Origin of the sequence: Terrabacter sp. 2TAF16 (assembly GCF_052115065.1) — a bacterium.
Classification (GTDB): domain Bacteria; phylum Actinomycetota; class Actinomycetes; order Actinomycetales; family Dermatophilaceae; genus Terrabacter.
Window position 1 is genome coordinate 1 of sequence record NZ_JBFRFZ010000002.1, and the last position, 113,743, is coordinate 113,743.

At 71.7% G+C, this 113,743-nt stretch carries 101 protein-coding genes, 3 tRNA genes and 1 pseudogene (1 of these 105 cut by a window edge); 60 read left to right on the forward strand and 45 right to left on the reverse strand.

Features of this window, described 5'->3' with window-relative positions; translation table 11 throughout:
• Positions 1-681 precede the first annotated feature (681 nt).
• Both AB4Z14_RS02225 and AB4Z14_RS02230 read left to right on the forward strand, forming a co-directional pair.
• The gene (locus AB4Z14_RS02225; protein ID WP_442273740.1) at positions 682-1,284 is read left to right on the forward strand and encodes a DUF1349 domain-containing protein; all 603 of its coding nucleotides are present in this window, start codon (positions 682-684) and stop codon (positions 1,282-1,284) included.
• Positions 1,285-1,382: 98 nt separating this feature from the next.
• Entirely contained in the window at positions 1,383-1,781 is a 399-nt protein-coding gene (locus AB4Z14_RS02230; RefSeq protein ID WP_442273741.1) for a hypothetical protein, read from the forward strand.
• 32 nt (positions 1,782-1,813) lie between these two features.
• On the opposite strand, the gene AB4Z14_RS02235 is transcribed toward AB4Z14_RS02230, so the two are convergent.
• The 4 genes and pseudogenes from AB4Z14_RS02235 to AB4Z14_RS02250 form a co-directional block, all read right to left on the reverse strand.
• Positions 1,814-2,071 carry a Txe/YoeB family addiction module toxin gene (locus tag AB4Z14_RS02235; protein WP_442273742.1) on the reverse strand — a complete coding sequence of 86 codons (258 nt, stop codon included), beginning with the start codon at positions 2,069-2,071 and terminating at the stop codon, positions 1,814-1,816.
• Positions 2,068-2,313, reverse strand: coding sequence for a type II toxin-antitoxin system Phd/YefM family antitoxin (locus tag AB4Z14_RS02240; RefSeq protein ID WP_056779810.1), 246 nt, complete (start codon positions 2,311-2,313; stop codon positions 2,068-2,070). The genes AB4Z14_RS02235 and AB4Z14_RS02240 overlap by 4 nt, the downstream gene beginning before the upstream one ends.
• A 90-nt stretch (positions 2,314-2,403) precedes the next feature.
• Positions 2,404-2,889, reverse strand: a pseudogene (locus tag AB4Z14_RS02245) (tyrosine-type recombinase/integrase); the annotation flags it as partial.
• Positions 2,890-3,425: 536 nt separating this feature from the next.
• Complete coding sequence (locus AB4Z14_RS02250; protein WP_442273743.1) at positions 3,426-3,707, reverse strand: hypothetical protein; 282 nt, start codon at positions 3,705-3,707, stop codon at positions 3,426-3,428.
• A gap of 591 nt (positions 3,708-4,298) precedes the next feature.
• Between AB4Z14_RS02250 and AB4Z14_RS02255 the strand changes: the two genes are divergently transcribed.
• Positions 4,299-4,793 carry a SigE family RNA polymerase sigma factor gene (locus AB4Z14_RS02255; protein ID WP_442273744.1) on the forward strand — a complete coding sequence of 165 codons (495 nt, stop codon included), beginning with the start codon at positions 4,299-4,301 and terminating at the stop codon, positions 4,791-4,793.
• Positions 4,783-5,562, forward strand: coding sequence for a hypothetical protein (locus tag AB4Z14_RS02260; protein WP_442273745.1), 780 nt, complete (start codon positions 4,783-4,785; stop codon positions 5,560-5,562). The genes AB4Z14_RS02255 and AB4Z14_RS02260 overlap by 11 nt, the downstream gene beginning before the upstream one ends.
• Positions 5,563-5,660: 98 nt before the next feature.
• On the opposite strand, the gene AB4Z14_RS02265 is transcribed toward AB4Z14_RS02260, so the two are convergent.
• Positions 5,661-5,834: a hypothetical protein gene (locus tag AB4Z14_RS02265; protein WP_442273746.1), complete on the reverse strand. Its 174-nt coding sequence runs from the start codon at positions 5,832-5,834 to the stop codon at positions 5,661-5,663.
• A gap of 936 nt (positions 5,835-6,770) precedes the next feature.
• Between AB4Z14_RS02265 and AB4Z14_RS02270 the strand changes: the two genes are divergently transcribed.
• Positions 6,771-7,973, forward strand: a complete 1,203-nt coding sequence (locus tag AB4Z14_RS02270; RefSeq protein ID WP_442273747.1) for an IS110 family transposase — start codon at positions 6,771-6,773, stop codon at positions 7,971-7,973.
• Positions 7,974-8,140: 167 nt separating this feature from the next.
• Here AB4Z14_RS02270 and AB4Z14_RS02275 read toward each other — a convergent pair whose 3' ends face one another.
• Positions 8,141-8,713, reverse strand: a complete 573-nt coding sequence (locus AB4Z14_RS02275) for an NUDIX domain-containing protein (protein ID WP_442273748.1) — start codon at positions 8,711-8,713, stop codon at positions 8,141-8,143.
• A 56-nt stretch (positions 8,714-8,769) separates the two neighbouring features.
• Positions 8,770-9,645 (reverse strand): helix-turn-helix transcriptional regulator, encoded by an 876-nt coding sequence (locus AB4Z14_RS02280; protein ID WP_442273749.1) that lies wholly within the window; start codon positions 9,643-9,645, stop codon positions 8,770-8,772.
• Positions 9,646-9,746: 101 nt separating this feature from the next.
• On the opposite strand from AB4Z14_RS02280, the gene AB4Z14_RS02285 reads away from it, so the two are divergent.
• Genes AB4Z14_RS02285 through AB4Z14_RS02295 form a run of 3 tightly spaced genes read left to right on the forward strand, consistent with a single transcriptional unit; the run spans position 9,747 to position 11,823 of the window.
• The gene (locus tag AB4Z14_RS02285; RefSeq protein WP_442273750.1) at positions 9,747-10,625 is read left to right on the forward strand and encodes an aldo/keto reductase; all 879 of its coding nucleotides are present in this window, start codon (positions 9,747-9,749) and stop codon (positions 10,623-10,625) included.
• 41 nt (positions 10,626-10,666) lie between these two features.
• The gene (locus tag AB4Z14_RS02290) at positions 10,667-10,789 is read left to right on the forward strand and encodes a hypothetical protein (RefSeq protein ID WP_442273751.1); all 123 of its coding nucleotides are present in this window, start codon (positions 10,667-10,669) and stop codon (positions 10,787-10,789) included.
• 44 nt (positions 10,790-10,833) lie between these two features.
• A complete protein-coding gene (locus AB4Z14_RS02295; protein WP_442273752.1) occupies positions 10,834-11,823 on the forward strand; it encodes an aldo/keto reductase in 990 nt (329 codons plus the stop codon).
• 21 nt (positions 11,824-11,844) lie between these two features.
• Here AB4Z14_RS02295 and AB4Z14_RS02300 read toward each other — a convergent pair whose 3' ends face one another.
• From AB4Z14_RS02300 to AB4Z14_RS02310, 3 genes are all read right to left on the reverse strand, one after another.
• Positions 11,845-12,585 carry a phosphotransferase family protein gene (locus tag AB4Z14_RS02300; protein ID WP_442273753.1) on the reverse strand — a complete coding sequence of 247 codons (741 nt, stop codon included), beginning with the start codon at positions 12,583-12,585 and terminating at the stop codon, positions 11,845-11,847.
• 69 nt (positions 12,586-12,654) lie between these two features.
• On the reverse strand, positions 12,655-14,019 hold the full coding sequence (locus AB4Z14_RS02305; RefSeq protein ID WP_442273754.1) for a DUF1501 domain-containing protein: 1,365 nt from the start codon (positions 14,017-14,019) through the stop codon (positions 12,655-12,657).
• An 8-nt stretch (positions 14,020-14,027) separates the two neighbouring features.
• Entirely contained in the window at positions 14,028-15,641 is a 1,614-nt protein-coding gene (locus tag AB4Z14_RS02310) for a DUF1800 domain-containing protein (RefSeq protein WP_442273755.1), read from the reverse strand.
• 121 nt (positions 15,642-15,762) lie between these two features.
• On the opposite strand from AB4Z14_RS02310, the gene AB4Z14_RS02315 reads away from it, so the two are divergent.
• From AB4Z14_RS02315 to AB4Z14_RS02325, 3 genes are all read left to right on the forward strand, one after another.
• Positions 15,763-16,587 carry a nucleotidyltransferase family protein gene (locus AB4Z14_RS02315; RefSeq protein WP_442273756.1) on the forward strand — a complete coding sequence of 275 codons (825 nt, stop codon included), beginning with the start codon at positions 15,763-15,765 and terminating at the stop codon, positions 16,585-16,587.
• Between the two features lie 96 nt (positions 16,588-16,683).
• Positions 16,684-20,817 carry an AAA domain-containing protein gene (locus tag AB4Z14_RS02320; RefSeq protein ID WP_442273757.1) on the forward strand — a complete coding sequence of 1,378 codons (4,134 nt, stop codon included), beginning with the start codon at positions 16,684-16,686 and terminating at the stop codon, positions 20,815-20,817.
• Between the two features lie 66 nt (positions 20,818-20,883).
• Positions 20,884-21,318, forward strand: coding sequence for a tetratricopeptide repeat protein (locus AB4Z14_RS02325; protein WP_442273758.1), 435 nt, complete (start codon positions 20,884-20,886; stop codon positions 21,316-21,318).
• A gap of 244 nt (positions 21,319-21,562) precedes the next feature.
• Here the strand turns inward: AB4Z14_RS02325 and mscL are convergent, their stop codons facing one another.
• The 5 genes from mscL to AB4Z14_RS02350 all read right to left on the reverse strand — a co-directional run bounded on the left by mscL (position 21,563) and on the right by AB4Z14_RS02350 (position 25,682).
• Positions 21,563-21,928, reverse strand: coding sequence for a large conductance mechanosensitive channel protein MscL (gene mscL, locus AB4Z14_RS02330; RefSeq protein ID WP_442273759.1), 366 nt, complete (start codon positions 21,926-21,928; stop codon positions 21,563-21,565).
• A 157-nt stretch (positions 21,929-22,085) separates the two neighbouring features.
• Complete coding sequence (locus tag AB4Z14_RS02335) at positions 22,086-22,787, reverse strand: SAF domain-containing protein (RefSeq protein WP_442273760.1); 702 nt, start codon at positions 22,785-22,787, stop codon at positions 22,086-22,088.
• The gene (locus AB4Z14_RS02340) at positions 22,787-23,674 is read right to left on the reverse strand and encodes an S-methyl-5'-thioadenosine phosphorylase (RefSeq protein WP_442273761.1); all 888 of its coding nucleotides are present in this window, start codon (positions 23,672-23,674) and stop codon (positions 22,787-22,789) included. The genes AB4Z14_RS02335 and AB4Z14_RS02340 overlap by 1 nt, the downstream gene beginning before the upstream one ends.
• 73 nt (positions 23,675-23,747) lie before the next feature.
• A complete protein-coding gene (locus AB4Z14_RS02345; RefSeq protein WP_442273762.1) occupies positions 23,748-24,116 on the reverse strand; it encodes an FmdB family zinc ribbon protein in 369 nt (122 codons plus the stop codon).
• A gap of 45 nt (positions 24,117-24,161) precedes the next feature.
• The gene (locus tag AB4Z14_RS02350; RefSeq protein WP_442273763.1) at positions 24,162-25,682 is read right to left on the reverse strand and encodes a potassium/proton antiporter; all 1,521 of its coding nucleotides are present in this window, start codon (positions 25,680-25,682) and stop codon (positions 24,162-24,164) included.
• Between the two features lie 228 nt (positions 25,683-25,910).
• On the opposite strand from AB4Z14_RS02350, the gene AB4Z14_RS02355 reads away from it, so the two are divergent.
• Entirely contained in the window at positions 25,911-28,442 is a 2,532-nt protein-coding gene (locus AB4Z14_RS02355; protein WP_442274012.1) for a penicillin acylase family protein, read from the forward strand.
• A 95-nt stretch (positions 28,443-28,537) separates the two neighbouring features.
• Here AB4Z14_RS02355 and AB4Z14_RS02360 read toward each other — a convergent pair whose 3' ends face one another.
• Positions 28,538-29,152: a 5-formyltetrahydrofolate cyclo-ligase gene (locus AB4Z14_RS02360; protein ID WP_442273764.1), complete on the reverse strand. Its 615-nt coding sequence runs from the start codon at positions 29,150-29,152 to the stop codon at positions 28,538-28,540.
• Between the two features lie 59 nt (positions 29,153-29,211).
• Here AB4Z14_RS02360 and AB4Z14_RS02365 point away from each other — a divergent pair, with 59 nt between their 5' ends.
• The 5 genes from AB4Z14_RS02365 to AB4Z14_RS02385 all read left to right on the forward strand — a co-directional run bounded on the left by AB4Z14_RS02365 (position 29,212) and on the right by AB4Z14_RS02385 (position 34,810).
• Positions 29,212-31,854, forward strand: a complete 2,643-nt coding sequence (locus AB4Z14_RS02365; protein WP_442273765.1) for a UTP--glucose-1-phosphate uridylyltransferase — start codon at positions 29,212-29,214, stop codon at positions 31,852-31,854.
• A 149-nt stretch (positions 31,855-32,003) separates the two neighbouring features.
• Positions 32,004-32,429 (forward strand): cyclic pyranopterin monophosphate synthase MoaC, encoded by a 426-nt coding sequence (gene moaC, locus AB4Z14_RS02370; protein WP_442274013.1) that lies wholly within the window; start codon positions 32,004-32,006, stop codon positions 32,427-32,429.
• Complete coding sequence (locus tag AB4Z14_RS02375) at positions 32,422-32,916, forward strand: MogA/MoaB family molybdenum cofactor biosynthesis protein (protein WP_442273766.1); 495 nt, start codon at positions 32,422-32,424, stop codon at positions 32,914-32,916. The genes moaC and AB4Z14_RS02375 overlap by 8 nt, the downstream gene beginning before the upstream one ends.
• A gap of 75 nt (positions 32,917-32,991) precedes the next feature.
• Positions 32,992-33,624 (forward strand): GNAT family N-acetyltransferase, encoded by a 633-nt coding sequence (locus AB4Z14_RS02380; RefSeq protein ID WP_056777884.1) that lies wholly within the window; start codon positions 32,992-32,994, stop codon positions 33,622-33,624.
• A 70-nt stretch (positions 33,625-33,694) separates the two neighbouring features.
• A complete protein-coding gene (locus AB4Z14_RS02385) occupies positions 33,695-34,810 on the forward strand; it encodes a hypothetical protein (RefSeq protein WP_442273767.1) in 1,116 nt (371 codons plus the stop codon).
• A 261-nt stretch (positions 34,811-35,071) separates the two neighbouring features.
• Here the strand turns inward: AB4Z14_RS02385 and AB4Z14_RS02390 are convergent, their stop codons facing one another.
• Complete coding sequence (locus AB4Z14_RS02390; RefSeq protein WP_442273768.1) at positions 35,072-36,307, reverse strand: AI-2E family transporter; 1,236 nt, start codon at positions 36,305-36,307, stop codon at positions 35,072-35,074.
• A 139-nt stretch (positions 36,308-36,446) separates the two neighbouring features.
• On the opposite strand from AB4Z14_RS02390, the gene AB4Z14_RS02395 reads away from it, so the two are divergent.
• Both AB4Z14_RS02395 and AB4Z14_RS02400 read left to right on the forward strand, forming a co-directional pair.
• Positions 36,447-36,998 (forward strand): hypothetical protein, encoded by a 552-nt coding sequence (locus AB4Z14_RS02395; protein WP_442273769.1) that lies wholly within the window; start codon positions 36,447-36,449, stop codon positions 36,996-36,998.
• Between the two features lie 33 nt (positions 36,999-37,031).
• Positions 37,032-37,904: an SDR family oxidoreductase gene (locus AB4Z14_RS02400; protein WP_442273770.1), complete on the forward strand. Its 873-nt coding sequence runs from the start codon at positions 37,032-37,034 to the stop codon at positions 37,902-37,904.
• A gap of 55 nt (positions 37,905-37,959) precedes the next feature.
• Here the strand turns inward: AB4Z14_RS02400 and AB4Z14_RS02405 are convergent, their stop codons facing one another.
• The 9 genes from AB4Z14_RS02405 to AB4Z14_RS02445 all read right to left on the reverse strand — a co-directional run bounded on the left by AB4Z14_RS02405 (position 37,960) and on the right by AB4Z14_RS02445 (position 47,875).
• Positions 37,960-39,117: an acetate/propionate family kinase gene (locus AB4Z14_RS02405; protein WP_442273771.1), complete on the reverse strand. Its 1,158-nt coding sequence runs from the start codon at positions 39,115-39,117 to the stop codon at positions 37,960-37,962.
• Positions 39,114-41,219, reverse strand: coding sequence for a phosphate acetyltransferase (gene pta, locus AB4Z14_RS02410; protein WP_442273772.1), 2,106 nt, complete (start codon positions 41,217-41,219; stop codon positions 39,114-39,116). The genes AB4Z14_RS02405 and pta overlap by 4 nt, the downstream gene beginning before the upstream one ends.
• A gap of 9 nt (positions 41,220-41,228) precedes the next feature.
• A complete protein-coding gene (locus AB4Z14_RS02415) occupies positions 41,229-41,744 on the reverse strand; it encodes an OsmC family protein (protein WP_442273773.1) in 516 nt (171 codons plus the stop codon).
• 115 nt (positions 41,745-41,859) lie between these two features.
• Entirely contained in the window at positions 41,860-42,690 is an 831-nt protein-coding gene (locus AB4Z14_RS02420; RefSeq protein ID WP_442273774.1) for a DUF72 domain-containing protein, read from the reverse strand.
• A gap of 40 nt (positions 42,691-42,730) precedes the next feature.
• Positions 42,731-43,810, reverse strand: coding sequence for a sulfite oxidase (locus AB4Z14_RS02425; protein WP_082619908.1), 1,080 nt, complete (start codon positions 43,808-43,810; stop codon positions 42,731-42,733).
• 63 nt (positions 43,811-43,873) lie between these two features.
• Positions 43,874-44,737 carry an enoyl-CoA hydratase/isomerase family protein gene (locus AB4Z14_RS02430; RefSeq protein WP_442273775.1) on the reverse strand — a complete coding sequence of 288 codons (864 nt, stop codon included), beginning with the start codon at positions 44,735-44,737 and terminating at the stop codon, positions 43,874-43,876.
• Between the two features lie 21 nt (positions 44,738-44,758).
• Positions 44,759-46,168 carry a Dyp-type peroxidase gene (locus AB4Z14_RS02435; RefSeq protein WP_442273776.1) on the reverse strand — a complete coding sequence of 470 codons (1,410 nt, stop codon included), beginning with the start codon at positions 46,166-46,168 and terminating at the stop codon, positions 44,759-44,761.
• Positions 46,169-46,176: 8 nt separating this feature from the next.
• A complete protein-coding gene (locus tag AB4Z14_RS02440) occupies positions 46,177-47,310 on the reverse strand; it encodes a DUF4331 family protein (protein WP_442273777.1) in 1,134 nt (377 codons plus the stop codon).
• 28 nt (positions 47,311-47,338) lie between these two features.
• Entirely contained in the window at positions 47,339-47,875 is a 537-nt protein-coding gene (locus tag AB4Z14_RS02445; protein ID WP_442273778.1) for a hypothetical protein, read from the reverse strand.
• Positions 47,876-48,242: 367 nt separating this feature from the next.
• Between AB4Z14_RS02445 and AB4Z14_RS02450 the strand changes: the two genes are divergently transcribed.
• The 4 genes from AB4Z14_RS02450 (at position 48,243) to AB4Z14_RS02465 (ending at position 51,168) form a co-directional block, all read left to right on the forward strand.
• Complete coding sequence (locus tag AB4Z14_RS02450) at positions 48,243-48,644, forward strand: PLDc N-terminal domain-containing protein (protein WP_442273779.1); 402 nt, start codon at positions 48,243-48,245, stop codon at positions 48,642-48,644.
• Positions 48,645-48,764: 120 nt separating this feature from the next.
• Positions 48,765-49,880 carry a peptidoglycan-binding domain-containing protein gene (locus AB4Z14_RS02455; RefSeq protein ID WP_442273780.1) on the forward strand — a complete coding sequence of 372 codons (1,116 nt, stop codon included), beginning with the start codon at positions 48,765-48,767 and terminating at the stop codon, positions 49,878-49,880.
• Positions 49,881-50,003: 123 nt separating this feature from the next.
• Positions 50,004-50,990 (forward strand): IS481 family transposase, encoded by a 987-nt coding sequence (locus AB4Z14_RS02460; RefSeq protein WP_442274014.1) that lies wholly within the window; start codon positions 50,004-50,006, stop codon positions 50,988-50,990.
• Positions 50,991-51,095: 105 nt separating this feature from the next.
• Positions 51,096-51,168: transfer RNA gene (locus tag AB4Z14_RS02465), tRNA-Ala, on the forward strand.
• 113 nt (positions 51,169-51,281) lie between these two features.
• Here the strand turns inward: AB4Z14_RS02465 and AB4Z14_RS02470 are convergent.
• The 3 genes from AB4Z14_RS02470 to AB4Z14_RS02480 all read right to left on the reverse strand — a co-directional run bounded on the left by AB4Z14_RS02470 (position 51,282) and on the right by AB4Z14_RS02480 (position 55,698).
• Complete coding sequence (locus tag AB4Z14_RS02470; RefSeq protein ID WP_442273781.1) at positions 51,282-52,880, reverse strand: phospholipase C; 1,599 nt, start codon at positions 52,878-52,880, stop codon at positions 51,282-51,284.
• Between the two features lie 279 nt (positions 52,881-53,159).
• Positions 53,160-54,755 (reverse strand): dolichyl-phosphate-mannose--protein mannosyltransferase, encoded by a 1,596-nt coding sequence (locus AB4Z14_RS02475; protein ID WP_442273782.1) that lies wholly within the window; start codon positions 54,753-54,755, stop codon positions 53,160-53,162.
• Between the two features lie 67 nt (positions 54,756-54,822).
• A complete protein-coding gene (locus AB4Z14_RS02480; RefSeq protein ID WP_442273783.1) occupies positions 54,823-55,698 on the reverse strand; it encodes a CPBP family intramembrane glutamic endopeptidase in 876 nt (291 codons plus the stop codon).
• Positions 55,699-55,762: 64 nt separating this feature from the next.
• On the opposite strand from AB4Z14_RS02480, the gene AB4Z14_RS02485 reads away from it, so the two are divergent.
• The gene (locus tag AB4Z14_RS02485; protein ID WP_442273784.1) at positions 55,763-56,500 is read left to right on the forward strand and encodes a dienelactone hydrolase family protein; all 738 of its coding nucleotides are present in this window, start codon (positions 55,763-55,765) and stop codon (positions 56,498-56,500) included.
• Positions 56,501-56,558: 58 nt separating this feature from the next.
• Positions 56,559-56,939, forward strand: a complete 381-nt coding sequence (locus tag AB4Z14_RS02490) for a hypothetical protein (RefSeq protein WP_442273785.1) — start codon at positions 56,559-56,561, stop codon at positions 56,937-56,939.
• Positions 56,940-57,324: 385 nt separating this feature from the next.
• Here AB4Z14_RS02490 and AB4Z14_RS02495 read toward each other — a convergent pair whose 3' ends face one another.
• Positions 57,325-57,933, reverse strand: coding sequence for a DinB family protein (locus tag AB4Z14_RS02495; RefSeq protein WP_442273786.1), 609 nt, complete (start codon positions 57,931-57,933; stop codon positions 57,325-57,327).
• A gap of 14 nt (positions 57,934-57,947) precedes the next feature.
• Positions 57,948-58,523: a DinB family protein gene (locus tag AB4Z14_RS02500; protein ID WP_442273787.1), complete on the reverse strand. Its 576-nt coding sequence runs from the start codon at positions 58,521-58,523 to the stop codon at positions 57,948-57,950.
• 61 nt (positions 58,524-58,584) lie between these two features.
• Between AB4Z14_RS02500 and AB4Z14_RS02505 the strand changes: the two genes are divergently transcribed.
• Positions 58,585-59,568, forward strand: a complete 984-nt coding sequence (locus tag AB4Z14_RS02505; protein ID WP_442273788.1) for a helix-turn-helix transcriptional regulator — start codon at positions 58,585-58,587, stop codon at positions 59,566-59,568.
• A gap of 167 nt (positions 59,569-59,735) precedes the next feature.
• On the opposite strand, the gene ppc is transcribed toward AB4Z14_RS02505, so the two are convergent.
• Positions 59,736-62,573, reverse strand: a complete 2,838-nt coding sequence (gene ppc, locus AB4Z14_RS02510; RefSeq protein WP_442273789.1) for a phosphoenolpyruvate carboxylase — start codon at positions 62,571-62,573, stop codon at positions 59,736-59,738.
• 197 nt (positions 62,574-62,770) lie between these two features.
• Here ppc and rsmI point away from each other — a divergent pair, with 197 nt between their 5' ends.
• Entirely contained in the window at positions 62,771-63,601 is an 831-nt protein-coding gene (gene rsmI, locus AB4Z14_RS02515; RefSeq protein ID WP_442273790.1) for a 16S rRNA (cytidine(1402)-2'-O)-methyltransferase, read from the forward strand.
• A gap of 130 nt (positions 63,602-63,731) precedes the next feature.
• Entirely contained in the window at positions 63,732-64,157 is a 426-nt protein-coding gene (locus AB4Z14_RS02520; RefSeq protein WP_442273791.1) for an OsmC family protein, read from the forward strand.
• A 101-nt stretch (positions 64,158-64,258) separates the two neighbouring features.
• On the opposite strand, the gene AB4Z14_RS02525 is transcribed toward AB4Z14_RS02520, so the two are convergent.
• On the reverse strand, positions 64,259-64,690 hold the full coding sequence (locus AB4Z14_RS02525) for an SRPBCC family protein (RefSeq protein WP_442273792.1): 432 nt from the start codon (positions 64,688-64,690) through the stop codon (positions 64,259-64,261).
• Positions 64,691-64,823: 133 nt separating this feature from the next.
• Here AB4Z14_RS02525 and metG point away from each other — a divergent pair, with 133 nt between their 5' ends.
• From metG to AB4Z14_RS02560, 7 genes are all read left to right on the forward strand, one after another.
• On the forward strand, positions 64,824-66,743 hold the full coding sequence (gene metG, locus AB4Z14_RS02530) for a methionine--tRNA ligase (protein ID WP_442273793.1): 1,920 nt from the start codon (positions 64,824-64,826) through the stop codon (positions 66,741-66,743).
• On the forward strand, positions 66,740-67,621 hold the full coding sequence (locus tag AB4Z14_RS02535; RefSeq protein ID WP_442273794.1) for a TatD family hydrolase: 882 nt from the start codon (positions 66,740-66,742) through the stop codon (positions 67,619-67,621). The genes metG and AB4Z14_RS02535 overlap by 4 nt, the downstream gene beginning before the upstream one ends.
• A 185-nt stretch (positions 67,622-67,806) precedes the next feature.
• A complete protein-coding gene (locus AB4Z14_RS02540; RefSeq protein ID WP_442273795.1) occupies positions 67,807-68,973 on the forward strand; it encodes a transglycosylase family protein in 1,167 nt (388 codons plus the stop codon).
• Between the two features lie 148 nt (positions 68,974-69,121).
• On the forward strand, positions 69,122-70,045 hold the full coding sequence (gene rsmA, locus AB4Z14_RS02545; RefSeq protein ID WP_056826715.1) for a 16S rRNA (adenine(1518)-N(6)/adenine(1519)-N(6))-dimethyltransferase RsmA: 924 nt from the start codon (positions 69,122-69,124) through the stop codon (positions 70,043-70,045).
• A gap of 30 nt (positions 70,046-70,075) precedes the next feature.
• A complete protein-coding gene (locus tag AB4Z14_RS02550) occupies positions 70,076-71,020 on the forward strand; it encodes a 4-(cytidine 5'-diphospho)-2-C-methyl-D-erythritol kinase (protein WP_442273796.1) in 945 nt (314 codons plus the stop codon).
• Positions 71,021-71,165: 145 nt separating this feature from the next.
• The gene (locus AB4Z14_RS02555) at positions 71,166-73,037 is read left to right on the forward strand and encodes an ABC-F family ATP-binding cassette domain-containing protein (protein WP_442273797.1); all 1,872 of its coding nucleotides are present in this window, start codon (positions 71,166-71,168) and stop codon (positions 73,035-73,037) included.
• Between the two features lie 41 nt (positions 73,038-73,078).
• Positions 73,079-73,462, forward strand: coding sequence for a glyoxalase (locus AB4Z14_RS02560; protein ID WP_442273798.1), 384 nt, complete (start codon positions 73,079-73,081; stop codon positions 73,460-73,462).
• Between the two features lie 13 nt (positions 73,463-73,475).
• Here the strand turns inward: AB4Z14_RS02560 and AB4Z14_RS02565 are convergent, their stop codons facing one another.
• Positions 73,476-74,018 (reverse strand): MarR family winged helix-turn-helix transcriptional regulator, encoded by a 543-nt coding sequence (locus AB4Z14_RS02565; protein ID WP_056826719.1) that lies wholly within the window; start codon positions 74,016-74,018, stop codon positions 73,476-73,478.
• Positions 74,019-74,073: 55 nt separating this feature from the next.
• Between AB4Z14_RS02565 and AB4Z14_RS02570 the strand changes: the two genes are divergently transcribed.
• Positions 74,074-74,964, forward strand: coding sequence for a methyltransferase domain-containing protein (locus AB4Z14_RS02570; RefSeq protein WP_442273799.1), 891 nt, complete (start codon positions 74,074-74,076; stop codon positions 74,962-74,964).
• Between the two features lie 12 nt (positions 74,965-74,976).
• Here AB4Z14_RS02570 and AB4Z14_RS02575 read toward each other — a convergent pair whose 3' ends face one another.
• On the reverse strand, positions 74,977-76,458 hold the full coding sequence (locus AB4Z14_RS02575; RefSeq protein WP_442273800.1) for a cryptochrome/photolyase family protein: 1,482 nt from the start codon (positions 76,456-76,458) through the stop codon (positions 74,977-74,979).
• 586 nt (positions 76,459-77,044) lie between these two features.
• On the opposite strand from AB4Z14_RS02575, the gene AB4Z14_RS02580 reads away from it, so the two are divergent.
• Positions 77,045-78,835 carry a sigma-70 family RNA polymerase sigma factor gene (locus AB4Z14_RS02580; RefSeq protein ID WP_442273801.1) on the forward strand — a complete coding sequence of 597 codons (1,791 nt, stop codon included), beginning with the start codon at positions 77,045-77,047 and terminating at the stop codon, positions 78,833-78,835.
• 131 nt (positions 78,836-78,966) lie between these two features.
• Here AB4Z14_RS02580 and AB4Z14_RS02585 read toward each other — a convergent pair whose 3' ends face one another.
• Positions 78,967-79,572 carry a TetR/AcrR family transcriptional regulator gene (locus AB4Z14_RS02585; protein WP_256793883.1) on the reverse strand — a complete coding sequence of 202 codons (606 nt, stop codon included), beginning with the start codon at positions 79,570-79,572 and terminating at the stop codon, positions 78,967-78,969.
• A gap of 396 nt (positions 79,573-79,968) precedes the next feature.
• Here AB4Z14_RS02585 and AB4Z14_RS02590 point away from each other — a divergent pair, with 396 nt between their 5' ends.
• The 4 genes from AB4Z14_RS02590 (at position 79,969) to AB4Z14_RS02605 (ending at position 85,238) form a co-directional block, all read left to right on the forward strand.
• The gene (locus AB4Z14_RS02590; RefSeq protein ID WP_442273802.1) at positions 79,969-82,203 is read left to right on the forward strand and encodes a sigma-70 family RNA polymerase sigma factor; all 2,235 of its coding nucleotides are present in this window, start codon (positions 79,969-79,971) and stop codon (positions 82,201-82,203) included.
• Positions 82,204-82,256: 53 nt separating this feature from the next.
• Positions 82,257-82,335: transfer RNA gene (locus AB4Z14_RS02595), tRNA-Gln, on the forward strand.
• Positions 82,336-82,728: 393 nt separating this feature from the next.
• Positions 82,729-84,261, forward strand: a complete 1,533-nt coding sequence (gene glmU / locus AB4Z14_RS02600; RefSeq protein ID WP_442273803.1) for a bifunctional UDP-N-acetylglucosamine diphosphorylase/glucosamine-1-phosphate N-acetyltransferase GlmU — start codon at positions 82,729-82,731, stop codon at positions 84,259-84,261.
• On the forward strand, positions 84,258-85,238 hold the full coding sequence (locus AB4Z14_RS02605) for a ribose-phosphate diphosphokinase (protein WP_056777991.1): 981 nt from the start codon (positions 84,258-84,260) through the stop codon (positions 85,236-85,238). The genes glmU and AB4Z14_RS02605 overlap by 4 nt, the downstream gene beginning before the upstream one ends.
• A gap of 75 nt (positions 85,239-85,313) precedes the next feature.
• Here the strand turns inward: AB4Z14_RS02605 and AB4Z14_RS02610 are convergent, their stop codons facing one another.
• Complete coding sequence (locus AB4Z14_RS02610; RefSeq protein ID WP_442273804.1) at positions 85,314-85,874, reverse strand: CGNR zinc finger domain-containing protein; 561 nt, start codon at positions 85,872-85,874, stop codon at positions 85,314-85,316.
• A gap of 109 nt (positions 85,875-85,983) precedes the next feature.
• Between AB4Z14_RS02610 and AB4Z14_RS02615 the strand changes: the two genes are divergently transcribed.
• The 6 genes from AB4Z14_RS02615 to AB4Z14_RS02640 all read left to right on the forward strand — a co-directional run bounded on the left by AB4Z14_RS02615 (position 85,984) and on the right by AB4Z14_RS02640 (position 94,592).
• On the forward strand, positions 85,984-87,033 hold the full coding sequence (locus AB4Z14_RS02615; protein WP_442273805.1) for an EamA family transporter: 1,050 nt from the start codon (positions 85,984-85,986) through the stop codon (positions 87,031-87,033).
• A 731-nt stretch (positions 87,034-87,764) separates the two neighbouring features.
• Positions 87,765-88,448 carry a 50S ribosomal protein L25/general stress protein Ctc gene (locus AB4Z14_RS02620; protein ID WP_442273806.1) on the forward strand — a complete coding sequence of 228 codons (684 nt, stop codon included), beginning with the start codon at positions 87,765-87,767 and terminating at the stop codon, positions 88,446-88,448.
• 155 nt (positions 88,449-88,603) lie between these two features.
• Positions 88,604-89,197 (forward strand): aminoacyl-tRNA hydrolase, encoded by a 594-nt coding sequence (gene pth / locus AB4Z14_RS02625; protein WP_056778006.1) that lies wholly within the window; start codon positions 88,604-88,606, stop codon positions 89,195-89,197.
• Between the two features lie 102 nt (positions 89,198-89,299).
• Entirely contained in the window at positions 89,300-92,980 is a 3,681-nt protein-coding gene (mfd, locus tag AB4Z14_RS02630; protein ID WP_442273807.1) for a transcription-repair coupling factor, read from the forward strand.
• Between the two features lie 33 nt (positions 92,981-93,013).
• Positions 93,014-93,589 (forward strand): hypothetical protein, encoded by a 576-nt coding sequence (locus AB4Z14_RS02635; RefSeq protein ID WP_442273808.1) that lies wholly within the window; start codon positions 93,014-93,016, stop codon positions 93,587-93,589.
• Positions 93,590-93,608: 19 nt separating this feature from the next.
• Positions 93,609-94,592 (forward strand): MazG family protein, encoded by a 984-nt coding sequence (locus tag AB4Z14_RS02640; RefSeq protein ID WP_442273809.1) that lies wholly within the window; start codon positions 93,609-93,611, stop codon positions 94,590-94,592.
• A 112-nt stretch (positions 94,593-94,704) separates the two neighbouring features.
• On the opposite strand, the gene AB4Z14_RS02645 is transcribed toward AB4Z14_RS02640, so the two are convergent.
• Positions 94,705-96,141: a sugar transferase gene (locus tag AB4Z14_RS02645; protein ID WP_442273810.1), complete on the reverse strand. Its 1,437-nt coding sequence runs from the start codon at positions 96,139-96,141 to the stop codon at positions 94,705-94,707.
• Positions 96,142-96,546: 405 nt separating this feature from the next.
• On the opposite strand from AB4Z14_RS02645, the gene eno reads away from it, so the two are divergent.
• The 4 genes from eno to AB4Z14_RS02665 all read left to right on the forward strand — a co-directional run bounded on the left by eno (position 96,547) and on the right by AB4Z14_RS02665 (position 100,230).
• Positions 96,547-97,848: a phosphopyruvate hydratase gene (eno, locus tag AB4Z14_RS02650; protein WP_020144939.1), complete on the forward strand. Its 1,302-nt coding sequence runs from the start codon at positions 96,547-96,549 to the stop codon at positions 97,846-97,848.
• Positions 97,849-98,227: 379 nt separating this feature from the next.
• Positions 98,228-98,626, forward strand: coding sequence for an FtsB family cell division protein (locus tag AB4Z14_RS02655; protein WP_442273811.1), 399 nt, complete (start codon positions 98,228-98,230; stop codon positions 98,624-98,626).
• Positions 98,627-98,687: 61 nt separating this feature from the next.
• Positions 98,688-99,263, forward strand: a complete 576-nt coding sequence (locus AB4Z14_RS02660; RefSeq protein ID WP_442273812.1) for a DUF501 domain-containing protein — start codon at positions 98,688-98,690, stop codon at positions 99,261-99,263.
• Positions 99,256-100,230, forward strand: a complete 975-nt coding sequence (locus AB4Z14_RS02665) for a Ppx/GppA phosphatase family protein (RefSeq protein ID WP_442273813.1) — start codon at positions 99,256-99,258, stop codon at positions 100,228-100,230. Before AB4Z14_RS02660 ends, AB4Z14_RS02665 begins: the two co-directional genes overlap by 8 nt.
• A gap of 18 nt (positions 100,231-100,248) precedes the next feature.
• Here AB4Z14_RS02665 and mptB read toward each other — a convergent pair whose 3' ends face one another.
• Positions 100,249-101,832: a polyprenol phosphomannose-dependent alpha 1,6 mannosyltransferase MptB gene (mptB, locus tag AB4Z14_RS02670; RefSeq protein ID WP_056778036.1), complete on the reverse strand. Its 1,584-nt coding sequence runs from the start codon at positions 101,830-101,832 to the stop codon at positions 100,249-100,251.
• Positions 101,833-102,023: 191 nt separating this feature from the next.
• Positions 102,024-102,098: transfer RNA gene (locus AB4Z14_RS02675), tRNA-Leu, on the reverse strand.
• 185 nt (positions 102,099-102,283) lie between these two features.
• Here AB4Z14_RS02675 and AB4Z14_RS02680 point away from each other — a divergent pair.
• Positions 102,284-103,165 carry a Bax inhibitor-1/YccA family protein gene (locus tag AB4Z14_RS02680; RefSeq protein ID WP_442273814.1) on the forward strand — a complete coding sequence of 294 codons (882 nt, stop codon included), beginning with the start codon at positions 102,284-102,286 and terminating at the stop codon, positions 103,163-103,165.
• Positions 103,166-103,187: 22 nt separating this feature from the next.
• The gene (locus AB4Z14_RS02685; protein ID WP_442273815.1) at positions 103,188-103,487 is read left to right on the forward strand and encodes a hypothetical protein; all 300 of its coding nucleotides are present in this window, start codon (positions 103,188-103,190) and stop codon (positions 103,485-103,487) included.
• Between the two features lie 87 nt (positions 103,488-103,574).
• On the opposite strand, the gene AB4Z14_RS02690 is transcribed toward AB4Z14_RS02685, so the two are convergent.
• A complete protein-coding gene (locus AB4Z14_RS02690; protein ID WP_442273816.1) occupies positions 103,575-104,798 on the reverse strand; it encodes an acetyl-CoA C-acetyltransferase in 1,224 nt (407 codons plus the stop codon).
• A 322-nt stretch (positions 104,799-105,120) separates the two neighbouring features.
• On the opposite strand from AB4Z14_RS02690, the gene AB4Z14_RS02695 reads away from it, so the two are divergent.
• A complete protein-coding gene (locus AB4Z14_RS02695; RefSeq protein WP_442273817.1) occupies positions 105,121-105,882 on the forward strand; it encodes a hypothetical protein in 762 nt (253 codons plus the stop codon).
• Between the two features lie 61 nt (positions 105,883-105,943).
• On the opposite strand, the gene AB4Z14_RS02700 is transcribed toward AB4Z14_RS02695, so the two are convergent.
• Positions 105,944-107,104 (reverse strand): SGNH/GDSL hydrolase family protein, encoded by a 1,161-nt coding sequence (locus tag AB4Z14_RS02700; protein ID WP_442273818.1) that lies wholly within the window; start codon positions 107,102-107,104, stop codon positions 105,944-105,946.
• A 156-nt stretch (positions 107,105-107,260) separates the two neighbouring features.
• On the opposite strand from AB4Z14_RS02700, the gene AB4Z14_RS02705 reads away from it, so the two are divergent.
• Entirely contained in the window at positions 107,261-108,631 is a 1,371-nt protein-coding gene (locus AB4Z14_RS02705) for a cystathionine beta-synthase (RefSeq protein ID WP_056778051.1), read from the forward strand.
• Between the two features lie 103 nt (positions 108,632-108,734).
• Here AB4Z14_RS02705 and AB4Z14_RS02710 read toward each other — a convergent pair whose 3' ends face one another.
• On the reverse strand, positions 108,735-109,307 hold the full coding sequence (locus tag AB4Z14_RS02710) for an HhH-GPD-type base excision DNA repair protein (RefSeq protein ID WP_442273819.1): 573 nt from the start codon (positions 109,305-109,307) through the stop codon (positions 108,735-108,737).
• 72 nt (positions 109,308-109,379) lie between these two features.
• Positions 109,380-110,033 (reverse strand): IMPACT family protein, encoded by a 654-nt coding sequence (locus AB4Z14_RS02715; protein WP_442273820.1) that lies wholly within the window; start codon positions 110,031-110,033, stop codon positions 109,380-109,382.
• A gap of 123 nt (positions 110,034-110,156) precedes the next feature.
• Between AB4Z14_RS02715 and AB4Z14_RS02720 the strand changes: the two genes are divergently transcribed.
• From AB4Z14_RS02720 to AB4Z14_RS02730, 3 genes are all read left to right on the forward strand, one after another.
• The gene (locus AB4Z14_RS02720) at positions 110,157-110,783 is read left to right on the forward strand and encodes a WXG100 family type VII secretion target (RefSeq protein WP_442273821.1); all 627 of its coding nucleotides are present in this window, start codon (positions 110,157-110,159) and stop codon (positions 110,781-110,783) included.
• A 101-nt stretch (positions 110,784-110,884) separates the two neighbouring features.
• Positions 110,885-111,250, forward strand: coding sequence for a fluoride efflux transporter FluC (locus AB4Z14_RS02725; protein ID WP_056778059.1), 366 nt, complete (start codon positions 110,885-110,887; stop codon positions 111,248-111,250).
• Positions 111,247-111,612, forward strand: a complete 366-nt coding sequence (locus AB4Z14_RS02730; RefSeq protein WP_442273822.1) for a fluoride efflux transporter FluC — start codon at positions 111,247-111,249, stop codon at positions 111,610-111,612. The genes AB4Z14_RS02725 and AB4Z14_RS02730 overlap by 4 nt, the downstream gene beginning before the upstream one ends.
• Here the strand turns inward: AB4Z14_RS02730 and AB4Z14_RS02735 are convergent.
• Entirely contained in the window at positions 111,605-112,306 is a 702-nt protein-coding gene (locus AB4Z14_RS02735; RefSeq protein ID WP_442273823.1) for a sirohydrochlorin chelatase, read from the reverse strand. The two genes, AB4Z14_RS02730 and AB4Z14_RS02735, sit on opposite strands and share 8 nt — an antisense overlap.
• A gap of 167 nt (positions 112,307-112,473) precedes the next feature.
• On the opposite strand from AB4Z14_RS02735, the gene cobA reads away from it, so the two are divergent.
• Together cobA and AB4Z14_RS02745 are read left to right on the forward strand one after the other, a co-directional pair.
• Entirely contained in the window at positions 112,474-113,544 is a 1,071-nt protein-coding gene (cobA, locus tag AB4Z14_RS02740; protein WP_442273824.1) for a uroporphyrinogen-III C-methyltransferase, read from the forward strand.
• A protein-coding gene (locus AB4Z14_RS02745; RefSeq protein WP_442273825.1) for a uroporphyrinogen-III synthase crosses the window boundary here: on the forward strand, positions 113,541-113,743 show its 5' portion. The gene runs 1,012 nt beyond the window's last position; 203 of the gene's 1,215 nt are visible here — the first part of the coding sequence; it begins with the start codon at positions 113,541-113,543; its stop codon lies off the right edge, out of view. The genes cobA and AB4Z14_RS02745 overlap by 4 nt, the downstream gene beginning before the upstream one ends.

The following is a 113,743-nucleotide window of genomic DNA, read 5'->3' on the forward strand; positions in this document are numbered from 1 at the left end:
TGGACCCCAAAGGACTCGGGCAGGCACGATGGGTCACCCGGTGGAAGCCGGCCCTGAACGCGTTCGCGGTCACCTTCGAGGCGCGCATGCCGGCGCCGGAGAACCTCTAACCATGAAAACGCCAGTTACACCGTTCGCCTGACAGACCCAGGACTTGCTCGTCTGCCAGCGCTGTGGCCATCAGGAACTGATGGCGACCCGGCAGATGCGACAAGGAGGCGCTCCGCTGGGCCCTCGCTCTTGGAAGGAATGACGGACAGAAGGGTCGAGTTCGCGAGTCGTCGGCCTTCACGTGCGTGGTCCGCGTAGCGATCTCTTGTGTTGTGAACAAACATGCGACAAGCGGCAAAGTCGGCCGTCCTGACCTCAGAGCGGCATGCTCGGATGTTCGGTCCCCTCGGCCTGGCCGCTGCGCCGCGATCGGCTATCGACGGGGATGCTGCGGGGCCATGGTCGTGCGCCCGACAGGAATCCGTCGGGGCGTGAGCGGACACGAATTCTCAACGCCCCAGGGGCGTGCGCAGGCGCCCCGAGGTTGTCCTGGTGGAGCAGCCACGACGATGGTTGCGACCAGGCTGAGGGCGACCGCCTAGGGCTGCCTGCCGTCAGAGTGCCAAACTCATCGCGCGGTTGGACGTCCATGGCAACCGCGCGAACCCGCAGTCGTGGAAGAGTGATTCCGTGACCGACCGAGGACCGGCTGACGGGTGGCGTACGGGTTGGCGTCACCTTGATTGGCTGAACCCACCCCCGCGGGTCTCCCGCGACCATGACGACCTGCTGGTCACAGCGGCGGAGGGCAGCGACCTGTGGCGAACCACCTCCTACGGGTTCATCCACGACACAGGCCACGCCCTGCTCACGGACTTCCCCGACGGGACGGCCGCTGAGGTCACGTTCATCGCTGACTTCTCGGCCCAGTTCGATCAGGCGGGCCTGCTGATCCGTGCCGACGCGGAGCAGTGGATCAAGGCCGGTGTCGAGTTGGCCGACGGCGTCCTGCAGCTAGGAGCCGTCGTCACGCGGGGTGTCTCGGACTGGTCGGTCGCCGCCGTGCCGGAGTGGTCGGGCCACGCCGTCGTCGTACGGGCAAGTCGCAACGGCGACGCACTCACCGTCCGGGCCCGAAGCGGCGACGAAACCTGGCGGCTCGTGCGCGTAGCACCCTTGCCGCCCGGGCCATTACGCGTGGGACTTCTGTGCTGCGCGCCCACGCGCTCGGGCCTTGTCGTGCGCTTCACCGACCTGCGGCTCGTCGAGGCGGACCAGTCTCTCCACCCCTGAGCAGACCGAAGCGTGGGGGACGAGCGCGCACATCGGCACGATCGCGGGGAGCGGCATTTCCGGATGTTCGACAGTCTGCCGTCGCCTAACCTCTGGGCATGAAGGATCTCGGCGTCGTGACGCTCGGCCTGGACGAACCTGTGGTGACCACCAAGCCAGTCGCGGAGGGTGACGAGCGGGTCGGCCTAGTCATCCACCAGCACTCTGGCGTATGGCAGTTCATCGGTCCGACCGGTGGCGCAGACGAGAACGCTGAGGTGCTGCATTTCTCCCACCTACTGCAGCTCGACGCCGCGCTGTCACAGGTGCGTCGTCTACCACCCGGCGGAGTGATGACGCGTATGCCCTTGGGTGGGCCACTCAGCACTTCAAAACCGACGACGAGATGGACGCGTACTTCGACGACTGAATCAGGTCGGCGCCTGGCAAGCATGGATGGTGACAGCGTGCGCCGTTGCCGGGACCGCACCATCAGCGGCGAAGTCGGACGAGCGTAGTCGTCCTCAGCGCGGCAGGAGCGGATGACTCCTCAGTCGTAGTGGAAGCGGGCCTGAAGGACGACCAGGTCGTCGCCGTCGATGAGGTAAACGAGCCGGTGCTCTTCAGTGATCCGACGTGACCAAGCGCCGGCCAGCATGTGCCGCAGCGGCTCGGGCTTACCGATGCCAGCCACCGGGTCGCGAAGTGCGTCATCGATGAGCCGGTTGATCCGTTTGAGCATCTGCCGGTCAGCAGCAAGCCAGTACGTGTAGTCCGCCCATCCGTTCGGTGTGAAGACCAGCCTCATCGCGCCAGGTCGTGCTCGTCCCGCTGCCCGGACCGTGCCTGCTGCAGGCTCTCAAGCAGGTGTCGGGCATTGGCTGGGACCCGCAACAGATGAGCTGTCTCCTCGAGCGCGTCGTAGTCTGCGCGGGACATCAGCACCGCGTCGCCGCGGCGGGAGGTTATCTCGATCGGTGTGCGGTCCTCGTTGACCTGCTCGATCAGCGGAAACAAGTTCTTCCGGGCCTCGCTTGCAGTGACAGCCATGACATCTCCTACTGGTACAGGTTCTTGTACCAGTGTGTCACGATCGGCGTCCGCCGACAAACGTCCGCCATTCTCGTGACGGCGCTGGGTTTAGGTGCCTGAGGCCATGTAGGCGGCGAGGATGTAGTTGGGGTGGCGGTCGAGGTTCTTCCGGGCCCGGTCGTAACGCATGGTCGTGCGCGGGTCGGTGTGCCGGGCGGCGATCTGGACGTCGCGCAGGTCAACGCCGGCGTCGAGCATGGTCGTGACGAACGTGTGGCGCAGCATGTGTGGGTGCATCCGGGCGACGTGCACGCCGCTGACTTCGGTGAGGTGGTGCAGGCGTCGAGTGGCACAGTGTCGGTCCATCCGGGTGCCGCGGCCGGTTCGCAGGATCGGTCCCGAGGTGCGGGCGTCGACGGCGCGGTCGATGGCGCGGGCTACTGCCGGTGGCAGGGGAGTCAGGACTACCTTGCCGCCTTTGCCGGTCACGCGTAGGACGCGGTGGCCGTGTTCTTCGCCAAGGTCGGAGATGTCGGCGCCGCAGGCTTCGAAGATCCGCAGCCCGAGCAGGCCGAGCATCGCGACGAGGGCGAAGTCGTTGACGTTGGTGGAGGGTGCGGGCGGTGGCGAGCATCGCTTCGAACTGCAGGTGGGTCAGTCCGAGGGTGGGTGACTCGGCGGGCACGTTCGGGCGCCGAACGTGCTCGGCCGGTGACTGCGCCAGGACGGCGTCGATGACGCAGGTCCGGTAGAACCCGGCGACGACCGCGACGCGGCGGCTCACGGTCGAAGGCTTGTAGCGGCGGGTCTCCTGCATCCACCGGATGTAGAGCTCGATGTGCGGTCGTTGCGCGGTCAGCGGGTCCAGGCCGTGTCCGCGGCACCAGGTCAGGAATGCGCGCAGGTCGGACTCGGTGTGAACCCGGGACTGTCCTTTGAACCGGGCCAGGTAGGCGGCGACCGCGCGTCTGAGCGTGTCCGATTCTGGAGGCAGAGGGATCGGGACCAAGACGTTCTCGTAGGTAGTCATCTTTTCAGGGTGAACGGAGTCGGCCGACCCACGAAAGCGCCGCCATAATCCCGCCGCAGCGCGCAACCTGCAGGACGGCACGATCGGGGGACTCGAACGGTCACCGTCGGCGGCCGGTTCCGCGCTCCCACCACTGACTCGGTGCCCGCTCCCGAATGTCTTGTGCCACCCACTCGACATCCACGCCATTGCAGAACTTCCACAGCTCCTTGGCGGCACGTGAGTACTGGAACAACGCTTGGTCCGCCTCGAACGCATCCAGCTCACCGGCGCGGAACCGGTCGATCTCGAGCCCGACCCGCTCCACGAGCTGGGCCAGCTGCGCCTCGTGGAAGGCACTCACGGTCGCCGCGGCCGCACGACGCTCAGCACTCGGGGACATGAGTCTCAGGCTAATCCGGGGACCGATGTCATGTGTCTGTCACTGCCGCCCCTAACCGCGACCGCGTAGACGGCTGGCCCGCATGCGGCCATGTCGGACGTCACTCGTAGCCAGTCGCTGCGGCGACAAGCTCAGCGAAAAGTCTCCAGCTGGCCAGCTCCTGGCTAGCCCCATCACGATCGACAACGCGGGCGTGGCTCGCCGCGGCGAGGCCGTCGAGGAATCCCTCGAGTGTGCCGCTCTCCCAGTCATCGCTGCCACCTGCGCAGATCTGCCGCGGCTGACTCGACAAAGCCGACGAAGTCGTTGCGGTCCTTCACGTTGGAGAAATCAGCCGTAGTAGATCGCCCGGTTTCATATGTCACCCCGGAAAGGTGGCACGGATCCGCCCAAGGCATCGAAGTCGAAGAGGCCGGACGCGAGCACTGCGGCAGATGAGTGAATCGCTGGGCGGTGTCTTGTCCTCGGAACCCGTGGCGTGCACCGTCCGCAAGTTGGAGCTACCTAACGTAGGGGACTCAACCTTCTGTTGCTCTGCGCCGTTGAGTATGTAGAGGGACGAGGTCATGATCGATCGTCGAAGGGGACACGGTGGGCAGGGCTGACGACGAGGAGTTCGCCGACTTCGTGCAGGTCTCGTCCGCGCGCCTGTTACGCACCGCCTGGTTGCTGTGCGGGAACCCCGTCCACGCCGAGGAGCTCGTTCAGGCGGCGTTAGAGCGGGTCTACCTCAAGTGGGGCCGGATCCGGGACGGGGAGCCGCTGGCCTACACACGCCGAGTCGTGGTGAACCTGCACGCTGACTCCCTCCGGCGCGCCCGCCGTGAGCAGCTGACCGACGCGGTGCCAGAACACGCCGCACCCGCTGTTACCGGCCCGGAGGAGGGCGACTACCTGCAGCATCTGCTGCGCCAGTTGCCGCCTCGTGAACGCCAAGTGGTGGTGCTGAGGCACTACGTCGGAGAGTCCGAGGCTCAGGCGGCTTTCACGCTCGGGGTGAGCGTTGGCACGGTGAAGTCGTCGGCCTCGCGAGGTTTGGCACGGCTGCGCGCCCTACACGCACAGGAGGGTTCCCATGTTCGATGACGTCCTCGACCTGCTCGAGCGCGCGCCCGAGCCGGTGATGCGCGTCGACCCGAGCCGCATCATCTCCGCGGGAAACCGCACCCGACGCCGCCGGCGCCGGCTCACTCTGATGGTGAGCGCGGCCGCCGCGATCGGCATCGCCGGCTCCTCCATCATCACCGGCTGGGGGCCGGCTAGACAGGACATGACCCCGGCGAGCCCTGCGAGGGGGACCGCACCGACCACCTTGACCTCTCCGACCACCTTGACATCCCCGACCACCCCGACCACGCCCTCGGACGTCGCGGAGACCGGGGCGGAGCAAACCTGGGGCCCGGTGCACGTAATGTCACAGCAGCGCAACCGTCAAGGACAGCGCCCCGCGCTGTACCTGACGCCCGACCGAATGTTCTGCATCGGCACAGTCGACGCCGAGGGCGCCGTGACGCCGTCGGTATGCCGCCAAATCAAGGCGCCACCCCCGGACGACTTCGGTACCGGGTACGCGTGGAGCATGGACGGCGACCTACCCACCGGCGCAGCCGCCAACGAGTTCGCCGCCGGCACCGTTGCCCGCGACATCACCAAGGTCGTGGTTCGGACCGAACGCGGCGACGTCACCGCCCACCTCACCCGCGCCCCGGACCCGGAACTGGGACAGTTCTACTGGGTCGAAACAGGCGTGCCGGTCCTCACCTCAGACAAGCACTTGAAGGACCGTTCCCGGGTCGCGTACCGCGGCACCAAGGTGGCCTTCTCCTGCGGCTACTACGAGTGCGTGGGTAAGTGACCGCCACGTCGGGGACCGGAACCATTCCGCAAAGATCCGCCGCCAATCCTCGAAGCAGAGCTCACCCGCAGCGGCAGAGAGGATGTTGTTGGCCGGCATCAGGCGTGGCAGATCGTGTCCGGGCTCGCCTCGAAGTTGACTCCGGTCTGAGTGACGGTGGCTGAGATCTCGGGCCGGCCCGAGAGAGCGACGATCCACGTCTGCACCGGGGCGTCCGGATAGCCGATGGGCGCCTTGGTCTGGGTAGCGTGCGACCAGTCGGTCCCCTCCATGTGGCGGAGCATCTCCCTGATGGCTACCTCTGCTGAGGCCCCACGCCCCGGCTTGGAGATCGCCCACCCCGGTGAGATTCCTGGCGGGCAGGCCAGATCCGACAGCGTGATTGGGCTCCAGTGGCGCCCATCGTCGGAGACGGTGACCGTCTGCGCCGGCCATTCATGGGCTGGCGTCGAACAGGAGACCTGGACCAGGCCTGGGGGTATCGGCCTTATCCATTCTGTGGCCAGTCGAGGGGCGGGGTTCCCCTCGCCTCCTCCGTCCCAGCTGAAGTTGACGTAGGTGCCAGCCGGGCCGGTACTGCTCACCGAGAATCTCACTCCGGCATCGGTTGTCGAGACGTTCTGGGACGAGAGCGTGAACCCGCTCGCCGTGCACGCCGCCACGACCAGTTCAGGATCGCGATGCGCGTTGATCGTCGTGGGTTCCGGGGTCGGAGCGAGACGAGCATTGGCGCAGCTTGCAAGTAACGGCAGTAGTGCGATGGCAAGCCACCACTGCCTGTGCCGCATCCCCCGGCCGGACCGTGTCGTCGTCATCGGGACCCCCTTGTCGGTGACATCACGCTAGACCGGGACGACGTGATGCCTGCCCTCGAGACTCACCACCTTGCAAAACCGTGACCTGACGGGGTCGTTACCCGCGGCGGATGCGACGCGGACCGCGCAGGAGAATCAGCACTCATCGGCACGACCGATTGGCGGCTACTTAGAGACTGGTTGCAGGATCGGTGTCCGGCCAGACTCGGTCCAGGTGCTCGGCGAGACGCTCTCATATGCGGCTGCCCACCGGCGTCATTGGTGTGGCTCTCTCATGGCATGCGTTCTCGTCGGGCACCGCGCGAGGAGAGGCTCTAAAGGGGTTTGTTCTGCTCAAAGTAGCGATGCCCTCCCCGCTTCCACATCACTGCGTGAACGAGGAGGTGCACGGCAATGAGCGTGATCATCGGGATGGACCCGCACAAGCGCTCGGCCACGATCGAGGTCATCGACCAAGGCGGGCGGGTGCTGCAGGTGGGCCGGTTCGACACGGACCAGGCCGGCTACGCGGCGATGCTGGCCGCGGGCCGAGGCCACGGCGTGATCGGGGAGCGGGTGTGGGCGGTCGAGGGCTGCAACGGCATCGGTCGGCACATCGCGCACCGGCTCGTCCACGACGGGGAACGAGTGCTCGACGTGCCGACGAAGCTGTCGGCGCAGGTGCGGGTCTTCGCCACCGGCAACGCCCGCAAGACCGACCCGGTCGATGCGCACTCGGTCGCCCTCGCCGCGCTGTACGCCCCGGCCGAGCCCGGGCTCAGGCCCGGTGTGGTCGAGGACGACCTGGTCGTGATGGGCATGATGGTCGACCGCCGCGACGAGCTGGGCCGAACCCGCACGCAGACGGTCAACCGGCTGCATCGGCTTCTGCTGGAACTGATTCCGGGCGGGGCGAAGACGTTCCTGTCCGCGCCGCAGGCCCGCGCACTGGTCGCCAAGGTCAAGCCGCGCGACCTCGTCGGCAAGACCCGGCGCCGTCTGGTGGTCGAGCTGATCGGTGAGCTCGAGGTGATCGACCGCAAGATCAAGACGGCCGAGAAAGAGCTGACCGCACTCGTGACCGAGCGCGGCTCCACGCTGCTGGAGCTGACCGGGATCGGCCCGACCGGCGCCGCGCGGCTGCTGAACGACGTCGGGGACATCCACCGGTTCCGCGACAAGGACCGGTTCGCCTCCTGGAACGGGACCGCGCCGTTGGATGCGTCTTCCGGGGCGCAGCAACGCCACCGGCTCTCTCGTGCAGGCAACCGCAGGATCAACCGGACGCTGCACATCATGGCGGTCGTGCAGCTGCGCAACCCGACTCCCGGGCGGGAGTTCTACGACGCCCGCAAGGCCGGCGGCACGCCCTCGTTGATGGCGATGCGGTCCCTCAAGCGACGCCTGTCCAACGTCGTGTACACGCGGATGGTCGCCGACCAGACTCGACGCGAGTACACCCTGCGCACAGGCCAGGTGACGGGCCCGGGAGGGCACCGGGGCAACGACTCTGACTCCAGCGTGACCGGCTCACAACCCCACACCGGCTCTTCGGACAAGCCTCTTCCCGGACCCGTCACCCCCGAGCGTAGAACCCCGGTCCTCGCCATGTCTTGACCTAAAGGGGTGCCATGACAGGAAGAGTGCTTCCGCGTTCCTTGAGCGCACTGGCTCGATCCAGCCCCACGGGAGCGGAGCCGCCGGGCTCACCGCGTCGGTGCAGGACCAGCGTCGGCAGCCCGAGGGTCATCGGCGACAGGAGCAGACGCCTCTGCGTTAGCGAATCACAGGCCGAGCACCACGGGCGTGGCCGGAATGTCGCCGGCGATCAGGGCCGCCAGCGGTGTCGCGACGTCGCGAGGTGAGAACAAGTCGGTTCCGTCGTATTCGGCGATCTCTGCGTGCCGCCACCATCGCATCGCGCTGATGTGCTCGGCGGCGAGTTCGTCGTCGGACAGGGCGCCCCGGGGATCGAAGAGCGGGGTTCGGACCAGGAAGTAGTCGTTGACCACCCCGTCGTAGCCGTCGGCGTGGCCGGGCGCGACGACCTCCTGGTGCCAGACGTGAGGCGGGTCTGCGTCGATGACGAGCCCGGTCTCCTCGTGCAGCTCACGGCGCAGCGCCGCGAGCGGAAGCTCACCGGACTCGATGCCGCCGCCGGGGGCCGCCCACACGACCGTTGCGCCCGTCGGGACCGCTGGGTGCGGACGGCTGAAGCGGCACAGCAGGAGCCGGTCGTCCTCGGCAAGGATGACCGCCCGTACGGCACGTCTCAGCTTCGTCGCAGCAGGCGTCTGGTTCATCACCAGATGATCAGGGCGCCAGCGGCCGGGCCGCAACTCGGCACGGGCATTCACTGGACCCGAGCGATGGGCTCGCGCCGTGCTGGCTGAGCCGTCAGCCGGCCACTCGGTCAGCTCGTCGTCTCGCGGGTACTGCTCGGAGCCGGCTCGCTCGTGGCCCAGTTGGAGAGGAACTGCAGTGCTTCGGCAGAGGGCGTGCCGGGCTCGACCGTGTAGGTGATGATCGTGAGCCCGGCGTCTCCGGACAGCTCCAGCGCCTCACCGGTCAGCTCGATATCCCCGACGACCGGGTGGTGCATCTGCTTCGTCGAGGTGCGGTGGAGCCGAACGGTGTGGCCGGCCCACCAGGTGCGGAACTCCTCACTGCGAGTGGAGAGCTCGCCGACGAGGTCCGTCAGACCGCGGTCGTACGGCGTGTGGCCCGCCTGCAGGCGCAGGGACGCGACGACGTCCTTGGCGACCCTGGTCCAGTCGACGTAGAAGTCCCTCGAGCGGTCGTCGAGGAACAGGTAGCGCGCCAGGTTGGGGCGTGTCGTGCCGCCGTCGTAGAGGTCGGTCAGCAGGGCTCGCCCGAGTGCGTTGACACCGAGCAGGTCGAGGCGGTTGTCGCGGACGTAGGCCGGCGCTGACAGGGAGTCGAGAATGCGTTGTATGCCGGGTCGCAGCTGCTCCTTGACCGGTGTCCGTCGCCGTCGGTTGCCGGTGTTGGCTGCCCGGGCGAGGTCGAAGAGATGGACCCGCTCGGACTCGTCGCGCTGGAGCGCCGTCGCCAGTGATTCCAGGACCGACTCGGACACCCCGGAGAGGTTGCCGCGTTCGAGGCGCGTGTAGTAGTCGGTGCTGACGTCGGCCAGGACCGCGACCTCCTCGCGTCGCAGGCCCTTGACCCGACGGTTGCTCCCGTAGAGCGTCAGACCGGCCTGCTCCGGGGTGAGCCGCGAGCGGCGGGAGGTCAGGAAGTCGCGCACCTCGGCCCTGTTGTCCATGCACCGACCGTATGCCGTGGGCTCGGGTCCAGGGAGGGGCTGGCGTTACCGGTCAAGGCCGTCACTGCCACCGGCACGGGCTCGCGCCTACGGTCGAAGACATGACGACACTGCAGCTGAACAGCGAGGTCGAGATGCCGGCCATCGGACTCGGGGTGTTCCAGACCCCTCCGGAGGAGACGCGCGCCGCCGTCGAGGCCGCGCTCGCGACCGGGTACCGGCACATCGACACGGCCGCCGCCTACGGCAACGAGCGCGAGGTCGGCGAGGCCGTCCGCAGCTCCGGCGTGCCCCGTGACGAGGTCTTCCTCGAGACGAAGATCTGGATCAGCGACTACGGCTACGACGAGACCCTGCACGGCTTCGACAAGAGCGCCGGTAAGCTCGGCGTCGAGCAGATCGACCTACTGATCCTGCACCAGGCCCTCCCGTCCGCCTTCGACACGACGCTCGAGGCGTACCGGGCGCTGGAGACGCTCCTCGCGGACGGCAAGGTGCGCGCCATCGGCGTCAGCAACTTCATGGTCGACCACCTCACCGCCCTGCTCGATGCGGCGACGGTCGTGCCCGCGGTCAACCAGATCGAGCTGCACCCCTACTTCCAGCAGAAGGCAGTCCAGGAGCTCGGAGCCCAGCACGGGATCCTGACGCAGGCGTGGTCCCCGATCGGTGGCATCACCTTGTACCGCGACGGCAGTCACGGCAGCACGCTCCAGGACCCGGTCATCGGTGGCATCGCCGCCACGCACGGCAAGACACCCGCCCAGGTGATGCTGCGCTGGCACCTGCAGCAAGGACGCTCCGCCATCCCCAAGTCGACCAAGGCGCACCGCATCGCGGAGAACTTCGACGTCTTCGACTTCGTCCTGACCCAGGACGAGCTGACCGCGATCGACGCCCTCGACACCGGCACGCGCGGTGGCCCCGAGCCGGCCGACATCACGCTCGAGACCTTCGGACGCCCCATCCCCGAGGCCTGAACCGGCCTCGCACCCCGGCCGACCACGACCGAGATGAGCGCATGACCACCACCACCCAGACCAGCCAGCCGGGCCCAGTCGCCGACGTCATCGCCTTCACCCTCAGCCGGCCTCGCCACCTCGCGATCAACGAGACCCTTCGGCGACCCGCCGGGCAGCTCTGAGCACCAACGATTTCCACCACGAACGCGACCAAAGGAGAACCCACATGAAGAACCGCACACTCGGCACCCGAGGCCTCGAGGTCTCCGCCCTCGGCCTCGGCTGCATGGGCATGAGCCAGTCCTTCGGCCCGCGACCACCACGGGACGCGATGGTGACGTTCCTGCGTGCCGCGGTCGACCGGGGCGTCACCCTCTTCGACACCGCCGAGGTCTACGGCCCCTTCCACAACGAGGAGCTCGTCGGCGAGGCCCTGCAGCCGGTACGCGACGACGTCGTCATCGCCACCAAGTTCGGTTTCGCCTTCGACGAGAACGGCACCCAGACGGGCGTCACGAGCCGACCCGACGCCATCCGCGCCGCCGTCGACGGCTCCCTGCGACGACTGCGCACGGACGCCATCGACCTGCTCTACCAGCACCGCGTCGACCCCGACGTCCCTATCGAAGACGTCGCCGGCACCGTCAAGGAGCTCATCGAGGCGGGCAAGGTGCACCACTTCGGCCTGTCCGAGGCCGGGGTCGACACGATCCGCCGTGCCCACGCCGTGCAGCCAGTCACCGCGTTGCAGAGCGAGTACTCCCTCTTCTGGCGCGAGCCCGAGGAGGCGATCCTGCCCGCCCTCGAGGAGCTCGGGATCGGCTTCGTCCCCTTCAGTCCGCTCGGACGGGGCTTCCTCACGGGGAAGGTCACCGCCGCCACGGAGTTCGGCGAGGGCGACATCCGCGCCTCCCTGCCGCGCTTCGAGCGGGAGGCGCTGCAGGCCAACCTCGCCCTCGTCGACCTCATCACCGCGGTCGCCGATCGCAAGGGCGCCACGGTGGGTCAGGTGGCTCTCGCCTGGCTGCTCGCGCAGCAGCCGTGGGTCGTGCCGATCCCGGGGACCCGGCGCCTCGAGCGCCTCGACGAGAACCTCGGTGCCACAGACCTCACCCTCACGGACGAAGACCTCGCCGAGCTCGACACCGCCTCGTCCAGCGTGCAGGTCCACGGTGACCGCTACCCGGAGGCCATGCAGCGGATGATCGACCGCTGAGTGCGTCGCCGAGCCGCAGCCTCAGAGCTGGGCCTTGAGCACGTCGATCTCGCACCCGGGCGCGGCGGGGTCGAAGCCGTGCTCGACGAGCCAGCGGATCGCCGTCAGGCTCCGCAGGGACCACCACGCTCGGACCACGTCGAGGTCGACGGCATCCGCGCCGTAGCCGGCGACGACGTCTGCGACGTGCTCGGGGTGCCCGAGGGTCAGGCTCGAGAGGTCGTACATCGCTGAGCCCCGACCCGCCTCGGACCAGTCGAGGATGCCGGTGACCTCGTCTCCCTGGACGAAGACGTGGGCCACCTGCAGGTCGCCGTGCATGAACACCGGCGTGCACGGTCGCAGCGCGACCTCGGCGAGCTCACGGTTGCGCGTCACGAGGTCGGCCGGCAGCACGTCGTTCGTCAGGAGCCACGTGCACTCGGCGTCGAGGCTCGCCGCCTTCTCGTCGAGGCTGGCCCCGGACCACGCGGGCAACGGCGCGTCGTGCAGAACCCGCAGGACCGCACCCGAGGCGGCCCACGCCGCGGCCGAGGCGGTCGACGGCTTGCCGAGGCGACCGAGCGCCACCCCGGGCAGGGCAGCGAGCGCGAGCACGGGCGGCCTGCACCACAGGACCGCCGGGGTCGGGACCGGCGCCAGCGTCATCGCCTCGACCTCGACCTCGGTGCGGGCCGGATCGGCGTCGACCTTGAGGAACACGTCACCCACCCGCAGCGTCGCGCGTTCCTGATGGGCGACCACGACCTCGACCTCGTCCACGTCGGCCAGTCTCGCGCAGGGCGTCGGCGCCCCCCACCCATTTGTCGGACGGCTGTGCGTCGGCCTGGGTCAGGCCTTGGCGGCGAACATCCCGAGACGGTCGGCGGCGAGCAGGGGGAAGACGGTCGAGGAGGACAGCTGCGCCCGCTTCTCCAGCGCCTCGGCGAGGATCGTCCGGTAGTCCGTCGTCCCGGCGAGGTCGCCGTTGTCGAGGTTGGCCGCCGCGAGGCCGGGCCAGCGCCCGTAGACCTGCCCGCCGCGGACCCCGCCGCCCATGACGAGCGAGACGTTGCCGTGCCCGTGGTCGAGTCCACCGGAGCCGTTCTGCGCGACGCGGCGGCCGAACTCGCTGAGCGTCACGAGCGTGACGTCGCTCATCTGCGCGCCGAGGTCCTGGTTGAACGCGGCGAGCGCCTGGCCGAGCTCGGTGAGCTGGCGGAACATCCAGCCGGAGTCGCTGGACCCGAGGCCGGAGTGCATGTCCCAGTTGCCGACGTCGACCGTCGCCGCCCGCAGGCCGATCCGTGCCTTGATGAGGCGGGCGAGGTCGCGCAGGGCGTCGCCGACGGCTCCCTTGGGGTATGCCGCCCCGTTGGCCGGGGTGTAGCCGGCGGCCTTGAGCGGTGACATCGTCGAGAGCGCCCCGAGCGTCGCCTTCGCGGGTGCCGCGAGCGCGGCGGGCGCCCCGGCATACAAGGCGTTGAGGGCGGTCGTCCAGCGGGTCTGCTCATCCGGGGTGCTGGCGCCGCTGAGACTGAAGCTGTCGACGGTGCGGATGGCGACCTCGGGGTTCGGTCCGATCATCGACTGCGGTGTCGTCGCCGATCCGACCGACGCCGACGCGAACGTCGAGACCGGGCCGCTCAGCCCGATCATGCGGTCGAGCCAGCCGGTGCGCAGCGTCGAGCCGGGCGCGGCGTTCTCCATCGTGGCCATGGCCTCGAAGTGCGACCGCGTCGGGTTGACCTGGCCGACCGCGTGGACGGCCGCGAGTCCGCCGGCGTCCCAGATCGGCTTGAGCGGCGCGAGCGCGGGGTGCAGCCCGAACATGCTGTCGAGCGTGATCGCCCGCGACGCGGGGATGGCGATCGCGGGCCGCGCCGCAAAGTACGCAGGGTCCCCGACGGGGGCCACCGCGGACAGGCCGTCGAAGCCGCCGCGGAGGCTGAGGATGACGATCGTGTCGCCGGTGTAGGCCGTCCCGGCGAAGGCGAGCTGCGTGGCGGCACTGGGGCCGGCGGTGCCGATGACGGCGCCGAGCGCTCCCAGGGCTGACGCGCCCGCGAGCAAGGTGCGGCGGGAGACCTGCGAGGTCAGGACCTGCCCCTGCGGGCAGCCGCAGCCTTCCGGGGGGACGCCGGACTCGGCCGGGTAGTGGGCCACGGACCGGGTCAGGGACGGGGCTGTGGACGCGGTCGCGGGATGGGTCGTCATGGTCGTCCTCAGCGGGTGGCGAAGTTGGGGGAGTCGAGCAGGAGCGCGACGATCGACGGGAGCCGCCACGTCAGGGCCGCAGCACCCGCCTTGAGGGCGTCGCCGGGGGCGTGGTCGACGAACCGGCAGATCGCGTCGCGCTGCGCGGTCGTCAGCGTGATGAGCAGCTTCGCGGCGAGCGCTTCGACGAGGGCGGCATACGTCGACGGCAGCGGGGTCGGCACGAGCGTCGTGACGTCGGGGCGCTTCATCGCCTTGAGGGTCCAGTTGCCGGCGAGCCCGAGGTGGAAGTTCCAGCGGTTGAGCGTGCTCGACGCGCCGTTCCACGCGGCGGCGACGTCGGGATAGCCATTCGGAGCCGGCCACCCCATGGGTGCCTGCCCAAAGGTGGTCATCTGCCAGCAAAGGCTCCGCAGCTCGCTCGTCACCCCGGCCGCCGGGACCGGCTCGGGGGTCAGGCCGAGGATGCGGCACGACGCGAGGGCGTCCTCGTAGGGGGTGCGGATCTTCTGGCCCGCCGACGCGGCGAACTCGGGGGAGAGGAACAGGGCTCGCAGCACCGGAGCGATGGCCGTGCCGTTCGCGAGGTAGACCTGCGCGAGCTTGGTGACGAGGGTGGCCGGTGGCGTGTCGGAGACGTAGCGGGTCACGAGCTTCGTCGCGATGCGGGTCGCCGTCGCCGGGTGGTTCGCCAGATAGTTGAGGTAGAGCGTCGCGACGGCGCTGCCGTTCTCGGGCGTCGCGTTCGGGTCGCTCCAGCCGAGCACCTTGACGGTCCCGACGTGACGACGGTTGGGCCGGTAGCAGTAGAGACCCGACTCCCGATCGACGCTGAGACCGGTCAGCGCCAGTGCTGACATCTTGACGTCGGCCTCGGTGAACTTCCCGACGCCGACGGTGTGCAGCTCGAGCAGCTCACGGCCGTAGTTCTCGTTCGGCGCCTTCTTCGTGCTGTCGGCGTTGTCGAGGACCTTGAGCATCGACGGGTGCCGCGCTGCCGCGTTGAGCATGTCGGAGTACTTGCCGAGCGCGTGCTTGCGGATGACGTCACGCTGGAAGAGGTGGGCGCTGTCCCAGACCTCGCTGCTCGGGACCGGGACGACGAGGTGGTTGGTCCAGAAGTCGACGACCGTCTCCAGGAGCTGACGGCGCGAGAAGAGCGCCCGGGCGACGTGCGACTCGAGCAGGTCGTACATGACCGCGTACGTATTATCAGCCGGGAGGCGCTCGCGCACCTCCCACGTCTTCCAGCCCAGTCGCGGCCAGCGCTTGAGGATGCCGTCCATGGCGGTGTCGGGGACCTTGGTGAGCGGCGCGAGCTGGGCGTCGAGCCATGCCGTCGTGCCCGCCGTGCGGACCTCGGCGACCAGGGCCGGGGTCGGGCCGAACGTGGCGCGGCGCAGCAGGTGCAGCACGGGGTCGGCCGTGACGGCTGCGGTCATGACCGCGGGGGTGGCCGTCGCGGGCGCCGCTGCGGCGGAGGCGGGTGCCGCGGACGCGGTCGTCGCGGTGGCCACGGCGAGGGCTGCGCCGCTACCGAGCCCGGAGAGCACACGTCGGCGCGCCGGCGCTGCGGCCGACGGCCGGGCGGACGACGGCGACTCGGGGGAGTGAACGGTCATGCGAGGGACGGTACATACCAGACCGGGCGTTGACTCCGTTATCGGACATTTCGGTCAGGCTCGCCGATCCGGCCTCGGGACGAGGCTCCGGTAGCGTCCGGCCCATGCCGAGGACCGCCCGATGATCACCGACGAGACGTTGCGCCGGATGGTCGACGAGCTGACCGGCGTGCACGGGGTGCTGGGCGTCGTGCTCGGCGGCAGTCGCGCCCGCGGCGACGCGCTGCCCACCTCCGACGTCGACCTCGGCGTCTACTACCAGGGTGTGCCAGACACCGCCGAGCTGACACGTCTCGCGAGCCGGTGGTCAGGGCGCGACGTCGCGGTGGGGGAGCCCGGTACCTGGGGCCCGTGGGTCGACGCCGGTGGCTGGCTCGAGGTCGAGGGCGCCGCCGTCGACTGGATCCTGCGCGACGTCGATCGGGTTGCAGCACAAGCGGATCGAGCGAATCGCGGTGAGTTCGCCTTCCACCTCCAGGCAGGTCACCCGCTCGGCTTCCTCGACGTGGCGTATGCCGCCGAGCTGGCCACCGGGGTCGTTCTGGCCGACCCGGCCGGTCGGCTCGCGTCCCTGCGAACGGCCGTGACGGCATACCCCCTCGCCCTGCGCGACGCGATGGTCGGCGCCCTCTGGGAGGCCGACTTCCTCGTCGGCGCGGCCGAGAAGGGAGCCCGGCGCGCGGACACGACGTACGTGTCGCTCGCGCTCGCCCGAGCGGTCCTGCTGTGTGCCCACGCGCTGCACGCGGACGCCGGACGCTGGGTGACGAACGAGAAGGGGCTCGTGCCCGCGGTCGCGATGCTGCCCGCGGCGCCGGAGCGGTTCTCGCGGGACGCCGCCCTCGCCCTGGGCGCGCTGGGCACCACCGAGGCGTCCCTCACGGCTGCGGTCGCGGCCGTGGGCCGTCTCGTCGGCGAGACCCGCGCCGCGCTCGGCGACCGCTGACGAGAGCGCACGTCGCCGGCTGCCGCAGCACGGATTCCTCTGCGCGATGGTCTGTCGGTGGCGGGTACGCGAAGGTTCGTTCGTTAGCCTGCTGGAATGACCGACGCCCTCAGGACCGACCCTGCCCCCAAGGCCGAGTCGCCCTCGGGCGATCCACGCGCCGACCGCGTCAGGGCCGCCGTCAGGACGTGGCAGCGCACGCTCGTCGACCTCGGCGGGCGCAACACGCTCCTCTGGTACCGCGACCTGCCCTCCGGCACCCTCGACCTGACGACCGCGCACCCCGGCGGCGTCTCGATGCTGCTCGCCGGTCGTCGCACGCGACTGTCCGACCTCGTGCGCGAGCCCGCTGCCTTCGAGGAGGCCCGCCGCCGTGCGCGCGCCATCCGGTCCAAGGCCCTCGAGCTGCACGAGGAGCGCGGCATCGCGGCCGGCTTCATCGCCATCGGCATGGCGACGTGGTCCGTGCCTCGCGCCGCCCGCCCCCCGGCGTCGCCGGTGCTGCTGCGCTCGTGCGTGCTGCGCCCGACGGGCGCCGCCCAGGAGGACTTCGAGATCGACCTCGGCCCCGAGGCCGAACTCAACCCCGTCCTGCGCGAGTACCTCCGCTCCGAGCAGGGCATCGAGATCGACGGGGACGCGCTCGCCGACCTCGCCACGGCGGGCAACGGCTTCGACCCCTACCCGGTGTATGCCGCTCTCGGCCACGCGTGCGAGCGCGTGCCCGAGTTCGAGATCACCCCGCGGCTCGTCCTCGGCACCTTCTCCTACGCCAAGCTGCCGATGGTCGCCGACCTCGCCCTCCAGGGCGACACCCTGGCCAACCACGACGTCGTCGCGGCGCTCGCGGGCGACGAGTCGGCGCTCGCAGCGGTGCGGCTGCGCCTGCCGGAGAGTGACCCGGACCCCGACCCGGAGCACGAGTACCTCGTCCTCGACGCGGACTCCTCCCAGCACGCGGCCATCGACGCCGTACGCGCGGGCGCCCACCTCGTCGTCAAGGGGCCTCCCGGCACGGGCAAGTCGCAGACCATCGTCAACCTCATCGCCTCGCTCGCGGCCGAGGGCAAGTCGACCCTCTTCGTCGCCGAGAAGCGCGCCGCCATCGACGCCGTCCTCAGCCGCCTCGACCGTCTCGGGCTCGGCGACCTCGTGCTCGACGCCTACGACGGGCCGACGAACAAGCGCGCGACCGCCCAGCAGTTCGCCAAGAGCCTGGACGCCGCGGTCGCGAACGACACTTCCGAGACCGACCGCACGACCGCGACGCTGCGCGACCGCCGAGCTCGCCTGCAGAAGCACGTCGAGGCGCTCCACGCCGTGCGCGACCCGTGGGGTGTGTCCGCGCACGAAGCCCAGCAGGCACTCGTCGAGCTCGGCACGCGCACGCCTCCCCCGACGTGTCACGTCCGACTCGGCAGCCGCGACCTCGCCGGACTGAGCCGCCCGAGGGCCGTCGAGCTCGGCCGCCGGCTGCGCGACGCCGCGGGGCTCGGGGCGTGGACGCGGGACGGTGACGACCCGTGGTTCGGCGCCCGCATCCTCACGGCCGACGACGCGGCCCGCGCCCTCGACGTCACGACCCGCCACAGCACGAGCGGGCTCGACGAAGCGGCCCGCGAGCTCAACCGCATACTGTCGGAATCCCATGTGCCAGAGGCGAACTCGCTGGAGGACTGGAAGTCGGCCTTCGCCACGATGTCGAGCGTCCGCGAGACCCTCGAGGTGTTCCGGCCCGAGGTCTTCGACATCCCGCTCAAGGAGCACATCGCCGCCACGGCGACGCGCGACTGGCGGGAGGCCCGCGACGTCGACATGGGCTGGCTCGACCGCTGGAAGATCCGGCAGCAGACCAAGCGGCTCCTGCGCCCCGGTCGACCGCCGGCCAACCTCCACGAGGAGCTCGTGTCGGCCAGCGAGCAGCGTGAGCACTGGTTCGAGCTCGTCGGCGGCGGCGGTCGTCCGGAGATCTCGCCGCGCCTCGACGAGGGGCTGTCGTTGCTCGCCGGCCTCACGGCGGACCTCGAGTGGCTCGACGACCGCCTCCAGGTCGGGCCCGACGGGCGCACGCTGACGTCCCTGCCGCTGCGCGACCTGCGGGACCGGCTCGCCGGGCTCGCGAGCCGACCCGACCGGATCGCCGTGCTGCCCCAGGTCACGTCGGCCCTCGACGAGCTGCGCTCGACCGGGCTCGGCCCGGTCGTCGACGACCTCGCGGCCCGCGGGATCCCCACCGACCAGGTCACGGCCGAGGTCGAGCACGTGTGGTGGGCCTCCCTCGCCCAGGAGATCACCGTCCGCGACCCGGCGTACGGCGCCCACGACGGCGCGGGACTGCGCCGCGACGTCGCGGAGTTCGCCGAGGCCGAGCGAGCCCACCAGTCGGCGACCGTCGACCGGGTGCGCGCCGCGGTCGCCCGCAACATCCGCGAGGTCCTCGCCGACCACCCGGCCCACGAGGCGCTCGTGCGCGCCGAGGCCGGCAAGGCCCGCCGCCACAAGCCGCTGCGCGACCTCATGCCGCAGGCGTCGTCCACGCTGACGGCGATCAAGCCGTGCTGGGCGATGAGCCCGCTCGTCGTCGCGTCGACGCTGCCGCCGGGGCGCTGGTTCGACGTCGTCATCTTCGACGAGGCCTCGCAGGTGCAGCCCGCCCAGGCGATCTCGGCCATCTCCCGCGCCCGCCAGGTCGTCGTCGCCGGCGACGAGCGACAGCTCCCGCCGACGAACTTCTTCACCGTCGTCTCCGACGACGAGTCCGATGCCGCCGCCCCCGCCGACGAGACCCTGACCGAGGGCTTCGAGTCGGTGCTCGACGTGCTCGCCGCGGCCCTGCCGACCCGCAACCTGACGTGGCACTACCGCAGCCGCGACGAACGCCTCATCGCCTTCGCCAACGACACGATGTACGACGGTCGACTCACGACCTTTCCCGGCACGTCGCTCGACTCGGCCGTCACGTTCGAGCCGGTCGACGGCCAGGCTGTCGTGCAGCCGGGCGTCGACACCATCGAGACGACCGACGGCGAGGTGGCCCGCGTCGTCGAGCTCGTCCTCGATCATGCCCGCACCCGTCCCACGGAGTCGCTCGGCGTCATCGCCCTCGGCATCAGGCACGCCGACCGCCTCGAGGAGGCGATCACCGAAGCGCTGCGCACCGCGCCCGACGTCGCCGCCTTCTTCGACGACTCCCGCGACGAGCGCTTCTTTGTCAAGAACCTCGAGCGCGTCCAGGGCGACGAGCGCGACGCCATCATCCTGTCGATCGGCTACGGCAAGACGCCGCACGGCCGGGTCCTGCACCGCTTCGGCCCGCTCAACATCGAGGGCGGTGAGCGACGGCTCAACGTGGCCATCACCCGAGCCCGCGCACGGATGACCGTCGTGTCGGCGCTGCGCGCGATCGACCTCGACCCCGAGCGGCTCAAGGCCCGCGGCGCGCTCATGCTCCGCGACTTCCTCGCGTACGCCGAGCGGCGCGGTGGCGTCGGCGACGACGACACCCTCTTCGCCTCCGCTCCCACGACCGTCGACCCGCTGCGGCACGACCTCGCCGAGCGCCTGCGCCGCCAGGGCCTCACCGTCCACGAGGACTACGGCACGGCCACCCACCGCATCGACATCGCGGTCGAGGACCCCTACCACCGGGGCCGCGCGCTCATCGCCGTCGAGACCGACGGGAGCAGGTATGCCGCCCTGCGCAGCACGCGTGACCGTGACCGCCTGCGCCCCGAGCAGCTCGGCCGCCTCGGCTGGGTGCACGAGCGGGTCTGGAGCACCGACGTGTTCCGCGACCCCGCGAGGGAGCTCGCTCGCATCGTGACGCTCGCCCGCACGTCGTCGCCGCCCCGCGAGGTCGAGCCGACCGACGGGGCCGTGTCGACGCCCGACGACGGCGCCGGTTCGACGAGCGCGGCGGACGGCGACCGGACCACCGGGGGCGCCGATGCGGCCTCCGGAGGCTCCCGCCCGGCGACGGACCCGGCCTCCTTCGACGGAGCCGGCACCTCGACGACAGAGTCTGCTGCTCGCCCGAAGCGCAAGCGGCGCAGGGTGTTCCGCAAGGGCACCGGGGACGCGGACGGCGCCCCCGACGCCGATGCGAGCGAGCCCGGTGCGGCGCTCGGCCGCAGCAGCGACGAGCTCGACCTCGGCTGGGGCGAGCGCCCCGCGGGCTCAGGTCTGGGTGACCGCTGGCTCGAGGAGCAGCGACCCCCGCACTACGAGTGAGCTGACGCGGGCGACGGCGGCGCGACGTGCCGGAATGCCGTGACCTCGTGGGGCGTTGTGGGCCTCATGAACACGACGACACCGTTCTCGCTGCGCCTCTCCTGGGCCCAGGGTCTTTTCGAGCGAGGTGACCACGTGGCTGCCGCGACCGCCCTGGCCGAGCTCGTCGACGAGGTCGAGTCGTCGCGCACGGCCGGGACGGCGGACGACGCGGTGTTGCACTCCGTCACGGACCTGCGGCTCATGCTCGCCCGCGCCTACTTCCAGTCGGCGCAGCTCGGCCGGGCCGAGGCGACCCTCAACGAGGTCATCGAGCACTCGCCGACGGACTCCTACGCGCACCTGCTGCTCGGTCGCACCCTGCAGCGCGCCGGCCGGCACGCCGAAGCCGCCCGCCCGCTCGCCCTCGCCGAGATCCTCGGCGACTACGAGCGCCCCGAGGCCTACGGCTCCGTGCCCATCGCGGAGGCAGGCCCGTCCGACACCACTGAGCCCGCCTGACCCGACGTCCCGTCGAGTCGCCCCGTCGTCACACGTGACGGGAGTGGCCCCGTCGTCACACATGACGGATGCCCCCCCGTCGCGTGGCCCGTCGTCACACGTGACGGGTGCCCCCCACTCGAGTGGCCCCGTCGTGACACGTGACGGGTGGGGCCGGGCGGCCACTCGAGGTGACGGCTGGGACTGACGAAGGGGCGGGAGCGGTCGGCTCCCGCCCCTGCGACGTGCGTTCGTGTGGTCCGACTCAGCGGGCGCGGAGGCTGTCGCGGATCTCCGTGAGCAGGATGACCTCTTCCGAGGGAGCCTCGGGCTCGGGCTCGACACCGGCCTTGCGCCGCTCGGCGAGGTGGTTCATCGGCACGACGACGATGAAGTAGACCGCGGCAGCCACGATGACGAAGCCGACGAGCTGGGTCAGGAAGGCGCCGAAGTGCACGCCGCCCGGGTTGAACTGCGAGAAGTTCGGCTTGCCACCGAGCTTGCCGATCAGGTCCATGATGACGGTGACGAACGAGTCGACCACCTTGGCGAACGCGGTGCCGATGACGACCGCGACCGCGAGGTCGACGACGTTGCCTCGCATCAGGAAATCCTTGAAACCCTTGATCATGCGCGTCCCTTTCTGTGCCCCTGGACTGGGTGATCTCGATGCCACGGGGGTTGTTGCGACCCGTCCCTGTGGGTCCTGCTGTCTGCTGGGCCTGTGACCCGTGTGCGACGCTGCGACGAGAGTGACGTGTGAGGCGGACACTCCGGGCATGCCGAGCCTACTGCGCAGCCCCGGACCCGTGCCGGACGGCGACGACCAGACTCTGGCCGGCCTGGAGCGCGCTGAGACCGCGCGCCACCTCCGCGGCCTGCGTCGGGTCGAGCGCGAGGGTCACGCGGGCCGGCGGCCCCGTCCCGAGACCAGTCGAGTCCTCGGCCGCGCGGACGGCGAGGACGACGACATCAGTCGCGGCCCGGGTGCCGGAACCGGTGGCGTAGAGGTCGACGTGGTCACCGGGCCGCACGCCGACCGAGGCGGCATCGAGGACAGGGACGCTGAGGGCCACCTGATCGTCGGGCTGGCCGGCCAGCAGGTCGCCGCCGACGAGGCGCTCGGGCGTCACGACCTCGTGGACGGCCAGGGGAGCGGCTGCGGTGCGGCCGACCACCGCCTCCACCGTCGACAGCGCCGTCCCCGGCCGCTGACCGCCGGGGCGGACCGAGACGGTGACGTCGTCGACGCCGATCGTCTGCCCGGAGGCGACGTCCCGGGCCACGACGACCGTCGGCAGCCCCGTGCCTCCTGCGGGTGCCGGGCGCAGGGCCGAGACCGTGACGAGCACGGCCAGGGCGGCGAGCGCAGCCGCGGCCCACCGCCGCCAGCGCGCGCGTCTGGCCCGGCGTCGGCGCGGACCGTCGGGCCACGCCGCCCGCCGGCCCTCGCGACGCCAGCGGGAGCCCGAGCGCACGCCGGCCGTCATCAGGGGAGCGGGAAGGGCAGCTCGAGACCGTCGAGGCTGCGTCGGCACGGGCAGCTGGCCGTCTCGTCGGGCTCGTGCGCGGGCATCTGGCCGATGGCGTCGCGCAGGATCGAGGTGAGGTGCTCGACGTTGGTCGCGAAGACGCGCAGGACCTCGTCGTGCGTGACGGCGTCGCCGCCCTCGACGCCGGCGTCGTGGTCGGTGACCATGGCGATCGTCGTGAAGCACATGGCGAGCTCGCGGGCCAGGGCCGCCTCGGGCATCGTCGTCATGCCGACGATGCCGAAGCCGGCCTTCTGGTGCATGAGCGATTCGGCGCGGGAGGAGAACCGCGGCCCGTTGACGACCACGAGGGTCCCGTCCGTCACGACCTCGAGCTCCGAGAGCCGGGCCGCGGCCACCGCGACCTGACGGCCGTTGGGGCAGTAGGGATCGGCGAACCCGACGTGGACGACCGGACCCTCGGTCTCGTAGATGGTGTGGGCCCGCCCCCACGTGCGGTCGACGACCTGGTCGGGCACGACGATGGTGCCCGGCCCGTGCTCGGGCTTGAGCGAGCCGACGGCGCAGGGGGAGAGGATCTGGCGGACGCCGACCGCGCGCAGGGCCCAGAGGTTCGCGCGGTAGTTGACGCGATGCGGGGCGAAGCGGTGGCCCTTGCCGTGCCGCGCGACGAAGGCGACGCTGCGGCCCTCGACCTCACCGATGACGAGCGGGTCGCTCGGGCGCCCGAACGGGGTCTCGACGTCGACGGTCTCGTAGTCGTCGAGGAACTCGTAGAGGCCCGACCCGCCGATGACGCCGATCTCGGCGCGCACACCCTCTGTGGGCACGCCGGGCACCCCCGGGACGGCGGTGTCGGACAGGGTCGTCTGCTCAGTCGTCATGCGAGGAGCCTAGGGCGGGCACCCGGCCGGCCGGACGGCATACGCCCTCGGGTGGGGACAACGTCCTCCGGGCTCAGGTGGCTGTGGACGACGACCCGGACGACGACCCCGAGGACGTGGACGCGGTCTTCGCCGGCGTCGACGTGCTCGAGCCGCTCGACGACTCGGACGCCGAGGTGGACGACGATCCGCCGTCCTTCTTCTTCGTGTCACCCGAGCCCGCGCCGTCGGAGGCCGCCGGCGTCGAGGCGCCCTTGGACGCGGCGCGCGAGTCGGTCTTGTAGAAGCCCGAGCCCTTGAACGCGATGCCGACCGGGTGGATCACCTTGCGCAGGCGGGGCTCGCCGCACTCCGGGCACACCGTCAGGGAGTCGTCGGTGAACGACTGGCGGATGTCGAAGGCGTGGCCGCACTCTTGGCACGCATAGGAGTAGGTGGGCACAGGTGAACCTCGGACGTCGGGAGCGGAAGATGACCGAGGGTCAGTCTACGGCCAGCCGGCGAGGCGCCCGCCCCGGCTGATCTCGCGGATGCGGCGCTCGGTGCGCTGCTTGACCTTCGAGGTCGTGACGACGAGCAGCCGGTCCCCGTGCCGGATCGTCGTGTGATGCTCGGGCACGAACCCCTCGCCGGCGCGCACGACGAGGGTGACGTTGGCGCCCTTGGGCAGTCTCAGCTCGAAGACGGCCACCCCGTGCAGCCTCGACTCGGCACCCACCGTCACCTGGATGACGTCCGCGCCGATCTCCATCAGGGTGGTCGACTCGAGGTCGACGTCGACCGAGTGGACGTGCTCGGTGAGACCGAGCCGCCGCGCCACCCACGGCAGCGGCGGCGCCTGCACGATCGTGAAGATGACGACGAGCATGAAGACGAGATCGAAGATCCACTCCGTGTCCGGCGTGCCCACGACGAGCGGCACGGTGGCGAGCACGACCGGTACGGCGCCGCGCAGTCCCGCCCACGACAGGAAGACCTGGTCGCGCCAGGGCACCCTGAACCACGACACCGACGCGAAGACCGAGAGCGGCCGGGCGACGAGCAGCAGCACGAGGCCGATGACGACGGCCGGGACGATCTGCTCGTCGAGACGCCTCGGGTCGGCGAGCAGGCCGAGCAGCACGAAGAGGCCGATCTGGGCGATCCAGCCGAGCGCGTTGGCGAAGCTCTGGAACGCCACCCGGTTGGGCAGTCCCATGTTGCCGAGCACGAGGGCCGCGAGGTAGGTGGCGAGGAAGCCGGAGACGTGGATCGCGGCGCCGATCGCATACGCCAGGACGGTGAGCGCGACGACGCCGATCGAGAAGAGGGCGGACGACGCGCCGGCGACGCGGTGCAGCAGCTGCCCACCGACCCAGCCCACGGCACCCCCGACGAGGGCGCCCCCGGCGAGCTCGACCGCGGCGTGCAGCACGAGCACCCACCAGGGGTCGGCCGTGCCGCCAGGCACCCCCTGGGCGGCGAAGGCGACGACGAGGATGACGACCGGCGCGTCGTTGAAGCCCGACTCCGCCTCGAGCATCCCGGACAGACGCTTGGGGATCGGTACGTTGCGCAGCACCGCGAACACGGCGGCCGCGTCGGTCGAGGAGACGATCGCGCCCATGAGGAGCGAGATCGTCCACGACAGCGGGAGGAAGGCGTGCGCGGCCACCGCGACGACGAGCACCGACACGACGACCCCGACCGTCGAGAGCACCGCGGCGGGGGCCACCGAGTCCTTGATGTTGGACCACGACGTCGTCAGGCCACCCTCGGCCAGGATGAGCACGAGGGCGGCGTACCCCAGCACGCGGGTGATGGACGCGTCGTCGAACTGGATGCCGGCGCCGGCGTTGCCGAGGGCCAGGCCGATCCCGAGGTAGATGAGGAGCGACGGCAGGCCCGAGCGGACCGACAGGCGCACGGCCGCGACGGCCACGAGGAGCACGAGCGACCCGATGAGGAGCACGCGCGTCAGGTCGTCGAGGTCCATGGTCGACGACGTGATGCTCGCGAGTGCGGTCAACGGCAGCTCCTCCGGTGTGGGGCAATCCAACCATCCCGGTGCCCGCGCCCGTGGAGCGGTCCGCGGGCGTCGCGCCCGGGTCGGGAGCGTTGGTCGTCGGTTCGGCAACGATGTCGCGCGGCGCCCCACGGGCTGCGAGCTGCACCGTCCGCGGTGGCCTAGGCTCGTCGCGTGTCACGGTTGAAGCGCACCCGTCGGATCGTCCTGCTCGTCGCCGTCCTCGTCGTCATGGCGGTGGTCGGCGTCGGGATCCTGGCGATCGGGGTGGTGCGGCAGTCGTTCCCGGAGACCTCGGGACAGCTCGAGATCGAGGGCCTGACGAGCTCGGTGTCGGTGCACCGCGACGCCCAGGGCGTCCCCACGATCTACGCCGACAACGCGAGCGACCTCTTCCGGGCGCAGGGCTTCGTCAGCGCCCAGGACCGCTTCTTCGAGATGGACCTGCGCCGCCACGTCACGGCCGGTCGGCTCTCCGAGCTCGTCGGCAGCGCCGGCCTCGACAAGGACAAGGTCATCCGCACGATGGGCTGGCGCCGCATCGCGGAGCAGGAGCTGCCGAAGCTCGCGCCCGAGACGCGGCAGTACCTCCAGGCGTACGCCGACGGCGTCAACGCGTACATCAAGAAGGCCGAGACGCCCGAGAAGATGTCGCTCGAGTACACCGTGCTCGCTCGGCGCAACCCCGGCTACCGCGTCGAGCCGTGGACACCCGTCGACTCGCTCTCGTGGCTCAAGGCGATGGCGTGGGACCTGCGCGGCAACTACAACGACGAGCTCGCCCGCGCCCGCCTGTCGCGCACGACGCGCTCCCTCAAGCAGATCAACCTGCTCTACCCGCCCTACCCCGTCGACCGCAACCAGCCGATCCTCTCGGAGCAGGACTGGCAGCCCGCGTCCGCGAGCGACCAGGCGGCGAGCCCGGCGCCCGCGGCCCTCAAGGCGATGCGCTCCGAGGACGGCAACGCCGCCATCGACTCGGCGCTCGCGTCGGTCAACGCGGTCCCGTCGAGCCTCGGCCGCGGCGACGGCATCGGCTCGAACTCGTGGGTGGTCTCGGGCTCGCGCACGACGACGGGCAAGCCGCTGCTCGCCAACGACCCGCACCTCGCCCTGTCGATCCCCGGCATCTGGGGCCAGGTCAACCTCCAGTGCCGCACCCTGAGCGCGGCGTGCCCCTTCCAGGTCTCGGGTTTCACCTTCTCGGGCCTGCCCGGCGTCGTCGTCGGCCACAACGACAAGGTCGCCTGGGGCCTGACGAACCTCGGCCCCGACGTCACCGACTTCTACCTCGAGCAGGTCTCGGGCGACGGCTACCTCCGTGACGGGCTGACGAAGCCGCTCGAGACGCGCCAGGAGGTCATCAAGGTGGCCGGCGGCGCCGACGTGCCGCTGACCGTGCGCTCCACGGTGCACGGCCCGATCATGTCCGACATCGTCCCGGCCATCGACGCCGCGGGCGACCGCAGCGTCGTGCGTGGTGCTCCCCAGTCCAACCGGTATGCCGTGTCGCTCGCGTGGACGGCGCTGACCCCGGGCACGACGGCCGACGCGATCTTCGCCCTCAACCGGGCCACGAACTGGTCGGACTTCCGCAAGGCCGCGGCCCTCTTCTCGGTGCCGTCGCAGAACCTCGTCTACGCCGACACGGCCGGCCACATCGGCTACCAGGCTCCCGGCAAGATCCCGGTGCGACGTTCGGCGACGCCGGGCGCGCCCCCCGGCTTCTGGCCGTCGCCCGGCTGGGACTCGCAGTGGGACTGGAAGGGCTACGTGCCCTTCGACGACATGCCCAACACCTTCGACCCTGCCGAGGGCTTCATCGTCACGGCCAACCAGGCCGTCAGCGCGAGCCCGACGCCGTTCCTCACCTCGGAGTGGGACTACGGCTTCAGGGCGCAGCGCATCCGCACCCTGCTCGCCGCGACCCCCAAGGTCTCGCCCGAGACGATGTCGCAGATCCAGGGCGACACCCGCAACACGTACGCGCCGGGCCTCGTCGAGCGACTCCTCGCCGTGCAGGTCGACGACTTCACGGCGCAGGCCCAGCGACTGCTGCGCGACTGGGACGGCAACCAGCCCAACGACAAGACGCGCGACGCGGCCTCGGCGGCGTACTACAACGCCGTGTGGAAGCACCTGCTCGAGTACACCTTCGACGAGCTCCCGCCCGACATCGCCCCCGACGGCGGTAGCCGCTGGATGGTCGTCATGGAGCAGCTGCTCAAGGACCCCAAGAACGACTGGTGGGACGACAAGACGACGCCCGGCGTCACCGAGGGCTCCGGCGAGATCCTCAAGCGCGCGCTCGTCGAGGCCCGTCTCGACCTCGCCCGCGAGCTCGGCAAGGTGCCCGCGACGTGGCGCTGGGGACGCCTGCACTCGCTCGACCTGACGCACCAGGTCATGGGCGCCGACGGCGTGCCCGAGTTCGTCCAGAACCTCTTCAACCGCGACGACATCGAGCTCGGCGGCGGCAACTCCATCGTCAACGCCAACGCGTGGAACGCCTCGAAGCCCGGCTACGACGTCACGAGCGGCCCGTCGATGCGCATGGTCGTCGACCTCGGCAACCTCGACGCGTCGCGCTGGGTCAACTCGACCGGCCAGTCGGGGCACGCCTACGACGACCACTACTCCGACCAGATCGACGCGTGGGCGGCCAACGAGACGTTCGGGTGGCCGTTCAGCCCGACCGCGGTGCGCGAGGCGACCGACGACGAGCTGACGCTCGTGCCGCCGTCGCCGACGTCGAACCCGTAGCCCGTCGCGTCACCCGCGCGGCTGCGCTCGGCCCCCGAGGGCGTATGCCGTGGGCTCGGGTCCCACGACCGGCTCGGCTCGATGACGCGCGCGCGTCAGCGCAGCCGCACGACGCGTCCGGTCGTCGTGACGTAGCCGTCGACCGGGAGGTCGTGCGCGTCGGCCGGCAGGTCGGCGTCGCTCTGCTCGCCTTCGTGGAGCAGGGTCACGACGGGTGTGGCCGGGTCGCGGTGGAGCAGGGCCCGGTCGTAGCAGCCGCCGCCCTGACCGAGGCGCGTGCCGTGCCCGTCGACGGAGAGCCCGGGCGTGACGACGAGGTCGCACGTGGCGAGGGCGTCGGTGCCGAGCCAGCCCCGTCGCTCGTCGGCGTCCGGGGCGCGGCCGCCGTGGCCGGGGCGGCGCACGGTCGCGTCGTCGCCCGAGGTGCCCGGGACGGCATACCTCCACTCGAGCGAGAAGTCGCCCTGCACGACGGGCACGATGACCTCGTGGCCGGCCGCGAGGAGCGCCTCGACGAGGCGGTCGGTCGGCGGCTCGTCCGGGAGGGACTCGTAGACCGCCACCCGGGCCGGGTCGGGCACGAAACGGAGCACCGCCCCGGCGATCGCCGCCGCGGCGGCGTCACGCTCGGCCGGGGTCAGGCGCGACGCGATCTCGCGCCGCCGGGCCCGCGCGGCGTGACGCAGGTCACGCTTGTCCAGGCCGCTCACGGGGAGCACATTCCGCGCACTCGGGTGACGCACATGCGGCCCATCGTAAGGTGATGCCCATGAGTGACCAGGGGCTCCACGCGTCCGTCGCACTGATGCGCGAGCGGGGCCTCGGTCCTGAGGCGATCAGGGTGTTCGAGCACTACTACGAGCAGCTCCAGGCCGGGGCGCTCGGCACGATCCCCGAGGAGTCGATCGAGCCCCTCGGCGAGGTGCAGACCCTCCGTGAGGTCCAGGTGTCCGACGAGGAGGCGCGCGAGGCGCTGTCGCGCACCGCCGTCATCAAGCTCAACGGCGGCCTCGGCACCGGGATGGGCATGACGGGCGCCAAGTCCGCGCTCGAGGTCAAGGACGGCCTGACCTTCCTCGACATCATCGCCCTGCAGGTGCTGGCCCTGCGTGAGCGCTGGGGGGTCGAGCTCCCGCTGGTGCTCATGAACTCGTTCCGCACCTCGGAGGAGTCGCTCAAGATCCTCGCGAAGTACCCCGACCTGCCGGTCGACGGGCTGCCGCTCGACTTCATCCAGAACGCCGAGCCCAAGCTGCGCCCCGACGACCTCATGCCGGTGCAGTGGCCCGACGACCCCGAGCTCGAGTGGTGCCCGCCGGGCCACGGCGACATCTATGTCTCGCTCGTCACGTCCGGCGTGCTCGACTCCCTGTTGGAGAAGGGGATCCGCTACGCCTTCCTCTCCAACTCCGACAACCTCGGCGCGACGTGCGACCCCGACGTCGCGGCGTGGATGGTCGAGCACGGCCTTCCCTACGTCGCCGAGGTGTGCAAGCGCACGAAGAGCGACCGCAAGGGCGGTCACCTAGCGGTGCGCAAGTCCGACGGCCGCATCGTGCTGCGCGACACGGCGATGGTGGCCGAGGGGGAGGAGCGCTACTTCCGCGACATCAAGCGGCACAACACCTTCAACGCCAACAACGTGTGGATCAACCTCGAGGTCCTGCGCGAGCGGATGACGGCCAAGCAGGGCGTCCTGGGCCTGCCGATCATCGTCAACCACAAGAACGTCGACCCCGCCGACCCGGGCTCGCCCGAGGTCATCCAGATGGAGTCGGCGATGGGCACGGCGATCGAGGTGTTCGAGGGCTCCGAGGCGATCCTCGTGCCGCGCACGCGCTTCCGTCCGGTCAAGACGACGAACGACCTGCTCGTCATACGGTCCGACTTCTTCGCCCTTGACGAGGGCTACCACGTCGTCGCGACCGTCGACGCGCCCGAGCCCTACGTCGACCTCGACTCGGCCTACCGCTTCGTGTCGGGCTTCGAGCAGCGCTTCCCCAAGGGGGTGCCCTCGATGCGCGACTGCACGAGCCTGCGCGTCATCGGTGACCCCGTCTTCGGCCGCAACGTCCGTTGCGTCGGCGAGGTGCTCATCGACGGCTACCGCCGGGTCCTCGACGACGCCGTGCTCGGTGAGCTGCCGACGCCGCAGCCGGCGCCCGTCACGACACCCGGCGACGTGCGCACCGTCGACGAGCACCTCAAGGCCATCCTCTCGACCCTCGAGCCGTCCCCGACCGAGTGGACGCCGCTCACCGAGGCCCTCGGCCTCGTCGTGGCCCGCGACGTCCGGGCCAAGGTCAACCTGCCGCACTTCGACAACTCGTCGATGGACGGGTATGCCGTCCGCGCCGAGTCGCTCGCGTCCGCCGGTGAGTCCCCGGTGCGGTTGCGCATCGTCGGCGAGGTCGCCGCGGGTGCCGACCCGACCTTCTCGGTGGGTGTGGGGGAGGCGGCCAGGATCATGACGGGCGCCACGATCCCCGAGGGTGCCGACGCCGTCATCGCCGTCGAGGACACCGACGGGGCCGCAACGGGCGACGTCCAGTGCCGCGTGGCGGTCCCGCCGGGTCGCTTCATCCGTCCGCAGGGCGAGGACGTGTCGTCGGGCGAGGTCATCGTCTCGGCGGGCGAGGTCGTCGGCGCCCGCACCATCGCGCTGCTCGCGGCCTGCGGTCATGCCGAGGTCGAGGTCCACCGCCGGCCGCACGTCGTCGTGCTGTCGACCGGTGCCGAGCTCGTCGAGCCCGGAAGACCCTTGCAGCCCGGTCAGATCCACGACTCCAACTCGTCCATGCTGTGGGCTGCCGCCGTCGGCGCCGGGGCGTCGGCCGAGATCCGGGCGGCGGTCGGCGACTCCGACGAGGAGCTGCTCGCCGTGCTCGACGAGGTGGTCGCCGAGGCCGACGTCGTCATCACGAGCGGCGGAGTCTCGATGGGCGCCTACGACGTCGTCAAGAGCGCCCTGCGCGGCGAGGGCATCGACTTCGTCAAGGTCGCGATGCAGCCGGGCAAGCCGCAGGGCTACGGGCTGTTGACCGGGCCGGGTGGCAAGCAGGTGCCGCTCTTCGCCCTGCCAGGCAACCCGGTGTCGTCGTTCGTGTCGTTCGAGGTCTTCGTGCGCCCGGCGCTGCGCCGGCTCATGCGCCTGAGCCCCGAGAAGCGCCGGTTGCGGCCGGCCACGCTCATCTCCGGCGTCGAGTCCTTCGGCGGGCGGCGCCAGTTCGGTCGTGCCGTCGTGTCGCGGTCGGCGGAAGGCACGCTCGTCGCCGTCCCCGTGACGGGGCAGGGCTCGCACTTCGTCGCCGACCTCTCCCGGGCCAACGCCCTGTTCGTCGTGCCCGAGGACGTCACCGAGCTCGTCGCCGGTGAGGTCGTCGACGTCCTCGTCCTCGACAAGGAGGCGTGATGAGCGACCGACGCGGGGCACAGCCAGATCCGAGCGACCCGTGGGTGGCGACCCCGGAGTGGGGCGGGGCCGAGGCCTCCCCGTCAGAGGCCGCGGCGGCTGCCGAGGCGCCGGGCCTGACCCACGTGCGCGCTGACGGCAGTGCCCACATGGTCGACGTGTCGGCCAAGGCCGTGACCGCCCGCGAGGCGAGCGCGGCGGGACGCGTCCTGCTCAGCGCCGAGGCCGTCGCGGCGTTGCGCGCGGGGAACGTCCCCAAGGGCGACGCCCTGGCGGTCGCCCGCATCGCCGGCATCCAGGCCGTCAAGCGCACACCCGAGCTCATCCCGCTCGCGCACCCGATCGCCGTGCACGGCGTCGAGGTCGACGTGACGGTTGCCGACGACGGTGCCGACATCACGGCGACGGTGCGCACCGCCGACCGGACGGGCATCGAGATGGAGGCGTTGACCGCGGTGTCGGTCGCCGCGCTCGCCCTCATCGACATGGTCAAGGCCGTCGACAAGCACGGCCGGATCACCGACGTCCGCGTCACGGCGAAGTCCGGTGGCCGGTCGGGAGACTGGCATGAGTGAGGGTCCGGGCGTGGGCCGCCGGGCCGTCGTCGTCACGTCCTCGACCCGTGCCGCAGCCGGCGTCTACGCCGACAGGTCCGGCCCGGTCATCGTCGAGCGGCTCCGCGCCTGGGGCTTCGAGGTGGGCGAGCCGGTCGTCGTGGCCGACGGCGACGAGTTCGGCCTGGCGCTCCGCGAGGTCCTCGCGAGCGAACCGGAGCTCGTCATCACGACCGGAGGGACCGGCCTCACCCCGACCGACGTCACACCCGAGCAGACCGCACCCATGCTCGACCGGCTCGTGCCCGGCGTCGCCGAGGCGATCCGTGCCGCCGGCGTCGCCAAGGGGGTCCCGACGGCGATGCTCTCGCGCGGTCTCGTCGGCCTGGCCGGGCGCACCTTCGTCGCCAACCTTCCCGGATCGCGCGGTGGCGTGGCCGACGCGCTCGACGTGCTCGAGCCGGTCCTGGGCCACGCCCTCGACCAGATCCCCGGCAGTGACCACTGACGTGAGGACGCGGATCCGCTTGCGGCACTTCGTGATCCGACGTCGGCCGATCCCGGGGGGATCGTTCGGATGAGGATGCCGTGGCGCCCACACCGGGACGGTCAGGCCCGCTGGCCCGTGGTCCTGCGCGATGCCTCGTCCGAGCCCGCGATCGTGCTGCGGCCCCTGCGTCTGGACGACGAGCGTGACTGGCAGCGCGTGCGGCGCGACAACGCGGCGTACGTCCAGCCGTGGGAGCCGACCCTCCCGCCGGGCTCGCCGGCGCGGACCCCGGTCTCGTTCCGGCAGTTCGTCCGCGACCTCGACACCGAGGCGCGCGCCGACCGCGCCATGCCGTGGTGCATCGAGGTCGGCGGTCGCATCGTGGGTCAGGTCCACCTCTTCGGGATCGTCCGCGCCGCGCAGCAGTCGGGTGCGGCCGGCTACTGGCTCGACGAGTCCGTCACCGGACAGGGCATCGCGACCCGCGCCCTCGCGCTGGCGGTCGACCACGCGCTCGGCGCGGGTGGGCTGCACCGCGTCGAGGTCAACATCCGGCTCGACAACGTGCCCTCGCTGCGCGTCGTCGAGCGGCTCGGCCTGCGTGACGAGGGAGTGCGCGAGCGCTTCCTCCACATCGACGGCGCGTGGCGCGACCACCGCTCCTTCGCCGTCACGACCGAGGACCTGTGCGGATCGACTCTCACGGCTCGCCTGTCACAGGTGTAACACCAGCCTCTTGCGCGACACGCCTCGAATGTGCGGGGCCGTTACCGAACCGCGTCCTACCGTGGGTCACGTGCCAGTCAGCAGCCTCATCTTCGTCGTCATCGTGGCGATCTGGGCTGCCTATCTCGTGCAGCACTGGGCCCGCCGCCGCGAGGACGCCGCCGCGACCCGGTCGGTCGAGGGCTTCTCCGAGGCGATGCGCGTCCTCGAGAAGCGACCGGCCCTGCCGACTCCGGCACTGAGCACCCCGCGCCCGCACTCGTATGCCGTCAAGCCCGCGAGCACCGGCCGTCCCACCGTCGACGTGAAGCGGGCCGTCCCCGCCGGCACGTCACGCCGCCACTCTCCGCTCGTCGCACGTCGATCCGACGAGCGGGTGCTCGCGAGCTCGACCGTCGCATCGGGCTCCTCGTCTGACCTGAGCCAGACCGACCACGACATCGCCCCCTACTCCGCCGAGGTGGACCGCATGCCCGAGTCAGCGCGACCGACGAGCCACGCGGACCGGAGGCCGGCTCGACCCACGGCCCCTGCGCGGGTTCCGCTGGCACAGCGCCGCCTTCGCGCGGCGCTGCTCCTCGTCGCGGTCGCATGGCTGCCGGTGTCCGTCGTGCTGACGGTGACCGACGTGCTCATGTGGATCTCCATCCCGTTCGCCGTGCTCACCGTCGCCGCCGTCCTCGTGTGGCTGCGGGCCGAGGCCCAGGCCGACCGCCTGCGCAGCAGCTCGGATGCGGGGGACCAGCGCGCTCGAGGTGGCCGGCGGGGTCGACGCCACAGCAGGTCCTACGACGCGCACGACGCGGCGCACCACGTGCCGCTCCTCTCGAGTGACGACACGCAGGTCATCCGCAGCACCGCCACGGCGGCGCCGTCGGAGGTCGTGGCGGTCTCGCAGGAGTCGCAGACCGTCGTCGCCCAGCACGTCGAGCCCGGCGTCTTCGACGTCCAGGCGCCGATCACCGGTGAGGTGCCCGTCGCCGTGGCCGCCGTCGAGCAGCCCGCCGAGGGCAGCTGGAGCCCCGTCCCGGTGCCGCGCCCGACCTACTCGCTCAAGGCCAAGGCCGAGCCGCGCTACACCGAGTCCGGCATCCCGGCCGACGTCTTCGACACGCCTGAGTTCGCGGAGGAGGCCGAGGAGCTCGACGACCGAGCCCTCTTCGCCCGCCGCGCCGTCTCCCAGTAGGACCGTCGATCCGGAGCCACACCTGGCTCGAACGCATCCCCCGCCCCACCCAACCGCGCCACGGCGCACTCATGGGTGGCAACCTGGCCCCGGACCACGACCGAACCGCGCCACGGCGCGCTTCCGATGGCCGCCGCCGCGACGGGGGAGGGTGCAGCGACCGGGGCGCGTGGTGCGCATGTGGAAGCGGGGCCACTCGAGAGTTCGAGTGGCCCCACCGGTCACGGACGTCCGTCGTTCCGGGACGGCATACGGCGCCCGTCAGGCGTTGGCTGGGGCTCCGCCTTCGTCGGCCGAGGCAGCCATCTCCCGGTCGAGCTCGCCCTCCGACTCGTCGCTGAAGAGGTGCTTGCCCACGGCGTTGAGCACCGCGGCGAAGGGGACGGCGACGAGCGCCCCGACGATGCCGGCGATGATCGAGCCGGTCGCGATGGCGAGGATGACGGCGAGCGGGTGGACGCTGACGGCCTTGCCGAGCAGGAACGGCTGGAGCACGTGCGACTCGAGCTGCTGCACGCCGATGACGACGGCGAGCATGATGAGGGCGACGCCCGGGCCGTGCGCGACGAGCGCGAGCAGCACGGCGACGGCCCCCGAGAGCAGCGCTCCGACGATCGGGATGAACGCCAGGATGAAGACGAGGATGCCGATCGCGAACGCGAAGGGGACCTTGAGGATCGCGGCGCCGACCGAGATGCCGACCGCGTCGACGAAGGCCACGATCATCGTCGCGCGCACGAACGCGGACAGCTGGTGCCAGGCGATGATGCCCGAGGAGTTGACGCGGGGGCGGGTGGCGCGCGGGAAGAGCCGCACGATCCAGCTCCAGATGCGCGGGCCCTCGTAGAGGAAGAAGAAGAGCGAGAAGAGGGCGATGAACAGGCCGGCGATGAAGTGCGTCGCCGTGAGCCCGACCGAGGTCGCGGTGTCGCCGAGGTTGCCCGACTCGCTCACCTTGTCGCGGATGGTGTTGAAGTACTCGTCGAACTGCGCGTCGGTGATGTGGAACGACGTGCGCACCCAGTCGCGGATGCGCTCGAGACCGGTGGCGACCTGGCTCGTCAGGTCGGAGAAGCCGCTGCTGAACTGGGTCCCGACGAGGGTGAAGAGGGCCCCGATGAGCAGGATGGTGCCGAGCAGCGTGATGCCGGCGGCCGCCCCCGGCTTCATCCGGTGGTGCAGCCAGTTCGCGACGGGCCGCAGCAGGGCGGTCAGGAGGATGGCGATCGCAACCGGCACGACGATCTCGGAGACCGAGCGCACCGCGAGCGACAGCAGGTAGATGGCCGCGCCGATGAGCAGCAGGCGCCACGCCCACTCGCTCGCGACCCGGATGCCGGGTGGCACGGCCGCCGCGACGATCCCGGGCAGGTCCGCGGTCTCGGAACGGGCGTCGGTCCGCAGCGCGTCGCCGTCGTCGTGGGTGCGCACGGGCACGGTCGCGTCGGAGGGCGTGCCAGAGGGCGTGCCAGAGGGCTCGGCATGGTTGTCGGTCACGACCACACCGTATGCCGCGTGGCCGCCCCCGCGGTGCATCACCCGCCGCTGACCGGCAGCCCGGGCCCGGTCGTCACGATCGGGCATCAGTGCGCATCGCCGACCGTCGTCGTCGCCTGACGGCGGCGACACTCCGGTCATGACGACGTACTGGGAGCGGATGTCCCCGCTGCGGGAGACGGGGCGCCGTCGCCCGTCGAGGGGAGTGGGCATCGCCGTCACCGTCGTGACGCTGGTCGTGCTCGGCCTCCTCGTCCTCGCCGGGTTCGGGGTCTGGGCGTACGCCGACCACGACCGGATCGAGCTCATCGACCGACCCGACGTGGTCGCCGCCGTCGACGTCGGCTGCACCCGGCTCCGGGCCGGCCTGGCGGCCAGTCCGGTCGACGTGGGGTCACCGGCCCCGGTGAGGGTGGCGGCGATCGCGGCCCAGGACGAGGCGATCCGCGCGTTCGTCGCCGAGGTCCGCAGGCTCGACCCGGCCGCCAGAGCCGACGACCTCCCGGTCGACGACTGGCTGGCCGACTGGGAGTCGCTCGCCGTCGCTCGCGACGACGTGGCCGACGCGTTGCGGCGGGGAGGCCGTGCCTCGTTGGTCGTGCCGCGTGACGGGGGCGAGCCGATCACGCGGCGCATGGACGCGGTCGGCGTCTCCTGTGTCGACCTGTCGCGCCTCGTGCGCCGAACCTGACGTCGGCACCCGTCCCGTGCGTACGCTCGGGGGATGAGCGCAGACGCCACCAGTCCCCGTCCGACCCTCGCCGTCACCGGCTCGACCGGGTGGCTTGGTGGCCTCGTCGCCAAGGATCTCGCCGGCCGTGGAGTCGCCCAGCGGCTCCTCGTCCGTGACGTCAGTCGGGCGCCGGAGCTGCCGGGTTCCGTTGCGGCTCGGTGCAGCTACCGCGACGCCGACGCCGCCCGAGCGGCTCTCGAGGGTGTCGAGACCCTCTTCATGGTCTCGGCGGCCGAGAACGAGGACCGGCTCGCCGAGCACCGAGCCTTCGTCGACGCCGCCGCGGCTGCCGGGGTCGGACACGTCGTCTACGTCTCGTTCTTCGGAGCCGCGCCGGATGCGACGTTCACCCTGGCTCGTGACCACGCGGCCACGGAGCAGCACCTGCGCGACTCGGGCATGGCGTGGACGTTCCTCCGCGACAACCTCTACCTCGAGTTCATGGACCACATGGTCGGCGAGGACGGCGTCGTCCGAGGCCCCGCCGGCGATGGCCGGGCCGCCGTCGTCGCGCACGAGGACATCGCACGCGTCGCGGTCACCGTCCTGCTCGACCCCACGTCGCACGCAGGCGCGACCTACGCACTGACCGGGCCCGAGGCGCTGACGTTCGCCGAGATGGCGCAGGTCATCACCGAGGTGACGGGCCGCGAGGTGCGCTTCCACGACGAGACGGTCGAGGAGGCGTACGCGTCCCGCGCGGTCTACGGGGCCCCGGACTGGCAGGTGGACGCCTGGGTGTCGACGTACACCGCCGTCGCCGCGGGTGAGCTCGACGGCGTCAGCGGCGACGTCGAGCGGCTGACGGGTCGCCGGCCCACGTCCCTGCGCGAGTACCTCGAGGCCCAGCGCCCGTCGAGGTGAGCGCGGCACCCACGGGGGTGCCGACATCACCTCGAACCGGCGTGGAGGTGGGCGGTCAGCCGACGAGGTCGGCCGTCTGGCGGGCGATGGCGAGCTCCTCGTTGGTCGGCACGACCGCGACGACGACGCGCGACCCGTCAGGAGAGATGACGCGTGCCGCGCTCGAGCCCGACGCGTTGAGGTCCGCGTCGACCGTGATGCCCAGCTCAGTGAGCCCGTCGGCGACCGCAGCCCGGACAGGGGCGCTGTGCTGTCCGATGCCCGCCGTGAAGACGAGCACGTCGGCCCCGCCGAGGATCGCGAGGTAGGCGCCGACGTAGTGCTTGAGCCGGTGGACGAAGACGTCGAACGCGAGACGCGCATCCGCGTCCCCGGCATCGACCCGCTGCACGAGCTCGCGGAAGTCGTTGACACCGCTCAGCCCGAGGACGCCGGACTTCTTGTTGAGCAGGGTGTCGATCTCGTCGAGCGTCATCCCTGCCTCTCGGGCGAGGTAGGCGTGGAGCCCGGGATCGACGTCGCCAGAGCGGGTGCCCATGACGAGACCCTGCAGGGGGGTCAGGCCCATCGACGTCTCGACGGCCTGGCCACCGCGCACCGCGGACGCCGAGCACCCGTTGCCGAGGTGGAGGATCACCTGGCGCAGATCAGCGAGGGGGCGACCCAGCAGGTCGGCCGTCGCCTGCGCGACGAAGTGGTGCGAGGTGCCGTGGAAGCCGTAGCGGCGGATGGAGTGCTTCGCGGCGAGGTCGCGTGGCACCGCATACGTCGACGCCGCGGCCGGAAGGGACGAGAAGAAGGCGGTGTCGAAGACGGCCACGTGGGGCACGCCGTAGTGCTGCCGAGCGGCCTCGATGCCGATGACGGCAGCCGGGTTGTGCAGTGGCGCAAGGGCGCTCAGCGCCCTGATGCGGTCGAGCACGGCGTCGTCGATGACGACCGGCTCCGAGAAGTCGGGGCCGCCGTGGACGACGCGGTGACCCACGGCGCGGAGCGGCACCTCGTAGAGGTCGACTCCGTCGGCGTGCAGCTGGGTCGTCATCACCTCGAGTGCGGCCGAGTGGTCGGTGACGTCGCTGCCGGCCTCGCCGATGCGCTCGACGATCCCACCGGCGCGGACCTCGCCCGACTCCGGCACGACGAGCTGGTACTTGAGCGATGACGAGCCGGCGTTGAGGACGAGGACGGGCCTGTCGTGGGTGGACTCCGTCACTGGCCGGCTCCCTGCTGCTCGGTCGAGACGCCCTGCGCCTGGACGGCGGTGATGGCGACGGTGTTGACGATGTCGTCGACGAGGGCGCCGCGGGAGAGGTCGTTGACCGGCTTGCGCAGACCCTGGAGCACCGGGCCCACCGCGACGGCGTGCGCGCTGCGCTGCACGGCCTTGTACGTGTTGTTGCCGGTGTTGAGGTCGGGGAAGACGAAGACCGTGGCGTGGCCGGCGACGTCGGAGTCAGGCATCTTGGCCCGACCCACGACGGGGTCGATGGCGGCGTCGTACTGGATCGGGCCGGCCAGCGCGAGATCCGGTGCCCGCTGGGCGATGAGCTCCGTTGCGGCACGGACCTTCTCGACCTCGGCGCCGGCGCCGCTCGTGCCGGTCGAGTAGGAGAGCATCGCGACCCGCGGCTCGATCCCGAACTGCTGCGCGGTCTGCGCCGAGGAGATCGCGATGTCGGCGAGCTGCTCTGCCGTCGGGTCGGGGATCACCGCGCAGTCGCCGTAGACGAGCACCCGGTCGGCGAGACACATGAGGAAGACGCTCGAGACCGTCTTGACCCCGTCGGCGGTCTTGACGAACTCGAGCGCCGGACGGATCGTGTGCGCCGTCGTGTTGACGGCGCCGGACACCATGCCGTCGGCGAGGCCGAGGTGCACCATCATCGTGCCGAAGAACGAGATGTCGGTGACGACCTCCCGGGCGCGCTCGACGGTCATGCCCTTGTGGGCCCGCGCGGCGGCATACTCCTGCGCGAAGCGCTCGACGAGGTCGGCGTCGGTGGGGGAGACGACGGTCGCGGCGTCGAGGTCGAGCCCGAGCGCCGACCCGCGGGCCCGCACCTTCGTCTCGTCGCCGAGCAGCGTCAGGTCGGCGACGCCTCGTCGAAGCAGCACGTCAGCGGCCTCGAGGATGCGGTCGTCCTGGCTCTCGGGGAGCACGATGTGCTTGCGGTCGGAGCGAGCCCGCTCCATGAGCTGGAACTCGAACATCAGCGGCGTGCGCACCTCGGAGGCCGAGACGTCGATGGCGGTGAGCAGGGCGGCCTGGTCGACGCTCTCGGAGAAGAGCCGGCGTGCCGTCTCGATCTTGTTGCGCGATCCCTTCGTCATCGGTCCGCGCACCTGCATGAGCCGCTCGGCCGTGCGGAAGGTGCCGTCGTCGGTGAGGGCGATCGGCAGGTCCTGCTGAACGCCGGCCGACAGGCGCGAGATCGTCTCGGGGATCGGGTAGCCGCCGGTGAGGATGATCCCCGCCAGCGTCGGGAAGGTGCCGGACTGGTGGGCGAGCAGGAGGCCCGGGATGAGGTCGGTGCGGTCGCTCGGCGCGATGACGGTGACGTCCGGGCCGAGCCGGGCGAGCACGTTGGGCAGGCTCATTGCCGCGACGACGAGCCCGAGACTGTCACGGTCCATCCACGACTCGCTGCCGAGGACGAGCCGCGCCCCGATCGCGTCGGCGAGGGCCCGGAAGCTCGGCGCGGAGAGGAGCGAGTTCTCGGGGATCGCGGCGGTGACCGGGAAGGGCAGGGTGCCGAGCACGGCCCGCACCTCGTCGAGGTCGGCCGGGTCGACGCGGTTGGCGACGACGGCGACGGTCTGGGCGTGGTTGGCGCGCAGCTCGGTGATGGCACTGTCGGCGGCGACGCGGATCTGGTCGGGCGTGCGGTCGCGGCCGTGCACGACGAGCACGACGGCCGAGCCGAGGTTGGCGGCCACCCGCGCGTTGAAGGACAGCTCCGTGCCGGTCGAGACGTCGGTGTAGTCGGAGCCGAGCACGATGACGACCTCGAAGCGCGCGCTCAGCGCGCCGAACCGCTCGACGATGACGTGGAGCGCCTCGTCGGGGTCGTCGTGCGCCTGGGCGTAGGTGACTCCGAGTGCCTCCTCGTAGGTCTGCTCGACGCCGGGCTGGCTGACGAGCATCTCGACGATGTGGTCGACCTCGTCGTCGGGACCGGTGCCCCCGAGGGTCGTCAGCGGGCGGTAGACACCGACCGACCCGACCTCACGCAACAGGGCGTCGAGCAGGCCGAGGGCCACGGCGGACTTGCCTGTCAGCCCCTCGGGCGAGGCGACGTAGACGCTTCGGCTCACGCGACGAACCTATCGGTCCCGCGGGGCCCGGCGCCGCACCTCGATCGTCGGTGGCTCCCGGAGCGACTGGCCGACGACGCAGTAGCGCTCCGTGGCGGTGGCGAGCCGTTGCAGGGTGGCGTCGTCGGCGTCCGTGGTGACCTCGGCGACGAGCCTCGGGCCGAGGACCCCGACCGGTGCCGTCCGGTCGACACCGAGCGTGCCGCGCGCGTCGAACGTCGCCGCCGCCCGAACCTCCACCTCGCCCAGGTCGACGCCGAACGCGACCGACACGGCGTGGAGCGTCACCCCGGCGCACGCGACGAGCGCCTCCATGAGCATGTCGCCCGAGCACGCATCCGATCCGTCGCCGCCCGTGGCCGGGTGCAGCCCGGCGCGGACCGCCCCCGCGGCGGTGCGCACCTCGACCGTGACCGGCTCGCCGAAGACGGCGCTCGCCGACACCGGGTGCAGGGCCGCGCCCGGGTCCTCGCGGTAGCGGGCCTTGAGAGGCTCCTGCGCGGCCCGGAGCTCGTCGCGGTTCACGCCGCCTCACCCGCGTGCTGCTCGGTCATGACTGTCTCCCGTCGTCCGAGGACTCTCGTGACGACACCGTATGCCGCGTGGTCTCCGCGCGGACGCGTCGACCCGCGTCTACGGTTCAGGCGACCGTGGACAGCCCGAGCCGCCGGACGAGACCCACCGCGTCGTGCGGCGCGTGCCCCCTGGCGTCGTTGTCGAAGTAGACGTGGACGTCGTGCCCCTGCTCCATCCAGTGGTGGCAGGTTCGCGCCCACCGCTCGAGGGACTCGTCCGTGTAGCCGCTGGCGTAGAGCTCGGTCTCGCCGTGCAGCCGCACATAGCGGAAGTCGCTCGTCGCGTCGTCCATGACGGGCCACGTGCCTGCGCTGTCGGCGATCACCATGGCGACGCCGTACTCAGCGCAGAGCGCCCGGGCCTCCTCGGTGTCGAAGCTGTCGTGACGCGGCTCGAGGGCGTGCCGCATCGGGACGTCGACCTCGCACGTCGTCAGGATGCGGTCCTCCTTGAGCTTGTCGTCGTGCTTCTCGGCCAGCCGCGCGGCCTCGCCCGTCGAGCGTGGCAGCAGCTGGAGGAAGCTCCGGACGCGGTGCGGGTCGAACTCGATGCGGGCCGGCAGCTGCCACAGCACCGGGCCGAGCTGGGGGCCGAGCGCGAGGACCCCGCTCGCGAAGAAGTTGGCCAGCGGGGTCTCGACGTCGCGCAGCGCCTTCATGTGGGTGATGAAGCGCCCACCCTTGACCGCGAAGTTGACGTCGTCGGGCACGGCAGCCCGCCACGCGGCATACGAGCTCGGACGCTGGAGGGAGTAGAAGGAGCCGTTCACCTCGACCGACGTCATCCGCTCGGCGGCGTACGTCAGCTCGAGCCGCTGGGGAAGACCCTTCGGGTAGAAGTCGCCGCGCCACGAGGGGTAGCGCCAGCCGGAGACGCCGATCCTTGCGTGGGGCATGTCCGTCCCTTACCCACGAGGCGGCCGCGGGTGCTCGCGGTCAGCGCACGTCGACGTAGGACACCTCGACGGCGTTGTTCCCGTATCCGAGCCGGTTCCACGGTGGGACGTCCGGCTGCTCGTTGCCTGCGGCGTCGGTCGCCTTGGCGCGGATGCTGTACCGCCCCGGGAGGGCGACGTCCCACTCGTAGGCCCAGCTCTGCCACTGGTGCGGACCCTGGGGGGCCTCGACCACGGCAGGGCTCCAGTCACCTTCGCCGGTGAAGCTGAGGTCGACGTTCGTGACCGGCCCGGTGCCCGACCAGGCCTTCCCGCGGATCACGTGGGTGCCCGGCGTGAGGACCGCCCCCGGCGCCGGGTCGGTGACGCGTGCCCGCACGCGCATCGTCGTCACGCGCTCGTGGGGACGATCCGGCCACTCGTACACGTAGTGCCCGGTCTGGAACTCGCCCTCGAACGGCTCCGTGACGACGTCGATCCTCTTGAGCCACTTGACCGAGGCGACGGCGAACCAGCCCGGCACGACGATCCGGAACGGCGCCCCGTGGTCGCGACCGAGCGGGCGTCCGTTCATCTCGTAGGCGATGAGGATCTCCGCCGCCGGGTCGAGAGCGTGCTCGAGGGTCAGCGAACGGACGAACGTCAGGTCGGACTTCACGGTCTGGGCGAGCACCGGGTTGAGGAGGTAGGAGCCGCTGTCGGCGCCCTCGAAACGGACCTCCACGCCGGCGGGGTCGGGCTGCGTCCGCTCGAGCACGTCGCGCAGCCAGGTGCCCGTCCACACGGCGGTGGAGACGGCATACGCCCCCCATGGCTCTCCCGCGGGCAGCGGCCGCGTCTCGAGCCGGCCGTTCCCCGCGCACTCGAGCGTGACGGCTCGCTCGACGGACGGCAGGGCGCGCAGGTCGTCCAGCGTCAGCGTCGTGGGAGAGCCCACGGCGCCACCGATCTCGAGCGTGCCGTCGTGCTCCGGCAGTGCGAAGTTGCTGCGCACGTAGTGCTGCTCCGTCGGGGTGGTGTCGCCCGTCAGCCCTTCGGGCGGGGCCTCGGCGTTGAACGGCTGTTGATGGATCATCGTCAGCGCGGACCGGGCTCGTCGGAGACTGTCGTCAACCAGCATCGTGGGCTCCTCGTCGATCAGGGGGTCGAGCAGGGTGTAGCAGGGGTGTCGATCACGGGTCGGTCAGTAGTCCGAGTCCTGGAAGTGGGGGTCTCGGTTCTCGTTGAAGGCGCCGATCCCTTCGACCCGATCGGGGTGCACGGCGGAGCGCCAGTGGGCGTCCATCATGATCGCGACGGCTTGCTCGATCGGCTGTCCCTCACCCAGGTGAACCGCACGTTTGACGGCCTGGACGGCGGTCGGCGAGTTGCTCGCGATCTTCTCCGCGATGGCCAGCGCGCGAGACATGAGGTCCGCCTGCGGGTGCAGCTCGTTGACCATCCCGATCCGGTGGGCCTCGTGCGCCGTGACGGGGTCTCCGGTCAGGAGCATCTGCAGGGCCCGTCCCCGTGGTAGGAGGCGCGGGAGCAGCGCCGGTGAGCCGCCTCCGGCCGAGAGCCCGATCATGGCCTCGGGTTGGCCGAAGGTGGCGTTCTCCGACGCGATGATGAAGTCCGTGCTCTGGGCGATCTCGGAACCGCCGCCGTACGCGATCCCGTTGACGACGGCGAAGATCGGCTTGCGGAGCTGGCGGAGCGTGTAGAGGGTGCGGTCGAAGTCCTGCCGCTGCCGCAGCCACTGCTCCTTCGTCATGCTCTGGCGCTGGCGCAGGTCGCTGCCGACCGAGAAGGCCCGCGCACCGGCGCCGGTGATCATGGCGACGCGGATGGCGGGCCGGACGGCGATCGTCTCGAGCACCTCGGTCAGGCGTGCGCCCATCTCGGTCGTGATGGCGTTGTCGGCGAGAGGCCTGTTCAGGGTGATCACGGCGACGCTGTCCCCGGCCACGTACTCGACGAGCACGGAGGGCTCGGCCGCGTCCTCGTCGGGGGGAGGCGGCGCGAAGTCAAGGGCCTTCCAGCGGTCGGTGCCGGTCGTGTCGGACATGCGCTCTCCTCGTTCGGTTGGTCAGCCTTCAGGGAGCTCGGAGAGCCACCGCAGCGCTCGCAGCCCCGGGGCGAAGCAGTACTCGCCGCCCCGGGTGACCACGAAGGGCGGCACGTCCGGCAACCTGCGACGGATGGGGTGCTGCGGGATGGTGAAGGCGCCGGACCCGTCGGTCGCCCCGACGAGGGGGTCCTTCTCGGCGGGCGCGCCGATGAAGATCCCGTCGTTGAGCCACTGCGTCTTGACGAACTCGAACTGGCGCTTGAGGTGGGCCCCGGCGAAGACGAAGATGATGCCCCGGTCCTCGCCGTCGTCCTCGAGGACACCGTCGGGCAGCATCGGACCGTAGCTCGTACCCCGGCGGATCATGCGGTGCAGTCGCACGTCGACGCTCATCTCGTGCTCGAGTGAGTCCCTCGGGTTGGCGCGTCGGGCATGGGCTCCGGCGGGGCACTTGAAGCCGTGCAGGTCCGAGGTGTAGCCGAAGTCGTTGTTGCGGCCGGCGTCCCTGCCGAGCTCGGGGTCGTCCTCGTCGGGGGAGAGGACGAGCGGCGCGCCGCTCTGCCATCGCCCGACCATCTTGGCGCCGAGCAGAGCCTCCTCCTCACGCGTCCTCGCCTTGTCGCGGAGGTACTGGCGGTAGGCGGCGACGCGGGTGTGCAGCTTCCTGAAGACGATGTACGTGCCGTTGCGGCCGAGGACCTCCGGGGTCGGCACCGGGGCGAGGCCGCCGGTCTCGTCGGGGTAGCCGAGGATGAACTCGCCTGCCTTGATGGGTGGCTCCCCGCGGTTCGTGGTCGGCGTCCCGACTCCTTCCACGGCGGGCTGCCCGATTCCGTCCTTGAAGCCGAACGACGTGCGTCCGGTGGGCAGCTGGTAGCAGTCCTGACGCCAGATCACCTCGACACCCGGGATCTCCTCCTGCGCGTGGCGGGCCCGGGCGACCACCGTCTCGAGGGTGGCGGCATCAGGGGCGAGCGCGGCCAGCGCGACGTGCACGTCACGGGTGCCCAGAGGCTTCTCCCAGTGCTCAGGGCTGCTCGCGCCGACGTCACCGAGCTCGGCCGCGCGGGCCGCCATCCCCTCCCGGAACTCCGGGGCGAAGCTGTCCAGGGACTCCTGCGGGACACCGAGCACCCTGAGGCCCTCGTAGGTGAACGCCACGGTCAACCAGGCGCCGGACCGCGGTGCTGCGGAGGCCGGCCCCGGCTCCAGGAGAGGGAGCAGCCGTCGGATGAGCTCCCGTCCGTCGGCGGCCTCGTGGATCTGGAGGAGCAGGTAGGTGCCGACGTACGGCGACGGCCGCTCGTAGAGGGCGCCGCCCTGGATGTCGTCGATCTCGAGCGGGAGCCCCGCGGGCGCACCGGTCGTCTCGGCGGTCCCGGCCCCCGGGGAGGCGCTCGTGATGGAGGCAGGCGTCGGCGGGTTCACGGCCCGACCTAGATGTGGGCCGGCGGCACGGGTGGCTCCGGGTTCGGGTCGGCGAGGTACGGAAAGGAGGTCGAGGCAGGCATGCTCGCCCCATCGACGCCGTCGCTGACGGCGGGCCCGAGGCCGGCGGTGACGAGCAGGGTGAAGATCGTGTCCATCACGTCGTCGTTGAGGGCGCGCCCACCGCAGGTGCGGTGCGCCTCCCCGTTCATCAGCGCTCGCTCGATCTCGAAGAACGTGCCACGCTCCGCGTACGGCTTGCTGACGTCGACGACGAGGAAGTCGTCGAGCATGACCCCGCGCAGGGCATGCGCTCCGCTCTCGTCGACCGACCAGTCCGTCTTGCCGTCGAGGCCGTCCCAGAAGGCGAGGTTGGCGTCCAGTCGAGCCCGGTAGGCGCCCTTGTACCCCTCGGCGAGGTGGAAACCGTCCTCCATGTTGTAGAGGTCGCGGATCTCGAGGTCGCGGTTCACCTGGTCGAACTGCTTCGGCGCGAGCATGAGGTTCTTGACCTCGGGCCGGCCGACGCGCTCGATGCGGACGTTCAACCTGCCGCGGGTCAGGGTCTCCGCGATGACGCCCACGAGAGCGGCATCCGCGCCCAGGAGGGTGGCCACGTCGAGCTCGAGGACGATGCTGAGGACGTTCTTGCCGTCGAGGAAGATGGTCCCGGGCTGCGCGAAGCTGAGCTCCCCGGTGGCGATGGTCTTCAACGCGGCAGGAGCGTCCATGAAGAACGGGTCCCAGCGGACGCCGGCGAAGACGCGCAACGGGTCGGTGGAGCCGCCGCTCCGCTCCCCGGCACGGAACGACTGGCTGACGCCGCCCGAGGTGCGGACCACGCCGTCCTGCGCGTGCGGATCCTCCGCGTCCGGCTCGTCGAAGACGACGTCGACCGTGACCTCGCGCTCGGCGATGTCGAACAGTCTGGGGCCGCCGCCGCCGGCGCGGGCCGCGAGCTGGCGCAGGCGGAACCGGTAGATGAGCCCGTCCGAGAAGTGATCGCCGGGCTGGGCGAACGGCAGCGTGTTCATGACGAGCACCAGACGTCCGGGCCGCTGCGGGCTCGGGAAGGCGTACACGTCGGTGATGTCGGCGATCGGCTCGGCCAGCGCGCGCGGGCCGGAGATGTGGTCGGACATGCATACGCTCCCGAGGTAGGGCTGTCGACTAGTCCGCGGCCACGTCGAGCAGCGGTCGCAGCGCTGGGTGCTGCAAGGCGTCGGCTGCCCCGGGGTCGTCGAGGACCTCCTGGAACGCGTCGTTGACCTTGATGGCCTTCCGGATCTGCTTCACCGTGCCGCCGTAGTTGCGGGCGTAGCCTCCGGCGGTCTGCTGGGCACTGAGGATGAAGTCCTTGACCGCCTGCAACGACGGGAGTCCCTCGTAGCCCACGACGTGCTGGAAGATCGAGTCGAACAGCTTGAGCGGCTTCGACGCGAAGTCCTCCATGTACGCGTCCCAGGGGCCGTCGAAGCTCGTGGCGAAGAGAAGCCGCGTGTCGTCGTCGAAGGGGACGAAGCGTGCCTCGTGGATGGAGGCGATCGGCATCTCGTAGTCGCCGGGTCGGTAGCCGGGCGCGTCCTGCAGGTCCCGAAGGGCCTGGTGGAGAGCCTCACCGTGTCCCGGCTTGACGTGGAAGAACAAGCTGAACTCGCTGGTGGGGCCGACGCTGACTCCCGGCCTGGAACTTGTGTTGGAACCCATCACCGATGCCCTGTCTCTCGTGTGGCTTCTGTCCGGTGTCGTGCTGCCCCGAGCGAACGATGTCATTCGGTCCACTCGCCGCCCGGGGCCCCACGAGAGCCCTCCCACCGATCCCACCGTCACGGTTGAGCGCGAGGTGAACATCACCCCCAAAGTATGAAAGAGCACGTGAGATGGCAGCCCCGGACAGCACGTCGGGGGGAACGTGAGGCCGGGCACGCTTGGGAAGGCCGGCAGCTCCAGGCGGTTTTCGTCGGAACGGTTCACCCTCAGCGGTTGAGGCACCTCGCCGGTTCCGTGGGCAGGCTGAGGTCAACGGCGCACGTCAGCGCCCTGATCATCGCCACACCGCACCGAGGGGACTGACATGGACAACATCACGAACAACTTCTGGGACGTTCTGCTGTGGAGCTTCTGGTTCTTCATCTGGATCGCCGCGATCACCGTGTGGTTCCGCTGCATCTTCGACCTGTTCCGTGACCGCGAGCTCAGCGGATGGGGCAAGGCGGGCTGGGCCGTTCTGCTCATCCTCGTGCCCTGGTTGGGCGCCCTGATCTACCTCATCGCCCGTGGGCGCAGCATGACCGAGCGTCAGATGACGGAGATGGCCCAGATGAAGGCCCAGCAGGACGAGTACATCCGTCAGGCGGCCGGCTCGCAGGCGGCGGAGAGCCCGGCGGCCCAGATCGCCAGCGCGAAGGGGCTGCTCGACTCCGGGACCATCACCCAGGACGAGTTCGACGCTCTCAAGGCCAAGGCGCTGGTCTGACGTGGGTGAGCTGCCGTGCTGCCCCTGACCGGCCCGTCCGACACCTCTGACCGCACTGAGGTCGGAGGGCGTCCATCCGGCGCGCGTCGCCGGAGTCGGGTCCGCGTCGGGGGCTGCGCGGTGGCGATCGTGCTGGCCCTTGCGGCCTGCAGCACCGGGACGGCACTGCCCGATGCGCGGGTGTCCGTCAAGGAGCAGGCGCTGGCCAAGGCACGGACGGACGCCGCGGCGGCAGCGGCGCACTTCTGCACCACGGCGGCCGACTACGTCACGGCGGTCGACCGCTACGGGGACGTGCTGACGGCGACGGCCCCGACGGTGGGGGACGTGCAGACGGCGGGTGCCGACCTCGAGCAGCCGCGTGCGGACGCCACCGCAGCCGCCACGGCCGCGGTCGACGCCCGGGCGGCGGTGGTGACGGCAGAGCAGGAGCTGGCGGCCGCCCAGGCAGCCGCGGCCGCGGGGAACACCACGGCTGGGTCATCGTCGAGCGCCACGACCCCGGCGGCGAGCCAGAGCCCGACACCGACCGTGCCGCCGGCGACGGTGAACCGGGTCACGCAGGCCGAGACGGAGTTCACGGCAGCTCAGGAGGGCATCGGTGCTCAGACGCCCCTGCGCCAGGCCTCCCAGCAGTTCAACGCCGCGGCAGTGGCGCTCGAGATGTCGTGGCTGGCCCTGTTCGCCGACGCAGGCTGTCTGACCGACGAGGCGCAGAAGTCCGCCCAGACGGCGGTGCACGACTACACGGCCACGCTGCAGAAGTCCCTCAGCGAGGCCGGGTACTTCACCGGCAAGGTCGACGGCGTGTACGGGCCGTCGACGGTCGACGCCGTGCAGGCGCTGCAGAAGGCCCACGGACTGCCGGTCACCGGCACGGTCGACAAGGCGACGCAGGAGGCCCTCCAGTCCGACCTGCAGACGAAGGGAGGCGCTGCCGCGCAGGAGGAGCTCGCGTCGACGGCCGCCGTGCAACAGACCCTCAAGCTCGCCGGCTTCTGGGACGGTCCCGTCGACGGACGGTGGACACCTGCCCTGACGGAGGCGCTCCAGAAGTTCCAGGCCGAGCTCGACGTCCCTGCCACCGGGACGGTCGATGCCGCGACGGTCGCCGCGCTCGAGAAGGCCATCGCCGAGGCCGGCAAGCCGACGCCTTCGCCCAGCCCTTCTGGGACTGAGACGTCCACGGCGCCGACGCCGTCGGCGGCGACGCCGAAGGCGTCCTCGACGTCCTAGTTGTACTGACCCGACACGTTGGTTAAGGAAGTGCGATCCGTCGCGCTGAGGTGCTGACATGGGAGGGCCTCCCGCGGTGGAGTGGAACTGCTCAAGGTTCACTTCGCCAAACAGGAGGCCCTCGTGTCCCACGCTAACGCTGCCCTGACGCCCCGCGCTCGGCTACGAGTGGCCCGGCTGGTGGTCGACCACCAAGTGCCGATCGCKGARGTYGCSGCCCGGTTCCAGTGCTCSTGGCCSACSGTCAAACGCTGGGCCGAKCGGTACGCCGCCGGKGAGRCGATGACSGACCGGTCCAGCCGRCCYCGGTCGATGCCGGCCAAGACCMWCYCGKCSACGACCAARCGGATCGTGKCRTTGCGGCTGCGTAARCGCYTGGGCCCGGTCCAGCTCGCMGCMCTGACCGGCGTGGCCCCCTCGACCGCGCACCGCGTCCTGATCCGCTGCCGGCTGAACCGGCTGTCGCATGTCGACCGCGCCACCGGTGAGCCCGTGCGCCGGTACGAGCACGAACACCCGGGCGCGATGCTGCACGTGGACGTCAAGAAGCTGGGCAACATCCCCGACGGCGGCGGGTGGCGCTACGTCGGACGCGTCCAAGGACGGCACAACCGGGCATCGACACCGGACAAGCCCAAGAACGTGCGCTACCAGCCGAAGATGGGCCACGCGTTCGTGCACACCGTCATCGATGACCACTCCCGCGTCGCGTACGCCGAGGTCCACGACGACGAGACCGCCGCCACCGCGACCGCGGTCCTGCGCCGCGCCGTGGCCTGGTTCGCCACCCGTGGAATCCCCATCGAAAGAGTCCTGTCCGACAACGGCCCGGCGTACCGATCCCACCTCTGGCGCGACACCTGCCTCGAGCTGTCAATCAGGCACACCCGGACCCGGCCCTACCGGCCCCAGACCAACGGCAAGATCGAGCGCTTCCACCGCACCCTGGCCGACGGCTGGGGCTACGCCCGCTGCTACGCCTCCGAAGACGAACGACGAGCCGCTCTGCCAGCATGGCTCCACGAGTACAACCACCACCGACCCCACACCGCCTGCGGGAACAAGCCACCCATCACCCGCTTAACCAACCTGTCGGGTCAGTACACCTAGTCGCGGTGCTTTGCCGGCGCTGGGTGCCGACGATCCACCACGATCTGCGGGCGCGGGTCGATTGGGTATGCCGGTCGGCGTGGTGTTATCGTTCCTTCGCACCAAGGGGCTGTGGCGCAGTTGGTAGCGCGTCTCGTTCGCAATGAGAAGGTCAGGGGTTCGAATCCCCTCAGCTCCACAGATGGCAGAGGGCCGGACATGCTTTTCGTCCGGCCCTCTGCCATTTCCGGATGGGATTCGGGAGGAGACGGAGCGACGGCTCCCTTCGGCTTCACCAACGGAACGGGCTCGTCACAGGGCCTTGGGCTGACCGGTCTCCGGGTCGAGTGTGAGGCGCGGGGCGCGGGCGCCGTGGCCGTCGTCTCCGGGGGTACGGAAGGTGAAGAGGTTGGTCAGGGATCCGGCCTTCTCGTCGAAGGAGTAGTTGCCCACCCGCCCGGTGTTCCAGTTGTCCTCGATGAACCTGAGGATCGAGGTCTGGTCGGTGACCGAGTGGTCGACGAAGTTGCGTTTGGCGAACGGCGAGATGACGAGCAGCGGCTGCCGTGGACCGTAGCCACACCGGTCCAGGTAGCCGCCGGCGATCCGGGCGGGGTTGGTGCCACAGGCGCCCGGCCCGGTCAGCGCATCATTGGCCTCCCGGGACTGGTTGACGATCGGCGACATCTGGTGGTCGTACCAGCCGTCGCTGTCGTCGTAGGCGATGACCACGGCGGTGTGCTCCCACTGGGGCGACTTCTGGAGCTGGTTGAGCGTCTCGACGAGGAAGCGCTGCTCGTCGAGCGGCGTGGAGTATCCGGCGTGCCCATCCTGGTAGGCGGCCGCCTTGAGGAAGCTGACCGACGGCAGGCTGTGCGCTCGCACGGCGGACCAGAAGTCGGTCAGGTCGTACTGGTGGTTGGCGGGTCCGGCGTGTCCGATCTCGGCCATCGACGTCGGACGCGTGTGGTCGGGGTTCGCCGTGCTGGCGTAGTACTGGAACGGTTCGTGGTGCGGGATGTAGTCCTTGCTCACGACCCCGCCGGCGTCGGTGTGCGAGGCCGCGCAGTCGGCGAAGCCTCCCTGGAACCAGCCCCAGCTGACTCCTTGGGCGTTGAGCAGGTCGCCGATGTTTCGATTGCGGGGGTCCACCGACGAGCTGGTGTCGCGGGTGTCGCAGATGTCGCCCGTCGGCTGGGGGTCGCCGATCATGGTGCCACTGGCGGCCGGCACCGCCCCGCCGTCCGGGCTGAACCCGTGCGTCTGCCCCGAGACGAGGTTGATGGCTCCAGGCGTGGAGGGCCCGAAGGTGCTGCTGAAGGCGTTGTCGCTCATCGCGAAGTGCTGCGCGTAGTTCCAGAGCGCCGTGACGGTGTTGCCGTCGTAGTAGCCCATGACCAGACCCTTGCCGTGGCCGTAGTCGGCGCAGACGCCGGCACCTCGGCCGACGGTCTCGACGAATTTGTCCATCAGCCCGTGGTCGAAGGCCAGCTGCTCGTCCTTGTAGTTGTGGTCCTGGTCGCAGGTCTGTGCCTGGGATCGGGCCAGACGGAACGGCTGGACGGAGTTGGGGTTGTTGGGCGACTGCAGGGAGACGCCCAGCCCGTTGACGCTCGGCGTGCCGGGTGCCGGTCGGAACGAGGGTTCACCGGCGGTGTTCGCGGCCTGCGGGTAGGTGGCGAAGTAGTGGTCGAAGGAGACGTTCTCCTGGTAGATGACCACGAGGTGCTCGACCGGCGTGGCCGTGGCCGTGTGTGATCGGGCTGCGACCGGGTGCACCTCGGAGACCGCACCCGCGTCCGCGACGTCGGGATGTGAGGCCGTGGTCGGCCCCGACGCAGCGAGGAGGGCGAGGGCGCCGACCGCCGCCGCGACTGGCGCGTGAGCTCGGCCTAGGGGAAAGAACGTCATCAGGACTCCTTTGAGAAGGGACAGCGCGCTTCTGGGGAGCGGTCTTCCGCGCTCTCGTCCGCAGATGAGGGGTCTCCTCACCTGCTCCCGAACGGGCGTGGGCGCCGGCCGTACCTCTAGCAGACGGTGGGTCCGAGGGATGGGTCAGATGAACGGTGGTGCACCGTTCAGGGTAGACCGTTCTGCCCCGATCGTCCGGGTCGTGCACTGACCGGTTGCGGCCGAGGACCGGCGTCTCCGGCAGACGTCCCACCTTGGCGACGGCCGGCCCGCCCGGGTTCAGACCCAGCTGGGGAACCACATCCGAGCCTGCCACTCCGACAGCGGGATGACGTCGGCGACGTAGATCGGGTGGAAGAACGCGAAGAGGCCGATGGTGACGAGCACGAACGCACCCATGAGCCCGTAGCCGATGCGGCGGCGCGTCAGGGAGGCGTCGCGGCCGCCGACGACGAGCCCGAGGACGTAGACGCAAGCGAGCACGGCGTAGGGGACGAACGCGACCTCGTAGAAGGAGTAGATCGTCCGGTCCCCGAGGAAGAACCACGGCAGGTAGCCGGCGAACAGGGCGCAGAGGATCGCGCCGGCGCGCCAGTCGCGGTGCAGCGCCCACATGAAGAGCAGCACGAAGATCGCGAGCGTCGCGCCCCACCAGATGGAGACGGTGCCGATCGAGGTGATCGCCTTGCTGCACTGGTCGACGAGGCACCCGTCGGCGCCCTTCTTCGGGCCCTCGTAGAAGAACGACGTCGGCCGTCCCTGGATGAGCCAGGACCACGGGTTGGTCTGGTACGGGTGCGAGGAGGTGATCGCCTGCGTCGACGCGTACATCTGCTGGTGGTACGCCCACAGCGAGCGCCACCAGTCGGGCAGCCAGCCGTAGTCGGTGTCGGGGTTGTTCTGCGCCCACGTGCGGAAGGAGCCGCCCTTGGTGAGGATCCAGCCGGTCCAGCTCGCCACGTAGGTGACGACGGCGGTGACGACGAGCTGCACGAACGCATACGGCCCGTCCTTGGCGACGCCGCCGGCGCCCCAGCCACGGACTCCGGCGGCGCGACGCGCGCCGACGTCCCAGAGGACCGTGAGCACCCCGAAGAAGACGAGGAAGTAGAGCCCGGACCACTTCACGCCGGCCGAGAGGCCCAGCATGATGCCGGCAACCCAGCGCCAGGGCCGCCAGCCGAGCCACGGCCCCAGCCACGACGTCGCGGTGCGGGCGCGGTCACCGACCTTTCGGGCGAGCACCTCGCGGGCCCGGTCGCGGTCGATGAGCAGCGCGCCGAAGGCTGCGAGCCCGAAGAACATGACGAAGATGTCGAGCAGGCCGGTGCGCGAGTGGACGAAGTGGTGGCCCTCGAAGGCGAGGAGCGCGGCCGCGACGGTGCCGAGCAGGTCGGAGCGGAAGAGCCGACGGGCGATGCGACCGAGCATGAAGATCGAGATCGTGCCGGCGAGCGCGACCGCGAAGCGCCAGCCGAAGGAGTTGAGGATGCCGAACGGCGCCTCGCCCCAGCCGATGAGCCACTTGCCGACGGGTGGGTGGACGACGAAGTCGCCCTCGGTGCCGTAGACCATCGGGTCGTTGGCGGTGAAGTGCTGGTCGACCTGTTTGGCCTGCTGCAGCACGTCGTCGTTCTTCATCTCGAACCAGTACAGGACCATCGACCAGCCCTGCTTGACGTAGTACGTCTCGTCGAAGATCAGCTGGTGCGGGGCTCCGATGTGCCAGAAGCGCATGAAGCCACCGACGAGCATGAAGAAGAGCGGCCCGGCCCAGCCGAGCCACGCGATGCGTCCGGCGGTGCGGCGGGTCAGCCGGTAGTCGTCGGCCGGGTCCCCGAGCAGGCGAGCGCGCACCTGTCTGGCCGAGTTCATGGGCGACATCGTATGCAGTGAGGCTGGGTGGGCCGCGCAGCGCTCCGACGGCGCCCGGCGGGGGCGGTCAGATCGAGACCCCGCGCGACCGCAGCACGGAGTAGCCGACGAAGGCCACGGTGTCGAGCACGGCATGGCACACGACGAGCGGCATGACGCGCCGGGTGCGCACGAAGACGAGGCCGAGGACGAGCCCCATGACGATGTTGCCGGCGAAGCCGCCGAAGCCCTGGTAGAGGTGGTAGCTGCCACGGATCAGCGCTGAGAGCCCGATGACGAGCGGCCACGACCATCCGGTCTGGCGCCACCGCGTGAAGAGGTAGCCGACCATGATGACCTCCTCGAGGAGGGCGTTCTCGACGGCCGCGAGGACGAGCACGGGAGCCGACCACCACACCGCCTCGAGGTTGGCGGCCGAGACCTGGGTGTTGATGCCGATCGCCTTGGCGAGGAAGTAGAAGCCGAGTCCCGGGATGCCGATGACGGCGGCGAGCCCGAGCCCGCGGAGGAGGTCACGGCCGGGCTCGCGGCGGTCGAGGCCGACGAAGTGGCCGGCGCGCACGTCGACAGCCGGCCTCCGGACGTGGTTGAGCAGGTAGAGCGCCAGGGCGACGGCGACGAGGGGCAGGACGATGCCGGCGAGCTGGTAGGCGAGGTCGAGCCACGGACGTCCCGGCGTGGCCGACTGGTTCATCGCCGTCGTCTGCTGCGACAGCGGGACCGGACGGGTCAGCTTCTCGATGATGCTGAGGACGGCGTAGACGGCCGACGACCCGAGGCTGACCCCGAGCACGAGGACCGTCTCCCAGCGGAGACCGCGCCGCTCGGCCGGGTCGGTGACGGGGGCCGGGTCCCGTGGCGACGGCCGGGACAGGAACCGCGGGAGGGCGCTGCCGCCGTGGGCGGGGACCTCGGTCGGTGCCGCACCGGCGTCGCTCGACATGGCGTCACTGTAGTCGCGCGGTGGACTCTGCCCACGGGAGCGCCGACCGCCGTAGGGTCCTTGCATGTCGTTGCTGGCGGGCTGGGCAGGCGGGGAGTTCACCGCGGACGGCTTCGCCTACCCCGTCTACGAACGTGGTGAGGGGCCCGGGATCGTCGTCGTGCACGAGAGCCCGGGCCTGACCCCGGAGGTCATCGAGCTGGGTGACGAGCTCGTCGAGGACGGCTTCACCGTGACGATGCCGCACCTGTTCGGCTCGTCGCACGCGCCACCGCACACGTGGGAGGCCCTGCGAGTCGTGCCGCGGCTCTGCGTCACCCGCGAGTTCACGATGTTCGCGACGGGTCGCACGGCACCGCTTGCCGGGTGGCTGCGTGCCCTCGCGCGGGACCTGCACCTCCGCGTGGGCGGCCCGGGAGTGGGGGCGATCGGCATGTGCGTGACCGGTGGTTTCGCGCTCGCGATGATGGTCGACCCCGTCGTGGTGGCCCCCGTCGTCGCCCAGCCGGCGACACCGCTGCCGCTCGGACGGCGGCGGGCCGCAGACATCAACCTGGCGGCTGCGGACCTCGAGGTGGTGCGACGCCGCGTCGCGCAGGGGTGTCCGGTGCTCGGTGTCCGCTACCGCGGTGACTGGGCCACGGGGACGCGGTTCGAGACGCTTCGTCGTGAGCTCGGCGACGGCTTCATCGCGGTCGAGCTCGACGGCCACGACCACGCGACGCTCACCGACCACAAGCACCCGGAGGCGGTGGCGGCCGTCCGCGACTTCTTCCGAGAGCGGCTTCGTCCGCCGGGCTGAGCTCAGTCGGGGCGAAACTCCTTGGCGCACAAGGTAGGCAGCGGCATACCGTCTCGGCATGTCATCGGCACTCCGCACCGTCCTGCGCTCCCGTCTGACGACGGCCATGCGCGAGCGCGACCGGGCAGCCGCCAGCGTGCTGCGCACCGCCGTGGCCGCGATCGAGAACGCCGAGGCCGTGCCCGTCGACGACGGCCGCACCGTCGCGACGTCGGCCGACGTGGCCGGGGCGGCCGTCGGGCTCGGGGTGACGGAGGCCGAGCGTCGTCGGCTCGACGACGCCACCGAGCGCTCGCTCGTGGCCGCCGAGGTGCGCTCGCTCGTCGAGGCGGAGGCCGCGTATGCCGCCGCCGGGGACCGCGAGCGGGCCCGGGATGCGGCGGCCGGGGTGGCCCTCCTGCGGGCCGTTCTCGACGAGTCGGGCGGGGCCGGCGACTGAGCCCCCGCCGTCCACAGGGGTGGTGCACAAGCTGTGCACCGACGCGTACGACCGGTGGAGAAACGGACCCTTCCTGTGGACGACACGCCGCCCGCCTGTGGACCGCTGAAATGTTTCACGAAAGCCCTTGCGGACCCCGTCGGTGCGGGATAGAAATCTCTCACGCCCTCCCCTCGGGGAGAGCGGGGCAACTCGGAGACGAGGGTCCACATGGTGGGGCAACCCACTGCGGCAGCCGGGTGACGAGGCGGCCGGGACCGGAGACGACGAGGAGTCGATCGGGAGCGTCATCATCGACCGATCAACCAGAAGGGCCCTTGAGACTCATACTCCCAAGGGCCCTTCGCCTTTGTGCTGCAAGCGTTGTGCTGCAACGGAACTCGCGTCAGGTGCTGCTCCGCGCGGCCGGTCGCCACGGTGTGAGCCACGGCGTCTCGGGCCAGCCCTCCCGGGCGGCCACGAGCGCGTACATCGTCGCGCCGTCGATCGACTCGCGGACGATGTCGGCGTGCCCGGCGTGCCGGGCGAGCTCCTCGACGAGGTGCATCGCGACCCAGCGCACCGACCACGCGTCGACGTCCTGGGGGAACCACGGGGCGTCGCGCGGCACCGGCACGGCGGCTCCGAGGTCGGCACGGCGGAGCACCTCGCGGGTCGTGTCGCCCTGGGCGGCGAGCGCGGCCAGGAGCGACTCGAGTGAGTCACCGTCGGTGACGCGGAAGTCGTCGCCCCAGGCGGCGGCCTGCTCCTCGGGGGACCGGTCCTGCGGGGCCGGCGCCTCGGGCGCCGCAGCCATCCGCTCGGTCCAGCCGCGCTCGCACGTGGTGACGTGCTTGACGAGGCCGCCGATGCTGAGGGTTCCGGCGGTGGGTGCGAGTCGGATCTGCTCCTCGGTGAGGCCGAAGGCGACGGTGGCGAAGGCGTCGCGCTGCTGGTCGAGGTAGGCGATGAGACTCTCGCGCTCGTCGGCGACGGGTGGGACGTGGGCTGCCATGTCTGGTCCTTCTCTCAGTCGTCGCGGTGGGCGTAGAGGTCACGGAGCAGCGCGATCTCTGCGCCGTGGTGGATGAGCTCACGGTTGATGTGGAGGACGAGCTCGACGCGCGGGTGCTCGGCCCAGGGGCCCTCGCTCGGTCCGCAGGGCTCGGCGAGCGCGGCCTCGTCCCAGCCCCGGGCGCCTGCGGTCCAGGCGGCGAAGGCTGCGTCGACCTGGGCCAGGGCCTCGTCGGCGGTGCCGGCGTAGTCGAAGGTGAGGTAGTCGACCTCGGGGCCGCCGAAGTGGCTGTGCACCCGGGCGCCGAGGACGCCGACGATGATGTGCGCGAGCCGCCAGGCGATCGTCGTGACGGGTGCGGGGACGGGCTCGGGGTGGGCGAAGTCGATGGTGAGCGCACCGCTGCCGCCCTGGATCTCGGTCGTGCCCTGTCCGCGCGGGTGGACGTTCCACGCGCCGGGAGTCGGCTCCCAGAGGTACTCCTCGTCGGTCAGTCCCTCGAGACGGGGGCGCAGCTGGTTGGTCCAGTGCCGGGCGGCTTGGTCGACGAGGGCCGAGGTCCAGTCGATGGAGGTCTGTGACGTGGTCATGGCTCGACCCTCCCAGCCCTATAGGACAGTTTCTGTCCGCAGAGGCTGGCATGCTCGAGCCATGTCCACGACGTCCGACAGCGGCTCCGGCACGACGGCCCGCGTGCTGCGCCTGCTCGACCTGCTCCAGAGCCGGCCTGTCTGGAGCGGCACCGAGCTCGCCGACCGGCTGGGCGTCACGACGCGGAGCGTGCGCCGAGACGTCGAGCGGCTGCGCGACCTCGGCTACCCCGTCAACGCCGCCCACGGAGCCGGTGGCGGCTACCAGCTCGGCGCCGGGCGACGCCTGCCACCGCTCCTGCTCGACGACACCGAGGCCGTCGCCGTCGCCGTCTGCCTCCGGCTCGCGGCCGGTGGCACGGTCGAAGGGCTGGGGGAGGCGGCGGTGCGCACGCTCGCCAAGCTCGACCAGGTGCTGCCGGGACGGCTCCGAGCGCAGGTCGAGGCCATCCACGAGGCCACCGTGACGCTCGACGGTGGAGCCGCGCCGGTCGATGCGGCGACCCTCCTGCTGCTCGCGCGGGCCTGCCGCGAGACGGAGCGGGTCACCTTCGCGTATGCCGGCCCGCGCGGTTCGGGGGAACGCCGCGTCGAGCCCTACCGCCTCGTCGCCACCGGACGCCGCTGGTACCTGCTCGCCTACGACCTCGACCGCGAGGACTGGCGCACCTTCCGGCTCGACCGGATGGCCGATGTCGAGGCCCGCGGCTGGCGCTTCCGCCCACGCGACGACGCGCCCGACGCCGCCGAGCACGTGCAGCGGGCGATCAGCCGCGACGCGTACGACCACGTCGCCCGGGTGCGCATCGAGGCGCCGAAGTCGTCGGTGGACCAGCAGGTCCCGCCATCGGTCGGCACCGTCACGGCAGACGGCCCCGACCGCTGCATCTTCGAGGCCGGCGGCAACCACCTCGGCGCGATGGCGATGCACCTGGGGGCCCTGCCGTGGGAGATGACCGTGCTCGACCCGCCGGAGCTGCGCGAGGTCATGCGCGAGCAGGCGTCCCGGATGCTCCGCGCCGCGGGAGACCCGGCCACCGGCTGACCGGGCCGGTGCGCTCGTCGGGGCCGGCGGCATACGCGACCACACGCAGTCGAGTGAGCGCCCCGTCCCACACGAGTGAGCGCCCCGTCCCACACGAACGCGGAGTTTGGGGTGAGGCGCTCACTCGAGTGTGGTCGGGCGCTCACTCGACTGCGTGTGGTTGGGGTTCAGCCGGTGTTGCGCAGGCCTGCGGCGATGCCGTTGATCGTCAGGAGCAGTGCGCGCTGCACGTCCGCATCCGGCTCGACGTCGTCGGGCACCGCGCGCGACCGTGCGAGGAGCGAGGTCTGCAGCGCGTGGAGCGGGGCGAGGTAGCTGTCGCGCAGGTCGAGCGTGCGCCGCAGGACGGGGGCCGCCTCGAGCAGCTCCTTCTGTCCGGTGACCCGCAGCACCTCCTCGACCGTCCGCGCGTGCTCCTCGCGGATCGTGTCGAAGACCCCGGCGACGTCGTCGGGCACGAGGGCCCGCACGTAGCCGGCGGCGATGTCGAGGTCCGACTTCGCGAGCGTCATCTGGACGTTGGACAGGAACGTGCGGAAGAAGGCCCACGAGCCGTACATCTCGCGCAGCGTCTTCTCGCGCCCGTCCTCGCGAGCCGCGGCGAGACCGGAGCCGACGCCGAACCAGCCCGGCAGGATGATCCGCGACTGGGTCCAGCCGAAGACCCACGGGATGGCGCGGAGGTCCTCGAGTCCGCCCTCGCCGCCGGGTCGCTTGGAGGGCCGCGAGCCGATGTTCATCTTGCCCAGCTCGTCGACCGGCGTCGCCGACACGAAGAAGGGCACGAGCCCGGGGTCGCGCACGAGGGAGCGGTAGGCGTCCTGGCCACGACCCGCGACGAGGTCCATCGTGCCGTTCCAGCCGTCGAGGACGTCCTGCGGCAGCAGCGACCGCCGGTGCAGGACCGAGGCCTCGAGCACGGCGGCGAGAGCGACCTCGAGGTTGAAGCGCGCGAGTCCGGGCAGGGTGTACTTGTCGCTGATGACCTCGCCCTGCTCGGTGATCTTGATCGGGCCGTCGAGGCTGCCGTAGGGCTGGGAGAGGATCGCCTCGCCGGTCGGGCCGCCGCCACGTCCGACCGAACCGCCTCGGCCGTGGAAGAGCCTCAGGACGACGCCGTGCTGGCGGGCGACGTCGCGCAGGGCGCGCTGGGCCCGGTGGATCTGCCACTGCGAGGCGGCGATCCCGGCGTCCTTCGACGAGTCGGAGTAGCCGAGCATGATCTCCTGCACGTCGCCGCGGGCCGCGACGACACGGCGGTACGACGGGTCGGACAGCAGCGCGTCGAGGAGCGGTCCGGCGGCCTCGAGCTCGGCGACGGTCTCGAAGAGCGGCGCGAAGCCGATGCGCGCGCTGGCCGGAGTCGAGTCGGTGCCCGTGTCGACGAGGCCCGCCTCACGGGCCAGCACGACGACGGCGAAGAGGTCGTCGACGTCGTGGGTCATCGACACGATGTAGGTCTCGATCGCCTCGGGGCCGTAGGTGTCGAGCGCCCTCCCGATCGCGGCCATGAGTGACAGGGACGCCTGCGCGGCGTCGCCGACGTCGTGGACGCCGACACCGGTGAGCGGACGGCGCGAGGCCATCTCGCGGGACAGCACCGTGATGCGTGCGGCGTGGTCGAGCTCGCCGTAGGGGGTGTCGAGGCCGCCGATGCGGTCGTAGAGGTCGGCGAGGGCGGCGTGGTGCTTCGCGCTGTGCTCGCGCACGTCGAGCGTCGCGAGGCCGGTGCCGGTGGCGACGGCCGCGCGGATGAGGCGCAGGATCGCACCGTCCGCCGTCAGCGTGTCACCGGCCGCGAGCATCGAGTCGCGCATGAGGACGAGGTCGTCGAGCAGCTCGTCGAAGCCTGCGTAGTCGCGACCGGGCTCGTGCGCGCTCCCGTGGGTGAGGCGGTCGCGCGTGCGCAGCAGCCGGACGCGCACGAAGCTGAGCTTGAGGCGATAGGGCTCCTCCGCGTTGAGCCGGCGCACGGCGGCATACGTCACCGGCAGGGCCTCCGCGTCGCGCTCGAGGCTCTCGCGCAGTGCGTCGCTGACCTCGACGAAGCGGGTCGACGACGACAGCTCGTGGAGCATGTGGTCGAGCTTCTCGACGAGCTCGGCGAGGCCGGCGTCGTGCTGCATGCCGATGACCGCGAGGGTCACCTCGGGCGTGACGTTGGGGTTGCCGTCGCGGTCGCCGCCGGCCCAGGCGCCGAAGCGCAGCGGCCGGGCCGACGGTGGCAGCTCGACGCCGATGCCGGCGAGCGTCCGGTCGAGCTCGGCGAGCAGGTCGGGCACCACCTGGTCGGCGAGGAAGCGGAGCGTGTGCATGGCCGTGCGGGCCTCGTCCGTCGGCTCGGGTCGGACGATGCGCAGCTCGTCGGTCTGCCACATCATGTCGACGAGCTCGGCCAGCCGACGCTCGGCACGCGGTCCGTCGGAGACGGGACGGCGCGGGTCCTCGAGCTCGTCGACGGTCACGGCGATCCGCCGGAGCAGGTTGAGGACGGTGCGTCGCGTCGCCTCGGTGGGGTGCGCGGTGAACACGGGGCGGTACTCCAGGCGGGCGAGGATCGACTCGAGCTCGGCGCGCTCGAGGGTCCCGGCCTCGAGCGCGGCCCCGATGCGCCCGACCGTCGCTGTCAGCGGGGTCTGCTCGACCGCGCTCAGCTCCTGCCAGCGGTGCAGCTGCTCGGTGACGTTGACGAGCTGGAAGTAGGCCGTGAAGGCCCGGGCCAGCACGACGGCAGTCGAGGCGTCGACGCCCTCGAGGAGCGCCCGCAGCTCGTCGTCCTCGGGCTCGCGGGCCAGCCCGCGCACCTTCTCGACGAGGGCGAGCAGGTCGGCGCCCTCGTGGCGTTCGAGCGCCTCGCCGAGCAGCGCGCCCAGCTGGCGCACGGACGCGCGGAGGGCGGCGTGCTGCTGCGCCGACGAGACGCCTGAGGCGAACGTCGCGGCGTTCGGCTCGCGTCGGTCGGCCTCGAGGAGCTGCTCGGTCGTGGCGGGGCCCTGGCTCGTCATGGGTCTGTCGTACCGCGTCGAGGTTCCGTCGGCGTTTCGAGTCCACGATGGGGACCATCTCGTGGACACCGAAGTCCACCACGTGGACGGGCGTCGGGGTCGTCGGCGGCTCGTGACCTCGACGAGCCGCCACCTGGCCGGTTGTCGTGACGCGCGGTCGCGACAACGGCACGTCGGTGCCCTGCGAGGATGACGGCATGACCACCGGCACCCTCGTCCTCGCGGCCACTCCGATCGGCGACCCACGGGACGCGGCCCCCCGACTGGGGCAGGAGCTCGCCACCGCCGACGTCGTCGCGGCCGAGGACACCCGTCGTCTGCGCCGCCTGCTCACCGACCTCGCCGTGACCCCGACCGGGTCGGTCGTCAGCTACCACGAGCACAACGAGGCCGCCCGGACGCCCGACCTCGTCGCCCGGCTCGTCGCGGGGGAGCGCGTCGTCGTGGTCACCGACGCCGGTATGCCGTCCGTCTCCGACCCCGGCTACCGCCTCGTCGCCGCTGCGGTCGACGCTGGCGTACGCGTCACGTGCGTCCCCGGACCGAGCGCGGTCCTCATGGCGCTGGCGGTCTCGGGCCTCCCGGTCGACCGCTTCTGCTTCGACGGCTTCCTCCCGCGCAAGCCGGGCGAGAAGGCCAAGGTCCTCGCCGAGGTGGCCGACGAGCGGCGCACCATCGTCTTCTTCGAGGCGCCGCACCGGCTCCCGGAGACGCTCGCCGCGATGCGCGACGCCTTCGGCCCGGACCGCCGGGCCGCCGTGTGTCGCGAGCTGACGAAGACCTACGAGGAGGTCCGACGCGGCACGCTCGACGAGCTCGTCGCGTGGGCCGAGGGCGGCGTCAAGGGCGAGATCACCGTCGTCGTGGCCGGTGCCGAGCGGGTGGTGCCGTCCCTCGAGGAGGCCGTGGCCGGCATCCGCACGCGGGTGGACGCGGGGGAGCGGCTCAAGGACGTCGCCGCCGACGTCGCGGCGCGCACGGGGCTGTCCAAGAAGGCGCTCTACGACGCGTCGCTCGCCGCTCGCTGACCGCCCGGCGGGCCGTCTCGACAGGCGAACCCCTTGCCTCCCGGGGAACAGCGGGCAAGGCTGCTCTCGTTCCCTCTTCGGAGGCCGGCGACCGTCCGGCCGAGTCGACTGCACAGCGAAGGAGCAAGGCATGGGCACCACTCGCACCGCCAGCACGCACTGGGAGGGCTCGCTCTTCGAGGGCTCCGGACAGGTCAGCCTCGAGAGCTCGGGCATCGGCACCTACGACGTCAACTGGCCCTCGCGGGCGGAGTCGTCGAACGGCAGGACGAGCCCCGAGGAGCTCATCGCCGCCGCGCACTCCTCGTGCTACTCGATGGCGCTGTCGAACGGTCTCGCGCAGGCCGGCACGCCCCCGACGACGCTCGACACGACCGCCAACGTCACGTTCGTCCCCGGCACGGGCATCACCGAGATCGTGATCAGCGTCGTCGGTGACGTGCCCGGCATCTCGGCCGAGGACTTCCAGACCGCCGCCGAGGACGCCAAGGCCAACTGCCCGGTGAGTCAGGCGCTCAAGGCCGTGCCGATCTCGCTCGAGGCCCGCCTCGGCTGAGCCCGCGACGCTGCGGCCCCGCACGCCATCGGCGCCGACCCCCTCCGGGTCGGCGCCGATTCCGTTGTGGGTCAGGGCCGCTCGTGAAAGACGCGGAGCCCTCAGCCCGACTCGGCGGTCGACTTCAGCGACTCGAGCATGCCCTGCCAGCTCTGCGAGAACTGGTCGGCCTGCTCCTGCGAGTCGTTGCCGTCCTGCTCGAGCGCCAGCGTGGTGCGGCCGTCCCTCGTCGGGGTCAGCGTGTAGGTGACGGTGTGGTAGTTCTCGGGCCGGTCCTCCTGGCCCATGAGCGGGCTGTAGTGCGTCATCGAGAGACGGTGGCCCTCCTCGACCTCGAGCACCTCGCCCTTGTCCTCGTAGGGCTTGCCCTCCATCTCGCCCTGCCAGGTGATCGGACTGCCGACCTGCCAGTCGGTGGTGAGGGTGGTGCCGGCCATCCACGACCTCACCCGGTCCGGCTCCGTCAGGGCGCCCCAGACGGCACGCGGCGGTGCGTCGACGATGACCTCTGCCTGTGCGATGTGTCCAGTCATGCCTCTGTCGTACCCGCACGAGGGCGTCTCGCGCTAGAAGGAAGCCGACAGCGCGACCGCGCCCGAGTGGGCGACGGGGCCCACGGCATACTCCCGCGCGGCGCCGCCACGGGCCCGCCTAGGATTGCTCGCCATGAGCCATGTCCTGTCTGCCGTCGCCTGGCCGTACACCAACGGCCCGCGCCACATCGGCCACGTGGCCGGTTTCGGCGTGCCCTCCGACGTCTTCAGCAGGTACATGCGGATGGCCGGGCACGACGTCCTCATGGTCTCCGGCACCGACGAGCACGGCACGCCGATCCTCGTCCTCGCCGAGGAGGAGGGGCTGACGCCGCAGGAGCTCGTCGACAAGTACAACGCCGTCATCGCCCAGGACCTCGCTGACCTCGGCCTGTCCTACGACCTCTTCACCCGCACGACGACGCGCAACCACTACGCCGTCGTGCAGGAGATGTTCCGTCAGGTCCACGCCAACGGCTACATGATCGAGCAGACGACGCGCGGCGCCATCAGCCCGTCGACGGGCCGCACGCTGCCCGACCGCTACATCGAGGGCACGTGCCCGATCTGCTCCTTCCCCGAGGCCCGCGGCGACCAGTGCGACAACTGCGGCAACCAGCTCGACGCCGACGAGCTGATCAACCCGCGCAGCAAGATCAACGGTGAGACGCCCGAGTTCATCGAGACGCAGCACTTCTTCCTCGACCTGCCGGCCCTCGCCGGTGCGCTCGGCGAGTGGCTCGCGGGCCGTGAGGCGTCCGGCACGTGGCGGCCCAACGTCATCAAGTTCTCCGAGAACCTCCTCAAGGACGTCCGCCCCCGCGCGATGACCCGCGACATCGACTGGGGCATCCCCGTTCCGCTCGAGGGCTGGGAGGACAACCCGAGCAAGCGCCTCTACGTCTGGTTCGACGCCGTCATCGGCTACCTCTCGGCGTCGATCGAGTGGGCCCGCCGCGTCGGCGCCCCGGAGCGGTGGCGCGAGTGGTGGAACGACCCGTCGGCCGTGTCCTACTACTTCCAGGGCAAGGACAACATCACCTTCCACAGCCAGATCTGGCCGGCCGAAATGCTCGGCTACGCCGGCAGGGGTGACAAGGGCGGCGAGCCGGGGGAGTACGGCGTGCTCAACCTGCCCACCGAGGTCGTGGCCTCCGAGTTCCTCACCCTCGAGGGCAAGCAGTTCTCGACGAGCCGCAAGCACGTCATCTACGTCCAGGACATCGTCGCGCGCTACGGCCCTGACCCGATCCGCTACTTCATCTGCGCCGCCGGCCCCGAGAACCAGGACGCCGACTTCTCCTGGGCCGAGTTCGTCCAGCGCAACAACAGCGAGCTCGTCGCCGGCTGGGGCAACCTCGTCAACCGCACGGCCGCGATGATCGCCAAGAGCTTCGGCGAGATCCCGAGGGCGTATGCCGTCGAGCCCGTCGACGAGGAGCTGCTGGCCACCGTGCGGGGTGCGTTCGCGACCGTCGGCGCCTCCCTCGAGCGGCACCGGCAGAAGGCCGCCCTCGCCGAGGTCATGCGGGTCGTCGGGGAGGCCAACGCGTACGTCTCGAAGACCGAGCCGTTCAAGCTCAAGGGCGACGACGAGCGCGAGCGCCTCTCCACGGTGCTGCACACGCTGGCCCAGGCCGTCTCAGATATCAATACGCTGATCTCACCCTTCCTGCCCCACGCGGCGAACCGCGTCCATGCCGTCCTCGGCGGCGAGGGCCAGTTCATGCCGATGCCTCGTCTGGAGGTCGTCGCCGACCTCGACGACGACGCCCGGAGCTACCCGGTCATCACCGGCGAGTACTCCGCGACGCCCCGGTGGGAGTCGCGTCCGGTCGTCGTCGGGACGCCCGTCGCCAAGCCGTCCGGCGTCTTCGTCAAGCTCGACGCCGAGCAGGTCGTCGAGGACGAGCGCGCCCGCCTCGGCGACAGCGCGCCAGGCGGCACGCGGCACCACACCGACCCGCTCGCCGCGCCGAAGATGAGTGCGCCGAAGGGCGCCGGCCGGGGCGCCGGGAGCGCCACCGGCGCCGACGAGGCACCGACCGCATGACCTCGCACGCGTCGGGGCAGCGGGGCCTGCCGGAGACGGCGCCGGACCCGCTGCCCATCGACGTCGTCGACAACCACGTCCACCTCGACATCACGCGCGAGGGTGACGAGCCGTTCGACGTCGCCGACGCGATCAAGGCCGCCCGCGCCGTCGGTGTGACCCGTCTCGTCCAGGTCGGGTGCGACCTCGACGGGATCCGCTTCACCATGGACGCCATCGACGCCCATGACGAGCTGGTCGGCGGAATCGCCTTGCACCCCAACGAGGTTCCACGCCTCGCGGCGGGCGGTCGGCTCGAGGAGGCGTATGCCGAGGTGGAGCGCTGCGCGGCCCACGACCGCGTCCGCGTCATCGGTGAGACCGGTCTCGACTACTTCCGCACCGGCCCCGAGGGCGTGCCGGTGCAGCAGGACGGCTTCCGCTGGCACATCGACCTCGCCAAGCGGCTCGGCAAGGCCCTGCAGATCCACGACCGCGACGCCCATCCAGACGTGCTCCGGATCCTCGGGGAGGAGGGGGCGCCCGAGCACACGGTGCTGCACTGCTTCTCCGGCGACCTGACGATGGCGCGCGAGTGCGTCGACCGGGGCTACTACCTCAGCTTCGCGGGCACCGTGACCTTCAAGAACGCGCGCGGCCTGCGTGACGCGCTGACCGCGATCCCGCTCGACCGGATCCTCGTCGAGACCGACGCGCCCTACCTCGCTCCGGCCCCGCACCGGGGTGCCACGAACGCCTCGTTCCTCGTGCCCGTGACGGTCCGGGCGATGGCCGCGGTGCTCAACATCGACGTCCCCGCGCTGTGTCGTGCGGTCTCGGAGAACAGCGAGCGGGTCTACGGTCCGTGGGGTGCGGAGCGAACCGGGCAAACCGCCTAGCGCACTGCAGAACGTCGCGTCCACCGACACCGGTCTCCGTTACCGAAATTTGACCTTTCCGTGGTGTGTCGGTCACTGTGGACGACTGTTGGCCGGTTGCCACCCCGCATCGACCTCCTTCCGACGACGTGAGGAGGACGGATCGAGAGCGCGTTGCACCCGGGTCGTTCGACGTTCGGAGTGTTTTGATTTCTCGCAACGCCAAGATCCTGGCCGCCGCTGGCGCGGCCGTCGTCCTCACCGGTGGCGCCGTCGGCGCCACCCAGCTCGACAAGGCCGTCAACCTCTCCGTGGACGGCACGGCCAGCTCGGCCCACGTCTTCGGCAGCACGGTCGGCGACGTCCTCGACAGCCAGGGGATCGCGGTCAAGCCGGGCGACGTCGTCGTCCCTGCCGCGGACGCCCCCATCAGCGACGGCGACACGATCACCGTCAAGTACGCCCGCCTGCTGACCCTCACGGTCGACGGCAAGACGCGCCAGCTGCGCACGACCGAGACCACGGTCGACGGAGCGCTCCTCGCGCTCGGCCTCCGCGGTGAGGGTGCCCGCCTGTCGGTCTCCCGTTCGCAGACCATCGGTCGCCAGGGCCTGACCGTCAGCATCGTCACCCCCAAGGCCGTCACGGTCGTGGTCGACGGCAAGACGACGAAGAAGACCATCGCCGCGGCAACCGTCGGCGAGGCGCTGACGCAGCTCGGCGTCCGTGTCGGCAAGGCCGACAAGGTCAACCCGCCGGTCACGACCCGCCTCACCTCGGGTGCCAAGATCGCCGTCCAGCGCGTGCAGACCAAGGACAAGAAGGTCAACGAGTCCATCGCCTTCGGCACGACGAAGAAGAAGACGAGCGACCTCTACGCCGACCAGACCAAGGTCTCGCGTGCCGGTGTCGCCGGCGTGCGCACCGTCACGGTCCGCACCACCGTCGTCGACGGCAAGGTCGTCTCCACCAAGGAGATCTCCTCGAAGGTGACCAAGGCGCCCGTCGACCGCATCCTGCTCGTCGGCTCCAAGGCCCGCCCGGCCGCTGCCCCGCGCACGACGAGCACCGGCAGCACCGGCAGCACCGGCAGCACCCGCAGCACCGGTGGCTCCACCTCGGGTGCGGGCATCAACCTGGCCCGCGCGGCCATGTGGGACAGCATCGCCCAGTGCGAGTCGACCGGTAACTGGCACATCAACACCGGCAACGGCTACTACGGAGGCCTGCAGTTCCTCACCTCCACGTGGCTCGCCTACGGCGGTGGCGACTTCGCCTCCCGCGCCGACCTCGCCTCGCGCGAGCAGCAGATCACCGTGGCCAACCGCGTCTACGCCGACAACGGCACGTCGCAGTGGCAGTGCAAGGCCTGACCTGACGCCAGGCGTTGCCATGCACGAGAGGCCCCCGACCGTCACGGTCGGGGGCCTCGTCCGTTCGTGTGCGGGTGCGCGAGCGAGCGTGACTGCGACACCCGCCCGACGGCATACGCCATCGAGCACGGCCCCATAGGGTGAGCGCATGAGCAAGAAGGACGCGCCGGCCGTCGACGATGCCGCGCTCCTCGGGCCGGCACAGGTGCGTGAGCTCGCCGAGCGTCTCGAGGTGCGGCCGACGAAGCAGTGGGGCCAGAACTTCGTCGTCGACGCCAACACGGTGCGCAAGATCGTCCGGGTGGCCGGCGTGGGACCGCACGACGTCGTCGTCGAGGTCGGGCCCGGACTCGGCTCGCTCACCCTCGCGCTCCTCCCGGTCGTCAAGCACGTCACGGCCGTCGAGGTCGACCCGCGGCTCGCGGGGGCGCTCGAGGAGACCGTCCGCTCGCTCCAGCCGGAGAACGCCGACAAGCTGCGCCTCGTCGCGGCCGACGCCCTGACGATCACGAAGCTCCCCGGCCCCGACCCCACCGCGCTCGTCGCCAACCTGCCCTACAACATCTCGGTCCCCGTCGTGCTCTCCTTCCTCCAGCACTTCCCGACGATCGAGCGCGTCCTCGTCATGGTGCAGCTCGAGGTCGCCGAGCGGCTCGCGGCCAAGCCGGGCAGCAAGATCTACGGCGTCCCGAGCCTCAAGGCCGCGTGGTACGCCGATGTCGAGCTGGCCGGGCGGGTCGGGCGCAACGTCTTCTGGCCGGCGCCCAACGTCGACTCGGGCCTCGTCGCGCTGCGCCGGCGCAAGCCGCCGAAGACGACCGCGAGCCGCGAGGACGTCTTCCGCTGCATCGACGCGGCGTTCCTCCAGCGACGCAAGTCCCTGCGCGGGGCGCTCGCGTCCTGGGCGGGGTCCGCGGACGCCGCCGAGCAGGCGCTCGTCACCGCCGGGGTCGACCCGCGCACCCGCGGCGAACAGCTCGACATCCTGACCTTCGCGCGCATCGCGGAGGCCCGACCGGAGGGCGTGCGTCCCGCCGAGCCGCGCGCACGCCGTCGGGGCCATACGTCCTGACGCCGACGGGTCGGCCCATAGGGTGGGCGCATGACTGTCGCTCCGACCCTGCCCGGCGCGGTGACCGTGCGGGTCCCGGCCAAGGTCAACCTCGAGCTGCGCGTCGGTCCCCGGCGCCCTGACGGCTTCCACGCGCTCGCGACCGTCTACCAGGCGGTCTCGCTGCACGACGAGGTCTCCGTCGCACGCTGGAACGACTGGCAGGTCGTCGCCGCGGGAGCGTATGCCGACCGCATCCCCACCGACGGAGCCAACCTCGCCGTCCGCGCCGCCCGTCTCGTCGCCGACCGCTGGGACGTCGACGAGCGCCTCTCGATCCGCATCGACAAGGACATCCCGGTCGCGGGCGGCATGGCCGGCGGGTCCGCCGACGCGGCCGCCACCCTCGTGGCGTGCGACCAGCTGTGGGGCCTCGGCCTCGACCGCGAAGAGCTCGCCGAGCTCGCGGCCACCCTCGGCAGCGACGTGCCGTTCATCCTCTCCGGCGGCAACGCCATGGGCTCGGGCCGCGGCGAGCAGCTCGCGCCGGTGCTGGCCCGCGGCACCTTCCACTGGGTCTTCGCCATCAGCGACACCGGACTGTCGACCCCGGAGGTGTATGCCGAGTGCGACCGCCTCCGCGCACGTGACGGCGTCGACGTGCCCGAGCCGCAGGTCAGCTCCGAGCTCATGGCCGCCTTGCGTTCGGGTGACCCGGCCCTGCTCGGCGCGGCCCTGCACAACGACCTCGAGCCGGCCGCCTTCTCGCTCCGGCCCCAGCTGCGCGAGCTGCGTGACGCGGGCGTCGAGTTCGGTGCGCTCGGCGGCGTCGTGTCGGGCTCGGGCCCGACCGTCGCCTTCCTCACCGAGAGCCACGAGGCCTCGCTCGACCTGTCGGTGTCGCTCGCGGCCTCCGACCTCTGCCGCGACCTGCGACGCGCCAAGGGCCCGGTCCACGGCGCCCACGTCGTGGCGACACCTCGCCACGCCGACTGAGCCGCGGGGACTCGACGGTGGGCTCCCGGCTCACTGACGCCGGAGCGCTGCGGCACCCCTGAGCCGGACCGGCGACGCCGCGCGTGTCCGGCGTCGATGAGCGGGATTCGGCGGCCGCCCGCGCAGGCCGTAGGGTCAGTCAGCGATGGCAAACCTGATCTCCCTCGAGCGCGTGTCGCTCGTCTTCGGCACGTCCCACGTCCTCGACGACGTCAGCCTCGGTGTCCTCACGGGCGACCGCATCGGCGTCGTCGGCGTCAACGGCGGTGGCAAGTCGACGTTGTTGCGCGTCATGGCCGGCCTGCAGGAGGCCGACTCGGGCCGCATCACCAAGCAGGGCGGCGCCGACGGCATCCGCATCGGCATGCTCGCCCAGGAGGACGCGCTCGACCCCGAGTGGACGATCCACGAGGCCGTGCTCGGCGACCTGCCCGAGCACGTCTGGGCGGGCGACCCCCGCATCCGCGACGTCCTGACCGGGCTGCTCGGCGGCATCGAGGCCGAGAACGTCGGCGGCCTCGACAGCCGCGTCGGCCCCAAGTCCGGTGGAGAGCGGCGCCGGCTCGCGCTGGCCCGCCTGCTCGTCTCGGACCCCGAGCTGCTCCTGCTCGACGAGCCGACCAACCACCTCGACGTCGAGGGGGTCGCCTGGCTCGCCGACCACCTCGCGACGAAGCGACCCCGACCCGGCAACGCAACCGTCGCGATCACCCACGACCGCTGGTTCCTCGACGCCTATGCGACGAACACGTGGGAGGTCGAGGGGGGCAAGGTCAGCGCCTTCGAGGGAGGGTATGCCGCGTACGTCCTCGCCAAGGCCGAGCGCGACCGCCTCGCCGGGGTCGTCGCCGACCGCCGCTCCAACCTCATGCGCAAGGAGCTCGCGTGGCTGCGCCGCGGGGCGCCCGCGCGCACGAGCAAGCCGAAGTTCCGCATCGACGCGGCCAACGCGCTCATCGCCGACGAGCCCGCCCCGCGCAACAGCGTCGAGCTCGCGTCGTTCGCGAGCCGCCGCCTCGGCAAGGACGTGCTCGACCTCGAGGACGCCACGGTGTCCGTCGGCGAGCCACCGCACGAGCGTCGGCTGCTCGACCACGTGACGTGGCGGCTCGCGCCGGGGGAGCGCATCGGCATCGTCGGGGTCAACGGCGCGGGCAAGTCGACCCTCCTGCGCGCGCTGACGGGCGAGATCCCGCTCGACGCCGGCCGCCGCAAGATCGGCAAGACCGTCGCCATCGCCCACCTCACGCAGGAGGTGCGCGAGCTCGAGCGCTTCGAGCAGTGGCGGGTCATCGAGGCCATCGAGGACGTGAAGCAGTGGACGACTCTCGGAGACAAGGAGATCAGTGCGAGCCAGCTCGCGACGCGTCTCGGCTTCCCCGGCGGTCGCCAGCAGGCGCGGGTCGGTGACCTGAGCGGTGGCGAGCGTCGCCGGCTCCAGCTGACCCGGCTGCTGCTCACGGAGCCCAACGTCCTCATCCTCGACGAGCCGACCAACGACCTCGACATCGAGACGCTCACCTCCCTCGAGGACGTCCTCGACGGCTGGGCCGGCACCCTCGTCGTCGTCTCGCACGACCGCTACCTGCTCGAGCGGGTGGCCGACAAGCAGCTGGCGCTGCTCGGCGACGGCAAGGTGCGCGAGCTGCCCGGCGGCGTCGAGGAGTACCTCCGGTTGCGCACGGCGGACATCGCGGCCCAGGTTGCGCGCGCGGCCGCGTCCTCGGCCCCGAGCAGTGGCGCGGCTGCCCCATCGAGCTCGCCGGACGGCACACCTGCCCAGGCTGCGGCGACCGCGAGCCCGGCCGAGGTGCGCGAGGCGCGCAAGTCGATGGCGCGCATCGAGAAGCAGCTCTCGCGGTTGCAGGACCGTGAGGAGCGCCTGCACGGCGACATGGCCGAGAAGGCCACGGACCCCGCGGCCCTCGCCGACCTCAACGCGAAGCTGCAGGCCGTCGCCACCGAGCGCGAGGACCTCGAGCTCGAGTGGCTCGAGGCCGCGGAGGTCGTCGGCTGACCGTCTGGAGCCCGGGTCGCCGGGCTCTTGAAAGTATCTTGATGTCAAGATACTTTGAGGGCATGGAGATGTTCCTGCACCACGTCCAGGTGTCCGGTCCGGCCGGGTGCGAAGACGCCATGCGCGACTTCTACGTCGGCGTCCTCGGGATGACCGAGGTCGACAAGCCCGAGCGGCTCCGGGCCCGCGGCGGCGCGTGGTTCCGGGCCGGCTCCGCCGAGGTGCACGTCGGCATCGAGGAGGGCTTCGTCCCGGCGCGCAAGGCCCATCCCGGCATCGCGGTCGGTGCCGTCGCCGCCCTCGCGCTCGCCGTCGGGCAGGCGGGGGCGCCGGTGACGTGGGACGAGAGCATCCCTGGCCTGCGCCGCTTCCACACCACCGATCCCGTCGGCAACCGGCTGGAGTTCCAGCAGGCGCAGCGGTGACCGAGTGAGGACCTCAGCCGTGCGAGTCGCGACGCGTCTCGCGGGTCTCCCGGGTCTCGAGCGGGGCCAGCATCCGCCGCAGCAGCCCGGCCAGCTGGGTCCGGTCAGTCGCCGACAGCTCCGAGAGCAACGACTTCTCCTGCTCGATGAGGTCGGCCATCGCCGAGTCGACGACGTCGCGACCCGCCGGGGTCAGGCGCACGAGCACGCCGCGCCGGTCACCGGGGTCGGGACGCCGCTCGACGAAGCCGCTGCGCTCGAGTCGGTCGACGCGGTTGGTCATCGTCCCCGACGTGACGAGGGTCTGCTGCACGAGCTGGCCGGGCGACAGCTCGTAGGGCTCGCCGGCCCGGCGCAGCGCCGACAGCACGTCGAACGCCCACCCGTCGAGCAGGTGCTCGGAGAACGCCGAGCCGCGGGCGAGGTCGAGGCGGCGCGCGAGCCGCGACACCCGCGAGAGCACCTCGAGCGGCGACACGTCGAGGTCGGGGCGCTCCCGGCGCCAGGCCGCGACGATCTCGTCGACATCGTCGGCGGGCCTGCGGTCGGCGCTCATGCCCCCAACTGTAGTCGCCGTCAAGACTCTTGACATCGAAAGAAAGCGAGACGACATGACCGAGCCCACGACCCCGCCTGCGGCTGATCCAGCCGAGCCTGCCCCCGACCGTCCCGTCGCCCCGGGCGCTGCCGCTCGCTCGGCCGACTCCGCCTGGGACCCGCGGCAGTATGCCGTCTTCGCCGGCCACCGCGGCCGCCCCTTCGCCGACCTGCTGGCGCGCGTCGACGCCGACGATCCCGCGCTCGTCGTCGACCTCGGCTGCGGGCCCGGCGCGCTGACGCTCGGGCTCGCCCACCGCTGGCCCGGCGCACGGATCATCGGCGTCGACAGCTCTCCCGAGATGCTCGAGCGCGCCCGGGCCCTCGACGCCGACGGCCGCGTCGAGTGGGTCGAGGCGAGCGCCGAGGACTGGGACCCCGCCGGGTCCGGCGGGTCGGTCGACGTCCTCGTCACGAACGCCACGCTCCAGTGGGTCCCGAGCCACCTGCGCCTCATCCCCTCGTGGCTCGAGAGCCTCGCGCCCGGGGGCACGTTCGCCATGCAGGTCCCCGCGAACTTCGAGGCGCCGTCGCACCGCCTCATGCGCGAGGTCGCCGCGCGCCACCCCCGCGCCGACGACCTGCGCCCGGGCCTCGACCGGGCCCAGGCCGTGGCACGCCCGGAGACCTACGCCGCCCTCCTGCTCGACCGCGTCGCCGACGTCGACGTGTGGCAGACGACGTACCAGCACGTGCTCACCGCCGAGCACGACAGCCCGCACCCGGTGCTCGAGTGGGTGCGGGGCACCGGCCTGCGCCCGGTGCTCGGCGTCCTCGACGGCGACGAGCGAGACGCCTTCGTCACGGACTACGAGCGCGAGCTCGAGACGGCATACCCGCGTCGTGCGTTCGGCGTGCTCTTCCCCTTCACGCGGACCTTCGCCGTGGCCCGCGCCCCGCGCTGACGCGGCTTCGCCTCAGGGGGCTGCGTCACCGCGGTGCCGCTCCTGCGCGACGACCTCGGTGAGGTCGGCCAGGCGCTGGCGCTGCTGCAAGGGTCGGGCCATCCGGTGGTTGCCCTCGAGACGTTCGGCGTTGCGGTCGAGGTAGGCCCAGTAGCCGGCAGTGAAGGGGCAGGCGTCGTCGCCGACCCGCTTCCTGGGGTCGTAGCGACAGCTGCCGCAGTAGTCGCTCATCCGGTTGATGTAGGCGCCGCCAGCGACGTAGGGCTTCGTCGCCATCGCTCCGCCGTCGGCGTGCTGGCTCATCCCGACGACATTGGCCGGCATGACCCAGTCGTAGCCGTCGACGAACCGCGTCTGGAACCACTCGGTCAGCGCGTCGGGGTCGTAGCCGCGCTGCGCCGCCCAGTTGCCGAGCACCATGAGGCGCGGGATGTGGTGCACCCAGCCGCGGTCGCGCACGCCCGCCACCGCGTCCTGCAGGCAGGCGGCCTCGACGGCGTCGGCGTCGAGCCGCTCGAACCAGTCCGGCAGTGGCGACCGGGCCTGCAGGGCGTTGCGGCGGCGGTAGGTCGGGCCGAAGTGCCAGTAGAGGTGCCAGACGTACTCACGCCAGCCGATGACCTGGCGCACGAAGCCCTCGACCGACGCGAGAGGTGCGTCGCCGTCGCGGTAGGCCTGCACGGCGCGGTCGGCGACCTCGACCGGGTCGAGCAGTCCGAGGTTGAGTGGCACGGACAGGAGGCTGTGCGCCATGGCCCAGTCGCCGCGGAGCATCGCGTCCTCGTGCGGACCGAAGGCCCCGAGTCGGTGCGTGACGAACCGTTCGAGGGCCGCCAGGGCCTCGCGACGGGTCACGGCGAAGAGGCGTGGCCCGTCGACGCCGGTGGGTCGGACGTGGCCCTCGCGCGTCCAGCGGTCGAGGTCGTCGCGCACCTCGGCGTCGATGTCGTCCTCGCGCGGCTGGTAGGGCGCCGGCACGTCGAGCCGCTCGGCTCCCTTGGGCGCGGGCTCGCGGTTGTCCTCGTCGAACGACCACCGTCCGCCGACGGGCCGGTCGCCCTCGACGAGCAGGTCGAGCCGCTGCCGCTGGAAGCGGTAGAAGTCCTCCATCCGCAGCCGTCGCCGACCGTCGGCCCACCGGGCGAAGTCCTCGCGCGACAGGCTGTAGCCACGCGTCGGGTCGACGGACTCGACCATCCCCGAGGCGAGCAGGCGGCGCACGAGGCGCTCGGCGGCATACGACGTCGGCTCGTGGACCCGCACGGGCTCGCCCACCTCGCGCAGCGCCTCGGTGTACGTGTCGGTGCGCAGGAGCACGGCGGAGTCACCCAGCTCGGCGGCCCGGTGGCGCAGCGCCGAGAGCACGAGGTGCAGCTTCTGGCGGTGGAACGGTCGCCGCCCCAGCGCCCGACGGCTCTCGACGAGCAGGACGCCCCCGCGGCCCACGTCGAAGTGGGGGCCGAGCTGGTCGGCGAAGAGCCAGCGCCTCGTCATCGGGTCGGCGGCGTCGTCAGGGGCACGGCCCTCATCATGGCCGAGGCCGGCGACAGTGGGGGATTCGCATTCGCAGGGTTGGGCGCCGGGTCGCCGGGTAAACCGCCGGTCTCGCCGCGTTAAGGCCCCGGTCTCGTCGAGGCCGGCCGTCTCGCTCGAGGAGAAAATCTGAGTCAATTTCCGGCATTTCGGCCCATTTCGGGAAACCGTGTCATGAAATGGGTCCCGGCACGTCATACCGATGACGGCACCATAGGGGTCTCCCGCTTGGTCAGGGGAGGGAGTGACCCCTACGGGTTTGTCTTCGGTGGTGCCGCCAGGTTTCGTCCTTCCGCGTGGTTTCGTGGAGGGGATCATTCGGAAGGACGAAACCTGCCCACCGCGCGTCGAGGCAGACCCCGAAGAGGGTGCCACCGCAGGGCCCGATCCGGACTGTTTCGTCCTGATCTCGCACACGCCCGCGTTCCGACTCGACGCCCGCCCCGCCGCTTGGCAGACTGACCCGCACCGGGGCAGTAGAAGGGCGAAAGGGTTGTCGGCAGACGCGACCTTGTGGTCGAGCGAGGCATGGGCCTCGGCCCCTGACGTGTCCCTCCTCGTCCGGACCCGAGAAGGCTCGGCCGAGGCGTTCGGTGAGCTGTGGCGTCGCCACCTGCCGGCTGCGTATGCCGTCGCGGGACGTCACCGTGGCCGCTCGGCCCCGGAGGACATCGTCGCCGAGGCCGCCGCGCGCGTCCTCGCGCTGATTCGCGCCGGGAAGGGACCCGACGAGCACTTCCGGGCCTACTTCCTCTCCGCCGTGCGGTCCGTCGCCATCGACCAGGGCCGCCGCGACCTGCGGGTCGTCCCGACCGAGGCCGACGACCTCGAGGTCCTCGCCGATCCGGCCGACGACCCCTTCGAGGGCCTCGCGACCGACGACGAGGGGCTCGCCCTCGTCCGGGAGGCCTTCGCCGGGCTCTCCGAGCGCGACCAGCGCGTGCTGTGGCACACCACGGTCGAGGGCGCCGCGCCGCGCGCCGTCGCGCCGGCCCTCGGCATGACCGCCAACGCCGTCAGCGTTCGCGCCATGCGCGCCCGCGAGTCGCTCCGAGCGCTCTACCTCGACGCCCGCGCCGAGCGCGGCCTCGCCGCCGCTGACACCGACGAGTGCCGCTGGACCGTGACCCACCTCGGGGCGCTCGTCCGCGGGCGCCTGCCCAAGCGGCAGACCGAGCGCGCCGAGGCGCACGTCGCCGAGTGCCCGCACGCAGCGACCATCGCGGCCGACCTGAGGGTCATCCACGACGGCTTCCCGGCGCTCATCGTCCCGCTCGCGCTGCTGGCCGGTCTCGGCACGCCTGGATTCCTCAGTCTCCCCGCCGTCGTGGGCCTCTCCGGTGGCGCCGGAGCTGCCGGCTTCGCCGGGTTCGCCGGCGGCGCGGGTGGGCCCGCCCCGGGCGCGGGAGCCCCGGCTCCGCCTGCGCCGTCCCCCTCCTCCTCTTCATCCGCCGGGTCGGGGGTCGATGCCGTCGCCCAGGTGGCGAGCCGGGTCACCGGTCTCGTCGCCGGGCTCGCCGTCTCGGCCGGGGTCGCTGGGGCGCTGGCACTGCCCGGTGCCTCGCTCGCGGCGCCCTCGGCGACGGCCTCCCCGGTTCCGAGTGCGACGGCCTCGAGCGCCGCACCCGGGGCCCGCGCGGGAACCGGCGCCGGCGCCGTCCCGGGTGCTTCCCCACGAGCCGTCGTCACCTCACTGCCGATCTCCCCGACCGGCGTGCCCACCCGGACCATCAGCGCCTCGCCCATCCCGTCGGCGGCGACTCGGACGTCGCCGTCGTCGGGCGACGTGGCGCGTGACCCCGGCAGCACGCCCTCGACGGTCGGCGGCACCCCGGTCCCCCGAGGCGGGACGTCGGCCGAGAGCGGTGGCGCGACCCCAGCGACTCCGGCGCCCCCGACGGGCACGGCCACCGGACGGCCGACGATGCCGCCGGCCACCACGCCGCCGGCCCCGCCGACGACGAGACCCCCGTCCCCCAGCCCGACACCCCCGGCGCCGACCACGACGCCCCCGGCGCCCCAGCCGGGTGGCGTCGCGCCCACCATCACGGTCCGCCTCGTGTCCGGACGCGACCCGGCGCGGATCTCCGTACGCGTGCGCTCTCAGGTCGGGGGCTCGATGACGGTACGCATCAGCAACGCGTCGGGCGCCGGGACGCTCTCCGTGCGCAACTCCAGCTGGACGTGCGCCCAGACGAGCACGTCCGCGGTGCGGTGCGCGGGGGAGCGGGGCCAGGCGCTGCTCGAGCAGTCCGGCACCGGAGCGACCCAGGCTGTCGTCGTGCGCGTCACCGACGCCGCCGGCGACACCTGGACCGAGACCCTCCGCCCCACCTGACCCCCCCTCCTCGAGTGAGCGCCCAACCACCGTCGAGTGAGCCCGTCGTCCCATCCGTCACAGGAGGGGTGGGACGAGTGGGACGGGGCGCTCACTCGTGTGGGACGGGGCGCTCACTCGAGGTGGGTTGGTCAGCGGTGGGGGACCGTGACGAGCCGCGGCGTGCGGTCGAGGCCCGAGAGCCCGTTCCAGGCGAGGTTGACCAGGTGCGCGGCGACCTGGTCCTTCTTGAACTTGCGCCGGTCGAGCCACCACTGCCCGGTGAGGGCCACCATCCCGACGAGCATCTGCGCGTGGATCGGTGCCGACCTGGGGTCGAGGCCGCGCTGCTTGAACTCGGCGGCGAGCAGGTGCTCGACCTGCACCGCGACATCACCGAGCACGCTCGCGAACGACCCGGTCGACTGGCCCGGCGGCGAGTCCCGCACGAGGATGCGGAAGCCCGACGGGTCGCTCTCGATGTAGTCGAGCAGGGCGAGCGTGGCCCGCTCGAGCAGCACCCGCGCCCCTTCGGGCTCCTCGAGCGCCGTGCTGATGCCGCCCATCAGTGCCTGGATCTCACGGTCCACGACGACGGCGTAGAGGCCTTCCTTGCCGCCGAAGTGCTCGTAGACGACCGGCTTGGAGACGCTCGCCTTGGCAGCGACCTCCTCGACCGTCGTCGCCTCGAAACCCTTGTCGGCGAAGAGCTTGCGCCCCACGGCGATGAGCTGCTCGCGGCGTTCCGGGCCGGTCATCCGGGCGCGAGGGCGGGAGCGGTCGGCGCGGTCTGAGCGGTCGGCGGTCACGCCGCCATTGTGCCTGTCCCGGTCTCGTGGGCCGCGACGGACGAGGCCGGACCCGACTTTCTTGCCGAATCCCGTCATGAAACGGCCCCTCGACACGTCTATGTCATTGGTAGGGAGGAGGCGGTTCGCGCGTGGCGCCGTGTGGGGACACGGTCCGGGCGAGACCGCCGGTGAGGTCGATCTCGACGCGAAAGGGGCGGGCGCGGATCGACCTCACCGTCATGCCCGACGACACTTCGGCAAAGACCCCCACGGGGCGGCCGTCGTGGCGCACACTGGTGAGGCACATCTGGCGAAAGGTGCCGCAGAGTGTCAGCACACACGATGGGACCACGGTCCGACACCATGACCGGTGCGCTCGCGACGGCCGGGGTCGAGGAGTCCGATTGCGTGCTGCTCGCGCGGGCGCGCTCGGGCGACGAGGAGGCCTTCGCGGCCCTCTGGCGCAGGCACCTGCCCGCCGCCCACGCCGCCGCTACGCCGTACCGCGGCCGCGTGTCCGCCGAGGACCTGGTGGCCGAGGCCTCCGCCCGCCTCTTCCGTCTCCTGAGCGAGGGGCGGGGACCGTCGTCGAACTTCCGGGCGTACTTCGTGTCGACGGTACGCACCGTCGGCGTCGACGCGATCCGCCGGGAGATGAGCCTCGTCCCGACGTCGACGACGGACCTCGACCTGCTGCCGGGCCCCGACGAAGGACTGTCGGCCCTCAGCGCGCAGGGCGTCGACACCGACCTGGTCCGAGAGGCGTTTCTCCGGTTGAGCGAGGGTGACCGACGGCTGCTCTGGCAGACGATGGTCGAGGGCCATCCGCCGCGGGTGGTCGCTCCCGAGCTCGGTGTCTCGGCCAACGTGGCCAGTGCGCGCGCGAAGCGCGCTCGTGACGAGCTCCGGGACCGCTATCTCGACTCCTGGCTGCGGCGCCGGGTGCCGGTCTGCGACGCGAGCGACTGCCGCTGGACCCTCGACCATCTCAGCGGTCACGTCCGGGGCCGACTGACGGAGAGGCAGCGGGCGCGCGTCGAAGCGCACCTGGCCAGCTGTCCTCGCGAGTCGGGACTGGCGCGGGAGCTGCAGCGCGTCTACGACGGGTTCGGTGCCCTGACCGGTCCGCTCCTCTTCGCGGCCGGAGCGACGATGCTCGGCGGACTGCCTGCGGGGGCGTTCGCTGCTCTGGTCGGGTCCAGCACGACGGGTGCGACCACGGGAGCCACGGCCGGCGCGACCACCGGCGCGACCACGGGCGTGACCACGGGTGCCACGGCGGGTGCCGGTGCTGCGGGTGGAACGGCCGGCGCGGGTGCAGCGGGCACGAGCGCCGTCGCCTCGGTCGGCGCCGGGTCCACCGTCGGAGGCGCCGCCGCAGGCAGCGCCGGTCTCGGCGGCACGCTCACCGCGAGCGGTGCCGGCGCGACGGCATCCGGCGCGGCTGCAGGAGCGGCCCTGACCACGGGGGCGACCTCCGTGTCTGCCGCCACCGCCGCCGGCACGGCCGCCGCCGGTACCGCCACGTGCGCGGGGGCGGGCGGCGCCGTCCTCGCGGTGCCGGCCGCGGCGGGCGTGGCCGGGACCACCGCCCTCGTCTCGAGCGCGGCCATCGTCACTCCCGTCGCGGCGTTGACGGGCGGGTCGATCCTGGCCGGGACGGCGATCGGCCCACCCCTCGCCACCGCGATGGCCGGCCTCGTCGTGGGGCTCGGCCTCTCGGTCGCCCCGGCGGCGGCGCACGACCTCGGTACGACGACGACGTCGGTCGTCACCTCGGTCGACGGCGCCACGGCGGTGCTCGCCCCCGGCTCGGGGGCCGCGGCGGGCGTCGGCATGACCCCGGTCGACGTGCTCCACCTCGCCCTCCTCCCTGCGCCCGCCGACCCCGCGCCCGCCGATCCCGCGCCGACCGATCCCGCGCCGACCGATCCCGCGCCGACCGATCCCGCGCCGGTCGACCCGGCGCCCGCGGTCTCGGCGCCGTCCGATGCGACGCCCGTCGACCCAGCCCCTGCACCCCCGCCACCTGCGGACCCGGCACCTGCTGCTCCGGCACCTGTCGCTCCGGCACCCGCGGACCCCGCGCCGTCCGACCCGACACCCGTCGACCCAGCGCCTGCGCCCTCGGCACCTGCCGCTCCGGCACCCGACGCACCGGCACCGTCCGACGCGACGCCTGCCGACCCGACGCCCGTGGATCCGGCGCCCACGGCTCCGTCCGACGCGACGCCTGTCGACCCGACGCCGGTTGACCCGGCCCCTTCGGACCCGGCCCCTTCGGACCCGGCTCCATCCGACCCGATGCTCACGGATCCTGCTCCGGCTCAAGGCGATTCGGGATCCTCGACATCAGACCCTGTCTCCGCTCCGGCTGGCGGAGACTCGGCGGACCCCACGGCGACGAACGCGGCGTCCAGCCCCGCGGCCGAGAACGGCCAGCTGCTTTCGATCGGTCCAGGAGCCGACCAACCGGTCGATCCGCCGGCCGATCCGACATCCGTCGTCGCCGCCACGGCCCACGGCTCCGACGGTCCGCCGACCGGCGACCCGACGCCGGAGACGCCGACCGGCGAGGCTCACCCGGCAGGTGCATGAGTCCGCGACGGAGCGACCCGGGGTCTGCACTACCCTGTCCACGTCCACGACGATCCCCGGTTGGTCTGCCGGCAGGGCCCGCCTGACTTTGAATCAGGACAAGCGACGCAGGTTCGACTCCTGCCCGGGGAGCAGGGGCCGGTGACGGTCCTCGGACGAGCGGCGTCGCCCGACATGCGTGGGGGTTCGCGGTCGAGCGACGCCTTGGCCGCTCGGCAGGGAGTTGGTGCCAGAGCCAGCCCCGGGTCCGCCAACTTAGGGGGGGACTGACGGGCCCGTCCTCCCATGGTCGCACGGTTGGCAGAGATCGGCGCCGCCTTGCGCCCGGCACCCCACCGGCGACCTGTGCCACCCGGCATACGCCGTCGCGCGGGACGTCGATGTGAGTGGGGTCACGGCGCGCCCGTGGCCGGGGCGGCACCCTCGCTCCCCACGAGTAGCATGGCCGAGGCGCACCCCGGCGCCCGCGTGGGCCGGGGTCGTCCGCACCCGAGTGCACCCCGATCCAAAAAGGAGCTGCGCCCTGTGAGCGATCTACGGCCGACCGCCGTGATCGTCCTCGCCGCCGGTGAGGGCACACGCATGAAGTCCACGACCCCCAAGGTCCTCCACACGATCGGAGGCCGCAGTCTCGTGGCCCACGCGATCCGGGCGGCCCGGGGCACGAGCCCGCACCACCTCGCCGTCGTCGTGCGCCACGAGCGCGACCGCGTCGCCGAGCACGTGGCGCAGGTCGACCCGGAGGCGGTCGTCGCCGACCAGGACGACGTCAAGGGGACAGGGCGCGCCGTGGAGTGCGCGCTCGAGGCGCTGCCCGGCGACCTCGCCGGCACCGTCGTCGTCACCTACGGCGACGTGCCGCTGCTGACGAGCGCCACGCTCGAGGGACTCGTCGCGGCGCACCACGCGTCCGGCAGTGCCGTCACCGTCATCACGGCGACGCTCGAGGACCCCACGGGCTACGGCCGCGTCATCCGTGACGCGGAGGGCTCGGTCGTCGCGATCGTCGAGCAGAAGGACGCCGACGAGGAGCAGCGCGCGATCCGCGAGGTCAACAGTGGCCTGTACGCGTTCGACGCGGCGGTCCTGCGCGAAGCCCTCTCCGAGGTGGGCACCGACAACGCGCAGGGCGAGAAGTACCTCACGGACGTCATCGCCATCGCACGGGGGCGCGGTCTCGGGGTGCGCGCGCACCTCGTCGCCGACCTCTGGCAGACCGAGGGTGTCAACGACAAGGTGCAGCTGGCCCGTCTCGGCGCCGAGCTCAACCGCCGCACCGTCGAGCAGGCCATGCGCGACGGCGCGATCGTCATCGACCCGGCGACGACGTGGCTCGACGCCGACGTGACGATCGGGCCCGACACCGTCGTGCGCCCCGGCACGCAGATCCTCGGCGCCAGCACGATCGGCCGCGACTGCGTCATCGGTCCCGACACGACGCTGACCGACGTCGAGGTCGGTGACGGTGCGAGCGTCGTGCGGACCCAGGCCGAGCTCGCGGAGATCGGGCCCGGCGCCACCGTCGGGCCCTTCTCCTACCTGCGACCCGGGACGCGACTCGGGGCGAAGGGCAAGATCGGCGGCTTCGTCGAGACGAAGAACGCCGACATCGGCGCGGGCGCCAAGGTGCCGCACCTGACCTACTGCGGCGACGCGACGATCGGCGAGGGCGCCAACATCGGCGCCGGCACGATCTTCGCCAACTACGACGGCGTCACGAAGGGCCACACGAACGTCGGGGCGCACAGCTTCGTCGGCAGCAACTCGGTCATCGTCGCGCCCCGGACGATCGCCGACGGCGCCTACGTCGCCGCGGGATCGGCCGTCGTCAGCGACGTCGACCCGGGACAGCTCGCCGTGACCCGCGCGCAGCAGCGCAACGTCGACGGCTGGGTGGCCCGGCGCCGGGCCGGCACGAAGACGGACGAGGCCGCCCGGGCCGCGCAGGGGCAGGCCACCCCGGCGCAGACCCCCGGGCGGACCTCAGAGCAGACCTCAGAGCAGACCCCCGCGCAGACCCCCGCGCAGACCTCCGAGACGAAGGACGCCCAGCGATGAGCGGCATCAACAAGGCGACCGAGAAGCACCTCATGGTCTTCTCCGGCCGGGCCCACCCGCAGCTCGCGCAGGAGGTCGCCGCGGCCCTCGGCACCGACCTCGTCCCGACGTCGGCCTACGACTTCGCCAACGGCGAGATCTACGTCCGCTACGAGGAGTCCGTCCGCGGCTCCGACGCGTTCGTCATCCAGAGCCACACCGCTCCGATCAACGAGTGGATCATGGAGCAGCTCATCATGATCGACGCGCTGAAGCGGGCCTCCGCCAAGCGCATCACCGTCGTCCTGCCCTTCTACGGCTACGCCCGGCAGGACAAGAAGCACCGTGGCCGCGAGCCGATCTCGGCCCGCCTCATGGCCGACCTGTTCAAGACGGCCGGCGCCGACCGGCTCATGGCGATCGACCTGCACACCGCGCAGATCCAGGGCTTCTTCGACGGCCCCGTCGACCACCTCATGGCGATGCCGATCCTCGCGGACTACGTCGGCAGGAAGTACGGCCACCTCGACCTCGCCGTCGTCTCGCCCGACGCGGGGCGCATCAAGGTCGCCGAGGACTGGAGCTCACGCCTCGGCGGTGCTCCGCTCGCCTTCATCCACAAGACCCGCGACATCAACCGGCCCAACGAGGTCGTCGCCAACCGCGTCGTCGGTGAGATCAAGGGCCGCGTCTGCGTGCTCGTCGACGACATGATCGACACGGCCGGCACCATCACCAAGGCCGCCGACGCGCTCATGGACCAGGGTGCCGCGGGGGTCATCATCGCCGCGACGCACGCGATCCTCTCGGGCCCGGCCGTCGACCGCCTCAAGGCCTGCAAGGTCGAGGAGGTCATCGTCACGAACACGCTCCCGATCCCCGACGACCGCCGCTTCGACAAGCTCGAGGTCCTCTCGATCGCGCCGCTCGTCTCGATGGCGATCCGCGAGGTCTTCGAGGACGGCTCGGTGACGAGCCTCTTCGACGGCAAGGCCTGAGCGGCCACCACACGACGAGGGCGTATGCCGCCGGGACCCACCCGGCGGCATACGCCCTCCGTGCGTGACGGGTCCTCAGGCGTGCGCGGCGCGGCGGGCGCGGTAGGCGGCGGTGTGGGCGCGTGCCGCGCAGCCGCCCTCGCAGAAGCGACGCGAGCGGTTGCGGGAGAGGTCGACGACGACGTCGTCGCAGTCGGCGGCCTCGCAGACGCGCAGCCGCGCGAGCTCTCCGGCGCGCACGACGTCGATGACCGCGATCGCGGCCTCGACGGCCATCCGTCGGGCGAGCGGGGCATCGGCCGGGGTGGCGTGGACGTGCCAGCCCACGTCGTCGTGGTCGACGAGCTGGGGGACGGCACGGGCCTCGGCGAGCAGCGCGTTGACGAGGGTCACGACGCCGGCCTCGTCCTCGTCCCAGAAGCCGCGCAGCCGGGGCCGCAGCGCCCGGACCGCTGCGAGCTCAGCGGCGTCGCGGTCGAAGCGGCCGGTCCACCCCTGGCCGCGGTAGAGCGACTCGAGCTCCTCGAGGGAGGTCAGGCGGTCGGGGTCACCGTCGCCGGGGACCGAGCCCGGCATCGTGTTGACGAGGGCTGCGGCAGCGGCGAGGGCGACATCGGTGTCATGGGTGAAAAGCATGTTGACTCCTGACGGATGCGGTCGCTACCGTCATGAGTGTAATCAATTTCGGTGCTGACATGATGCTCGCTCGACGCGAGCCGGTCGGCGGGAGCGGCGAGGAACTGTCATGGCGGAGCGAGTCGTGGTCGGAGAGGCCGCGGTGGTCGGCGCCGTGGGGAGCGGCGGGACGGACGGGGCTGCGGTGCCGCTGTCGCGGCAGGCCCGCCACCCGCTCGTCGGCCTCGGGGTCGCCCTCGCGTCGGCCGCGGCCTTCGCGACGTCCGGTGCCTTCGGCAAGTCGCTGCTCGTCGGTGGCTGGTCGCCCGGTGCCGTCGTGACGATGCGCATCACCCTGGCCGCCGTCGTCCTCCTCGGCCCTGCCCTGTGGTCGCTGCGCGGCCGGTGGGCGGCGCTGCGCCGCAACGGCTGGGTCGTCGTCGGCTACGGCCTCACCGGTGTCGCCGGCTGCCAGCTCGCGTACTTCAACGCCGTGACGCACCTGTCGGTCGGGGTGGCCCTGCTGCTCGAGTACCTCGCCCCGGTGCTCATCGTCGGCTGGCTCTGGCTGCGCCACCGGCAGGCACCGCGCCGCCTCACGCTCGCCGGGGTGGCGCTCGCCGTGGCCGGGCTGCTCCTCGTCCTCGACGTCGTGGGCGGGGGCGCGAGCATCAGCGTCGTCGGGGTGCTCTGGGGGCTCGGTGCTGCCGTCTGCCTCGTGCTCTACTTCCTGCTCGCCGACCACGTCGACGACGACGTGCCGCCGCTCGCCCTCGCCGGCGGTGGCCTCGTGGTGGGTGCGGCGTCGCTCGGCCTCGCGGGGCTGGTCGGCGTGCTCGACATGTCCCAGGGGGCGGCACGCGTGCCGCTCGGCGGCGTCGTCGTCGACTGGTGGGTGCCGGTCCTCGTCATCGCGATCGTCGCCGCCGCCTTCGCCTACGTCACCGGCATCGCGGCCGTGCGGATGCTCGGGCCCAAGGTGGCCTCCTTCGTGGCTCTGACCGAGGTGCTCTTCGCGGTGCTCTTCGCGTGGCTCGTCCTGGCCGAGCTGCCGACGCCGGTCCAGCTCGTCGGCGGACTGCTCATCGTCGGCGGCCTCGTGGCGGTCCGTGCGGACGAGTCCCGCGGCCCCGGCCTCGTCGTCGACGAGCCCGTCACCGGGCCGGCCGCGCGGCCCTAGCCTCCCACCCCCGCGCTCCGCTCGGTCCAGGGCGCCGGGTCCGCCGGTGCGCCCTGGAGCGACCGCAGGCGGTGACGTCGCGACGACCGGTGGCGTGCTCCGGGCCACGTCGTGCTCCGGCTCCGATGCGCACCTGGCCCTCGGCGACCTCTCCTGCGGCTCCCCGGGCGGGGAGAGCGCGTGGTGCTCCTTCGTGACCTCGCGCGTCGGCACGTCGTTCCCCTTCGAGCCGCTCTCCGGCAACCACGAGAGCAACGGCACCAACGCAAGCGCGTCGACCTCGTGCTGTCCGGTGAGAAGCACCTCTACCAGCGCACGAAGCAGCTGCGCGAGGGCACGGGGTGCGCGCGCGTCGCCGTCGGGTCGTACTCGCCGGCGTGCGTCGTGCGTCGTGCGCGGAGGGGGGCAGCTTCACGCACTCCTGGGTGCTCCGGCGTACGCCCTCCCTGTGACCCGTGGACGTCCGTGGATCGTGGATTTCACCGCCCGGGCGTCCGTCCCGTAAGATCGAGCAGTTGCCTCGGCGAGGGACGGTGCACGGCTGCCACGGCAGGGCGTGACGAGGTCCGTGATCGACGCGGTGGCCTGACGTGGAGCACTTCATGGTCGGGTTCGCCTCTGCGTGCGGCCCTGAACGACCGTCCCGCTCCGTCACTGCCGAAAACCGCGCGTCGTCCCGCGTCGAGGCCGACCACAGAGACCGCCTCATCCGAGATACCCAGGAGACCCCCGTGTCCGACAACACCAAGCTCGTCGCCGAGAAGCGCACCGACTTCGGCAAGGGCGCCGCCCGCAAGATCCGCCGCGCCGGCAACATCCCCGCCGTCATGTACGGCCACGGCACCGAGCCCGTGCACATCTCGCTGCCCGGCCACGACACGATGATGGCCCTCAAGCAGGCCAACGCGCTGCTGACGATCGTCGTCGACGGCAAGGAGCAGCTCGCTCTCGCCAAGGACGTTCAGCGCGACGCCATCAAGCCGGTCATCGACCACGTCGACCTCGTCGTCGTCCGCAAGGGCGAGAAGGTCACCGTCGACGTCGCCGTGCACCTCGAGGGCGAGGCCGCTCCCGAGACGGTCGTCACGCTCGACCACAACACGCTCCAGGTCGAGGCGCTCGCCACGAACATCCCCGAGAACGTCGTCGTCTCCGTCGAGGGCCTCGAGGCCGGCACGCAGATCCTCGCCGGCGCCGTCGAGCTGCCCGAGGGCGCGACCCTCGTCACCGACGAGGAGGCTCTCGTCGTCAACGTGACGCAGGCCATCTCCGCCGAGGCCCTCGAGGCCGAGCTCGCCGAGGCCGAGGCCGAGGCCGGCATCGAGCGCGAGGAGTCCGACGAGGAGGCCGCCGAGGCCGCCGAGGGCGAGTCCGCCGAGGGCGACGACGCCAAGGCCGAGGGCGACGAGGCCTGAGCGTCCGCTCCCTTCCGTGGCGCCGCGCGCCACACCACGCGTCCACGGGTCCCGCCCGAGCTCCGGCTCGGCGGGGCCCGTGCCCGCACCACCAGCACGACCGCCCCTGACCCGCGGGCTCGTCGCCCACCCAGCACCCCCCGATCGAGGACCGCATGGACACCTGGCTCGTCGTCGGACTCGGCAACCCCGGGCCCGGATACGCCGGCAACCGGCACAACGTCGGCGCCATGACGGTCGAGGAGGTCGCCGGTCGGGCGACGGGTGGTCGGGCCACGTTCAAGGCGCACAAGGCCGCCCGGGCCCGCGTCGCCGAGGCGCGCCTGCGGGTCGGCGGCCCCAAGGTGGTCCTCGCCGTCCCCTCGATGTTCATGAACGAGTCGGGGTCGGCCGTCGCGGGGCTCGCGAAGTACTACGACGTGCCCACCGACCACATCGTCGTGCTGCACGACGAGCTCGACATCGACGCGGGCCTCGTCCGGCTCAAGCAGGGTGGCGGTGAGGGCGGCCACAACGGGCTGCGCTCCATCTCGCGCTCGCTCGGGACCCGTGACTACCTTCGCGTGCGCCTGGGCATCGGGCGCCCGCCCGGCCGCCAGGACCCGGCCGACTTCGTGCTCAAGGACTTCTCCAAGGCCGAGCGCACCGAGGTGCTGCCGTTCCTCGTCGACGAGGGGGCCGACGCCGTCGAGGCGCTCATCGAGGTCGGGCTGCTCGACGCCCAGCAGCGCTTCCACGCACCACGCTGACGGCCCGTGACCGTCGGGCCCGCGGCCCCTTCGACCCCCACCGAGCGGGCGCCCGCACCGGCCTCACGGCTGTCGCCGCACCGACCTAGACTGGAGGACCTGATGCCGCACCCACTGCTGTCCGCCTTCAGGGCGATTCCCGATGTCCGCCACGTCCTCGACCAGGTGGGGCGGGCCCGTCTCGTCGACGTCTCCGCGAGCGACGGCACCCGGCCGTTCCTCGTCGCCGCGCTGGCCCAGCGCGCCGACGGGTCCGCAGCCGCGTCGACCGACCCGGCGGCCACCGAGCCCGCCCCTCTCGTCGTCGTCACGGCGACGACGCGCGAGGCCGACGACCTCGCGAGCGCCCTGGGCCTCTTCCTCCCTGCAGACCGCATCGCCGTCTTCCCGTCGTGGGAGACCCTGCCGCACGAGCGCCTCTCGCCCCGGAGCGACACCGTGGGCCGGCGACTGGCCGTGCTGCGACGGCTCGCGCACCCCGATCCCGACGACCCGGCATACGGTCCGCTCTCGGTCGTGGTGGCACCCGTCCGCGCCGTCCTCCAGCCCCTGACCAAGGGGCTCGGCGACCTCGTGCCCGTCGCGCTGCGTGCCGGCGACGAGCGCCCTCTCGAGGACGTCGTCGACGCCCTCGTCGGCGCCGCCTACACCCGCACCGACCTCGTCGAGCGACGCGGCGAGTTCGCCGTGCGCGGCGGCATCCTCGACGTCTTCCCGCCCACCGAGGAGCACCCGGTCCGCATCGAGTTCTGGGGCGACACCGTCGAGGAGGTCCGCTGGTTCAAGGTCGCCGACCAGCGCTCCCTCGAGATCGCCGACCACGGGCTCTGGGCCCCGCCCTGCCGCGAGCTGCTGCTCACCGACGACGTGCGCGCCCGAGCCCGGGCCCTCGCCGACCAGCTGCCCGGTGTCGCCGAGATGCTGTCCAAGGTCGCCGAGGGCATCGCCGTCGAGGGCATGGAGTCCCTCGCCCCGGCGCTCGTCGACGGCATGGAGTCGGTGCTCGACGTCCTGCCCGAGCACTCGATCGTGCTGCTCGCCGACCCCGAGCGGGTCCGCCGCCGCGCCCACGACCTCGTCGCGACGAGCGAGGAGTTCCTCGAGGCGAGCTGGGCCAACGCCGCCGCCGGCAACCAGGTGCCCGTCGACCTCCAGTCGCTGCTCGGCAGTGCGTCCTACTGGTCGCTCGCCGACGTCCGTGCCCTCGCCGAGCGGTCCGGTCGACCCTGGTGGACGCTGACGCCCTTCGCGGCCGACGCCGACCTCGTCATCGAGGACGACGACGTCGACGAGCGCCTCGCCGTGCGCACCACCGACCCCGAGGCCTTCCGCGGCGACACCGACCGCGCCGTCGAGCACCTGCGCGAGCGGGTCGCCGACGGCTGGACCGTCGCCGTCGTCACCGAGGGCCCCGGCCTCGCCAAGCGCGTTGCCGAGGTGCTGGGCGAGCACGAGGTCGCCGTGCGTCCCCTCGACACCACCCGCGACGACGCGCTCGAGCCGGGCTGGGTCCACGTCACGACCGCCACGCTCGGCCGCGGCTTCGTCCACGAGGGCGCCCGCGTCGAGGTGCTCACCGAGACCGACCTCACCGGGCAGCCCGGCAGCGGCACGTCCACCAAGGACATGCGTCGTATGCCGTCGCGGCGCCGCAACCAGGTCGACCCGCTGCAGCTGCGCCCCGGGGACCACGTCGTCCACGAGCAGCACGGTGTCGGCCGCTTCGTCGAGATGATGCAGCGCACCGTCGCCGGCGCGACCCGCGAGTACCTCGTCATCGAGTACGCCCCGGGCAAGCGGGGCCAGCCCGGTGACCGTCTCTTCGTCCCCACCGACCAGCTCGACCAGGTGACGAAGTACGTCGGTGGCGAGGAGCCCACCCTCAACAAGATGGGTGGCTCCGACTGGTCCAGGACGAAGTCGCGGGCCAAGCGCTACGTCAAGCAGATCGCGGCCGACCTCATCCGTCTCTACAGCGCCCGCCAGGCCACGAAGGGACACGCCTTCGCGCCCGACACCCCGTGGCAGCGCGAGCTCGAGGACGCCTTCGCCTACGTCGAGACCCCCGACCAGCTGATCAGCATCGACGAGGTCAAGGCCGACATGGAGAAGCAGGTCCCGATGGACCGGCTCATCTGCGGCGACGTCGGCTACGGCAAGACCGAGATCGCCGTTCGCGCGGCGTTCAAGGCCATCCAGGACGGCAAGCAGGTCGCGGTCCTCGTGCCGACGACCCTGCTCGTGAGCCAGCACCAGCAGACCTTCGCCGAGCGTTACTCGCAGTTCCCGGTCAAGGTCGCCTCCCTCTCTCGCTTCCAGAGCGACAAGGAGGCCAAGGACGTCATGGCCGGGATGGCCGACGGCACCATCGACCTCGTCATCGGCACGCACCGCCTGCTCGCCAAGGACGTCACGTTCAAGGACCTCGGGCTCGTCATCATCGACGAGGAGCAGCGCTTCGGCGTCGAGCACAAGGAGCTGCTCAAGACGATGCGCACGGCCGTCGACGTCCTGTCGATGTCGGCCACGCCCATCCCGCGCACGCTCGAGATGGCCGTCACCGGCATCCGCGAGATGTCCACGCTCGCAACGCCGCCCGAGGAGCGCCACCCGGTGCTGACCTTCGTCGGCGCCTACGACGAGAAGCAGATCACGGCGGCGGTGCGCCGCGAGCTGCTGCGCGAGGGCCAGGTCTTCTTCGTGCACAACAAGGTGAGCAGCATCGAGAGGGCGGCGGCACGCCTGCGTGAGCTCGTCCCCGAGGCGCGCATCGCCACCGCGCACGGCCAGATGGGCGAGCACAAGCTCGAGCAGGTCGTCGAGGACTTCTGGGAGAAGCGCTTCGACGTGCTCGTCTGCACGACGATCGTCGAGACCGGCCTCGACATCTCCAACGCCAACACCCTCATCGTCGAGCGCTCGGACGTCCTCGGCCTGTCCCAGCTGCACCAGCTGCGCGGTCGCGTCGGCCGTGGCCGCGAGCGGGCCTACGCCTACTTCCTCTACCCGCCCGAGAAGCCGATGACCGAGACGGCGCACGACCGTCTGCGCACCATCGCCAGCAACACCGACCTCGGCTCGGGCATGGCCGTGGCCATGAAGGACCTCGAGATCCGCGGCGCCGGCAACCTGCTGGGCGGCGAGCAGTCCGGACACATCCAGGGCGTCGGGTTCGACCTCTACGTGCGCCTCATCGGCGAGGCCGTGTCCGACTTCCGCGGCGACGCCGTCGACCTGCCGGCCGAGATCAAGATCGAGCTGCCCGTCGACGCGCACCTGCCGCACGACTACGTGCCGGGGGAGCGGCTGCGTCTCGAGGCGTACAAGAAGCTCGCGACGGTCGAGACGTTCGAGGCCGTCGACGAGATCGAGGCCGAGCTGCGCGACCGCTACGGCGCACCGCCGAAGCCCGTCGAGAACCTCCTCGAGGTCGCGCGGCTGCGCGTCGTGGCCCGCGAGGCGCGCATCGGTGACATCGGCGTGCAGGGCAAGGTCGTGCGCTTCGGCCCGGTCAAGGACCTCCGCGAGAGCCAACAGCTGCGGCTCATGCGCCTCTACCCGGGCACGCTCGTCAAGGACGCCCTCGGCACCATCCTCGTCCCGGCTCCGATGACGGCCCGGGTGGGCGGCAAGCCGCTCCGCGACGTCGAGGTGCTGACGTGGGCGCGGCAGCTCATCACGGCCGTCCTGCTCGACGACATCGCCGCCGCGTCGGGAGCCGCGGCCAGGGCCTCGGCGGGCGCTTCGTCGGGCGCGGCGAAAACCCGCGTGGCAGCACCGTAGGATGTCAGACGCATCCGCCAGAGGAGGAAATCAGTGAAGGCTTGGTCTGCTCAACCCGCGAAGCGCGTGGCCGTCGTCGGCATCGCCGCGCTCGGCGCCGTGTCGCTGCTCGGCGGGTGCGGTTTCGAGACGCGCCAGCAGGCCGCCGCCGTCGTCAACGGCGAGGTCATCCACGAGTCCGACGTGCGTGAGACGTACGACCAGCTCAAGGCGGCCAAGCTCGACTTCGCCGAGAACATCGTCGTCACCGCCCTCGTCGCGGCGCCGCTGCTCAAGGACGTCGTCGGCAAGTCCGGCAGCTGGAAGCCCGACGAGACGTACGCCTCGGTCATCTCCTCCATCCCCGACGCCACCGACACGACGAAGGAATTCGTCGCGGCGGTCGCCCTCATCCAGTCGCAGAAGATGACACCCGCCGACGTCGCCGCCTACCGCGCGGACCTCAAGAAGGCCGACATCAGCGTCAACCCCAAGTACGGCTCCGTCGTGCAGTCTGCCGAGGGGCCCGTCTACTTCACCATCGGTCAGCAGACGCCCAACTGGGTCAAGCCGGGCGGCAACACCGCCCCGGCCACCGCCCCCGCCCCGGCCCCGGCCCCGGCCCAGTAGACCTCCGCAGCCCTGCGTCGTGACCGCCCGCGTCGTCCTGCTCGTCACAACCCCACGCATCGCCCCGGGTCTGCTGACCCGTGAGGCGTGGCAGAGCCTCGAGCGGGCGTATGCCGTGTGGGGCCGTCCCGACGAGCCGCAGGTCGCCGCGCTCGTCGAGGCCGGCATCGCGGTGCGTCCCCGCGAGGACGGTCACCCGGCCGACCTCGCGCGCGACCTCGTCACCGCCTCCGAGGTGGGTGACGTCGTGTGGGTCGGCTCGTCCGACGGTGACCCCGGCCTCAGCGACGCCGTGGCGGTCGAGGTGACCCGGCTGCCCGAGCCACCCGAGGTCGAGCTGCTCATCGGTTCGTTCGACGTGCCCGGTGCCCGGCTTCTCGACGTCGTCGCCGTCATGGACCGGCTCCGGTCGCCCGGTGGCTGCCCCTGGGACGCGAAGCAGACCCACGACTCGCTCGTGCCGTACCTCCTCGAGGAGGCGCACGAGGCCATCGAGGCCATCGAGAGCGGCGATCCGTCGCACATGCAGGAGGAGCTCGGCGACCTGCTGCTGCAGATCGCGTTCCAGTCCCGCGTGGCGCAGGAGCACCCGAGCGAGCCGTTCGACATCGACGACGTCGCCGGCGGTCTCGTCGACAAGCTCGTCCGGCGACACCCGCACGTCTTCGCCGAGGTCGAGGCCGACACGGCCGACGCCGTCGAGGCCAACTGGGAGTCGATCAAGGCCGACGAGAAGCAGCACCGCACCCACCCGGTCGAGGGCGTCCCGAGCTCGCTGCCGGCCCTCGCCCGGGCCGAGAAGTACGTCTCCCGGCTGCGTCGCGCGGGCCGCGAGGACCTCGTCGACGCCGCCGTCGCCGGCGGGGGGCTCGGTGCGCAGCTGCTCGACCTCGTCCGCACGGCACGGGCCGAGGGCATGGACGCGGAGGCCGCCCTCCGCGAGACCCTGCGCGCTCTGGAGGCCGCGAGCGCGGCCAGCACGCACCCCGACGCCGACGCCTGAGCCGGCCGGACGGCATACGCCCTCGGGGTCGTGCCGGCCCAAGCGGGACGAATGGTGAGGGCCACGTCACCGGGGTGCGGTGGCGCGGCCCTCACCGGGCTGAGGATGCGTGTCAGTAGGCACCGCGCGAGGCGAAGACGGCGTGGATGGTCTTGGCCATGATGGACAGGTCCTGGACGATGGACCAGTTGTCGACGTAGTAGAGGTCGAGGCGCACGGTGTCCTCCCAGGACAGGTCGCTGCGTCCGGAGACCTGCCAGAGGCCGGTCACGCCGGGTCTGACGTGGAGGCGGCGCTGGACGTCGGGCACGTAGCGACGGACCTCGGCCGGGAGGGCGGGTCGGGGGCCGACGAGGCTCATGTCGCCGTTGACGACGTTGATCAGCTGGGGCAGCTCGTCGATGGAGTAGCGGCGGATGAACGCGCCGACCCGGGTGATGCGCGGGTCGGCCTGGGCCTTGAAGAGGACGCCGTCGGCGTTCTGGTTCAGGTGCGAGATGCCGGAGAGCTTGGCCTCGGCGTCGATGACCATGCTGCGGAACTTGAGGCACTCGAAGAGCTCGCCGTCGCGGCCGACGCGGGTCTGCCGGAAGAGGATCGGTCCGCCGTCCTGGAGCTTGGTGGCGATCGCGACGAGGATCATCAGGGGCGCCGCGACGAGCAGCAGGAGCGTCGCTCCGGCGAAGTCGAAGGCGCGCTTGAGGCCACGTGAGGCGCCCAGGCTCTGCGGCTGCTCGACGTGGACGAGGGGCAGTCCGCCGACCGGGCGCATCGCCATCCGCCCCGAGCTGATGTCGCTGAGGCTGGGGACGACCGCCATCTGCACGTGGTGGCCCTCGAGGTCCCACGCGATGCGGCGGAAGTCGACGGCCGAGGGGAACGCGCCCTCGGTGAAGACGACCATGTCGGCCTTCTCGGCGATGACCGACTCCGCGGTCTGCCCGGTGTTCCCGACGACCGGCACCCCGCGCGGGGTCGCCGCGGTCGGGTGCGACGAGGGCGTCAGCGCGCCGACGATGCGGTAGCCGAGCCACGTCTCGCGCTCGAGCACCGCGGCGACGTCGTCGACGTGTGAGGCCGAGCCCGAGATGAGCACCCGGGTCAGCAGGTGGCCGTGGGCGTGGGCCCGGTGGACGAGCCGGCGGGCGTACCACCGCCAGAGCAGCACGAGCGGGACCCCGATCGCGAAGATCAGCACGAAGAAGCCTCGCGAGAGGTTGAACTTCGTCAGGTAGCTGAGGATCCCGATGGCCCCGGCCGTGAGGCCGGCCGCGCTGCACACCCGGGCGTACTCGATCGTGCCCACCCCCAGGTGGCTGCTCGTGTACGTCCCGAGCGCGAGGTTGGCGACCATCCACGCGGCGACGATCCACAGGCCGACCGACTGGGCGACCTGGTTGACGTCGTTCGCGGCGTTGAAGACGTCGAGACTCGTGCGTCCGACGGCCGCCAGCGCCGTCGCCGCCGTGATGATGACCAGGTCACCACCGGCGATCCCGAGCTGCAGCAGACGCTGCCCCCGGCCCCTCTCGCTGAGCGGCTGCGTCACCGGACGCGCGCTCACATTCAGTAGAACAACCCCCGACTCGCGCATGGGTTGACCCATGACAACACCCCACCCCCGGCACCCACTGGTGCCCTATTCACGACCAGCTCCACCCCCCCGGATGGCTAGTTGTGAGTATGCCTTCTCCCGGTCAGCCTTTGGTAAGGAAGTAGTAAAAATGTTTGGGCGGAAGGACCCCGGTTTGTCCCCGTGCCCGATACGTCCCGGTCTGCCCCACGTGCCCTTCCACCTGCCCGTATGCCGGGTCGCTCCACCGGCCCGGAGACCCCACGGGCTAGGCTCGTCCCCAGCACCTGTGCTCGGTGCGCGGGGGTTCGCAGCGCTGCGACTCGTCCGCGCCGAGCACCCCATGAGCACCCATGAGCAGCACCAGCACAGGAGAGCCAAGTGGCCAGCATTGAGGAGATTGGCGCCCGCGAGATCCTGGACTCGCGCGGCAACCCCACCGTCGAGGTCGAGATCCGTCTCGACGACGGCACGTTCGCTCGCGCGGCCGTCCCGTCGGGCGCCTCGACCGGGGCCTTCGAGGCGTCCGAGCGGCGTGACGGCGACAAGGGCCGCTACCTCGGCAAGGGCGTCGAGCAGGCCGTCGACGCGGTCATCGAGGAGATCAACCCGCGGCTCGTCGGCTTCGACGCGAGCGAGCAGCGCCTCATCGACGCCGAGATGATGGCGCTCGACGGCTCCGCCAACAAGGAGAACCTCGGCGCCAACGCGATCCTCGGCGTCTCGCTCGCCGTCGCGCACGCCGCCGCCGAGTCGGCCGGCCTGCCGCTCTTCCGCTACGTCGGTGGCCCGAACGCCCACGTGCTCCCGGTCCCGATGATGAACATCCTCAACGGTGGGTCGCACGCCGACTCCAACGTCGACATCCAGGAGTTCATGATCGCGCCCGTGGGCGCGCCCACCTTCCGCGAGGCCGTGCGCTGGGGCGCCGAGGTCTACCACGCGCTCAAGAAGGTCCTGCACGAGCGCGGTCTCGCGACCGGCCTCGGCGACGAGGGCGGCTTCGCCCCGAACCTCGAGTCCAACCGTGCCGCCCTCGACCTCATCCTCGAGGCGATCAAGGCCGCCGGCTACGAGCCGGGCCGTGACATCGCCCTCGCGCTCGACGTCGCGGCGTCCGAGTTCTTCGAGGACGGCTCCTACGCCTTCGAGGGCGCGAGCAAGTCGGCCGACGAGATGATCGCATACTACGCCGAGCTCGTCGAGGCCTACCCGCTCGTCTCCATCGAGGACCCCCTCAACGAGGAGGACTGGGACGGCTGGAAGTCCATGACCGACCTGCTCGGCTCCAAGGTGCAGATCGTCGGCGACGACCTCTTCGTCACCAACCCCGAGCGACTCGGGCGAGGCATCTCGACCGGCACGGCCAACGCGCTGCTCGTCAAGGTCAACCAGATCGGCACGCTCACCGAGACGCTCGACGCCGTGACGCTGGCGCAGAGCAACGGCTACCGCTGCATGATGAGCCACCGTTCCGGTGAGACCGAGGACGTCACGATCGCCGACCTCGCCGTCGCCACCAACTGCGGCCAGATCAAGACCGGTGCCCCGGCCCGCTCCGAGCGCGTCGCGAAGTACAACCAGCTGCTGCGCATCGAGGAGGAGCTCGACGACGCCGCCGTCTACGCCGGCACGGGCGCCTTCCCGCGCTTCGACGCGAGCCGCTTCGGCGCCGAGGGCTGACCTCGTGGCCGACCGCACGCCGTCCCGCCCGGGCCGCCCGTCGTCGACGGGCCGCTCGGGTGGTGGCGCGCGACCGGCCTCCCCCCGGCAGGCCCCCGGCGCGAAGCCCGGTCCGAAGCCCGGTCCGAAGCCCGGTCCGAAGGCCACGTCGAAGCCGGGGGCCGGTACCGGGACGTCGGGGTCGACGTCCACCGGTCGCCCGTCCTCGGCCCGATCGACCAGCCGTGCGGGCGCGAGCCGCTCGTCAGCCACCCGGCCGGGTCAGTCCCGTCCGGGGGCTGCGCGCGCGAGCCGTCCCGGAGCCGGCAAGGAGCGCCCGGCCCTGGCGGCCCGGCCCCGCACCCCGCAGACGGCCCCGCCGTCGGCCTCGACGGCCTGGGTGCGCGGTGCCATCCTGCTCGGCATCCTCGTCATGCTCGCCGTGACCATCGTGCCCACCCTCCGATCCCTCGTCCAGCAGCGGGGCGACGCCGCGGCCATGCAGGACAAGGTCGCCGCCCAGCGGGACACCGTGGCCCGGCTCGAGCGCGAGGCGGCGCTGTGGAAGGACCCCGCCTACATCGAGGTCCAGGCCCGCGAACGCCTCAAGTTCGTGCGGGTCGGCGACCGCGCCTACACCGTCATCGACCCGTCGACCAACGAGGCGAGCGCTCCCGCTGCGGAGCGCCCCGTCGTCGCCGCGCCCATGGCCAACGCCGCATCGCCGTGGTACGGCAAGGTGTGGCAGTCCATCCAGATCGCCGACCGACCCACCGCCGGGGTCAACCGCCCCAAGTGACCTCGTCGTCACCCACGGCACCCCCCCCGGCGCCCATGAGAGCCCGAGAAGTGAGTCCCGCGTGAGCGACCCCTCCCGTCCGTCCGCACCGGCCGCCGCCGGCGCCCACCACGTCGAGGTCGCCGACCTCGACGCCGTCGAGCGCCAGCTCGGTCGCCGCCCGCGCGGCGTGGCCGAGGTGGCCCACCGCTGCCCGTGCGGGGAGCCCGACGTCCTGCGCACCGAACCCCGCCTGCCCGACGGCACTCCGTTCCCGACGACGTACTACGCGACGTGCCCGCGCCTCACCGGCGCGGTGAGCACCCTCGAGACGGCCGGGGTCATGAAGGAGATGACCGAGCGGCTCGCCCACGACGAGGAGCTCGCCGCCGCCTACGCGAGGGCGCACGAGCACTACCTCGCGCAGCGGGCCGAGCTCGGAGACGTGCCCGAGATCCACGGCATCTCGGCCGGTGGCATGCCGACCCGCGTCAAGTGCCTCCATGTCCTCGTCGGACACTCCCTGGCGGCCGGTCCGGGCGTCAACCCGCTCGGCGACGAGGCCCTCGCGATGCTCGACGACTGGTGGCTGCCGACGTCGTGCGCGGCCCTGCACGCGGCCGAGGACGCCGGCGTCGAGGGAGCCCCCGGTGAGTGACCGGATCGTCCGCGTCGGCGCGATCGACTGCGGCACCAACTCGATCCGTCTGCTCGTCGCCGACGTCGACCCGCTGACGCAGGCGCTCACCGACGTGCTGCGCCGGATGGAGATCGTCCGCCTCGGCCACGGCGTGGACCGCACCGGTGTCATCGCCCCCGAGTCGATGGAGCGCACGCTCGCCGTCACGCGGGAGTATGCCGCCTCGTGCCGTGAGCTGGGCGCCGTGCACGTGCGCTTCGTCGCCACCTCGGCGTCCCGCGACGCGCGCAACGCCTCGGACTTCATCGAAGGTGTGCGCGCGGCCTTCGTCGATCAGTACGGCTCCGAGGTCTCGCCGGAGGTCGTCTCCGGTGACGAGGAGGCCGCACTGTCGTTCGCCGGCGCCACGGGTGGCCTGGCGGCCCAAGGTGTCCTCGGTCCTTACCTCGTCGTCGACCTCGGCGGCGGCTCGACCGAGCTCGTCCGCGGCACCGACCACGTCGAGGCCGCACGCTCCGTCGACATCGGCTGCGTCCGGATGACCGAGCGACACCTCGTGGCCGACCCCGCCACCGACGACGAGGTCGCCGCTGCCACCCGGGACATCGACGCCGCACTGGACGTCGCGGAGTCCGTCGTCCCGCTCGAGGGCGTCGCGACGCTCGTCGGTCTGGCCGGCAGCGTCACGACGATCACGGCGCACCTGCTGCGCCTGCCGGCATACGACGCCGTGCGGATCCACCTGGCCCGCTCCACCCCGGCCGACATGGTCGCCGCCTGCGACGACCTGCTGGCGATGCCGCGCGCGCGGCGCGCCGAGCTGCCCTACATGCACCCGGGACGCGTCGACGTCATCGGCGCCGGTGCGCTCGTGTGGCGCCGCATCGTCGAGCGGGTCGTCGACCGTGCAGGCGTCACCGAGGTCGTCACGTCCGAGCACGACATCCTCGACGGCATCGCCCTCAGCGCAGCCCGGCGCGGCTGACCGACGCCTGACCGGGGTTCAGCGGCGGGGGAGCGCGGCAGCGAGGAAGGGCTCGTCGGCCTGCTCGTGCACGCGACGGCGGTTGGCGCGCAGGCGGGCCGCCATCCAGAGCGCGGCCGAGACGCCGAGCGCCCACGTGCCGTTGGAGACCGTCGCGTCGACGACGCCGTAGGTGACGAAGAAGAGTGTCACGAAGACGACGGCGCGCACGTGCTTCGCCGAGAGGCGCACGGCGGCGAGGAGCAGCCCTCCCCAGAGGAGGTACCACGGGTGGATGACCGGACCCGAGGCGCAGAGCACGAGCAGGGCTCCGGCCGTGGCGAGCACCGGGTTGCGCGGCGCGACGCGCCAGGTGATCCAGGCGATGGCGGCCAGACCCAGGAGCAGCCCGATCGTCTGGGCGATGGGGACGGGCGCCGAGGTCACGCTCTCGGGCATGCCGGCGAGCCTCAGCAGCCACTCGACGACGCTGCCGACGAACGTCGGCGGGGAGAGCATCGAGCGCAGCGACACGGGCACGGAGAGGTTGGGGATCCAGCCCCAGCCCAGACCGGAGACCGCGGTGATCGCCGTGAAGGCGGCCGCGGTGACGCCGCCGTAGACGAGGCCGTGCCGGACCATCGCCTTGAGCCGTGCGGGAGCTCCGGGCTCCAGATCGGTCTGCGCCTGCAGGGCCATGCCGACGACGCCGATGAGCGCGAGGACGGCCGTCTGCTTGTAGGCGGCGGCCGCGGCGATCGTCACGGCCGCAACGACGAACTGGCCGCGGCTCGCGAGGAGCAGGGCGAAGGTCACGAGGGCGACCATGACGGCGTCGCCGTGGCCTCCGCCGACGAAGTGCATGAGGACGAGCGGGTTGAGCACGCCGAGCCAGAGGGCGTGCCGACCGCTGACGCCGTAGCGCTCAGCGAGGCGCGGCAGGGCGTAGGCGAGCAGCCCGACCGCGAGGAGCGCCGGCACGCGCATGGCCAGGGCCGAGACGTAGGCGTTCTCCGGGAAGATGCTGACGACGAGGTGCTGGACCTGCAGTGCGAGCGGACCGTAGGGCGCCGGCGTGTCGATCCACATCGGGTCGACCTGGTCGGCGAAGGGGCCGGGCACCCAGAACGGCCCCACGGCATACGGGTCCATCCCGCGCAGGACGATCTGTCCCTGCGCGGCGTAGCTGTAGGCGTCGCGGCTGAAGAGCGGCGGCGCGAGCATGATCGGCAGGCTCCAGAAGAGCCAGGCCATCGACGGGGCCTTGCGGCCGTGCACGGGGCGCATCCGCAGCCACGCGTCGACGAGCAGGGCCATGCCGACGGCGAGCAGGATCGTCGTGAGGACCCGTCCGGCGCCTGAGCCGAGCCACACGAGGCCGAAGCGCTCGATGAGCGGCGAGGCGGGAAGCTCGAAGGTGTCGGCGGGCAGGAAGGCGGGGCTGACGGAGCCGGCGGCCACGAGGGTCGTGCCGAGCGTGCCGCGCCGGACCATCGGGTCGGCCCACGTGCGCCGGAGCGCGGCGGAGAGGCGGTCACCGAAGTCGACGACGCGCGGGTCGACGACCCAGGCCGCGCGCGGCGGAGCAGCGGTCGTCGCGCCGGCGACACGATGCTCCAGCACCCGCTGCTCCTTCGTGTGGTGAGGGGTTCGCACTCGAGGTGCGGTACAGGTCGAGAAGGAGCGCATCGGCAGGGCCCCTGGACCTCGGTCTCGACGGCCAGTCTAGGCGGAGCGGGCGCGTGCGTGGCGTGCCACGCCAAGGCGTGAGCGTGGCGTTACCGAACCGTGCCGGACAGCCGACGCCCGTGACGTACCCCCGGAGGGACTCGAACCCTCACCTGTGGCGATTTTAAGTCGCCTGCCTCTGCCGATTGGGCCACGGGGGCGGGGTCCCCAGTATGCCGTCGTGCCGGGTCGCCGGGGTCACCGCGGGGCGCGTCACGATCCCGTGTCGGGCGAGCACTTCTCGCGCGCGGGAACCTTCCGGTGGGGTGCGTTCGCTTACTCTTGGGGACAGTCGCCACGCCCAGTCGCGGGTCGTGGCACCCAGTGCTTTTAGGAGCGCACTCACATGGCAGGTGGAAACCCGGTCTTCGACCGGCTCAACAAGCAGATCGAGAAGGAGCGCTACGCCGGCTTCGGCTCGCCGCAGGGCAGCCCACAGCAGGCGCAGCAGGGCACCCAGGCTGCGACGACCGGTTACGCGGGCCAGGACGCGATGACGGCGCAGCAGCTCAACGAGATGTACGCGCAGCCGCCGGCCGGCCCGGCCGACACCGGTCGCGTCACGGTCGACGACGTCGTCGTCAAGAGCATCACGCTCTTCGTCGTCACGATCGCCGTGGCCTTCGTGTCGTGGTTCTGGACCGAGGCCAACACCGACATGACGCTGCCGTTCTGGCTCGGCGGCATGTTCGGCACGCTGATCCTCGGCTTCGTCATCGCCTTCATGAAGAAGGTCTCGGTGCCGCTGCTCATGGTCTACGCCGTGCTCCAGGGCGCCTTCCTCGGCGCCTTCAGCCAGTACATCGCGGCGATCCCGGACTACGACGGCGTCGTGCAGATGGCCGTCCTCGCCACGCTCTGCGTCTTCGTGGCCATGTACGTCGGCTACGCGACCGGCTTCGTCAAGGTCAACGACAAGACGCGCCGGATGTTCTTCTTCGCGATCGTCGGCTACGGCCTCTTCTCGCTGCTGCAGGTCGTGCTGCTCATGACCGGCGTCATCCACGGCTGGGGCTTCGGCGCCAGCGGACCGCTCGGCATCGGCCTGTCGATCCTCGGTGTCGGCCTCGCGTCGTACTCCCTCGCCGTCGACTTCGACTCGATCGACCGTGCGGTCCAGATGGGCGCCCCGAAGAAGTACTCGTGGCTGCTCGCCCACGGCCTCATCGTCTCGATCGTCTGGCTCTACATCGAGTTCGTCCGTCTCTTCGCGCGTCTGCGCGACTGACGCGCTCGTGACACCTCAGAGCGTGGGTTCGCCGACCCCGCACGAGGTGTCCGACGAGCTCCGGCGCGTGGTCGAGCGGTGGCACCAGCTACCGCTCGACCACGCGCTTTCGCGTATGCCGTCCGTCCGGGCCCTCGTCCAGACGCTCGCCGACCGGGTGGCCGGGTCCCGTGGCGTCGACGCGCAGCCGGTGCCCGAGCTCGGGCCGGCCGTCGTCATGGACCAGCTGGCCGTCATGGTCCTCGACCTCTTCCGGGCCGAGCCAGACGCCGACCCGTCCGACGTCGCGGACGAGCTTGCCGGCATACGCCGTTGCCTCTAGTCGAGGACCTTCCCCGGCCCCGAACGTCGAGTGGGCACCGTCCCCGCGGGGACGGTGCCCACTCGACGTGGTGCGGAGGGCGGAACCTCAGCTGAGGCGCTCGAAGATGACGGCCATGCCCTGGCCGCCACCGACGCACATCGTCTCGAGGCCGAACTGGCCGTCCCGCTCGCGGAGCGCGTTGATGAGCGTGCCGGTGATGCGGGCTCCGGTGGCGCCGAACGGGTGGCCGATCGCGATGGCACCGCCGTTGACGTTGAGCTTGTCGTAGTCCATGCCGATCTGGTCGGCCGACCCGATGACCTGCGCGGCGAAGGCCTCGTTGATCTCGTAGAGGTCGATGTCGCCGATCGACAGTCCGGCCCGCTTGAGCGCGAGGTTCGTCGCCTCGACCGGACCGAGGCCCATGATCTCGGGGGAGAGGCCCGTCGCGGCCGTCGAGACGACGCGGGCGAGCGGCTCGAGGCCGAGCTCCTTGGCCTTGGTGTCGCTCATGATGACGAGCGCCGCGGCGCCGTCGTTGAGGGGGCAGCAGTTGCCGGCCGTGACCGTGCCTTCCTGCCGGAAGACGGGGTTGAGTCCCTGGACGGCCTCGAGGGTGACGCCGGCGCGGGGGCCGTCGTCCTTGCTCACGACGGTGCCGTCGGGCGTCGTGACCGGCGTGATCTCCCAGTCGAAGAAGCCGCGCCCGATGGCGGCTTCGGCGCGGTTCTGGCTCGTGACGCCCCATTCGTCCTGGCGCTCGCGCGAGATGCCGTAGGCCGTCGCGACGTTCTCGGCCGTCTGGCCCATCGCGATGTAGATGTCGGGGAGCAGGCCCTCCTCGCGGGGGTCGGTCCACGTCTCGTTGGTCTCGGCGATGCGCTTGGTGCGGGCCTGGGCGTCGGCGAAGCGGCCGTTCTGCTGGTCCTCCTTGGCGCCACCGGCGCCGGCCCAGTCGGTGTACTGCGAGACGCACTCGACACCGGCAGAGACGAAGATGTCGCCCTCGCCGGCCTTGATCGCGTGGAAGGCCATCCGTGTCGTCTGGGCCGAGGAGGCGCAGAAGCGGTTGATCGTCGCGGCCGGGGTGGCGTCGAGGTCGAGGAGCGTGGCGACGACCTTGGCCATGTTGGAGCCGTGCCGGCCCGAGGGCTCGGCGCAGCCGAGGTAGAGGTCCTCGACGAGGCGCTTGTCGAGGGCGGGCACCTTGTCGAGCGCGGCCTGGATGACGGTCGCGGCAAGGTCGTCGGGACGGACCTCCTTGAGCGAGCCCTTGAAGGCCCGGCCGAACGGCGAGCGGGCGGTCGAGACGATGACGGCTTCGGTCACGGGAGATCTCCTGGTGCAGCATCGACGGCCCGCGCGGCGGTGCGACGGGCGACTAAGCGCTTGCTCAGTCCCCACGATGGTAGGACGTCCTCGCACCGGTTGGACAGGCCACCGGCCATGACGTGCGTCTCGCCCACCCCACGCGTACGCCCGGTCAGCTCCGCCCCGCCAGGGCGCTTCGAGGACGCCTCCCGCCGAGCGGGTACGACTCCGGGGTCCGCCTGGGCGACCGCTAGGGTGGATGAGTTGTCGGCGCCTCCACGCGCCGGCCGGGTCCGGACGCTCACGCCGGACCCTCCGACGATCAGGGGGCACGCCCACCATGAAGACCTTCACGACCCGCGTCGTCGCCGTGTCCGGCGCGATCGCGATCAGCCTCGGCGCCGCCGCGTGCTCGAAGTCCGAGACGCCCGCCACCGGCTCCGCCAGCTCGAGTGCGTCGACGCCCGCCGCCTCGGCGAGCTCGTCCACGTCGGCCGCCAGCGACGCCCCCGAGGCGTCGGAGATCCTCGACAAGGCCAAGACGAACGCGCTCGCCGCGACGTCGGGCGCCTTCGTCGGCCAGGTCGACCAGAGTGGCAAGACGATCAAGATCGACTTCAAGGGCACGAGCGACGGCAAGACCGCCGACATCGCCATCGAGCTGGAGGGCGACGGCAAGGCGCGCGTCATCTCCGTCGGCGACGCCGTCTACATCCAGGGCGACGCGACCTTCTGGAAGAAGCAGGGTGCTCCGGCGTCGGTGCAGAACGCCGGCGACAAGTTCATCAAGGCGCCGTCCTCGGCCGGGTCGATGACCCAGAGCCTCAGCCTCAACAGCTTCCTCCAGAAGGCCTTTGGCGCGGTCACGCCCCAGCAGCTGGCCACCGACGTCGCGAGCGAGAACGTCGGCGGCGTGGACTGCTGGGTCCTCACCGACAAGAAGGGCAAGTCGGAGGGCGCGCTCTACGTCTCGAAGGACAAGTTCGAGGTCGTGCGCTTCACCGGCTCCAAGGCCAGCCCCGGTCAGCTCGACTTCTCGCAGTGGAACGCCGACCTCGGCATCAAGGCGCCCGACGCCAGTCAGATCATGAAGATCAGCTGACCTCGTCCACCCTGCGAGGGGGCCGTCCGCATCAGCGGGCGGCCCCTTCGGCATGTCCCGGTCAGTGCAGGACGGGGTCCTCGGCGCGCCCGCCGGCCGGCCGCTCGTCGGTGCCGCCGGAGTGGTCGGCCGAGTCCGTCCGGTCGGTGACGTCCGACGGGGCCGGGTCCAGGTCACCGAGGCCGTATGCCGTCCCGGATGGCCCAGCATCCGGCGCGGTCGGGTCGCCGGGCACGGTGGGGCGGATGCGGTGCAGCAGCACGGCCCAGCGTCCGTGGGCCCCGCGCGCTTGGCCGCCCACCTCGGCCGGAGCCACCTCGGTGCCCGGCTGGGTCACCGCCTTGGTCGCGGCCACGGCCAGCGGCCCGACGCTCTCGCCGCGCCGCAGGTTGGGCTCGGTGGGGGCACTGCCCTCGCCGAAGAGGTCGAGCGCCGCGCTCACCGTCGGGAGCAGGGCGGCGGCGACGCGGGCGTAGCCGGCCGGGCTCGGGTGGAAGCGGTCCTTGCTGAACATGACGTGCGGCTCGGCCGAGAACGCCTCGCTGAGCAGGTCGCCGATCGACACGGCGCGTCCGCCGGCCTCGACGACAGCGACGGTCTGGGCCGCTGCGAGGTCACGCGACCAGCGGCGGGCGAGCAGGCGCAGCGGCTGGGGCACGGGCTGGATGGCGCCGAGGTCGGGGCACGTGCCGACGACGACCTCGGCCCCGGCCTCCCGTAGGCCGCACACGGCCATCTCGAGGTGGCGCACGGCGATCGAGCGGTCGATGCGGTGGGTCACGTCGTTGGCGCCGACCATGATGACGGCGACGTCGGGCTGGGGGACGGCCGCGAGGCCGCGCTCGAGCTGCTCGTCGAGGCCGGTCGACTCGGCGCCGATGACGGCGACGTTGGTCAGCTCGACAGGGCGGCCGCTGAAGGCGGCGATGCCGCTCGCGATCGTCGCCCCGACCGTCTGGTGAGGGTGTTCGGCGCCCATCCCGACCCCGGTCGAGTCGCCGAGCACGAGGAACCGCACCGGCGTCCCCGGGCCGGACCCGTAGGTGCCGCTGTCGGACGGTGCGCCCTCGAAGTGCTGGCCCACGATCCTCCGGGCCATCATCGCCTCGCCGCGCAGGATGCCGTAGCCGAGGGCTCCGAGCGCGCCGAGGCCGGCGACCCCCATCCCACCGCCGTAGGCGGCCGCCTGGGCGATCTTGCGCGCGCGTCGTGCACGCCCCATGCCGGACCCCCTTCCTCTGCCGGGTCGAGATGCTCGACCGGGTCCACCACGGTAACGCCCGGGCCGGACGCTCCGTGCCGCTTCGCACGTCCTGCCGGCGCGGTGGCGGGCACCCGCGTGTCTCGGACCGTGGGACGGCCCTCCTAGGATGGACGCGTGAAGTACGCAGAGAACGTCGCCGACCTCGTCGGCAACACGCCCCTGGTCAAGCTCGGCTCCGTCGTCGCGGACGCGGGGGTGAGGTGCACGGTGCTGGCGAAGGTCGAGTACTTCAACCCCGGCGGCTCGGTGAAGGACCGCATCGCCCTGCGCATGGTCGAGGCCGCTGAGCGGGACGGCCTGCTGAAGCCCGGCGGCACCATCGTCGAGCCGACGAGCGGCAACACCGGAGTCGGTCTGGCCCTCGTGGCGCAGCGCCGCGGCTACCACTGCGTGTTCGTCTGCCCCGACAAGGTGAGCCAGGACAAGCGCGACGTGCTCAAGGCCTACGGCGCCGAGGTCGTCGTCTGCCCGACGGCCGTCGAGCCCGAGCACCCCGACTCCTACTACTCCGTCTCCGACCGCCTCGTCCGCGAGATCGACGGCGCGTGGAAGCCGAACCAGTACTACAACCCCGAGGGTCCGAACAGCCACTACCTGACGACCGGACCCGAGATCTGGCGCGACACCGACGGGCGCATCACGCACTTCGTCGCGGGCGCGGGCACGGGCGGCACGATCAGCGGCACCGGCAAGTACCTCAAGGAGGTCAGCGACGGCGCCGTGCGCATCATCGCGGCCGACCCGGAGGGCTCCGTCTACTCCGGCGGCACGGGCCGCCCCTACCTCGTCGAGGGCGTCGGTGAGGACTTCTGGCCGGGCGCCTACGACCCGTCCGTCGTCGACGACGTCATCGCCGTCAGCGACGCCGACTCCTTCGAGATGACCCGCCGACTCGCCCGCGAGGAGGGCCTGCTCGTCGGTGGCTCGTGCGGCATGGCCGTCGTGGCCGCGCTGCGTGCCGCGAAGGACCTGCCCGAGGACGCCGTCATGGTCGTGCTGCTGCCCGACTCGGGCCGCGGCTACATGAGCAAGATCTTCAACGACGAGTGGATGCACTCCTACGGCTTCCTCAACGACCACACCGAGGCGACGGTCGGGTCCGTGCTCCACGGCAAGTCCGGTGACATGCCGGCCCTCGTGCACACCCACCCCAACGAGACGATCCGCGACGCCGTGCAGATCCTGCGCGAGTACGGCGTCTCGCAGATGCCGGTCGTCAAGGCCGAGCCGCCCGTCATGTCCGGCGAGGTCGCGGGTTCCGTCAGCGAGCGGGCCCTGCTCGCAGCGCTCTTCACCGGTCAGGCGCACCTCGCCGACTCCGTCGAGAAGCACATGGAGAAGGGCCTGCCCCTCGTCGGCGCCGGCTCACCCGTCTCGGCGGCCCGCAAGGAGCTCGAGGAGTCCGACGCGATCCTCGTCGTCGAGGACGGCAAGCCGATCGGTGTGCTGACCCGGGCCGACCTGCTCGGCTTCCTCGCCGACTGACCCCGTCAGCTCCCGGTCAGCTCTCGTCCGAGACGCCGTATGCCGTTGGGCTCGCTTCCACGAGAAGCGAGCCCAGCGGCATCCGTACGAAGCGTGGTGTGGCTCAGGCGTCCTGCTTGGCCTTCGCCTCGGCCTTCTTGGCCTGCTTGAACTCCCGCACCTTGAGAAGGGAGTCGCCGTCGACGACGTCGGCGACCGAGCGGTAGCCGTCGAGAGCGTAGTCACCGGCGACGGCCTCCCAGCCCTCCGGCCGGACCCCGAGCTGCTTGGCGAGCAGCGCCACGAAGATCTGTGCCTTCTGCTTGCCGAAGCCCGGCAGCTCCTGGACCCGCTTGAACAGCTCCTTTCCCGTCGTCGCCTCGGTCCAGAGCCGGGTCACGTCGCCGTCGTAGCGGTCCTCGACGAGGGCAGCGAGCTCCTGCAGCCGGGCCGCCATCGAGCCGGGGAAACGGTGGATCGCCGGAGGGGTGCTCGCCATGGCCTTGAACTCCGCGGGGTCCGCTGCGGCGATCGCGGCGGGGTCGAGCGTGCCGAAGCGGCTCAGCACCTTGTAGCCGCCGCGGAACGCGTGCTCCATGCCGTACTGCTGGTCGAGCATCATCCCGACGACGATGGCGAAAGGGTGCTCGTCGAGGACCTGGTCCGCGGCGGGATCGTTGGCGATGTGGAAGGCCATGCAGGCATGCTCTCACGCGTCCGTCGCCTGCCGGTGGGGCCGGCGGGGACCGAGGCGACCGGGAGGGGAGGACTACCGCGTCGGGACCCGGACCCACGACCCGGGTCCGCCGGTGACCTCTCCGGCGCCTGCGGTGAGCGCGCCGACGAGCCCGCGCACGGAGTCCCCGGTGCCGGGCTCGACCGCGACGTCGAGGACGAGCCCGGTCGCGCCCCACGTCGTCGAGGTGACGGCGCAGCCCGGGTGGCCGCGCAAGGCGTTCTCGACGCGGGGCGCGTCGGCGCTGCCCACCGTGACGACGAGCCCGTCGCGCCGCGCGTACGCCACCACGGTCGCAGCGTCGACGGCGGCGGAGACGGCGTCCCCGTACGCGCGGATCAGGCCTCCCGTGCCGAGCAAAGTGCCACCGAACCACCGGGTCACGACGGCGACGACCTCGGTCAGGCCCTGTCCGCGCAGCACGTCGAGCATCGGCGCGCCGGCCGTGCCCGACGGCTCGCCGTCGTCGTTGCTGCGCTGCGTGCCACCGTCGGGCCCCAGGACGAACGCCGTGCAGTGGTGCCGCGCGTCCCGCGTGACCGACCGCACCGTCTCGACGAACGCCCGGGCGTCCTCCTCGGACGGCACCGGCGCGACGTCGCACACGAAGCGCGACCGCTTCACCTCGAGCTCGGCGGAGGCCGGGGACGCGAGGGTGAGGTAGCGACGTGGCGGGCTCAGCGGCATACCTTCTCGGGCGGTGGGCGGGACGCTCCGAGTATGCCGTCGAACCGGGGAGGACTCCCCATTGCACGTGGATGCGCCGGCAGGTGAGGATGGGCCCGGTGTGCAGGGGTGAGGGGGAGATCTGTGTTCTCGAAAGGTGCTGACGTCGACGCGCTCCGCGACTCGGCGGGCCGGATGGCGTCGTTCGGCCGTGAGGTCGACGTCGTCCGCGCGCGTGGGCAGCGAGCGGTGTCGACGATGCAGCGGGCCTGGCAGGGGCCGGACCTGCAACACCTCGTCGAGCGGTGGCGGCGGGTCGAGCACGACCTCACGCGCATCAGCACGGAGTTCGACCGGCTGTCGCGACGCCTGCACGACAACGCCGACCTCCAGCACCGCTCGAGCGGAAGCTCCGCGGCCGGAGGGTCGCACGACGGCGTCGGCGGTGGCGGTGGTGCTGTGGCGCCCGCGGGCGGTCACACGGGTGGCCACGGGGAAGGTCACGGGCGTGGTCACGGGGGTCGACCCACGCTGCACGCCGCGTCTGCCGCCCGGTGGTCGCAGGTCCTCGTCGGGTGGGGCCCGGACGGCGGTCGACCGCTCGTCACGCCGGGCGTTCCGCAGCCGCTGCACGGGATGGGCTGGGGTCACTGGTTCGGCAGCCCGTCCGTCGGTGCCGGGTCGGGGCCGGTCGACGTGACGTACGGCCCGGTCCTTCCTGCCGACGTGGCAGCGGCGGCAGCGCACGGTCTCGGCCTGCCGATCCGCTGAGGACGCCCGAGCCGTCGGGACGGCTCAGCACGGTCGGGTCGCGGCTCGCCCGGACCGTGGCCTCGCGCGGACAGCCGTGCCCGGGCTGAGAGACTGGCGCCATGCACCCGTTCGCAGTGGCCCTCGGCGGCGCCGTGGGCACGCTGCTCCGGCTGCTCCTGACGATGGGCGGCAGCGGCGCGGCTGGCTGGGACCCGCGGATCAGCGTCATCAACGTCGTCGGCGCCTTCCTGCTCGGGGTGCTCGTCCGGCTTCCCGTGCGGCCCCGACTGCGCTCGATGCTCGCCTCGGGCGGCCTCGGCTCGCTGACGTCCTTCTCGGCGCTCAGCATCGCCTTCGTCGACGGCACCCCCGGGTATGCCGTCGCGCTCGGCCTGCTGACGAGCATCGTCCTCGGGGTGGCCGCGGCGGCCCTGGGCATGTGGCTGGGTGGCCTGCTCACCGAGGGTGACAGGGAGACCGCGTGAGCGCGGTCGCGTGGTGGGGCTGGGCGCTCGCCGTGGGAGCCGGCTCGATCGGCGCCCTCCTGCGGACGTGGCTCGTGCGGACGCTGACGAAGCGTCCGCTGCCCTTCGGCGTGCTCGGCGCCAACGTCGTGGCGTCGGTGGTCGGTGGAGCCGTCGTGGCCGACCGGGTCGAGCTGGGGCCGACGTGGTCGCTCGTCCTCATCGGTGGCTTCTGCGGCGGCCTGTCGACCCTGTCGACGCTCGCGGCCGACACGGTGGAGCTGTGGCTCGAGAACCGTCGCCGTGACGCCGTCGGCAACATCGCCGTCAACGTGGCACTCGGGTTGTTCGCGGCCTGGGGCGCCTGGGCGCTCGTCAGCTGAGGTAGCGCTCGACGACGACGTCGACGAGGGCCTCGGGCGCGGGTTCGTGGGGCAGCAGGAGCGGTGGGGTGACGACGTCCGCGCCGGACCTGCCGGCGAGGTCGGCGAAGAAACCGGGCGCGAGAAGGTAGGTGGCGACGACCACGCGACGCCCCGGAACGCGTTGTGCCGCAACGGCCTCGGCGAGCTTCGGCTCGGCGGCCGACAGGTAGCCGGCTACGACGGGTCGCCCCAGGCGCCGGCCGAGCGCGGCGGCGACGCGCTCGCAGTCGGCGACCGCCGAGGCCTGCGACGACCCGGCGGCACCGAGCACGACGTCGTCGTCGTCCCGCAGCCCGGCCGCCACGAGCCGGTCGCGCAGCAGGTCGGCGAGGCGGTCGTCGGGGCCGAGGGCCGGTGCGACCGTGGTGCCGGGCACTCGCTCGGCGGCCTCGTCGAGGTCGACGTAGACGTGGTGGCCGGCCGACAGGAGCAGCGGCACCAGCCGGGCGGGCGCATCGTCGTGCAGGGACGACAGCACGGCGGCAGGGTCCGGGGGCTGCACGTCGACGAACGCCGCACGGACGGTGAGGTCCGGGCGCCGCGCGGCGACCGCCGCGACGAGGCTGCCGATGGCCGACCGGCCGGCGGCCGACGACGTGCCGTGCGCCACCGCCACGAGCACGGGCGCAGGTGCGGGCACGGGGCTGGTCATGGGCTCACTCTGTCAGGTCGGTGTCACGTCGGGTCGGAGCGTGGGCTTCGGGGGGACGCGTGACGGGACCCGGTCGGGCGACCGCACGGGACGCATACGCCCGGGTGAGTCCGCCGTTACCGGGGCATCGCGGGACGGAAACGCGGACGAAACACACGCTTCCTACCGTGGGAGCCGACGTGGACCACGAGCTGCGACGGGAGGCCGCCGTGCTGATCGAGACCGACCTGACGGGACTGCCCGTGCTCGTCGTGGGGCCTCCGGGCCTCACCGCCCCCGTCGTGCGTCGTCACGAACGGGCCGGTGCCGTGGTCACGGTCGCCGCCTCGCCGGGGGACGTGACGGACGAGGTGTGCGCACGTGCGCGGCTCGCGGTGCTCGTCGGGCCCGGAGCCGGCTGGGGCTCGGTCCGTGACGCGCTCGCGGGACGGTGCCCCGTCGTGACCGAGCCGGTCCCGGATGCGCCCCGGGGCCGGGTCGTCCTCGTGGGGGCGGGTCCCGGGGGTCTCGAGCTGCTGACGCTCGCCGGGATCCGCGCCCTCGCGGAGGCCGACGTCGTGCTCACCGACCGGCTCGCCGAGGTCGGTGACGTCGCCCGCCTCGCCCCGGGGGCGGAGGTCGTCGACGTGGGCAAGCGGCCGGGACACCACGCGGTGCCCCAGGACGAGATCGAGCGGATCATGGTCGCGCGCGCCCTCGCCGGCCTCACGGTCGTGCGGCTCAAGGGTGGCGACCCCTATGTCTTCGGCCGGGGCGGCGAGGAGGTCGCGGCGGCCGTCGAGGCGGGGCTGCCCGTGACGGTCGTCCCCGGGGTCTCGTCCGCCGTCGGCGTGCCGGGGAGTGCCGGCATACCGGTGACCCACCGCGGTGTCAGCCACGCCTTCACCGTCGTGTCCGGCCACGTGCCGCTCGAACCCGAGCAGGCGAGCGCGCTCGCGGGACTCGGGGGAACCGTCGTCTTCCTCATGGGGATGCACAACCTCGTCCCGCTGACGACGGCGCTGGCCAGGGCCGGACTCGCCGCAGACACCCCGGCTGCCGTCGTCGAGCGCGGTTTCACCCCCGACCAGCGCAGCATCGTCGGGACCCTAGCCACGCTGCCCGACCTCGTCGCCCGGGCCGGGGCGTCGTCGCCGTCGGTCATCGTCGTCGGCGAGGTCGTGCGCCAGGCCGAGGTCTGGGCGCGTCGCGTGGGGGCCCGGGGCGCCGACGGCCTCGCGATGGACGTCGTCGCGTGAGCGAGCCGGGCGTCTCGTCGACGCGAGCAGCCGGGGCAGCACGGCGCAGCCACCCGCCCACGGCGTGGTCGGCCGAGCTGACGGGACCCGATCCCGACGCCGTGCGGGTGGACCCCACCGGTCCGGTGCTCGACGGCTTCCGGGTCGCCGTGACGTCCGACCGGCGGTCGGGAGACCTCATCGACGCGTTCGTGCGCCG

Bases quoted from the DNA above. Each gene is read 5' to 3' on its own strand.
- AB4Z14_RS02230 (WP_442273741.1), top strand. From the start codon at position 1,383: ATGAAGGATCTCGGCGTCGTGACGCTCGGCCTGGACGAACCTGTGGTG.
- AB4Z14_RS02235 (WP_442273742.1), bottom strand. From the start codon at position 2,071: ATGAGGCTGGTCTTCACACCGAACGGATGGGCGGACTACACGTACTGG.
- AB4Z14_RS02240 (WP_056779810.1), bottom strand. From the start codon at position 2,313: ATGGCTGTCACTGCAAGCGAGGCCCGGAAGAACTTGTTTCCGCTGATC.
- AB4Z14_RS02250 (WP_442273743.1), bottom strand. From the start codon at position 3,707: ATGTCCCCGAGTGCTGAGCGTCGTGCGGCCGCGGCGACCGTGAGTGCC.
- AB4Z14_RS02260 (WP_442273745.1), top strand. From the start codon at position 4,783: ATGTTCGATGACGTCCTCGACCTGCTCGAGCGCGCGCCCGAGCCGGTG.
- AB4Z14_RS02265 (WP_442273746.1), bottom strand. From the start codon at position 5,834: ATGGAGGGGACCGACTGGTCGCACGCTACCCAGACCAAGGCGCCCATC.
- AB4Z14_RS02270 (WP_442273747.1), top strand. From the start codon at position 6,771: ATGAGCGTGATCATCGGGATGGACCCGCACAAGCGCTCGGCCACGATC.
- AB4Z14_RS02280 (WP_442273749.1), bottom strand. From the start codon at position 9,645: ATGGACAACAGGGCCGAGGTGCGCGACTTCCTGACCTCCCGCCGCTCG.
- AB4Z14_RS02285 (WP_442273750.1), top strand. From the start codon at position 9,747: ATGACGACACTGCAGCTGAACAGCGAGGTCGAGATGCCGGCCATCGGA.
- AB4Z14_RS02290 (WP_442273751.1), top strand. From the start codon at position 10,667: ATGACCACCACCACCCAGACCAGCCAGCCGGGCCCAGTCGCCGACGTC.
- AB4Z14_RS02295 (WP_442273752.1), top strand. From the start codon at position 10,834: ATGAAGAACCGCACACTCGGCACCCGAGGCCTCGAGGTCTCCGCCCTC.
- AB4Z14_RS02305 (WP_442273754.1), bottom strand. From the start codon at position 14,019: ATGACGACCCATCCCGCGACCGCGTCCACAGCCCCGTCCCTGACCCGG.
- AB4Z14_RS02310 (WP_442273755.1), bottom strand. From the start codon at position 15,641: ATGACCGTTCACTCCCCCGAGTCGCCGTCGTCCGCCCGGCCGTCGGCC.
- AB4Z14_RS02315 (WP_442273756.1), top strand. From the start codon at position 15,763: ATGATCACCGACGAGACGTTGCGCCGGATGGTCGACGAGCTGACCGGC.
- AB4Z14_RS02320 (WP_442273757.1), top strand. From the start codon at position 16,684: ATGACCGACGCCCTCAGGACCGACCCTGCCCCCAAGGCCGAGTCGCCC.
- AB4Z14_RS02325 (WP_442273758.1), top strand. From the start codon at position 20,884: ATGAACACGACGACACCGTTCTCGCTGCGCCTCTCCTGGGCCCAGGGT.
- mscL (WP_442273759.1), bottom strand. From the start codon at position 21,928: ATGATCAAGGGTTTCAAGGATTTCCTGATGCGAGGCAACGTCGTCGAC.
- AB4Z14_RS02335 (WP_442273760.1), bottom strand. From the start codon at position 22,787: ATGACGGCCGGCGTGCGCTCGGGCTCCCGCTGGCGTCGCGAGGGCCGG.
- AB4Z14_RS02340 (WP_442273761.1), bottom strand. From the start codon at position 23,674: ATGACGACTGAGCAGACGACCCTGTCCGACACCGCCGTCCCGGGGGTG.
- AB4Z14_RS02355 (WP_442274012.1), top strand. From the start codon at position 25,911: ATGGCGGTGGTCGGCGTCGGGATCCTGGCGATCGGGGTGGTGCGGCAG.
- AB4Z14_RS02365 (WP_442273765.1), top strand. From the start codon at position 29,212: ATGAGTGACCAGGGGCTCCACGCGTCCGTCGCACTGATGCGCGAGCGG.
- moaC (WP_442274013.1), top strand. From the start codon at position 32,004: ATGGTCGACGTGTCGGCCAAGGCCGTGACCGCCCGCGAGGCGAGCGCG.
- AB4Z14_RS02375 (WP_442273766.1), top strand. From the start codon at position 32,422: ATGAGTGAGGGTCCGGGCGTGGGCCGCCGGGCCGTCGTCGTCACGTCC.
- AB4Z14_RS02380 (WP_056777884.1), top strand. From the start codon at position 32,992: ATGCCGTGGCGCCCACACCGGGACGGTCAGGCCCGCTGGCCCGTGGTC.
- AB4Z14_RS02395 (WP_442273769.1), top strand. From the start codon at position 36,447: ATGACGACGTACTGGGAGCGGATGTCCCCGCTGCGGGAGACGGGGCGC.
- AB4Z14_RS02400 (WP_442273770.1), top strand. From the start codon at position 37,032: ATGAGCGCAGACGCCACCAGTCCCCGTCCGACCCTCGCCGTCACCGGC.
- AB4Z14_RS02420 (WP_442273774.1), bottom strand. From the start codon at position 42,690: ATGCCCCACGCAAGGATCGGCGTCTCCGGCTGGCGCTACCCCTCGTGG.
- AB4Z14_RS02425 (WP_082619908.1), bottom strand. From the start codon at position 43,810: ATGCTGGTTGACGACAGTCTCCGACGAGCCCGGTCCGCGCTGACGATG.
- AB4Z14_RS02430 (WP_442273775.1), bottom strand. From the start codon at position 44,737: ATGTCCGACACGACCGGCACCGACCGCTGGAAGGCCCTTGACTTCGCG.
- AB4Z14_RS02440 (WP_442273777.1), bottom strand. From the start codon at position 47,310: ATGTCCGACCACATCTCCGGCCCGCGCGCGCTGGCCGAGCCGATCGCC.
- AB4Z14_RS02445 (WP_442273778.1), bottom strand. From the start codon at position 47,875: ATGGGTTCCAACACAAGTTCCAGGCCGGGAGTCAGCGTCGGCCCCACC.
- AB4Z14_RS02450 (WP_442273779.1), top strand. From the start codon at position 48,243: ATGGACAACATCACGAACAACTTCTGGGACGTTCTGCTGTGGAGCTTC.
- AB4Z14_RS02470 (WP_442273781.1), bottom strand. From the start codon at position 52,880: ATGACGTTCTTTCCCCTAGGCCGAGCTCACGCGCCAGTCGCGGCGGCG.
- AB4Z14_RS02475 (WP_442273782.1), bottom strand. From the start codon at position 54,755: ATGAACTCGGCCAGACAGGTGCGCGCTCGCCTGCTCGGGGACCCGGCC.
- AB4Z14_RS02480 (WP_442273783.1), bottom strand. From the start codon at position 55,698: ATGTCGAGCGACGCCGGTGCGGCACCGACCGAGGTCCCCGCCCACGGC.
- AB4Z14_RS02485 (WP_442273784.1), top strand. From the start codon at position 55,763: ATGTCGTTGCTGGCGGGCTGGGCAGGCGGGGAGTTCACCGCGGACGGC.
- AB4Z14_RS02490 (WP_442273785.1), top strand. From the start codon at position 56,559: ATGTCATCGGCACTCCGCACCGTCCTGCGCTCCCGTCTGACGACGGCC.
- AB4Z14_RS02495 (WP_442273786.1), bottom strand. From the start codon at position 57,933: ATGGCAGCCCACGTCCCACCCGTCGCCGACGAGCGCGAGAGTCTCATC.
- AB4Z14_RS02500 (WP_442273787.1), bottom strand. From the start codon at position 58,523: ATGACCACGTCACAGACCTCCATCGACTGGACCTCGGCCCTCGTCGAC.
- AB4Z14_RS02505 (WP_442273788.1), top strand. From the start codon at position 58,585: ATGTCCACGACGTCCGACAGCGGCTCCGGCACGACGGCCCGCGTGCTG.
- ppc (WP_442273789.1), bottom strand. From the start codon at position 62,573: ATGACGAGCCAGGGCCCCGCCACGACCGAGCAGCTCCTCGAGGCCGAC.
- rsmI (WP_442273790.1), top strand. From the start codon at position 62,771: ATGACCACCGGCACCCTCGTCCTCGCGGCCACTCCGATCGGCGACCCA.
- AB4Z14_RS02520 (WP_442273791.1), top strand. From the start codon at position 63,732: ATGGGCACCACTCGCACCGCCAGCACGCACTGGGAGGGCTCGCTCTTC.
- AB4Z14_RS02525 (WP_442273792.1), bottom strand. From the start codon at position 64,690: ATGACTGGACACATCGCACAGGCAGAGGTCATCGTCGACGCACCGCCG.
- metG (WP_442273793.1), top strand. From the start codon at position 64,824: ATGAGCCATGTCCTGTCTGCCGTCGCCTGGCCGTACACCAACGGCCCG.
- AB4Z14_RS02535 (WP_442273794.1), top strand. From the start codon at position 66,740: ATGACCTCGCACGCGTCGGGGCAGCGGGGCCTGCCGGAGACGGCGCCG.
- rsmA (WP_056826715.1), top strand. From the start codon at position 69,122: ATGAGCAAGAAGGACGCGCCGGCCGTCGACGATGCCGCGCTCCTCGGG.
- AB4Z14_RS02550 (WP_442273796.1), top strand. From the start codon at position 70,076: ATGACTGTCGCTCCGACCCTGCCCGGCGCGGTGACCGTGCGGGTCCCG.
- AB4Z14_RS02555 (WP_442273797.1), top strand. From the start codon at position 71,166: ATGGCAAACCTGATCTCCCTCGAGCGCGTGTCGCTCGTCTTCGGCACG.
- AB4Z14_RS02560 (WP_442273798.1), top strand. From the start codon at position 73,079: ATGTCAAGATACTTTGAGGGCATGGAGATGTTCCTGCACCACGTCCAG.
- AB4Z14_RS02565 (WP_056826719.1), bottom strand. From the start codon at position 74,018: ATGAGCGCCGACCGCAGGCCCGCCGACGATGTCGACGAGATCGTCGCG.
- AB4Z14_RS02570 (WP_442273799.1), top strand. From the start codon at position 74,074: ATGACCGAGCCCACGACCCCGCCTGCGGCTGATCCAGCCGAGCCTGCC.
- AB4Z14_RS02575 (WP_442273800.1), bottom strand. From the start codon at position 76,458: ATGACGAGGCGCTGGCTCTTCGCCGACCAGCTCGGCCCCCACTTCGAC.
- AB4Z14_RS02585 (WP_256793883.1), bottom strand. From the start codon at position 79,572: ATGACCGGCCCGGAACGCCGCGAGCAGCTCATCGCCGTGGGGCGCAAG.
- AB4Z14_RS02590 (WP_442273802.1), top strand. From the start codon at position 79,969: ATGACCGGTGCGCTCGCGACGGCCGGGGTCGAGGAGTCCGATTGCGTG.
- AB4Z14_RS02605 (WP_056777991.1), top strand. From the start codon at position 84,258: ATGAGCGGCATCAACAAGGCGACCGAGAAGCACCTCATGGTCTTCTCC.
- AB4Z14_RS02610 (WP_442273804.1), bottom strand. From the start codon at position 85,874: ATGCTTTTCACCCATGACACCGATGTCGCCCTCGCCGCTGCCGCAGCC.
- AB4Z14_RS02615 (WP_442273805.1), top strand. From the start codon at position 85,984: ATGGCGGAGCGAGTCGTGGTCGGAGAGGCCGCGGTGGTCGGCGCCGTG.
- pth (WP_056778006.1), top strand. From the start codon at position 88,604: ATGGACACCTGGCTCGTCGTCGGACTCGGCAACCCCGGGCCCGGATAC.
- mfd (WP_442273807.1), top strand. From the start codon at position 89,300: ATGCCGCACCCACTGCTGTCCGCCTTCAGGGCGATTCCCGATGTCCGC.
- AB4Z14_RS02680 (WP_442273814.1), top strand. From the start codon at position 102,284: ATGGCAGGTGGAAACCCGGTCTTCGACCGGCTCAACAAGCAGATCGAG.
- AB4Z14_RS02695 (WP_442273817.1), top strand. From the start codon at position 105,121: ATGAAGACCTTCACGACCCGCGTCGTCGCCGTGTCCGGCGCGATCGCG.
- AB4Z14_RS02700 (WP_442273818.1), bottom strand. From the start codon at position 107,104: ATGGGGCGTGCACGACGCGCGCGCAAGATCGCCCAGGCGGCCGCCTAC.
- AB4Z14_RS02710 (WP_442273819.1), bottom strand. From the start codon at position 109,307: ATGGCCTTCCACATCGCCAACGATCCCGCCGCGGACCAGGTCCTCGAC.
- AB4Z14_RS02715 (WP_442273820.1), bottom strand. From the start codon at position 110,033: ATGCCGCTGAGCCCGCCACGTCGCTACCTCACCCTCGCGTCCCCGGCC.
- AB4Z14_RS02725 (WP_056778059.1), top strand. From the start codon at position 110,885: ATGCACCCGTTCGCAGTGGCCCTCGGCGGCGCCGTGGGCACGCTGCTC.
- AB4Z14_RS02735 (WP_442273823.1), bottom strand. From the start codon at position 112,306: ATGACCAGCCCCGTGCCCGCACCTGCGCCCGTGCTCGTGGCGGTGGCG.